This is a genomic window from Methylobacterium sp. Leaf104 (assembly GCF_001422885.1).
GTDB lineage: Bacteria > Pseudomonadota > Alphaproteobacteria > Rhizobiales > Beijerinckiaceae > Methylobacterium.
Genome location: NZ_LMMZ01000001.1, coordinates 277,675 through 387,581, shown reverse-complemented (window position 1 = coordinate 387,581; position 109,907 = coordinate 277,675). Strand labels below are relative to the sequence as shown.

General features: G+C 68.8%; 112 protein-coding genes, 1 other RNA gene and 4 pseudogenes (2 of these 117 only partly in view). 58 read left to right on the top strand and 59 right to left on the bottom strand.

What is annotated here, in order from left to right:
- The 3 genes from ASF49_RS01845 to ASF49_RS01835 all read left to right on the top strand — a co-directional run.
- A protein-coding gene (locus ASF49_RS01845) for an N-formylglutamate amidohydrolase (protein WP_056466763.1) crosses the window boundary here: on the top strand, positions 1-80 show its end. The gene continues 829 nt to the left of window position 1, outside the view; 80 of the gene's 909 nt are visible here — the last part of the coding sequence; its start codon lies off the left edge, out of view; its stop codon occupies positions 78-80.
- Positions 81-247: 167 nt separating this feature from the next.
- Positions 248-2,413: a methylmalonyl-CoA mutase gene (gene scpA, locus ASF49_RS01840; protein WP_056466760.1), complete on the top strand. Its 2,166-nt coding sequence runs from the start codon at positions 248-250 to the stop codon at positions 2,411-2,413.
- A 148-nt stretch (positions 2,414-2,561) separates the two neighbouring features.
- Entirely contained in the window at positions 2,562-3,137 is a 576-nt protein-coding gene (locus tag ASF49_RS01835; protein WP_056466757.1) for a YgjV family protein, read from the top strand.
- 2 nt (positions 3,138-3,139) lie between these two features.
- Here ASF49_RS01835 and ASF49_RS01830 read toward each other — a convergent pair.
- Positions 3,140-4,042: pseudogene (locus tag ASF49_RS01830) on the bottom strand (YifB family Mg chelatase-like AAA ATPase); the annotation flags it as partial.
- Between the two features lie 127 nt (positions 4,043-4,169).
- Positions 4,170-4,916, bottom strand: coding sequence for a pirin family protein (locus tag ASF49_RS01825; protein ID WP_056466754.1), 747 nt, complete (start codon positions 4,914-4,916; stop codon positions 4,170-4,172).
- A gap of 109 nt (positions 4,917-5,025) precedes the next feature.
- Between ASF49_RS01825 and ASF49_RS01820 the strand changes: the two genes are divergently transcribed.
- The 7 genes from ASF49_RS01820 to ASF49_RS01790 all read left to right on the top strand — a co-directional run bounded on the left by ASF49_RS01820 (position 5,026) and on the right by ASF49_RS01790 (position 11,536).
- Positions 5,026-5,892, top strand: coding sequence for a LysR family transcriptional regulator (locus ASF49_RS01820; RefSeq protein WP_056466752.1), 867 nt, complete (start codon positions 5,026-5,028; stop codon positions 5,890-5,892).
- 174 nt (positions 5,893-6,066) lie between these two features.
- On the top strand, positions 6,067-6,690 hold the full coding sequence (locus ASF49_RS01815; RefSeq protein ID WP_056466749.1) for an isochorismatase family protein: 624 nt from the start codon (positions 6,067-6,069) through the stop codon (positions 6,688-6,690).
- Positions 6,691-6,874: 184 nt separating this feature from the next.
- On the top strand, positions 6,875-7,492 hold the full coding sequence (locus ASF49_RS01810; RefSeq protein WP_056466746.1) for a glutathione S-transferase family protein: 618 nt from the start codon (positions 6,875-6,877) through the stop codon (positions 7,490-7,492).
- Between the two features lie 58 nt (positions 7,493-7,550).
- Complete coding sequence (locus tag ASF49_RS01805) at positions 7,551-9,614, top strand: 2Fe-2S iron-sulfur cluster-binding protein (RefSeq protein WP_056466743.1); 2,064 nt, start codon at positions 7,551-7,553, stop codon at positions 9,612-9,614.
- Between the two features lie 89 nt (positions 9,615-9,703).
- Complete coding sequence (locus ASF49_RS01800; RefSeq protein ID WP_056466740.1) at positions 9,704-10,168, top strand: nuclear transport factor 2 family protein; 465 nt, start codon at positions 9,704-9,706, stop codon at positions 10,166-10,168.
- A 31-nt stretch (positions 10,169-10,199) separates the two neighbouring features.
- Positions 10,200-10,526 (top strand): hypothetical protein, encoded by a 327-nt coding sequence (locus tag ASF49_RS01795; RefSeq protein ID WP_056466737.1) that lies wholly within the window; start codon positions 10,200-10,202, stop codon positions 10,524-10,526.
- A 119-nt stretch (positions 10,527-10,645) separates the two neighbouring features.
- Positions 10,646-11,536, top strand: coding sequence for a LysR family transcriptional regulator (locus tag ASF49_RS01790; RefSeq protein ID WP_056466734.1), 891 nt, complete (start codon positions 10,646-10,648; stop codon positions 11,534-11,536).
- A 134-nt stretch (positions 11,537-11,670) separates the two neighbouring features.
- Here the strand turns inward: ASF49_RS01790 and ASF49_RS01785 are convergent, their stop codons facing one another.
- Positions 11,671-12,501: an oxidoreductase gene (locus ASF49_RS01785; protein WP_056467930.1), complete on the bottom strand. Its 831-nt coding sequence runs from the start codon at positions 12,499-12,501 to the stop codon at positions 11,671-11,673.
- Between the two features lie 245 nt (positions 12,502-12,746).
- Between ASF49_RS01785 and tehA the strand changes: the two genes are divergently transcribed.
- The 3 genes and pseudogenes from tehA to ASF49_RS24340 all read left to right on the top strand — a co-directional run.
- The gene (tehA, locus tag ASF49_RS01780) at positions 12,747-13,775 is read left to right on the top strand and encodes a dicarboxylate transporter/tellurite-resistance protein TehA (protein ID WP_082510738.1); all 1,029 of its coding nucleotides are present in this window, start codon (positions 12,747-12,749) and stop codon (positions 13,773-13,775) included.
- Positions 13,776-14,309: 534 nt separating this feature from the next.
- A complete protein-coding gene (locus tag ASF49_RS01775; RefSeq protein ID WP_056466731.1) occupies positions 14,310-14,876 on the top strand; it encodes a fasciclin domain-containing protein in 567 nt (188 codons plus the stop codon).
- Between the two features lie 89 nt (positions 14,877-14,965).
- Positions 14,966-15,213, top strand: a pseudogene (locus tag ASF49_RS24340) (hybrid sensor histidine kinase/response regulator); the annotation flags it as partial.
- A 201-nt stretch (positions 15,214-15,414) separates the two neighbouring features.
- On the opposite strand, the pseudogene ASF49_RS01770 reads toward ASF49_RS24340, so the two are convergent.
- From ASF49_RS01770 to ASF49_RS01760, 3 genes and pseudogenes are all read right to left on the bottom strand, one after another.
- Positions 15,415-15,819, bottom strand: a pseudogene (locus ASF49_RS01770) (GGDEF domain-containing protein); the annotation flags it as partial.
- Positions 15,820-16,020: 201 nt separating this feature from the next.
- Complete coding sequence (locus ASF49_RS01765; RefSeq protein WP_056466726.1) at positions 16,021-16,764, bottom strand: SDR family NAD(P)-dependent oxidoreductase; 744 nt, start codon at positions 16,762-16,764, stop codon at positions 16,021-16,023.
- 43 nt (positions 16,765-16,807) lie between these two features.
- Positions 16,808-17,197, bottom strand: a complete 390-nt coding sequence (locus tag ASF49_RS01760) for a DoxX family protein (protein WP_056466724.1) — start codon at positions 17,195-17,197, stop codon at positions 16,808-16,810.
- Positions 17,198-17,350: 153 nt separating this feature from the next.
- Here ASF49_RS01760 and ASF49_RS01755 point away from each other — a divergent pair, with 153 nt between their 5' ends.
- The gene (locus tag ASF49_RS01755; RefSeq protein WP_056466719.1) at positions 17,351-17,740 is read left to right on the top strand and encodes a winged helix-turn-helix transcriptional regulator; all 390 of its coding nucleotides are present in this window, start codon (positions 17,351-17,353) and stop codon (positions 17,738-17,740) included.
- A 2-nt stretch (positions 17,741-17,742) separates the two neighbouring features.
- Here ASF49_RS01755 and ASF49_RS01750 read toward each other — a convergent pair whose 3' ends face one another.
- From ASF49_RS01750 to ASF49_RS01725, 7 genes are all read right to left on the bottom strand, one after another.
- A complete protein-coding gene (locus ASF49_RS01750; RefSeq protein ID WP_056466716.1) occupies positions 17,743-18,456 on the bottom strand; it encodes an aspartate/glutamate racemase family protein in 714 nt (237 codons plus the stop codon).
- Positions 18,457-18,516: 60 nt separating this feature from the next.
- Positions 18,517-19,419, bottom strand: a complete 903-nt coding sequence (locus ASF49_RS01745) for a LysR family transcriptional regulator (protein ID WP_056466713.1) — start codon at positions 19,417-19,419, stop codon at positions 18,517-18,519.
- Positions 19,420-19,806: 387 nt separating this feature from the next.
- Positions 19,807-20,412 (bottom strand): SOUL family heme-binding protein, encoded by a 606-nt coding sequence (locus tag ASF49_RS01740; RefSeq protein ID WP_056466711.1) that lies wholly within the window; start codon positions 20,410-20,412, stop codon positions 19,807-19,809.
- Between the two features lie 167 nt (positions 20,413-20,579).
- Positions 20,580-21,086: a hypothetical protein gene (locus tag ASF49_RS22865; protein WP_082510736.1), complete on the bottom strand. Its 507-nt coding sequence runs from the start codon at positions 21,084-21,086 to the stop codon at positions 20,580-20,582.
- Positions 21,087-21,171: 85 nt separating this feature from the next.
- Positions 21,172-21,654 carry an Hsp20 family protein gene (locus ASF49_RS01735; protein WP_056466708.1) on the bottom strand — a complete coding sequence of 161 codons (483 nt, stop codon included), beginning with the start codon at positions 21,652-21,654 and terminating at the stop codon, positions 21,172-21,174.
- Positions 21,655-21,845: 191 nt separating this feature from the next.
- Positions 21,846-23,252, bottom strand: a complete 1,407-nt coding sequence (locus ASF49_RS01730; protein WP_056466706.1) for an ATP-binding protein — start codon at positions 23,250-23,252, stop codon at positions 21,846-21,848.
- Positions 23,249-23,968 carry a response regulator gene (locus ASF49_RS01725; RefSeq protein WP_056466704.1) on the bottom strand — a complete coding sequence of 240 codons (720 nt, stop codon included), beginning with the start codon at positions 23,966-23,968 and terminating at the stop codon, positions 23,249-23,251. The genes ASF49_RS01730 and ASF49_RS01725 overlap by 4 nt, the downstream gene beginning before the upstream one ends.
- A 188-nt stretch (positions 23,969-24,156) precedes the next feature.
- Here ASF49_RS01725 and ASF49_RS01720 point away from each other — a divergent pair, with 188 nt between their 5' ends.
- Positions 24,157-24,489 (top strand): GCG_CRPN prefix-to-repeats domain-containing protein, encoded by a 333-nt coding sequence (locus ASF49_RS01720; RefSeq protein ID WP_156652765.1) that lies wholly within the window; start codon positions 24,157-24,159, stop codon positions 24,487-24,489.
- 81 nt (positions 24,490-24,570) lie between these two features.
- Positions 24,571-24,975 carry an EF-hand domain-containing protein gene (locus ASF49_RS01715; RefSeq protein WP_056466701.1) on the top strand — a complete coding sequence of 135 codons (405 nt, stop codon included), beginning with the start codon at positions 24,571-24,573 and terminating at the stop codon, positions 24,973-24,975.
- A gap of 59 nt (positions 24,976-25,034) precedes the next feature.
- Here ASF49_RS01715 and ASF49_RS23445 read toward each other — a convergent pair whose 3' ends face one another.
- Complete coding sequence (locus ASF49_RS23445) at positions 25,035-25,202, bottom strand: hypothetical protein (RefSeq protein WP_156652764.1); 168 nt, start codon at positions 25,200-25,202, stop codon at positions 25,035-25,037.
- Between ASF49_RS23445 and ASF49_RS24830 the strand changes: the two genes are divergently transcribed.
- Positions 25,125-25,331: a GCG_CRPN prefix-to-repeats domain-containing protein gene (locus ASF49_RS24830; protein ID WP_431739882.1), complete on the top strand. Its 207-nt coding sequence runs from the start codon at positions 25,125-25,127 to the stop codon at positions 25,329-25,331. The genes ASF49_RS23445 and ASF49_RS24830 overlap by 78 nt on opposite strands.
- 517 nt (positions 25,332-25,848) lie before the next feature.
- On the opposite strand, the gene ASF49_RS23440 is transcribed toward ASF49_RS24830, so the two are convergent.
- Positions 25,849-26,535 carry a lysozyme inhibitor LprI family protein gene (locus ASF49_RS23440; RefSeq protein ID WP_056466699.1) on the bottom strand — a complete coding sequence of 229 codons (687 nt, stop codon included), beginning with the start codon at positions 26,533-26,535 and terminating at the stop codon, positions 25,849-25,851.
- Entirely contained in the window at positions 26,523-26,870 is a 348-nt protein-coding gene (locus ASF49_RS01705; RefSeq protein WP_056466695.1) for a lysozyme inhibitor LprI family protein, read from the bottom strand. The genes ASF49_RS23440 and ASF49_RS01705 overlap by 13 nt, the downstream gene beginning before the upstream one ends.
- A gap of 217 nt (positions 26,871-27,087) precedes the next feature.
- Here ASF49_RS01705 and ASF49_RS01700 point away from each other — a divergent pair, with 217 nt between their 5' ends.
- Positions 27,088-27,492: a hypothetical protein gene (locus ASF49_RS01700; protein WP_056466692.1), complete on the top strand. Its 405-nt coding sequence runs from the start codon at positions 27,088-27,090 to the stop codon at positions 27,490-27,492.
- Between the two features lie 388 nt (positions 27,493-27,880).
- Here ASF49_RS01700 and ASF49_RS01695 read toward each other — a convergent pair whose 3' ends face one another.
- Both ASF49_RS01695 and ASF49_RS01690 read right to left on the bottom strand, forming a co-directional pair.
- Positions 27,881-28,453, bottom strand: a complete 573-nt coding sequence (locus ASF49_RS01695) for a glyoxalase superfamily protein (protein ID WP_056466690.1) — start codon at positions 28,451-28,453, stop codon at positions 27,881-27,883.
- A 197-nt stretch (positions 28,454-28,650) separates the two neighbouring features.
- Positions 28,651-29,346 carry a hypothetical protein gene (locus ASF49_RS01690; protein ID WP_156652763.1) on the bottom strand — a complete coding sequence of 232 codons (696 nt, stop codon included), beginning with the start codon at positions 29,344-29,346 and terminating at the stop codon, positions 28,651-28,653.
- 341 nt (positions 29,347-29,687) lie between these two features.
- Between ASF49_RS01690 and ASF49_RS01685 the strand changes: the two genes are divergently transcribed.
- From ASF49_RS01685 to ASF49_RS01675, 3 genes are all read left to right on the top strand, one after another.
- Positions 29,688-30,116, top strand: a complete 429-nt coding sequence (locus ASF49_RS01685) for a LexA family protein (protein WP_056466683.1) — start codon at positions 29,688-29,690, stop codon at positions 30,114-30,116.
- On the top strand, positions 30,113-31,402 hold the full coding sequence (locus tag ASF49_RS01680) for a Y-family DNA polymerase (protein WP_056466681.1): 1,290 nt from the start codon (positions 30,113-30,115) through the stop codon (positions 31,400-31,402). The genes ASF49_RS01685 and ASF49_RS01680 overlap by 4 nt, the downstream gene beginning before the upstream one ends.
- A 258-nt stretch (positions 31,403-31,660) precedes the next feature.
- Positions 31,661-32,152 carry a hypothetical protein gene (locus ASF49_RS01675; protein WP_200929995.1) on the top strand — a complete coding sequence of 164 codons (492 nt, stop codon included), beginning with the start codon at positions 31,661-31,663 and terminating at the stop codon, positions 32,150-32,152.
- A 61-nt stretch (positions 32,153-32,213) separates the two neighbouring features.
- Here ASF49_RS01675 and ASF49_RS22850 read toward each other — a convergent pair whose 3' ends face one another.
- The gene (locus tag ASF49_RS22850; RefSeq protein WP_162240953.1) at positions 32,214-32,906 is read right to left on the bottom strand and encodes a DNA-binding protein; all 693 of its coding nucleotides are present in this window, start codon (positions 32,904-32,906) and stop codon (positions 32,214-32,216) included.
- Between the two features lie 251 nt (positions 32,907-33,157).
- Between ASF49_RS22850 and ASF49_RS01665 the strand changes: the two genes are divergently transcribed.
- Both ASF49_RS01665 and ASF49_RS01660 read left to right on the top strand, forming a co-directional pair.
- Positions 33,158-34,480, top strand: a complete 1,323-nt coding sequence (locus ASF49_RS01665) for an esterase/lipase family protein (protein WP_156652762.1) — start codon at positions 33,158-33,160, stop codon at positions 34,478-34,480.
- A gap of 4 nt (positions 34,481-34,484) precedes the next feature.
- On the top strand, positions 34,485-35,609 hold the full coding sequence (locus ASF49_RS01660) for a hypothetical protein (protein ID WP_156652760.1): 1,125 nt from the start codon (positions 34,485-34,487) through the stop codon (positions 35,607-35,609).
- A gap of 278 nt (positions 35,610-35,887) precedes the next feature.
- Here the strand turns inward: ASF49_RS01660 and ASF49_RS01650 are convergent, their stop codons facing one another.
- The 3 genes from ASF49_RS01650 to ASF49_RS01640 form a co-directional block, all read right to left on the bottom strand.
- The gene (locus tag ASF49_RS01650) at positions 35,888-37,144 is read right to left on the bottom strand and encodes a hypothetical protein (protein ID WP_156652758.1); all 1,257 of its coding nucleotides are present in this window, start codon (positions 37,142-37,144) and stop codon (positions 35,888-35,890) included.
- Positions 37,132-39,156, bottom strand: coding sequence for a hypothetical protein (locus ASF49_RS01645; RefSeq protein WP_156652756.1), 2,025 nt, complete (start codon positions 39,154-39,156; stop codon positions 37,132-37,134). The genes ASF49_RS01650 and ASF49_RS01645 overlap by 13 nt, the downstream gene beginning before the upstream one ends.
- 495 nt (positions 39,157-39,651) lie before the next feature.
- The gene (locus tag ASF49_RS01640) at positions 39,652-41,085 is read right to left on the bottom strand and encodes a hypothetical protein (RefSeq protein WP_056466660.1); all 1,434 of its coding nucleotides are present in this window, start codon (positions 41,083-41,085) and stop codon (positions 39,652-39,654) included.
- Between the two features lie 653 nt (positions 41,086-41,738).
- Between ASF49_RS01640 and ASF49_RS01635 the strand changes: the two genes are divergently transcribed.
- Both ASF49_RS01635 and ASF49_RS01630 read left to right on the top strand, forming a co-directional pair.
- Positions 41,739-42,287, top strand: a complete 549-nt coding sequence (locus ASF49_RS01635) for a metallophosphoesterase (protein ID WP_272481485.1) — start codon at positions 41,739-41,741, stop codon at positions 42,285-42,287.
- On the top strand, positions 42,284-43,084 hold the full coding sequence (locus ASF49_RS01630; protein WP_056466657.1) for a metallophosphoesterase: 801 nt from the start codon (positions 42,284-42,286) through the stop codon (positions 43,082-43,084). The genes ASF49_RS01635 and ASF49_RS01630 overlap by 4 nt, the downstream gene beginning before the upstream one ends.
- A 13-nt stretch (positions 43,085-43,097) precedes the next feature.
- On the opposite strand, the gene ASF49_RS01625 is transcribed toward ASF49_RS01630, so the two are convergent.
- Positions 43,098-43,463 carry a hypothetical protein gene (locus tag ASF49_RS01625; protein ID WP_162240952.1) on the bottom strand — a complete coding sequence of 122 codons (366 nt, stop codon included), beginning with the start codon at positions 43,461-43,463 and terminating at the stop codon, positions 43,098-43,100.
- 468 nt (positions 43,464-43,931) lie between these two features.
- On the opposite strand from ASF49_RS01625, the gene ASF49_RS01620 reads away from it, so the two are divergent.
- The 6 genes from ASF49_RS01620 (at position 43,932) to ASF49_RS01600 (ending at position 49,402) form a co-directional block, all read left to right on the top strand.
- Positions 43,932-44,201: a hypothetical protein gene (locus ASF49_RS01620; RefSeq protein WP_056466651.1), complete on the top strand. Its 270-nt coding sequence runs from the start codon at positions 43,932-43,934 to the stop codon at positions 44,199-44,201.
- 153 nt (positions 44,202-44,354) lie between these two features.
- Positions 44,355-46,379, top strand: coding sequence for an AAA family ATPase (locus ASF49_RS01615; RefSeq protein WP_056466648.1), 2,025 nt, complete (start codon positions 44,355-44,357; stop codon positions 46,377-46,379).
- A 689-nt stretch (positions 46,380-47,068) separates the two neighbouring features.
- Positions 47,069-47,230, top strand: a complete 162-nt coding sequence (locus ASF49_RS23435) for a hypothetical protein (RefSeq protein WP_156652752.1) — start codon at positions 47,069-47,071, stop codon at positions 47,228-47,230.
- A 308-nt stretch (positions 47,231-47,538) separates the two neighbouring features.
- On the top strand, positions 47,539-47,817 hold the full coding sequence (locus tag ASF49_RS23430) for a hypothetical protein (RefSeq protein WP_156652750.1): 279 nt from the start codon (positions 47,539-47,541) through the stop codon (positions 47,815-47,817).
- A 50-nt stretch (positions 47,818-47,867) separates the two neighbouring features.
- On the top strand, positions 47,868-48,185 hold the full coding sequence (locus ASF49_RS01605; protein ID WP_056466642.1) for a helix-turn-helix domain-containing protein: 318 nt from the start codon (positions 47,868-47,870) through the stop codon (positions 48,183-48,185).
- Positions 48,186-48,211: 26 nt separating this feature from the next.
- Positions 48,212-49,402 carry a tyrosine-type recombinase/integrase gene (locus ASF49_RS01600; RefSeq protein WP_056466639.1) on the top strand — a complete coding sequence of 397 codons (1,191 nt, stop codon included), beginning with the start codon at positions 48,212-48,214 and terminating at the stop codon, positions 49,400-49,402.
- A gap of 373 nt (positions 49,403-49,775) precedes the next feature.
- On the opposite strand, the gene ASF49_RS01595 is transcribed toward ASF49_RS01600, so the two are convergent.
- Both ASF49_RS01595 and ASF49_RS01590 read right to left on the bottom strand, forming a co-directional pair.
- Positions 49,776-51,521 carry a recombinase family protein gene (locus tag ASF49_RS01595; protein WP_056466636.1) on the bottom strand — a complete coding sequence of 582 codons (1,746 nt, stop codon included), beginning with the start codon at positions 51,519-51,521 and terminating at the stop codon, positions 49,776-49,778.
- Positions 51,522-51,565: 44 nt separating this feature from the next.
- Positions 51,566-52,216, bottom strand: a pseudogene (locus ASF49_RS01590) (magnesium chelatase domain-containing protein); the annotation flags it as partial.
- 161 nt (positions 52,217-52,377) lie between these two features.
- On the opposite strand from ASF49_RS01590, the gene ASF49_RS01585 reads away from it, so the two are divergent.
- The gene (locus ASF49_RS01585; protein WP_156652748.1) at positions 52,378-52,641 is read left to right on the top strand and encodes a PepSY domain-containing protein; all 264 of its coding nucleotides are present in this window, start codon (positions 52,378-52,380) and stop codon (positions 52,639-52,641) included.
- A 57-nt stretch (positions 52,642-52,698) separates the two neighbouring features.
- Here ASF49_RS01585 and ASF49_RS01580 read toward each other — a convergent pair whose 3' ends face one another.
- The gene (locus ASF49_RS01580) at positions 52,699-53,172 is read right to left on the bottom strand and encodes a DUF5991 domain-containing protein (RefSeq protein WP_156652746.1); all 474 of its coding nucleotides are present in this window, start codon (positions 53,170-53,172) and stop codon (positions 52,699-52,701) included.
- A gap of 155 nt (positions 53,173-53,327) precedes the next feature.
- Between ASF49_RS01580 and ffs the strand changes: the two genes are divergently transcribed.
- The 5 genes from ffs to ASF49_RS01560 all read left to right on the top strand — a co-directional run bounded on the left by ffs (position 53,328) and on the right by ASF49_RS01560 (position 58,297).
- Positions 53,328-53,424, top strand: an RNA gene (ffs, locus tag ASF49_RS22845) — signal recognition particle sRNA small type.
- A gap of 69 nt (positions 53,425-53,493) precedes the next feature.
- On the top strand, positions 53,494-55,371 hold the full coding sequence (locus ASF49_RS01575; protein ID WP_056466630.1) for a DNA polymerase III subunit gamma/tau: 1,878 nt from the start codon (positions 53,494-53,496) through the stop codon (positions 55,369-55,371).
- Between the two features lie 67 nt (positions 55,372-55,438).
- Complete coding sequence (locus ASF49_RS01570; RefSeq protein ID WP_055947962.1) at positions 55,439-55,759, top strand: YbaB/EbfC family nucleoid-associated protein; 321 nt, start codon at positions 55,439-55,441, stop codon at positions 55,757-55,759.
- 197 nt (positions 55,760-55,956) lie between these two features.
- Entirely contained in the window at positions 55,957-57,780 is a 1,824-nt protein-coding gene (locus ASF49_RS01565; RefSeq protein ID WP_056466627.1) for a CHASE3 domain-containing protein, read from the top strand.
- 247 nt (positions 57,781-58,027) lie between these two features.
- On the top strand, positions 58,028-58,297 hold the full coding sequence (locus ASF49_RS01560; RefSeq protein WP_156652745.1) for a hypothetical protein: 270 nt from the start codon (positions 58,028-58,030) through the stop codon (positions 58,295-58,297).
- Positions 58,298-58,360: 63 nt separating this feature from the next.
- On the opposite strand, the gene ASF49_RS01555 is transcribed toward ASF49_RS01560, so the two are convergent.
- Complete coding sequence (locus ASF49_RS01555; RefSeq protein ID WP_056467914.1) at positions 58,361-59,977, bottom strand: phosphoenolpyruvate carboxykinase; 1,617 nt, start codon at positions 59,975-59,977, stop codon at positions 58,361-58,363.
- A 438-nt stretch (positions 59,978-60,415) separates the two neighbouring features.
- On the opposite strand from ASF49_RS01555, the gene recR reads away from it, so the two are divergent.
- From recR to ASF49_RS01530, 5 genes are all read left to right on the top strand, one after another.
- Positions 60,416-61,021: a recombination mediator RecR gene (gene recR / locus ASF49_RS01550; protein ID WP_056466620.1), complete on the top strand. Its 606-nt coding sequence runs from the start codon at positions 60,416-60,418 to the stop codon at positions 61,019-61,021.
- A gap of 106 nt (positions 61,022-61,127) precedes the next feature.
- The gene (locus ASF49_RS01545) at positions 61,128-61,643 is read left to right on the top strand and encodes a peptide deformylase (RefSeq protein WP_056466617.1); all 516 of its coding nucleotides are present in this window, start codon (positions 61,128-61,130) and stop codon (positions 61,641-61,643) included.
- A 24-nt stretch (positions 61,644-61,667) separates the two neighbouring features.
- A complete protein-coding gene (gene fmt / locus ASF49_RS01540) occupies positions 61,668-62,597 on the top strand; it encodes a methionyl-tRNA formyltransferase (protein WP_056466613.1) in 930 nt (309 codons plus the stop codon).
- Between the two features lie 19 nt (positions 62,598-62,616).
- Positions 62,617-63,387: a tRNA pseudouridine(38-40) synthase TruA gene (truA, locus tag ASF49_RS01535; protein ID WP_056466610.1), complete on the top strand. Its 771-nt coding sequence runs from the start codon at positions 62,617-62,619 to the stop codon at positions 63,385-63,387.
- 90 nt (positions 63,388-63,477) lie between these two features.
- Entirely contained in the window at positions 63,478-64,836 is a 1,359-nt protein-coding gene (locus tag ASF49_RS01530; RefSeq protein WP_156652744.1) for a hypothetical protein, read from the top strand.
- Between the two features lie 13 nt (positions 64,837-64,849).
- On the opposite strand, the gene dapE is transcribed toward ASF49_RS01530, so the two are convergent.
- Positions 64,850-66,019 carry a succinyl-diaminopimelate desuccinylase gene (gene dapE, locus ASF49_RS01525; protein WP_056467913.1) on the bottom strand — a complete coding sequence of 390 codons (1,170 nt, stop codon included), beginning with the start codon at positions 66,017-66,019 and terminating at the stop codon, positions 64,850-64,852.
- A gap of 122 nt (positions 66,020-66,141) precedes the next feature.
- Between dapE and ASF49_RS01520 the strand changes: the two genes are divergently transcribed.
- Complete coding sequence (locus tag ASF49_RS01520) at positions 66,142-66,924, top strand: HesA/MoeB/ThiF family protein (RefSeq protein ID WP_056467911.1); 783 nt, start codon at positions 66,142-66,144, stop codon at positions 66,922-66,924.
- Positions 66,925-66,951: 27 nt separating this feature from the next.
- On the opposite strand, the gene ASF49_RS01515 is transcribed toward ASF49_RS01520, so the two are convergent.
- The gene (locus ASF49_RS01515) at positions 66,952-68,799 is read right to left on the bottom strand and encodes an ABC transporter transmembrane domain-containing protein (RefSeq protein ID WP_056466604.1); all 1,848 of its coding nucleotides are present in this window, start codon (positions 68,797-68,799) and stop codon (positions 66,952-66,954) included.
- 178 nt (positions 68,800-68,977) lie between these two features.
- Here ASF49_RS01515 and rpmE point away from each other — a divergent pair, with 178 nt between their 5' ends.
- Positions 68,978-69,232 (top strand): 50S ribosomal protein L31, encoded by a 255-nt coding sequence (gene rpmE, locus ASF49_RS01510; protein WP_055948879.1) that lies wholly within the window; start codon positions 68,978-68,980, stop codon positions 69,230-69,232.
- A gap of 123 nt (positions 69,233-69,355) precedes the next feature.
- Here the strand turns inward: rpmE and rcdA are convergent, their stop codons facing one another.
- Complete coding sequence (gene rcdA, locus ASF49_RS01505) at positions 69,356-69,886, bottom strand: protease adaptor protein RcdA (RefSeq protein WP_056466601.1); 531 nt, start codon at positions 69,884-69,886, stop codon at positions 69,356-69,358.
- A gap of 561 nt (positions 69,887-70,447) precedes the next feature.
- Between rcdA and rpmH the strand changes: the two genes are divergently transcribed.
- The 6 genes from rpmH to ASF49_RS01475 all read left to right on the top strand — a co-directional run bounded on the left by rpmH (position 70,448) and on the right by ASF49_RS01475 (position 76,592).
- Entirely contained in the window at positions 70,448-70,582 is a 135-nt protein-coding gene (gene rpmH / locus ASF49_RS01500; protein WP_055947927.1) for a 50S ribosomal protein L34, read from the top strand.
- Between the two features lie 85 nt (positions 70,583-70,667).
- Positions 70,668-71,255: a ribonuclease P protein component gene (rnpA, locus tag ASF49_RS01495; protein WP_056466598.1), complete on the top strand. Its 588-nt coding sequence runs from the start codon at positions 70,668-70,670 to the stop codon at positions 71,253-71,255.
- A complete protein-coding gene (gene yidC / locus ASF49_RS01490) occupies positions 71,248-73,101 on the top strand; it encodes a membrane protein insertase YidC (RefSeq protein ID WP_056466595.1) in 1,854 nt (617 codons plus the stop codon). The genes rnpA and yidC overlap by 8 nt, the downstream gene beginning before the upstream one ends.
- A 140-nt stretch (positions 73,102-73,241) precedes the next feature.
- Entirely contained in the window at positions 73,242-73,892 is a 651-nt protein-coding gene (gene yihA, locus ASF49_RS01485; protein ID WP_056466592.1) for a ribosome biogenesis GTP-binding protein YihA/YsxC, read from the top strand.
- A complete protein-coding gene (locus ASF49_RS01480; protein WP_056466589.1) occupies positions 73,889-74,263 on the top strand; it encodes a DUF423 domain-containing protein in 375 nt (124 codons plus the stop codon). The genes yihA and ASF49_RS01480 overlap by 4 nt, the downstream gene beginning before the upstream one ends.
- Positions 74,264-74,657: 394 nt before the next feature.
- Positions 74,658-76,592 (top strand): methyl-accepting chemotaxis protein, encoded by a 1,935-nt coding sequence (locus ASF49_RS01475; protein WP_243214331.1) that lies wholly within the window; start codon positions 74,658-74,660, stop codon positions 76,590-76,592.
- A gap of 48 nt (positions 76,593-76,640) precedes the next feature.
- Here ASF49_RS01475 and ASF49_RS01470 read toward each other — a convergent pair whose 3' ends face one another.
- Complete coding sequence (locus tag ASF49_RS01470; protein ID WP_056466584.1) at positions 76,641-77,264, bottom strand: carboxymuconolactone decarboxylase family protein; 624 nt, start codon at positions 77,262-77,264, stop codon at positions 76,641-76,643.
- A 35-nt stretch (positions 77,265-77,299) separates the two neighbouring features.
- Entirely contained in the window at positions 77,300-78,745 is a 1,446-nt protein-coding gene (locus tag ASF49_RS01465) for a short-chain fatty acid transporter (protein WP_056466581.1), read from the bottom strand.
- A gap of 197 nt (positions 78,746-78,942) precedes the next feature.
- On the opposite strand from ASF49_RS01465, the gene ASF49_RS01460 reads away from it, so the two are divergent.
- Positions 78,943-79,293 (top strand): hypothetical protein, encoded by a 351-nt coding sequence (locus tag ASF49_RS01460; RefSeq protein ID WP_156652743.1) that lies wholly within the window; start codon positions 78,943-78,945, stop codon positions 79,291-79,293.
- A 72-nt stretch (positions 79,294-79,365) separates the two neighbouring features.
- Here the strand turns inward: ASF49_RS01460 and clpB are convergent, their stop codons facing one another.
- Entirely contained in the window at positions 79,366-81,996 is a 2,631-nt protein-coding gene (clpB, locus tag ASF49_RS01455; protein ID WP_056466575.1) for an ATP-dependent chaperone ClpB, read from the bottom strand.
- A 228-nt stretch (positions 81,997-82,224) separates the two neighbouring features.
- Here clpB and ASF49_RS01450 point away from each other — a divergent pair, with 228 nt between their 5' ends.
- Complete coding sequence (locus ASF49_RS01450; RefSeq protein ID WP_056466571.1) at positions 82,225-83,007, top strand: MOSC domain-containing protein; 783 nt, start codon at positions 82,225-82,227, stop codon at positions 83,005-83,007.
- A gap of 388 nt (positions 83,008-83,395) precedes the next feature.
- Here ASF49_RS01450 and ASF49_RS01445 read toward each other — a convergent pair whose 3' ends face one another.
- From ASF49_RS01445 to ASF49_RS01435, 3 genes are all read right to left on the bottom strand, one after another.
- Positions 83,396-83,908 carry a DUF3060 domain-containing protein gene (locus ASF49_RS01445; protein ID WP_056466567.1) on the bottom strand — a complete coding sequence of 171 codons (513 nt, stop codon included), beginning with the start codon at positions 83,906-83,908 and terminating at the stop codon, positions 83,396-83,398.
- A gap of 121 nt (positions 83,909-84,029) precedes the next feature.
- Positions 84,030-84,305: a hypothetical protein gene (locus ASF49_RS01440; RefSeq protein WP_056466559.1), complete on the bottom strand. Its 276-nt coding sequence runs from the start codon at positions 84,303-84,305 to the stop codon at positions 84,030-84,032.
- A 193-nt stretch (positions 84,306-84,498) separates the two neighbouring features.
- Positions 84,499-84,708 carry a hypothetical protein gene (locus tag ASF49_RS01435; RefSeq protein WP_056466556.1) on the bottom strand — a complete coding sequence of 70 codons (210 nt, stop codon included), beginning with the start codon at positions 84,706-84,708 and terminating at the stop codon, positions 84,499-84,501.
- Positions 84,709-84,945: 237 nt separating this feature from the next.
- Here ASF49_RS01435 and argB point away from each other — a divergent pair, with 237 nt between their 5' ends.
- A complete protein-coding gene (argB, locus tag ASF49_RS01430) occupies positions 84,946-85,842 on the top strand; it encodes an acetylglutamate kinase (protein ID WP_056466552.1) in 897 nt (298 codons plus the stop codon).
- 13 nt (positions 85,843-85,855) lie between these two features.
- On the opposite strand, the gene ASF49_RS01425 is transcribed toward argB, so the two are convergent.
- Genes ASF49_RS01425 through ASF49_RS01410 form a run of 4 tightly spaced genes read right to left on the bottom strand, consistent with a single transcriptional unit; the run spans position 85,856 to position 89,359 of the window.
- On the bottom strand, positions 85,856-87,568 hold the full coding sequence (locus ASF49_RS01425) for a SpoIIE family protein phosphatase (RefSeq protein WP_056466549.1): 1,713 nt from the start codon (positions 87,566-87,568) through the stop codon (positions 85,856-85,858).
- Complete coding sequence (locus ASF49_RS01420) at positions 87,565-88,428, bottom strand: GGDEF domain-containing protein (protein WP_056466546.1); 864 nt, start codon at positions 88,426-88,428, stop codon at positions 87,565-87,567. Before ASF49_RS01420 ends, ASF49_RS01425 begins: the two co-directional genes overlap by 4 nt.
- The gene (locus tag ASF49_RS01415) at positions 88,425-88,808 is read right to left on the bottom strand and encodes a DUF1987 domain-containing protein (protein ID WP_056466543.1); all 384 of its coding nucleotides are present in this window, start codon (positions 88,806-88,808) and stop codon (positions 88,425-88,427) included. The genes ASF49_RS01420 and ASF49_RS01415 overlap by 4 nt, the downstream gene beginning before the upstream one ends.
- Positions 88,809-88,822: 14 nt before the next feature.
- Positions 88,823-89,359, bottom strand: coding sequence for a SiaB family protein kinase (locus tag ASF49_RS01410; RefSeq protein WP_243214334.1), 537 nt, complete (start codon positions 89,357-89,359; stop codon positions 88,823-88,825).
- Positions 89,360-89,783: 424 nt separating this feature from the next.
- Here ASF49_RS01410 and ASF49_RS01405 point away from each other — a divergent pair, with 424 nt between their 5' ends.
- Both ASF49_RS01405 and ASF49_RS01400 read left to right on the top strand, forming a co-directional pair.
- Positions 89,784-90,512, top strand: a complete 729-nt coding sequence (locus ASF49_RS01405) for a pyrimidine 5'-nucleotidase (RefSeq protein ID WP_056466537.1) — start codon at positions 89,784-89,786, stop codon at positions 90,510-90,512.
- Positions 90,509-90,931: a metallopeptidase family protein gene (locus ASF49_RS01400; RefSeq protein ID WP_056466535.1), complete on the top strand. Its 423-nt coding sequence runs from the start codon at positions 90,509-90,511 to the stop codon at positions 90,929-90,931. Before ASF49_RS01405 ends, ASF49_RS01400 begins: the two co-directional genes overlap by 4 nt.
- 5 nt (positions 90,932-90,936) lie before the next feature.
- Here ASF49_RS01400 and ASF49_RS01395 read toward each other — a convergent pair whose 3' ends face one another.
- The 5 genes from ASF49_RS01395 to ASF49_RS01375 all read right to left on the bottom strand — a co-directional run bounded on the left by ASF49_RS01395 (position 90,937) and on the right by ASF49_RS01375 (position 94,901).
- A complete protein-coding gene (locus ASF49_RS01395; RefSeq protein WP_056466532.1) occupies positions 90,937-92,175 on the bottom strand; it encodes a hypothetical protein in 1,239 nt (412 codons plus the stop codon).
- Between the two features lie 131 nt (positions 92,176-92,306).
- A complete protein-coding gene (locus ASF49_RS01390; protein ID WP_056466529.1) occupies positions 92,307-92,834 on the bottom strand; it encodes a DUF2937 family protein in 528 nt (175 codons plus the stop codon).
- A 67-nt stretch (positions 92,835-92,901) separates the two neighbouring features.
- Positions 92,902-93,189, bottom strand: a complete 288-nt coding sequence (locus ASF49_RS01385; RefSeq protein ID WP_056466526.1) for a hypothetical protein — start codon at positions 93,187-93,189, stop codon at positions 92,902-92,904.
- 5 nt (positions 93,190-93,194) lie between these two features.
- Entirely contained in the window at positions 93,195-94,196 is a 1,002-nt protein-coding gene (locus ASF49_RS01380; RefSeq protein ID WP_056466522.1) for a WD40 repeat domain-containing protein, read from the bottom strand.
- Between the two features lie 33 nt (positions 94,197-94,229).
- A complete protein-coding gene (locus ASF49_RS01375) occupies positions 94,230-94,901 on the bottom strand; it encodes a YoaK family protein (RefSeq protein WP_056466519.1) in 672 nt (223 codons plus the stop codon).
- 168 nt (positions 94,902-95,069) lie between these two features.
- On the opposite strand from ASF49_RS01375, the gene ASF49_RS01370 reads away from it, so the two are divergent.
- From ASF49_RS01370 to ASF49_RS01360, 3 genes are read left to right on the top strand one after another with little or no spacing between them, the layout of a single operon-like run.
- A complete protein-coding gene (locus ASF49_RS01370) occupies positions 95,070-95,498 on the top strand; it encodes a response regulator (RefSeq protein ID WP_056466516.1) in 429 nt (142 codons plus the stop codon).
- 51 nt (positions 95,499-95,549) lie between these two features.
- Entirely contained in the window at positions 95,550-95,912 is a 363-nt protein-coding gene (locus ASF49_RS01365; protein ID WP_056466513.1) for a hypothetical protein, read from the top strand.
- A gap of 55 nt (positions 95,913-95,967) precedes the next feature.
- The gene (locus ASF49_RS01360; protein WP_056466510.1) at positions 95,968-97,044 is read left to right on the top strand and encodes an ROK family protein; all 1,077 of its coding nucleotides are present in this window, start codon (positions 95,968-95,970) and stop codon (positions 97,042-97,044) included.
- Positions 97,045-97,059: 15 nt separating this feature from the next.
- On the opposite strand, the gene ASF49_RS01355 is transcribed toward ASF49_RS01360, so the two are convergent.
- From ASF49_RS01355 to ASF49_RS01290, 14 genes are all read right to left on the bottom strand, one after another.
- Entirely contained in the window at positions 97,060-97,671 is a 612-nt protein-coding gene (locus tag ASF49_RS01355) for a DUF2939 domain-containing protein (protein ID WP_056466507.1), read from the bottom strand.
- A 14-nt stretch (positions 97,672-97,685) separates the two neighbouring features.
- On the bottom strand, positions 97,686-98,243 hold the full coding sequence (locus tag ASF49_RS01350; RefSeq protein ID WP_056466504.1) for an RNA pyrophosphohydrolase: 558 nt from the start codon (positions 98,241-98,243) through the stop codon (positions 97,686-97,688).
- A 78-nt stretch (positions 98,244-98,321) separates the two neighbouring features.
- Positions 98,322-99,539, bottom strand: coding sequence for a divergent polysaccharide deacetylase family protein (locus tag ASF49_RS01345; protein WP_279292501.1), 1,218 nt, complete (start codon positions 99,537-99,539; stop codon positions 98,322-98,324).
- Positions 99,540-99,671: 132 nt separating this feature from the next.
- Entirely contained in the window at positions 99,672-100,994 is a 1,323-nt protein-coding gene (locus tag ASF49_RS01340; RefSeq protein WP_056466498.1) for a S41 family peptidase, read from the bottom strand.
- On the bottom strand, positions 100,994-102,313 hold the full coding sequence (locus tag ASF49_RS01335; RefSeq protein ID WP_200929994.1) for a murein hydrolase activator EnvC family protein: 1,320 nt from the start codon (positions 102,311-102,313) through the stop codon (positions 100,994-100,996). The genes ASF49_RS01340 and ASF49_RS01335 overlap by 1 nt, the downstream gene beginning before the upstream one ends.
- Positions 102,314-102,342: 29 nt before the next feature.
- Positions 102,343-102,843, bottom strand: coding sequence for a 23S rRNA (pseudouridine(1915)-N(3))-methyltransferase RlmH (gene rlmH, locus ASF49_RS01330; RefSeq protein WP_056466491.1), 501 nt, complete (start codon positions 102,841-102,843; stop codon positions 102,343-102,345).
- Positions 102,844-102,859: 16 nt separating this feature from the next.
- Positions 102,860-103,303, bottom strand: coding sequence for a ribosome silencing factor (gene rsfS / locus ASF49_RS01325; RefSeq protein ID WP_082510722.1), 444 nt, complete (start codon positions 103,301-103,303; stop codon positions 102,860-102,862).
- 63 nt (positions 103,304-103,366) lie between these two features.
- The gene (locus ASF49_RS01320; RefSeq protein ID WP_056466489.1) at positions 103,367-103,990 is read right to left on the bottom strand and encodes a nicotinate-nucleotide adenylyltransferase; all 624 of its coding nucleotides are present in this window, start codon (positions 103,988-103,990) and stop codon (positions 103,367-103,369) included.
- A gap of 30 nt (positions 103,991-104,020) precedes the next feature.
- Entirely contained in the window at positions 104,021-105,319 is a 1,299-nt protein-coding gene (locus tag ASF49_RS01315) for a glutamate-5-semialdehyde dehydrogenase (protein ID WP_056467904.1), read from the bottom strand.
- A gap of 109 nt (positions 105,320-105,428) precedes the next feature.
- Positions 105,429-106,565 (bottom strand): glutamate 5-kinase, encoded by a 1,137-nt coding sequence (proB, locus tag ASF49_RS01310; protein WP_056466486.1) that lies wholly within the window; start codon positions 106,563-106,565, stop codon positions 105,429-105,431.
- A gap of 76 nt (positions 106,566-106,641) precedes the next feature.
- Positions 106,642-107,676 carry a GTPase ObgE gene (gene obgE, locus ASF49_RS01305; RefSeq protein WP_056466483.1) on the bottom strand — a complete coding sequence of 345 codons (1,035 nt, stop codon included), beginning with the start codon at positions 107,674-107,676 and terminating at the stop codon, positions 106,642-106,644.
- A 151-nt stretch (positions 107,677-107,827) separates the two neighbouring features.
- Positions 107,828-108,094 carry a 50S ribosomal protein L27 gene (gene rpmA, locus ASF49_RS01300; RefSeq protein ID WP_056466480.1) on the bottom strand — a complete coding sequence of 89 codons (267 nt, stop codon included), beginning with the start codon at positions 108,092-108,094 and terminating at the stop codon, positions 107,828-107,830.
- Positions 108,095-108,133: 39 nt separating this feature from the next.
- The gene (gene rplU / locus ASF49_RS01295; protein ID WP_055947814.1) at positions 108,134-108,448 is read right to left on the bottom strand and encodes a 50S ribosomal protein L21; all 315 of its coding nucleotides are present in this window, start codon (positions 108,446-108,448) and stop codon (positions 108,134-108,136) included.
- Positions 108,449-108,671: 223 nt separating this feature from the next.
- Positions 108,672-109,907, bottom strand: the 3' portion of a protein-coding gene (locus tag ASF49_RS01290; RefSeq protein ID WP_056467901.1) for a helicase HerA-like domain-containing protein. The gene runs 300 nt beyond the window's last position; the window shows 1,236 of its 1,536 coding nt (coding positions 301-1,536); its start codon lies beyond the right edge, outside the window — the gene reads right to left on this strand; it ends in the stop codon at positions 108,672-108,674.

The window sequence follows — 109,907 nt, the reverse complement described above, 5'->3', positions numbered from 1 at the left end:
TCTGGCACCTGCGCAGCGTCGTGAGCGCCGTCGCCGCCGAGGTCCAGGGCCTCGCCCCCTCCCGGATGGCCGCCGAGTAGGCGCGTCCGACAAGAAAGTTTTGGGTGCGGCCCGAAAAGATTTTCCGGCCGCTTGCGCGAAAGTGACGGTTTTGCCGGCCCCTTCGCGGCCAAGTCCGGTTAGGAGTAGCCCAGACCGGGCGCGTACCTATAATGCAGGCACGCTGCCGCCGCACGAGCCAGAGCCCATGACGTCTCGCATCCCCGACTTCGCGACCGTTCCCTACGCGGCCGATGCCGTTCCGGCCCCGGTACCGCCGACGGGCGAGCCCTGGATGACGCCGGAAGGCATTCCGGTGAAGGGCGTCTACGGACCGGAGGATCGCGACGGCATCGAGTTCCTCGACACCTATCCGGGCGTGGCGCCCTACCTGCGCGGCCCCTACCCGACGATGTACGTGACCCAGCCCTGGACGATCCGGCAATATGCCGGCTTCTCCACGGCCGAGGATTCGAACGCGTTCTACCGGCGCAACCTCGCCGCCGGGCAGAAGGGCCTGTCGGTGGCCTTCGACCTCGCCACCCACCGCGGCTACGATTCCGACCACCCCCGCGTCTCGGGCGATGTCGGCATGGCCGGCGTCGCGATCGATTCGATCTACGACATGCGGACGCTGTTCTCGGGCATCCCGCTGGACGAGATGACCGTGTCGATGACGATGAACGGCGCGGTGCTGCCGATCCTCGCCCTCTACATCGTCGCGGCCGAGGAGCAGGGCGTGCCGCCGGAGAGGCTCGCCGGCACGATCCAGAACGACATCCTCAAGGAGTTCATGGTCCGCAACACCTACATCTACCCGCCTGCGGGCTCGATGCGGATCATCGGTGACATCTTCGCCTACACGTCGAAGAACATGCCGAAGTTCAATTCCATCTCGATCTCCGGCTACCACATGCAGGAGGCCGGGGCGACGAACGACCTCGAGCTCGCCTACACGCTCGCCGACGGGGTCGAGTACATCAAGGCGGGTCTCGCCGCCGGCCTGACCATCGACCAGTTCGCCCCGCGCCTGTCGTTCTTCTGGGCCATCTCGACGAACTTCTTCATGGAGATCGCCAAGATGCGGGCTGCGCGCCTGATCTGGGCCAAGCTCGTCAAGGAGTTCGAGCCGAAGAGCGACAAGTCGCTGCCGCTTCGCACCCACAGCCAGACCTCGGGCTGGTCGCTGACCGCGCAGGACGTGTTCAACAACGTCACCCGCACCTGCATCGAGGCGATGGCGGCCACCCAAGGGGGCACGCAGTCCCTGCACACCAACGCGCTGGACGAGGCCCTGGCACTGCCCACCGACTTCTCGGCCCGCATCGCCCGCAACACCCAGCTCTTCCTGCAGCAGGAGAGCGGCACCACCCGCATCGTCGATCCGTGGGGCGGCTCCTACTACGTGGAGAAGCTGACGCAGGACATCGTCGCCCGCGCCTGGGAGCACCTGCGCGAGGTCGACGAGCTCGGGGGCATGGCCAAGGCCATCGAGGCCGGCATCCCGAAGCTGCGCATCGAGGAGGCGGCCGCCCGCGCCCAGGCCCGGATCGATTCCGGCCGCCAGACCATCGTGGGCGTCAACAAGTACAAGCCCGACGACGACCGCGCCATCGAACTGATGCGCGTCGACAACGGCAACGTCCGCACCCTGCAGATCGACAAGCTGAAGCGCCTGCGCGCCGAGCGCAACCAGGCCGATGTCGACGCGGCCCTGGCGGCGCTGACGGCGGCGGCGCAGGGGACGGGCAACCTCCTCGAACTCGCCGTGAACGCGGCGCGGGCCAAGGCCACGGTGGGCGAGATCTCGGATGCCCTGGAGAAGGCCTGGGGCCGTCACCGGGCCGAGATCCGCTCGATCTCGGGCGTCTACAAGCGGGAGGTGGGTGGCATGTCGCCGGTGGTCGAGACCGTTCGCAAGCTCGTGGAGACCTTCGAAGAGAACGACGGGCGCCGCCCGCGCATCCTCGTCGCCAAGATGGGCCAGGACGGTCACGACCGCGGCCAGAAGGTCATCGCCTCCGCCTTCGCCGATCTCGGCTTCGACGTGGATATCGGGCCGCTCTTCGCGACCCCCGCCGAGGCCGCACGGCAGGCGGTGGAGAACGACGTCCACATCGTCGGCGTGTCGTCCCTGGCCGCCGGCCACCTGACGCTGGTGCCCGAGCTGAAGGCGGCGCTGACGGAGCAGGGCCGCGGCGACGTGATGATCGTCATCGGCGGCGTGATCCCGCCCGGCGACTACGACGCGCTCCATGCCGCCGGAGCCTCGGCGATCTTCCCGCCCGGCACCGTCATCGCGGAGGCCGCCGTGAAGCTGATCGAGGAACTCAACGGCCGCCTCGGCTACGCGGCACGCCAGGCCGCGGAGTAAAGCCCGCCGGCGGGCGGCCCCGGCCGTCCGCCGTTGCACCCGGACGACAGGTCCGGCGCCTGGAAACGCGCGTTAACCAGCCGGTTACCCTGACGACCTAGCGCCTGCGTCGAGTGCGGCGCGCGTCTGCGCCGACCGGGCGCGGACCATGATCGTCATCGAGTGGGCTCAGATCGGCTGGGCCGCGGCAAACCCTCATCTCGACCTTTTCGGAACCCTCGGCCTGCTCCTGGGCTTCGCCGCCGGGATCATGCCGAACCGGCGCGGAATGCTCCTGGCCTCGGCCGGTTGCGCCACCGCCTTCGGCCTGCACTACCTGCATCTCGGCGCCCTCACCGGCACGGCGATGTGCGCCATCGCCCTGCTGCAGAACCTCGTCTCGGCACGGGCGATCGGGCCCGGGGGCCGCGCCGCCTGGGTGGCCCCGCTCTTCGCCGCGACGACCCTGGTCGCGGCCGGACTGACCCTCGCGACCTGGAGCGGGTGGCCCTCGGCCTGTGCCGGGCTCGGCGCCCTCCTGGCGACGGCCGCGCGCCTGCAGGGCGATCCGCAGGGCATGCGGCGGCTCTTCCTCGGCGCCAGCCTGTGCTGGGCCGTCCATAACGGCCTCGTCGGCTCGGTCTTCGGGCTCACCTGCGACCTGCTCACCCTCTCGGGCCTGACCCTCTCGCTGATCCGGCATCGGCGGCGGCACGAGGTCTCCCAGGCGCTTCCCGCCGCCTGAGGTCAGGCCGCGGCGGGCTGCTCCGCCCGTCCGCGATAGGACAGGGCCTCGGCCAGATGGATGCGGCGGACGCGGGCCTCGCCGTCGAGGTCGGCCAGGGTGCGGGCGACGCGCAGGGTCCGATGGAAGCCGCGCGCCGAGAGCCGCATGGTCTCCGCGGCCGAGCGGATCAGGGCGGCGCCCTCCGGGTCCGGCGCGGCCACCGCCTCGATCACCGGGGGTGGGCAGGTGGCGTTGGTGAACGAGCGCTCCGGATCGTAGGCGGCGTAGCGCGCGGTCTGCAGCGCGCGGGCGGCCGCGACACGGGCCGCCGTCTCGGCCGACCCCTCCGGGGGCGGCGGCAGGATCAGGTCGGCGGCCGTCACCGCGCCGACCTCGATGCGCAGGTCGATGCGGTCGAGGAGCGGGCCGGAGATGCGCGCGCCGTACTGGGCGACGCAGCGCTCGTTCGGGCCTTTCCGGCAGGCATAGCCCGGCTCCAGAGCCTGTCCGCAGCGGCACGGATTCATCGCCGCCACGAGCTGGAATCGGGCCGGATAGGTCACCCGATGGTTGGCCCGCGCGATCATGATCGTCCCGGTCTCCATCGGCTGGCGCAGCGAATCGAGCACCTGGGGCGTGAACTCCGGCAATTCGTCGAGGAACAGCACGCCGCCATGGGCGAGCGAGGCCTCCCCCGGGCGGGCGTTGATGCCGCCGCCGACCAGGGCCGCCATGGAGGCGGAATGGTGCGGCTGCCGGAAGGGGCGCCGGTTCGAGAGCGCGCCGCCCTTCAGTTCGCCCGCCACCGACTGGATCATCGAGACTTCGAGGAGTTCGCGCGGGGCCAGCGGCGGCAGGATCGAGGGCAGGCGCGCGGCGAGCATCGACTTGCCCGCCCCGGGCGGTCCGTTCATCAACAGGTTCGGGCACATTAAGCGGGATTCCATACAGCGGCCATGCCACCATCCGCTCACTTCACCGGACTGGTTCTCCCTGATCGACGAAGAAGATGCCGATAGGCGGCAAGCGACTTACCGCAGGTCGGGCGGATCACCGAGCAAGTATGTTTCCGCTGAACATGCCACCCCGGAACACCGGCGCACCCGGGTCGGTCGCGAAGAGGACGAGGTCGGCATCGGATCCGGCCCTCACGCTCCCAACGTCCCCGGACAGGTACACCGTCTCGCCCTTCAGCACCGTCAAGCCTCCGATTTCGACGACGCCGCCGAAGACGTGCAGCAGTCGAACCGCATCGGGCGTCGGAAGCGGAGGCAATGGCAGCCCGGAACCAGCCGGGACGTGTGCGTCTGAGACCCAAGCTTGCGCGCGAACCTCCAGCGGCGCGCCCTCAGGTGCCGCGAGGAGACGCCAGGCGCCGCGGCTGACAGCCTCCCCGAACTCGTGGAACTGGACCTTCGGTTCGAGGTCGGACACGCTCGGCCGCAGGAAGATCTGCAACGCCTCGACCGATCCGGAGTCGAGCATCCGCTCCTCGTGCTGGAAGGTGTGGCCGGCACCCATCATCATAAGCCGCGTCGCCGTGATCTCCTCCGTGTTGCCGACTGTGTCCCGGTGCAGCATCCGGCCGGCCCGGACGTAGGTCAGGATCTCGTCGTCGCGGTGTGGGTGCATCCCGATGACGTGCCCCGGTGCCACGGTGGCGCGGTCGATTCGCCCGATGGCGCCCAGGCCGCTGTCCCCGCCTCCAAGGCTCAGCCCAGGGTAGATGACCTCGACGGCGAAGCCCCGGGCCGGATCGCCTTTCCGGTCGCCGCGCTTGAGCTTGGTCGCGTCCATGATCCTATTCCTTTCTCGGTAAGCATCCTTGCCCCGGAACGTATCGTCGTCGTGGGAGGAACGGTATCGTTCGCTTCGGGCAAGCTCCGTCCCGGGAAGCGGAACGCACATGGACGTCGATGACCTGAGGACTTTCGTGGAGGTAGCCGACGCCGGCGGGGTGTCCGCGGCGTCCCGCCGTCTCAACCTGGCGAAATCGATTGTCAGCCGGCGGCTTCTGAGGCTGGAGGCCGAGCTCGGCACCCAGCTCCTCGCCCGCACCACCCGGGGCGCGGCCCTGACCGAGGCGGGCACGACGTTCCGGGAGCACGCCGCGCGGGTCTGCGCGGAGGTGGACGCCGCCATGGAGGCGATCTCCGTCGGCGGCGAGCTCCGTGGCCTCCTGCGGGTCGCCGTGCCCTTCACCTTCGGCCCGACGCACTTCGCTCCGGCCATCGCCGAACTCACCCGACGCCACCCTCAGCTGCAGATCAACTGCCGCTACAGCGACCGCTATGTCGACCTCGTCACCGAAGGCTTCGATTGCGGCATCCGGGTCGGCTACCTGGCGGATTCGAACCTCGTTGCACGCCGCATCGGGTCCTTCTCGGTCCGGCTGTTCGCGAGCCCCGACTACATCGCCAAGCGCGGCGTGCCCGAGACGCCGGAGGACGTGCCCGGACACCCGGCCGTGATGATCGGCACGGAGACCTGGATGTTCAGCGCCGGGGGCAAGTCGTTCACGGTCCGCCCGACGGGCCGCTTTCGAGCGGACAGCGCCGTGGCCATCGCGGAGGCGACGGCCGCCGGCGCGGGCATCACCGCGCTGCCCGACGTCATCGCGGAGCCCTACGTGGCCGCCGGCTCACTGGTGCCGATCATGCCGGGATACGCCCTTCCCTCCATCGGCATGTTCGTCGTGCGGCCGCCCGGGCAGCACCCGTCGCGCAAGGTACAAGCCCTGACAGAGCTGTTGATCGAGCGCCTCGGCCGGTGAGCCGCTTCGGCGTGTCGTGCGTATGTCCGCCCGAGGAGGCGATCCCGTTTTCGGCGTCCCGTATTTAGGGACGCAGAGTGCCTGGAGAGACGGCTAGTGGCGCCGGACACGGGACGGCATCTTCGTGGTGTCAGGCGGCTCCGGAGCGGACCCGCCCCATCAAAGGAAAATGCCATGTCCTACGAGAGATTGACCGCCGAGAACGCCGCCGTGCTCTTCGTCGACCATCAGACGGGGCTCGCCAACGGCGTGCAGACCCAGTCGCCCGCGGACTTCCAGAACAACGTCAAGGCGCTCGTGACCATCGCGCAGGTCTACGGCCTGCCGGCCGTGATCACGACCAGCGCCTCGGACGGCCCGAACGGCCCGATCATGCCGGTCGTGGCACAGGGCCTGCCGAACGCCGCCGTCGTGCACCGGCCCGGCGAGATCAACGCCTTCGACAACGCCGATTTCGCCGCCGCCGTGAAGGCGACCGGCCGCAGGAAGCTCCTGATCGCCGGCATCTCGACGGACGTCTGCGTGGCCTTCGCGGCCCTGTCGGCGAAGGATGCCGGCTACGAGGTCTACGCGGTCGTCGACGCCTCCGGCACCTGGAGCAAGCTCGTCGAGGACGCGGCCATAACCCGGATGGTCCAGGCCGGCATCGTTCCGATCAACTGGGTCGCGGTCGGCGCCGAGCTTCTGGCGCATTGGCAGTCCGCCACCGGCGAGGCGCACGCCAAGCTAATGGGCGGCCACCTTCCCTTCGCCGGCAACAACTACGCCGGCTTCCTGGCTGCGAAGGGGCAGGCGTAACGGTCTGGAGGGGCCGGACACCGACCGCACGGTGATGACCGGCTCCCCCCCCCCCCAACCTGGATTATTCCACTCCAGACAACAATGAACTGCCAAGGGCGAGCATTCTCGCCGTGCTTCCACCGGGGCACCTTGTCCCTGCGGTTCGGGGCTTCACCCGGGCCGGCAAACAGGGAACGCGGTCATGAAGCTCTACCACCATCCCCTCTCGGGCCACGCGCACCGGGCGCGCCTGTTCCTCTCGCTGCTCGGCGTGCCCCACGAGGCCATCGAGGTCGACCTGAAGGCCGGTGCGCACAAGCGGCCCGAGTTCCTGGCCCTCAACCCGTTCGGGCAGGTCCCGGTCCTCGACGACGACGGCACCGTCATCTCCGATTCGAATGCCATCCTCGTCTACGTGGCGCGCAAGCTCGGGCGGACCGACTGGCTGCCGGAGGATGCGGCGGGCGAGGCCGCCGTGCAGCGCTGGCTTTCGGTGGCGGCGGGCGAACTCGCCTACGGCCCGGCCGCCGCGCGGCTCGTGACCGTGTTCGGCGCCAAGTTCAACCCGGAGGAGGTGATCGGTCGGGCGCACACGCTGCTCGGTCGCGTGGAGGCACATCTCACCGGGCGTGATTGGCTGGTCGGCGAGCGCCCCACCATCGCGGACATCGCGCTCTACAGCTACCTGGCGCGCGCGCCCGAAGGCAACGTCGACCTGTCTGGCTACCCCACCGTCAACGCGTACCTTCGCCGGATCGAGGCCCTGCCGGGCTTCGTCCCGTTCGTCCAGACGCCGGCAGGCCTCAACGCCGCCGCGTGACCGCGCGGGTCCGGGCGCACCGCTGGGTGCGCCCGACCGGAATGGATGGGAGAGCACCATGAGCGACGGTACGACGATGACGAAGCTCTCGACCTGGCACCCGGGCGAGACGGCCATCCAGCAGCAGGTTGGCGTCGCCGAGCGCATGGAGGACGTGGGCCGGCGCGTCGTGCGCGCGTTCATGCCCGACCAGCACCGCGCCTTCTACGAGCAGGTCCCCTTCATCGTGGCCGGCACCGTCGACCCGCAGGGCGACGCCTGGGCGACCCTGATCGCGGGGGCTCCCGGCTTCATCGGCTCCCCCGGCCCGACGGCCCTGGAAATCGCGGCCCGCCCCGACCCGAGCGACCCGGCGAGCGCGGGCCTGCGCGACGGCGACGCGCTCGGCCTCCTCGGGATCGAGCTGCACACCCGCCGCCGCAACCGCGTCAACGGCCTAATCCGTTCGATGTCGGACGGCGTCATACGCTTCGCCGTCGACCAGAGCTTCGGCAACTGTCCCCAGTACATCCAACTGCGCGACCTCACCTTCGTCCGCGACCCGCAGCTGCCCTTCCCGGGCTCCGTCGAGGAGAGCGCCATGCTCGACGCCGGTGCGCGCGCCATGATCGAGGCCGCCGACACCTTCTTCGTCGCCTCCTACGCCGAGCGCGACGACCGCCGCCAGGTCGACGTCTCGCACCGGGGCGGCAAGGAGGGCTTCGTCCGGGTCGCCGCCGACGGCACGCTCACCATCCCCGACTTCGCCGGCAACCTCTTCTTCGCCACCCTCGGCAACATCCTCCTGAACGGCAAGGCCGGCCTCGTCTTCGCCGACTTCGAGACTGGCGATCTCCTGCAGATGACCGGCGACGCCGAGGTCATCTTGTCCTCGCCCGAGATCGCCGCCTTCCAGGGCGCCGAGCGGCTCTGGACGTTCCGGCCCCGCCGGGTCGTGTGGCGGCGGGGCGCGCTGCCCCTGCGCTGGTCCTTTCGGGCAGATGGCTGGTCGCCGAACTCCCTGATGACCGGCGACTGGCGCGAGGCCGCCGACCGGCTCCGGGCCGCGGAACTGGCGACGCAATGGCGTCCGTTCACGGTCACGAGGATCGTCGACGAGAGCCGCGCGATCCGCTCCTTCCATCTCCAGCCTACGGACGGGTCCGGGCTCATCCCGCACCAGGCGGGGCAGCACCTGCCCATCCGCGTGGCGCTCCCCGGCGCGGACAAGCCGGTCATCCGCACCTACACGCTGTCCGTCGCGCCCTCGGACGCGGTCTACCGCATCAGCGTCAAGCGCGACGGCGCCGTGTCCGGGCACCTCCACGACACGCTGCGGGTCGGGGACGTGGTCGAGGCGCGGGCGCCGGCCGGCGGCTTCACCATCGACGCCCGCGCCAAGCGGCCGGCCGTGCTGCTTGCCGGCGGCATCGGCATCACGCCGCTCCTCGCGATGCTGCGCCACGTCGTCTACGAGGGCCTGCGCACCCGGGGCATCCGGCCGACCACCCTGATCCAGGCGGCCCGCTCCAAGGAGGAGCGTCCGTTCGACCGGGAAGTGGCTGAGCTCGTGGGTGCGGCCCAGGGCGCGGTGAAGGTCGTGCGGGTGCTGAGCGCGCCCGGGGATGCCGTGGAAGGCGTCGACTACGACGTCGCCGGCCGGATCGACGTGGCGCTGCTCGCCCACGTGCTGCCGTTCGGCGACTACGACTTCTACCTCTGCGGTCCGACCGCCTTCACGCAGGCGCTCTACGACGGGCTGCGCGGCTTGAACGTCGACGACGACCGCATCCACGCCGAGACCTTCGGCCCCTCGTCGCTCATCCGGAGCGTGCCTGCCGATGCCGAGGCGGCCAAGCTGCCGCCTGCCTCGACGGAGCCGGTCCCGGTCGCCTTCCTGAATTCTTCGAAGGAGGCGCGCTGGACGCCCGAAGCCGGAACGCTGCTCGAACTCGCCGAGGCGCGTGGCCTCAGCCCGGAGTTCAGTTGCCGGACCGGAACCTGCGGCACTTGCAGGACCAAGCTTCTGAAAGGCGCCGTCACCTACGCGAAGGCGCCCACGGCCCCCCACGCGGACGACGAGGCGCTGATCTGCTCGGCCGCCCCGGCCGAGGGCAGCGGCCCCGTCCACCTCGCCCTCTGACCTGCGTCGATGGTCGAGGGTCCCACCCCGCCGACCCACCGACCGTCCGCGCGATGCGTGTTCACCCCCCAAACCCTGAGGAAAAGCCGATGTCCCGTCCCCCGCTGCCGCCATTCACCGAGGAGAGCGCCATCGAGAAGGTCCGCCTCGCCGAGGACGGCTGGAACAGCCGCGACCCCGCCAAGGTCGCCCTGGCCTACACGACCGACACCCGCTGGCGGAACAGGGCCGAGTTCGTGCGGAGCCGCGAGGAGGCCGAGGCCTTCCTGACGCGCAAGTGGAACCGTGAGCTCGACTACCGCCTGATCAAGGAGCTCTGGGCCTTCACCGGCAACCGCATCGCGGTGCGCTACGCCTACGAGTACCGCGACGACAGCGGGCAGTGGTTCCGGGCCTACGGCAACGAGAACTGGGAGTTTGCCGAGGACGGGCTGATGCGGGCCCGCCACGCCAGCATCAACGAGCACCCGATCCGGGAGGAGGACCGCAAGTTCCGCTGGCCGCTCGGGCGCCGGCCGGACGACCATCCGGGCCTCAGCCACTTCGGCTTCTGAACCGATCCCCCGAAACCCCGGGAGCGCCGCCATGGCTTCCTTCACCGTGGACGGGCGTGTGCGCCTGTCCATCGCGCTCGTCCTGGCCGACGGCGGTCGTGGCCCGCCCGTTCCGGCGCGGTGGGAATCGGAGGCCCGGACGCTCGGGATGTGCCGCGCCGAGATCGACGCCGCGCGCCGGGGCCGGAGCTTCGACCTGCGCACGTCGCGGGCGCTGTCCCTGGCCCTGGCGGCGGTCGCGCGTGACGGCGGACGCCTGTCACAGGAGCGTGGGCAGGCCGTGCGGTCGGGCATCCCCACCGAGGTTTGCCGCGAGATCGAGAGCCTGGCCGAAGACCTCGCGGGCGCCGCAAGCTAGCCGGCGCGGGCCCGACGCGTCGTTCACCATCCCAAGACGGCCTGGCCACGCGCTGGCACGAACAGCTGTATTCGTCGTGGCTACGATGGGCGGGCCACCGGGGACGGGGGAGCAGGACCATGGACCGTTGGCAGGCCATGCGCATCTTCGCGAAAGTCGCGGAGACGGCGAGCTTCGCCGAGACCGCGCGCCTCATGCACATGAGCCCGCCGGCCGTGACGCGGGCCGTCGCCGCGCTGGAGGAGACCATCGGCGGCCGCCTGTTCGTCCGCACCACGCGCTCCGTGAAGCTCACGGAGGCCGGGGGGCGCTACTACGAGGATTGCCGGCGCATCCTGGCCGACATCGTCGAGGCCGAGGCCGCCGCCGCGGGCTCCTACGCGACGCCCTCCGGCACTCTCGCGGTCACGGCGTCGGTCCTGTTCGGCCACATGCACGTGCTGCCCGTCGTGACCGACTACCTCGACGCCTACCCCACCATGGCGGCGCGGACGCTGTTCGTGGACCGGCAGGTGAACATCGTCGAGGAGGGCATCGACGTCGCCGTCCGCATCGGCCACCTGTCTGATTCCGGCTTCACGGCCGCCAGGGTCGGCTCCGTGCGCCGCGTCGTCTGCGGCTCGCCGGCCTACTTCGAAAAGCACGGCGTCCCGCAGTCCCCGCAGGACCTGCGGGACCACCGCGTCGCCATGTCGACGGGTGCCTGGGCGTCGACGGAATGGCGGTTCGCGCAGGACCAGCGCGTGACGGTCCATCCGGCCCTGATGAGCAACACGAACGAGGCCGGCATCGCCGCGGCCTTGGCGGGCTGGGGCCTGACGCGGGTGCTGCACTACCAGATCGGCTCCGCCTTGCTCGAAGGCCGCCTGCAGGTCGTGTTGGCCGACTATGAGGAAGAGCCGCTGCCTATCCACGTGGTCTACCCCGAGGGGCGGCAGGCGCCCGCGAAGGTCAGGACCTTCGTCGACCTGGCCGTGGCACGGCTACGGGCCAACCGCCTGCTCAACTGAGCGGGAACAAGGTCGTCGCAGAGCGCCATCGGTCCCGGTGGATGTGACCCAGCCCTCCCGAGGTCGAGGCCGCCCCGAGCGGACCGCAGCATGCTGGCCGTCCCGCATGAGGTTCCTTTACGCGGAAAGCGATCTCAAGCCGCGAAGTCGGTCGAGACGCTGACGTGGCGCCATGCGCGCAGTTCCGCGAGCCGGGCCTCGTCGCTCGCCTCGGCGCGCGCGTAGGCGTCGCTCCCGAGCACGAGACGCAAGGGCGGGACTTTGGCAGAGGCCACGGCCATCATCGCCTGGGCGGCCCGCTCCGGGTCGCCGGGCTGCTTCCCGTCGTAGGCCCGCTGCATGGCAGCGACCTTGCCGACAGTCTCGGCGTAGGCCGGGTTCCCCTCCGCGATCCGCGTGGACAAGCCCGCGAAGTCGGTGCGGAAGCCGCCAGGCTCCACGATTGTCACATGCACGCCGAAGGCCCTCATCTCGACGGCGAGGACCTCCGAGAAGCCCTCGACGCCGAATTTCGCGGCCGAATACGGGCCACGACCGGTCGCGCCGACGCGCCCCCCGATGGACGAGACCTGCAGGAAATGGCCGCGGCTCTGTGTCCGGAACAGCGGGATGGCCGCCCTGGTCACGTTGATGACCCCGAACAGGTTCGTCTCGACCTGTGCCCGGAACGAGGCGAGGTCGGTGTCCTCGATGGGCGCGACGTCGCCGTAGCCGGCGTTGTTGACGACGACGTCGAGCCCGCCGAACCGCTTCGCGGCGGCCTCGACCGCGCGGCGCGCGGCCGCCTCGTCGGTGACGTCGAGGGGCAGCGCGAGGACGCGCTCGCCACCCGCATCGACGAGGTCGGCGAGCGTGGCGGGGTCGCGCGCCGTCACGCAAAGCCGCTCGCCCGCGGCGACGACCGCATCGGCCAACGCGCGGCCAAGCCCGCGCGACGAGCCTGTGACGAACCAAGTCCTATCCATCTTCACCACCACTGAACTTCGCCTTCGATGGATGCGAGATCGGTTGAGGGCCGGCATCGCTCAAGCGCCGCGGTGCGAACCTCTCCATTGCCGAGAGCGGAATAATAGTCCGGCTCGAAGTCCGTTATTCACCGGGCAGAGAAGTGGTGATCGGCGCGACCGTTCGCCGGTCTGCTTCAGCAACTTGGCCGGTTATCGGACATCGTCTGACCTAACGCGGCACCTGATCTCGCAGGAGAAGCGCCATGAACACGGTCTCGCTCGTCGCCAGTCCACGCCACCCGTTCGGACAACGCCTGAGAGAGGTCGCGGCGAACACGCCGGCCGCGTACTTCGGCATTGTGCTGGGACTATCCGGCCTCGGCGGCGCTTGGCGCGCCGCGGCGCTCGCGTGGCACCTTCCCCCGCTCATCGGAGAGGCGGTCTACGCCTTCGCCGCAACGGTCTGGGCCGTACTCGTCCTGCTCTACGCCCTCAAGGCCATCCTCGCATCGGACAAGCTTGCGGCCGAGGCCGCCCACGCGATCCAGTGTTGCTTCATCGGCCTGGCCGGCGTGGCGACCATGCTCGTCGCGGGCGGGCTTCTGCCCCATTCGGCCGGTGCCGGCACCGCACTCTTCGCCCTCGGCTTTCTCTTCACGCTCGGCTTCGCCGTCTGGCGGACGGGTGGGCTCTGGCAGGGCGGGCGGGATCCCGGCACGACGACGGCGGTGCTGTACCTCCCCACCGTCGCCGGCAGCTTCGTCTCGGCGACGATGGCGGCGGCGCTGGGTCACCAGGATTGGGGGCAGCTCGCGTTCGGCGCCGGCCTGTTCTCATGGCTCGCGATGGAGTCCGTTCTGCTTCACCGCTTGCTCACCGGGATCGAAACGCCTGTCGCAATGCGACCGACCCTGGGCATTCAGTTGGCCCCGGCACCGGTTGGGGCAGTGGCCTACCTTTCGGTTGGCGGAGGGACGCCTGACGTCTTCGCACACGCCTTGATCGGCTACGGCCTCCTCCAGGTCCTGGTGCTGGCCCGGCTCTCGCCCTGGATCGCGAAGGCCGGCGCCGTGCCTGGGCTATGGGCTTTCAGCTTCGGCGCGACGGCCCTCGCGGGGGCTCTGCTCCGCCTAGTCGCCCGCGGGGATACCGGTGCGGTCACCGCCATTGCCCCCCTGGTGTTCGTCGTCGCGAACGGCCTCGTCATCGGCCTTGCGGTCATGACCGTGTGGCTCCTGGCGCGCGGGAGCATGTTCGCGGCACCCTTGGCGTCCGTCACAGCGCGGAAATGACCACGGCCGACCTCAGGTACCCCGTCCGAGACGGACGACCAAAGCGCTAGCCGTTTGCCAAGCTCCCTGCGGGCGTCACATACGGTAAGTCGCGCTCAAGCAACCGTCCACGCCCCCCGGCGGCTGTTCGTAGAGCATGTCGTGTCCCATTAAACGCGGGGATCGCACGCTTTCAGTTAGGCGCTGCCGTCACCAAACAGTTCCAGTTCGGCACGACCCCGATATCGTCGACCTCGCGGGAAATGGATTGAAGAGAGCACTGGGCTTCTCATTCAGAGTCGCCGATAGCCCTCAGTCCCTATCGAGCGTCCGATCTGACAAGGCCTCCGTGTCACGGCTATGGCAGCGCCAACGATATCGCCCCCAAGCGGACCACGCCGATTTTCCCCTTGGTGCTGGGGCAAACAGTGAAAAAGAAGCGTCGAGGAATTCTGTCGGCGCCTGTGATTGTTTTGAAACTTCTCTTCGTAGAAGGGCGTAGCGAGCGATGACCCCGCATGACGGGGTCGGAACTCGGAGATACGCATGACTCGCATGTTCAAGGTCGCAAGCCTCACCGTCGCCATGGCGCTCACGGGCGTCGGCGCGTTTGGCTCAGCGGCCCAGGCGGCGGAAGAGAAGACGGTGATGGTCGGTGGGGCGCCGATGTACCCGTCGAAGACCATCGTCGAGAACGCGGTCAATTCGAAGGACCACACCACCCTGGTCGCAGCCGTCAAGGCTGCCGGCCTCGTTGACACGCTCTCTGGCAAGGGTCCGTTCACCGTGTTCGCGCCGACCAACGCCGCCTTCGCCAAGCTCCCGGCCGGCACGGTCGACACGCTGGTCAAGCCGGAGAACAAGGCCACGCTGACCAAGATCCTGACCTACCACGTGGTGGCCGGCACGATGACGGCGGCCGATCTCCAGAAGGCGATCAAGGCCGGCGGTGGAAAGGCCATGCTGAAGACGGTCGAGGGCGGCAGCCTCACCGCCGAGGAGAAGGGTGGCAAGATCGAGCTCGTCGACGGAAAGGGTGGCATGTCGACCGTCACCATCGCGGACGTGATGCAGTCGAACGGCGTTATCCACGTCGTCGACACCGTCCTGATGCCGAAGTAGCCTTTCGCAAGGCCGCGCCAGGCTGCCCGGACCTCGTCCGGGCAGCCTCATCAACCGCGCTGTCGCGTTGAGGGAGCTAGCGTCCTTGAGTGCAGTCCGACGTCCGAATTGATCTGCAGGTGCCCGACATCGGACTTCCTGGAGGTTGGAGCGGGCGGCAGATAGCGGATGCCGGGCGGTAGCGGCGTCCCGGCCTGAAGCTGCTCTTCATCACCGGCTACGCCGAGAACGCAGTGCTCTGGACGGCTACCTGTCGCGCGGCATGCAGGTCCTGACCAAACCGTTCGTGTTGGAGACGCTCGCAACCCGGATTTGGGATCTCATCTTGGGGACGTAGCCCCATTTTCAGCTATGCTTTCCGCCATCGCAATCCAGTCCGAGCGATCCGCTGCCGGTCACGCCCGGACACTGGCATTCGGTCGGCGTTGCCCGGTCAGGATGCCACCACCTCGCGGTTGGCGACGATCCGAAGCGAGCTCACTGGCTCTATGCCCCGGCCGGATTGCTCCGTTCTGTTCCGCCCCTTGGCTTTCGCCACTTAAAGCGCCTCGTCGGCATGTCGATAGAGATCCGCTTCCTTCTCATCGCAGTCACTCATCTCCGCTATGCCGATGCTCACGGTCACCGCTCCCGCCCCAATGCCGGCGGAAGCGACGCCGAGTCCCGCGATCCGAGCGTGCACCTCCTTCGCGACGTGTAGTGCCCCCGGCCCGTCAGTGTCGGGTAGCAGCAGGCCGAATTCCTCCCCTCCTACCCGAGCCACGAGGTCGTTCGGCCGGTGCACGCTACCTGCGAGGCACTGCGCGAGCCCCTTCAGCATCGCGTCGCCGACGGCATGGCCATAGCGGTCGTTGTACCGCTTGAAGTAGTCGGCATCGACGATCGGGAGCGACAACGGCTTGCCGGTGCGTCGCGAGCTTTTCCAGGCATGGGCAAGGACCTCGTCGAATTGCTGGAGGTCCGGCGAACGACCGTTTTGGAGAAACGCAAACGGCGATCTAGGCGACTGGGTTGGGTCGAGACCCGTCCGTCCGTTTTACGACCGGGTTGGGTGGGTTTGAGACCGTCCGCTTCTGGTCGGCCAAGGCATCGAAGCGGACGCTGGTAAAGTCGGCAGGATCGGTGACCCTTGAGGACATTGATCTCAGCGTGCACTGTCGATGATCATGCCGCCGTCCGGCGTGAGTGTGTAGCCGGTCAGGAACTGCGCATCCTTGCTCGCGAGGAACAGGACCACGGGGGCGATGTCCTCCTCCGGCGAACCGTAGCGACCGAGGGGATTGGTCGGGGGCGGCACGTTGGCCTCGGCTCCCCAGGTCTCCGCGACGGGCAGGACGTTGTTCACGGTGATCTTATCGGCACCCCATTCGCGCGCGGCCGTCCGCGTCAGGGCGCGCACCGCCTCCTTGGCCATGTTGTAGGGGCCCATGCCGGCGAGGCCGGAGATGCCGGCCATCGACCCGAAGTTGATGACGCGCCCTTCGCCGCTCGCCTTGAGATGGGGGTGGCAGGCCTGCATGGTCCGCAGGTAGGCGATAGGCCCCATCTCGAAGTTGCGCTGCAGTTGCTCCACCGAGAGGTCGATGATCGAGGAGTACGGCGCGGAGGGGTCGAATGCGTTGTTCACGAGGATGTCGATCCGGCCATAGGCGGCGACGACCTTGGCGACGCCTGCCTCGATCTGCCCGGCGTCTCCGAGGTCGCAGACGACGCCGAGGGCGGTGCCACCGGCGGCCTCGATGTCGGCGACCACGGCATCGACGTTGGCTGCGGTGCGCGAGAGGACCGCGACCGTCGCGCCTTCCGCCGCGAACAGCTTGGCGGTGGCACGGCCGATGCCGCGGCCGGCGCCGGTCACGAGGGCGATCTTTCCATCGAGTCGGTTCATGGGATGCTCCTTGGGTTTCGTCGCGTGCGAGGTCGCCGGGGCGTCAGAAGGCGGCCGCGAGGGGGTACGGCGACGGGATGGCGCGGGCGGTGTTCTGGGTGGTGAAGGAAGCGGCCAGCAGGACGAGCCCGATCACGGCGGGAAGCGCCCCGAGGGGCTTGCGGACGCCGAGATGGGCGAGGCCGGACAGCACGAGGTGATAGAACAGGCCGGCATAGGCGAGGTCGCTGAGCGACACGCTGAACCGGGACAGGATCACGGCCGGGCCGGCGATCTTCACGACGGCCATGAAGGGCACGAGGTAGGCGGGGTAGCCGAGGTCGGCGAGCGCCTGCCGGGTCCAGGTTCCCTTGGTGACGTAGAGGAAAGCGGAGGTCAGGTAGAGCAGGCACAGCAATGCGGTGCTGGCCCAGTAAATGGTGACTTCAGACATGGCTCATCCATTCCTGCCGCGGGGGGCGGCAAGGCTTTCGGCATCGACGGGATCGTTTGGAAAACCCGGTTTTCGGTTGCGCGATTGAAGCGCCAACCGAAAATGTCAGCTAAGATGGATGCCGACAAGTAGGATGAATTTCTGGTGGCTAGTATGGAAAGCCAGACCATGCCTGGCGAGGCGGTCAACATGCACGAGGAGATGCGGCGCGCCTTCGCGCTGCTCTCGGGCAAGTGGAAGCTGGAGATCATGTGGCTGCTCAACCAGCGGGTCCACCGCTTCGGGGAGCTTCGCAAGGCCATCCCCGGCATCACCCAGCACATGCTGACGGCGCAGTTGCGGGAGCTGGAAGCCGACGGCCTGGTGGACCGCACCGTGTTCGCGGAGGTGCCGCCGCGAGTCGAGTACGCGATCACGGAGAAGGCGCGTGGGCTCGGTCCGACCATGGAGGCGCTGGACGCTTGGTGGCGGACCTACGGAAGCAGCCTGCCGCAACGACCGACATCGCGCGGCCGGAAGAAGGCGGCCGGCGACGCGGGTTGAAGTCAGGCCGCGATGGCGAGCGCAGGGACCTGGGCATCGGCCATGCAGACACGGACGCAGGCCTGGGCCAGCGCGTCGGTCGCATCCAGCAGCGCGTCGCCTAGTGGCCCCTCGACGGAGGCCAGCGCCACCGGGATCTCGGTGCAGGCCATGACGACCCGGTTGCAGCCCGCCGCGATCAACGCCTCGGCCTGGGTTCGCAGGATCGTGCGTGCCTCCATCGGGTATCCGGCCTTCACCAGGCGGATCGCCCGCATGACCTCGGCCTGCCCGGTTGCATTCGGGACCTGGCAGGCGAACCCGCGCTCGGCCAATCGCGTACCGTAGATCCCGGCGCGGATCGTACCATCGGTCGCCAGCACCCCGACCCGGCATCCCGCCTCGCCCGCCAGTGTTTCCGCCACCGCGTCCACGATGTGCAGGACGGGAACGGACGTCTCCGCCTGCAGTGCGGTGTGCCAGTGATGCGCGGTGTTGCAGGGGACCGCGATGCGGGTCGCGCCGGCCGCCTCAAGCCGCCGCAGGGCATCGCGCATCGCGGGTAGGGGATCGGTGCCTTCGCCGAGGATCGCGGCCGTGCGGTCGGGAATGTTGGCGGCGGAGCACACGACCATCTCGATGTGGTCCTGGTCGCAGGCGGCCGGCGTGTTCCGGACGACCTTGCCCATGAAGTCGACGGTCGCCATCGGACCCATCCCACCAAGCACACCGAGCATCGCCGCCTCCTGTTGTGCGGGCACGATGCGTCTCGGTCGGAGCCTGCGTCCAATGCCGTCTTAGACAGGCATATTCCGATCCTGCATAGTTGAGGTGTCCAGCGTCTCGGCGGCCTGCCAGACGGCGGCCACGGAGGACCGTCGGTGCGCGGCGTTGCGATAGAGCCGGATCTCCAGGGGCACGGCCTCGCCCATGGCGACCAGCCTGCCCTCGGCCAAGTCGGTCACGACGAGGCTGCCGGGGAGCCAGGCCAACCCGTGTCCTTCCAGCACCATGAACCTCAACGCCTCGGCCATGGCGTTCTCGTTGGTGTGCGAGACCGTGGCGGGAGGCCCACTCGACGCCGCCTGCGCCAGTGTCGCCACCCGTCCGAGGAAGGAGTTCTGCGAATACCCCAACAGCGGCAGGGATGCCTCGTCGGCCACCGGGGACGCGCTTCGGACGGGCACCATGCTGTCCTTACCTACGACGAGGTGTGGGAACAGCGTCGGATCGAGCGGGTTCGGCACGCTTGGATGGTGGAAGGTCAGCAGGAAGTCGTAACCGCCCTCGACGAGCGCCTGCACGCAGGCGTGGAAGTCGTCGGGCAGGAGCCGGCTGCCCAAGGGGCCTGTCTGCGCCTCGATCCGGCGCAACCAGGCTGGGAAGAAGCTCAGGGCGAGGGTGTGGAGGGCCGCAACCGCGACGCTCTGGTTGCTCGGCCTCGCGCTGGCCCGCAGAGCCGAGCGGCTGCCGTGGAGCATGCGCACGGTCTCCTCAGCGTTCTCGCGGAACTCCCGCCCCGCGGTGGTCAGCGTGGTCGGATAGGTGCTGCGGTCGATCAGCGGCACGCCGAGCCAGGCCTCCAGGGCCTGGATGCGGCGGCTGAAGGCGGATTGCGTGACGTGCCGTTCCTCGGCGGAGCGCGAGAAGCTGCCGGTGCGTGCGAGGCTGACGAAGTCCTCAAGCCATTTCAGTTCCATGATGGACCGAGACTAGGCGAGGACTGGGTTGACGCCAACGGTCAAGGCTCAAGACCTCCCACGTGAGATTGATGCGGGCATTGACGGCTGACCAACGACCGCTTCTGGACGACTAGCCGATAGGTCTCGATGGCGAGTCTGGGTCGAGTTCAGAAGGTCTGCTTACGGCCGGCCGTGCATAGATGCCGAAGTCGCTCTCACGCCTCGGGTGATCCAGTTCTGCCTTGGAGCCTGACCATTTACAGGTGCCCGTATGGTCCGTGGTAGACGCCATACGGGCGACCATCAGGTCAGGTCGTGTCCCATTAGCGCAGTCGGCCTACCATGGATTTCTGGCTACCCGAGATGTGCCGAACGTCCGCGACCGGTGTTGAAGCCATAGGCTGGTTAGGGTCCAGGCAGTCGTGCGGCCACCTCGTTCCGGCGAAGGAACGGGATCGCGAAGGGTGGGTCATAGCCCATGAAGACGGGTGGAGCGCTTGCCTTCCGGCCGGCGGTGGACAGCACCGCGGTCAGGATACGCTCCTGTTCGGCCCGAGCCTCAGGCGTGATGGAGCCTGAGAAGCGGAGGGCGGCGATCTTCTCAGCCGGGACGAGGACGAGACGGACGCCTGCCTCGGTGGGCTCCGGGGCCCCGGCCTCGGCTACCTCGCGTGGAAGGAAGAACCGCATCGTTCCCCCCGAGCCCTGCTCGACCGGAACCGTCATCGCGATGCGTTGACCTCCGGTTTCCACGGGGGCGGTCATCGCGATGCGGTCGCCCCGCTGGTTCGCGCCGGTGATGTAACGGAAGAGCCGTCCGAACGCCTCGCCATCACCCTGTCCGCGCCCGTCGGTCTCGACGGCGAGGCGGGGCTCGTAGGCTCGGATTTCGACACCACGGTCGAGACGTTCAACGACTGTGTACCGAGGCTGATCGTAGAAGGTCCGAACGCCGAAGACCCCGAGGACCGACTCGAAGAGAGTGACGAGATAGTAGAAAAACTTATCCATCGGGTGACGCTCGGTAGCGCGCAAAAATTGTGGAGCGAACGATTGAAAGCAATCGCCGCCTTGGTCCGGGTTCTCAAAACGCACGACGGCCCGACGCCGCCAAGCGGAACGTCGGGCCGTCCGGATCAATCTAGGACGCCAACCGCGTCAGGGAACGATGCCAACCGCTAGGCTGGAATGGCAGCGGCAAGCGAGGCATCCGGGGGCGTCTTCGGACGTGGCATCGACATCACCGGACACGGCGGCGGATCGTCGTCATCGTCACGCCGTCCCAGCCGAACGTACCAGTGTAGATCCGCGAGACGTCGTAGGCGTCGTTGCCTGGGCTGCCTCGGCGGACCTGCGGACGTCACCGATTTGAACTTCGGCGCCGACTTGCGGTCGAGTTCGCCAAGCGCAGAAAGGACGGCATCGACGGAGACCGGCTCGGCCCTGCTGCCCGTGAGGCAGCGCATGCTCGGCGCGCTCTCAAGGGCGCTCGCATCGGACGCCCAGGAGGCGAGGATCGCGCGCCTCTCCCCCATTGAGAGCCCAGGGTGGGCCAACACCTCCCTGGGGTGACGGAACACGTCGCCCGGAGCGACGAGCGCCTGCCATGCCTCGAACGAGGCCGGGTGCGCGCCGGCTGGGTTCACGGCGCTGGTTCGGGAACTGAAGCTCTCCATCATCGACATCGATCATCCCTCCTGAAGATGGGTTGGATGGGCGGTGCCCTCCCTCGCCGGCAAGCAAGGGAGGGCGTTCGACGGGTGGCGGAACTCAAGCCGCCTTGCGCTCGGTCTCGATCCGAGGCTGAGCGTTGTCCTGCCCGACGGCGGCCTGCGTCCCGCCGATGGGGATGCGCCTCGGCTTCAGGGCCTCGGGCACCTCACGCTTGAGGTTGACGGTCAGCAGGCCGTTCTCAAGGTTCGCCCCGACGACCTTCACGTGATCGGCTAGGTTGAAGGTCTGACGGAAGGTTCGGGCTGCGATGCCGCGATGCAGTAGTTGGCGCTCACCCTCGGACGAGTTCCTCTGGCCGGTGACCTGGAGGGTCGTATCGTGCTGGGTCAGATCGATCTCGTCGGGCGCAAAGCCGGCGACGGCCATGGTGATCCTGTACGCGTCGTCCTCCACCCTCTCGATGTCGTAGGGTGGCCATGTCGCGGATGTCTCGGCCTGGGTGGCCTGATCCAGCAGGGAGAACAAACGGTCGAAGCCGACGGTGGAACGGTAGAGAGGGGCAAAATCGAGGGTCCTCATGACCACATCCTCCTTGGAGCAACGTGATGACAAGGGTCGCCGGATGCCTGACCCGGCGCCCGCTTAGCGAGCCAATCGATGGCCTCGCGCGCATGAAACGTCGATATCGCGAACGGGTTCCAAAAAATTCCACTTACGAGAGCGGTGGTGTTGCGTGGGTCGGGCGGGGCCGTCAAGGCGGATGACCCGCATCAAGCTCTCGTACGCATCTCGCGATCTTCTTGAGCCTGCGATGCCCTGACACCGCTTCCTTCCTTCGGAACCGGCAAGGTCGCCTCGGCCCTGAAACCTCCTTCCGCCCGATTGAACAGCCTGATGTCGCCTCCGTGCGCACGGATGGCCGAACGCGCGATGGCGAGGCCGAGGCCGACGCCCCCGGTTTCGGTGCTGCGAGAATCCTCCAGGCGCGCGAAGGGAGCGAACATCTCCTCGATCCGGTCCGGCGGTATGCCGGGACCGTCGTCGTCGACGGTGAGAACGATGTCACCGTCACGGCGATCCAGGCCGATCCGGGCACACCCGCCATAGCGGACCGCATTCGCCACAAGGTTGTCGAACGCGCGGCGAAGGGCCATCGAGCGGCCGTGGAACGGAAGGGATGACGGAGCGGTCGCGGCAGCGTCATGTCCGAGGACCCGGTGGTCGTCGGCGATTGTCCGAACCAGGGCGGCAAGGTCGAGTGGTGCGTCGTCCTGGGCGAGGGCATCGTCGCGCGCGAAGGCGAGCGTCGCCTCGACCATCTCGCGCATCTCCGAGATCGTGCGCACCATGGCGTCGCGCAGCTCCGCATCCTCCACCATCTCCGCCCGCAGCCAAAGCGAGGCGATGGGGGTGCGCAGGTCGTGGCTAATGGCGGCGAGCATGCGGGTGCGGTCCGAGACGAAGGCCCGCGAGCGCGCCTGCATCTCGTTGAAGGCCGCCGTCATGGTGCGCAGCTCGCGTGGTCCCCTCTCGGGCAGGGGCTCGACGGCGACGCCCCGACCGGCTCGTTCGGCGGTCGAGGCCAGGTCCTTCACCGGCCCGACGATGCCCTGCATGGCCATGCCGGTCACGACCAGCACGGCGATGACGCTGGCGGCGATCTGGATCAGGCCGATGCGGACCCAGGGCGGCGTCGGAAGCGCCAGCGGCGCCTCACCGTTCAGCCAGCGACCGTCGTCGAGGCGCACGGACACGCGCAGGACCTGCGGCCTGTCGGCGAGACGGTCCGACGATGGTTCCTCCCCCTGATCCCGCTCGACCAGGAGCAGACGGGCTTGGCTCGCACCGTCCCGCATGCGCCGGTCGAGACGACCGGCGAGCCGGGCCTCGTCGTCGTCCATGGCGTTGTCCGGCACCAGGCTGACCGTATCGATGGTGAACCGGTGGCGCGGGGAGCCGTAGGCCTCGACCACGCGCGGAACGGCCTCCGGGGGCACCGTATCGAGCAGGCGCACCAGCGTGGCGACGCGGTCGACGACCTGGGTCCGGGCGACCGCACGACCGACGAGCGAGGATTCTCGCGTGACCATCGCGAAGGCGACGGCCTGTGCGCCTACCACCGCGAGCACGAGGAGGAGCGCCAGGCGGCCGCCGAGCGAACCCGGCCCCAGCCTCACGACACCGTCCTCACATCGGAGGCGAGGACGTAGCCGCCGCCCCAGACGGTCTTGATCAGTTGTGGCTGTGCCGGATCGCGCTCCAGCTTGCGCCGAAGCCGGCTGACCTGGTTGTCGATGCTGCGGTCGAACCCGTCGGCGGACCGGCCCTTGGTGAGGTCGAGGAGCTGATCGCGCGAGAGGATGATGCGGGGGTGGTTCGTGAGGGCGCAGAGCAGGCGGAACTCGGCGGTGCTGAGGGCCACCGCCCCGCCCGCCGCGTCGACGAGCTCGCGCCGGTCGGTGTCGAATACCCAACGGTCGAAGGCGAGGCGGCTGCCGTCGGCGATATCGCGGGCGCGGGGAAGCGCCCGGGCGCGGCGCAGGAGGTTCTTGACCCGGGCCAGGAGCTCGCGCGGATCGAACGGCTTCGTGACGTAGTCGTCCGCGCCGATCTCCAGGCCGACGATGCGGTCGGTCTGTTCCGCCAGGGCGGTCAGCAGGATGACCGGGGTGTCGAGGACCTCGCGGATGTGACGGCAGAGCGAGAGCCCGTCCTCGCCGGGCATCATCACGTCGAGGATGACGAGGTCGATGGCCGAGCCCGAAAGCACGGCACGGGCAGCGGCCGCGTCGGCGGCGACGCTGACCCGCAGATCATGCCGCTTGAGGTAGGCCGCGAGCGGATCGCGGATGTCGCGGTGGTCGTCGACCACCAGCACGTGGGCGTGGTCCATGGCTGCGTGTCCCATCCGCCGGTCGTACCCCGGCGCGATCTCCGTCTCTCGATGAAGTTGTCGCAACGTGTGTCAGGCCGCCCGGCTCCGCGACCGTCCGCGACACAATCGTGATCTGGCGACAAATCCCTGCGACAGGGCGCGGGCAATCTCCCCCCATCGCAATCACCCACCAGGGAGAACCTGCAATGACGGGTCTGACGGACATCGCCTCCACCGGACTGAAGCGCCTGCTTCCGGCGGCGCTCCTGGCCGCGGGCCTCGCGGCGCCGCTGGCCACGGCCGGAACGGCGGAAGCCCGCGACGGCTGCGGCCTCGGCTTCCACCGCGGGCTCTACGGCTTCTGCCGCCCCAACCTCGGTCCGAGGGTCGTCTACGCCCCCTACGTCGTGCGGCCGGTCGTCTATGGCCCCCGCTTCTACGGTCCTCGCTTCTACGGGCCCCGTCGGATCGGCTGGGGCGGTCCGCGCTGGCACCGTTGGGGAGGCTACCGGCATGTGGGCTGGCACCACCGCTGGTGACCGAGCCGATCCGGCTTGAGGCCGCGGGATCGCGCCGTCCGGTGCGATCCCGCCCGATCCCACCATCACGGATGTCGTTCCATGGCACGGCGAACCCTCTGCCTCACCCTCGCGGCCTTCCTCTCGGCGTCCGCCGCCCTCGCCCAGACGCCGGAACCATCGGCAACGGCGCCGGCGCGAGCCGACGCCAAGGCCGATGGCGTCGACCTGGCGACGTTCCAGGCCCGGCATCGGACGCGCCTGATGAAGGCCGACGCGGATCATGACGGGCGTATCAGCGAGGCGGAGTGGACGGCCTGGTGGGCCGCCCATCCCGGGAAGGGGCCGGCCGATCCGGTGAAACGCTTCCGGCGCCTCGACACGAACGGCGACGGGTACGTCATGGCCGAGGAGATCGACGCGGTCTTCGCCAAGCGCTTCGCACGTCTCGATGCGGACCACGATGGCCACGTCACGCGGGCGGAACGGCCCTGCCGGTGCAAGTGAACGGTGGCGATGCCGCCCCATCCCATCACCATGACACGGCGACCGGAAGGCGTGTCCGGTCACCTCATCACAAAGGAATCCCCATGAAGCTCACCGGTCTCGTCGTCGCCGCCTCCGCGGCGCTGTTCGCCGTCGGCCAAGCCCAGGCACTGCCGATTGCGCCCGGCCCGGCCGGTCTCGATGCGCCCATCGTACTGGCGCGCGCCGGATGCGGGTTCGGCGCCCATCGCGGCCCGTTCGGCGGATGCCGTCTCAACCGCGGCCCCCGGGGCGATATCAGGCGTGCCTTGACCGGCGCACCCCGCGGATGTCCTCCGGGTCTCTACCGCGGACCCGGCGGTCGCTGCCGTCGCTGACCCAGGCGTCCCGGCCAGCCAATCGCATTCGGTCGGTTTGCTTGGGTTCGACGTGATCGGTCCGATGACGGCGCTGCCCGACATCGATCCTCCATCGCCCGATGGTCCCGTCCCTAGCCATGCGACCGATGGCGGGACCATCGCGCACGTCGCACGTTAGCCAGGGTTGCCGCTCTGACGGTCCCGGATGAAGAGGAATGAGACGAATGCAGTCGGACACTCCGCGCCCAGGCGACGATCCTCTGCCGCCTATCGGCGACCCGGCTCCTGAGCCCCAGACGCCTGAGATCGATCCACCCGTCGAGCCACCGGCTCCCCAGCCACCTGGGCCCATCGAAGTGCGCTGACGCCGCGTATCCTTTAGCAAGAGCCGCTCTTGGGATGGAATTCAGGACAGCCCCTGCCCTGTCGCGGCCTCGCTCAAGATGGGCGGGGTGAGCAAGCGCGGCGGTGGTTGCCAAAGACCTCCGCTGCGTTCGATTCATAAGCGCACGATTCATCGGCCTGTCGTCGCCCATCAAGGCGAGCCGCCTGCCGTTTCGGGCTTCGTCGGAAGCCGATGGTAGATGCCCGCGAAAGTCGTGCCGCCGGGCAGATCGCAGGTGCCGTCTTGGCCGACATTCCACCGGTCCGCGTCGAGGCGCTCGTAGGTCAGCCGGCAGCCGTTCCTCGCACTGACGGCACGGCCGTTCCGCAGGTCCAAAAAGGCTTCCGTACCTGCAGCGTAGACGTCGCCCGATGCTTCGCCACCTGCCCCGACAAAGGTCGATGTCAGCGACACGCTGGCGAAGCCGTGAAGCGGACCCACGACATTAAGGGTTCCGTGGTTTCCCTCTGGCTCATCGGAGAAGTAGTCCGTCCCCGCCGCGGCGCCTCCTTCCGACCTTTGAAGTTCGGCGTTTCGACCGTCGTAAGCTTCGCCCAGACAGGCGACCGTCCTGCATGCCTGCGCCGTCCTCAGCCAGGCCCGTTGCCTCGTGTCGACGGCCTCGCGCCTATTCGCCTTCAACGTGGCCGCGTACAGCGTCGTCATCATCTCGTCGCGCGCGTCGAGCGCGGCATCTCCGCAGACGAGCTGTTCCATCGTGGTCGAAGCCCCGGCGCAATCGAAGCTCGCGGCCAGGGCCGACGACTGGAGGATGGCCGACGCGAGCAAGGTCGCGATGTAGGCGGCTGCCTGTCCGGGTCCGCCTATCGCTCGCATGACAGGTCTCCGCCCGGACAGGCCATCTGGTCCGTCAGGTCGCGAGCCCGGCGCTCGGTCAGGGCCGTCGCACACTCGCCGAGGAGCATCGGCATGATCGTCCCGTTCCGGTCGAGATTGTCGGCATCGTAGCCGGTCTCCAGATGGCATTCGAGGTCGCGAAACCGGCGCCATGCCTGCTGAGCGAGGTCGAGGTTGCGCCGTCCGACGGGGTCGAGTTTGGCCTGGAGGGCATCCCGTGCCCGCGCCATGCCGGCCTCGGCCGCCTCCAGCTTCCGCTTGGCACAGAGCGTCCCTTCGGCCTGGTTTGGGGCGTCCGCGCAGATCGATGGCACCTCCGACCTCGCAGCCGTGGACCAAAATAGCAGGACGGCTAGCCAGGCATGTCTCATCGCGGGTCCCTCCTCGGACAGGATTGCCGGCACGGCACGATGCTACCGTGCCCGACGCTTTGCCGGTCGTAACGGGCGGGCTACGCTTCGACCTCTGAACCAACCGGAGCTGGCCGTGACGCCGAGACCCGCCAGGCCCGATACGTCCGAAGATCCCGTCGTGCGAGTTCTGGGCAGCTATCTCGCGGCCGTCGCGGCGTCGGTATCGGTACTCACGCTGATCGACGCGGTGGAGCGGAAGTTCGAGCCCCCCCTGCCACCCCTTCCCGAGCCCGTCCTTCCCTTCGACTGGATCTCGCTGGCCATCATGCTCGTCATGATCATGCTGTACGTGACCGTCACCGCGCTGCCGGCCTTCCTCCTGTGCCTGGCCTTCTCCGTGCGTTTGGGGTTGCGCCACCCGGCCATCCACGTGGCCTGCGGCTGTGGCGTCGGCCTGATGCTCGGGCGCCTGTTCGCCCCCGGCTACTTCGACCGGCCCGTCCAGGTCGCGGTAGCCGGAGCGGTGGGAGGCGCCGTCTACTGGCGGCTTGCCGTCCGAAATGGTCGCCCCGCCCGTCCCTAGCGAGGTCTCGCCCAGCGGTCGGTCGGGTCGGATCGGCTCACCCCCGTCCGCTTGGGATAGGTTCGTCGGACGGGGCGTCGTCTTCCGGAGGCGGCGGCAGGTGGGGCGGCGGTAGTCGCCCCGGGCTCGGCGGCGTCGGCAAGCCAAGGTCCTCGGTCGGCGCCGGCGCTTCGTCGGTTCTGTCCTTGTCGTCGCCCATGAAACGTCCTCCTTCTTACCGCTGACAACGCGCAGGACATGCTCGGGAGCCGCCACCAGCGTCGCGAAGGTCTTGCACGGAGTTCGGAAGGCCGTGCGGTGGAAGTGCGGCGCCGAACCGACGGACGCCAGGGTGGTGATGAGCGCCTTTAGTCATGGGATCCCGACGGCCATCGCCATCCTCATCCTCTCAGCCGATGGCGGATCGGCCCGGCCTGTGCCCGGCCCCCTCGTCGCGATGCTGGCAGAACCGCAACCGGTTGCCGAAGGGGTCGGCGACTTCCAGCACGTCGCCCCAGGGAGCCTGCTCGATGCCGGGCCGGGCATAGCCGTAGCGCCTGTCCATCAGTTCGCGGTGGAAGGCATGGATGCCCCGCATCCGCACGAACACGGTCGAGCCGGGGCTGGCGTCGCCGTGATGCTCGGACAGGTGCAGCCGCAGCCCTGCGCGGGCGACCTCCATGTAGAGCGGTATGTCCGGCTCGAAGCGGTGGTCGAAGCCGGGGGCGAACCCGAGGAAGCCGCAATAGAACTCGCGCGCCTTGGCCTCGTCGAAGATACGCAGGATCGGGATTGCCTCCGGGAAGCGGATGACGTCATCCGCGGTTCGTTCGAGGGCGGCGCAGGCGGTGTTCCAGTCCTCGTGGCCGAGGCTGGCGGCGACGAGTTCGAGGGCGGTCGCGTGCGGGACGGCGAGGTCGCGCGTGGCCATCGAAGCGCGCAGCCGCTTGGCCATGGCCGTGGCCTGATCGACGGTCGTCATGGTGCTCTCCCCAAGCCGGCGTGGGATCGTCGGTGCCCGCATTGCCGACCCGGCGCCGGTCAGGGACACGGGTGGGGGTGGTCGTACGCGATGCTTTCACCATCCCGTTCCCGGGGCGAGCGGCAGGCAGCATCGGCCTGGCGGCAGGCTATCCCACCCTTGACCCGGATGCCAAGGAAGCATCGCCTCCCGGACGATCAGGATCCCCTGGCCGACTCAAGCTCCCGAAAAGTCCCGCCCTCCACGAGACGCAGCAGGCCGGCCGACCCGCCATGTGCGTCGAGCCATTGGCTGACCCGGCAGGCAGCCTTTGCGTAGAGGCCGGCGCTGTCCGCGGTCTCGATCCAGGCCGCACGGGAAGCCGGCAGGGCGCCATCGGGCTCCGCACGGCAGCGGTTTGAACCGACGGCGAGGTAGCGTGGATCATCCGAGATGACCACGGCCAAGCCCTCGTCGAACCATTGCGGCACCGACCGTGACAGCGTCGCCGCGACGCCGATGCGTCGATGGAGTTCGGCGTGGGCGAGTTCGTGGCTGGCGATGATGACGTCGCTCCCGCGCGGCGACAGGATCAGCGCCTGGTCGAGGAGCGCGATGCCGCGGGAGCCGCCGCCGAGGGGCCGATAGCAGGTATCTGTCCCGCACAGCAGGATGCGCGGGCTTGAGCGTAGGTCCCCGTAGAAGGACCTGACCCGCGCACGGGCGGCCTCGACCGTGGTCTTTGTCGCCTCACGACGGTCCGCGGGCATGTCGGCCTCGACGTAGATGCCGTCACCGAGGTCCGTGAACCCGTAACAGGACGGACACCCTGCAGCGGCCGCTGCCGGATAGGCGAAATGGATCAGGGCCGCGGCCGCGGCGCCGAGGATGAGCGGAAGCATGACGGTCCTCATGCAGCCTCCTTGCGTCCCCCGGGCTGGTTCGACCCCGGTGCAGGGAGATGTTGATCCGTCGCAGTGAGTCGCGCCACCCGAACGACCTCGCTGACCTGTGAGGCTCACGTGGACGTGAAACGGTCCTTGGTTTTCGCCCGGACTGTCGGTCCGAATGGAGCGCCCGATTTTGCCAACGATGTGCGGCGAGCAGGGCCACGCGCGAAATCGAGGCAGCTCAGCCTCGCCCCTTGGATCGCACCAGGCACGGCCGCTTTCGTCCGAGCTATCGAAGCGTGGCAGCTATACGGAACCCGAGGAATGTGTTCTGCCTTTGTTCCAATTCATAGCGGAGGAGCATCATGCAGATCATCGACGTCGCCATGGGTTTCCCCATGCCGGTTCCACTTCTCGCCAGACCTGTCCGGGCCGGCTTCCCGAGCCCGGCCGACGACTTCATCGAGGAGGAGATCGATCTCCAGCGCCTGCTGATCGTGAACCGGCCTGCGACCTTCCTGGTCCGGGTGGCCGGCGACAGCATGATCCTGGCGCGCCTGTTCGATGGTGACCTCGCGGTGGTCGACCGGTCGCTGACCCCGCGCAACGGCGACATCGTCGTGGTCGATATCGACGGCGAGCGGTCGTTCAAGGTCTGGAAGCGGCAGGGTCCCCGCATCACCCTGCATTTCGCCAATCCGCGTTTTCCCGAGTACCGGCTGGCCCCGGACGCCCTCGTCGAGGTCTGGGGCGTCGTCTCCGGTTCCGTCTGCGCCCGGCGTCGCTGCGAATGACCGCCCGGGCCTACGCCCTCTCCGACGGCAACAGCTTCTACTGCTCGTGCGAGCGGGTCTTCGACGCGCGGCTGGCCCGCCTGCCGGTGATCGTGCTGTCGAACAACGACGGCTGCGCGATTGCCCGGACCAACGAGGCCAAGGCGCTCGGCATCCGCATGGGCGAGCCCTGGTTCAAGATCCGGGACATGTGCCGCCAGCAGGGCGTCCGGGTCTACTCCTCGAACTACGCCCTCTACGGCGACATGTCGGCCCGGGTGAACGCGGTGTACCGGGCTTTCTCGCCCCGCATCGAGGTGTACTCCATCGACGAGAGCTTCCTCGACATCTCCGACGTGCGCGAGTCGGATCGCGGGACCCTGGCCCGTGACCTGCGGGCGACCGTGCGGGCATGGACGGGCATTCCCACCTGCGTCGGGATCGGCCCCACCAAGACGCTCGCCAAGCTCGCCAACCACGTCGCCAAGAAGAACCCGGAGCTCGGCGGCGTGTGCGACCTGACCGACCCGGAGCAGTACGACCACTGGATTATCCGGGTGCCGGTGGGAGACATCTGGGGCGTGGGGCCAGCCAGCACCCGGCGGCTGGAGGCGCTCGGATGTGACAGCGCCGCCGACGTTCGCGACCTCGACACACGCGTGGCGCGCAAGGCCATGACCGTGGTCGGTGAGCGCCTCGTGCGGGAGCTCCGCGGCGAGGCATGTCTCGACCTGGAGACGCTGGCCCCGACCCGGAAGGGATGCGCTGTCACCCGTAGTTTTTCGAGCCGCGTAGAGGATCTCACAACCATGGAGGAGGCGGTTGCGGCGCACGCCGCCAGGCTTGGGGAAAAGCTGCGCGGCGAGAGGCTGGGGACCGATCACGTCACGGTCTTCTTCCACACCTCGGAGCACGACCGCGACCGCCCGCAGCGGTCGGTCTCGTCAGTGGTGACCCTGCCCGAGGCGTCGAACGACACGCGTGTGCTGGTGAAGGCCTGCCTGCACGGCGTCCGGAAGACCTGGAGGGACGGGTACCGCTATTCCAAGGCCGGAGTCGTCACCACAGACCTCGTGCCCCTGGCGGCCTCGCAGCGGGCCTTGCCGGGGCTTGGGCAGATCGACCGCGAGCAGGGCGCGGCGTTGATGGCGGCCCTCGACGCCTGCAATCGGCGGTTCGGGCGCGGGGCCGTCGTACCGGGAGCGGCAGGGTTCGCCCCGAGGCGCGAGTGGTCGACGAAGTTCGAGATGAGGTCGCCACGCTACACGACACGGGTCGACGAGGTGCCGGTAGTGGCCGCGGCCTAGGCGCAGGATGCGACGCGCGGCGGTTAAAGCGGCTTTCGGATCGAGGCCATTCGGATGGGTGCCTCAACCCGGGCAGAGACAGCTTGCCTGATCACCTCCGGCGACGATGCTGGCCATCGACCGATCCCGTGACGCCCAGGCCCAGCCAAGCACCTCGGATAGACGTCATATGTGACGCCTTGCAACTCCATAGCACGTAGCTTATTTGACGCCTTGCCCAGCAGGATGCGGCTACGCATCGACGCAACGGCAACGCCGATGACGGTGTCCCTCGATCAAGGACCGACCACCATGCTTAGGAACTATCAACTCGATCTTATCGCCCTGCAGCCGGACCCGAACCTTTCCGCGGCGCAAGGGTTCACGGCGGGCTCTCACGCAGCCGCACACGCATCCAAAGTGGGGCGTGAGGTTTTCCGACTTCTCACCTCCCGCTTCGGGGTGGCTGTACTCATAGGCGCGGTGGTCGCGGCACCTTCGCGCCCGCCTGTCATCGCGACGGAACCCTTCGTGCACGCGCTGGTCGGCGACGCCGGGTTCACCGACGAGATGAAGAAGTACACGGGTCGTCTCGTGCGGTTCGTGGTGGAGCAGCTTGGTGGCCGTTGGGTCCGGCGTGGAGTGAAGGTGACGGTCGACAGCCGTTACGGCTCCGGGTCGATCTACACCTTCCGTCCGTCGAAGGTGTCCGGTGACCGCGAACCCGACGTTCGGTCGGCGGCCTTGGAGTTCGGCACCTCCACGACCTGAGGCTTGTGAGGCCGCCCTGAACGGGGCGCGGCTGACCCTGCGACCGGTTTGGATCGCAAGGTCAGCTTGCCTTCCTGGCGTAACGGCCATCCTGCGGCGGCTCGAAGTATTTTCCGTGCGTGACGCGGACGTCCATCTTCTTCTTGAGCACGCCCAGGGTGAGCGGCTCCTTGTGAAGGGCAGCGCCCCGTATGGTCCAGTTCCGGAGCTCGGGCAGGATCTCGGCGGGCGTCAGGGCGCCCTTGTCAGCAAGGATCTCGCCGATCTCCCGCATGACGCGGTCCCAGAATTCCTCGGCGCGGAAGCGATCGAGTTGGTTCTCGACCTTGGCCAGCCGCGCCTGGAGGCGCTCGCCATCCTGGTCGGCGGCGGCGCCCTTGGCCTTCAGCGCCGCGTTCTCGACCTGGAGCGTCTCGATCATGCCCAGGAGGTGCTCGCGGTCTTCCTTCTCACCGGACTGGTCGGCCTTCGCCTGCTCGCGCTCGCGCGAGAACGTCTGGGTGGCCTCTCGCTTGGCCATCTTCCAGAGGTCCATGCCGAGGGCCTGGGCGGCGGCCTTCATGTCCTTCGACATGTCGGTCGGCTCCAGCTTCGGGTCGTAGCCGCGCTTCTTGCGCCAGGCGCGGAGGTGCTTGCAGACCTCGCGCGGCGAGCCGCCGGTGGCGAGCCTTTCGCGCACCTTCCGCAGGCTGGGCTTCTCGCCCCTGGCGAGCATGGCGTCGGCGACCATGAAGACGGAGAGTTCGCTGGGCATCAAGGGTGCTCCGGGGATCGGGCGGAGCATGCCTGGGCTGGGTTAAGCACCCGTCACGCGGGGCGGTCGAAGCCGCGGGATTCGCGACTCCGACGGCGGGTATCGGGTAGCGCTATCCGATACCCTCTGTGCGATGCGAACGCCTGCCGTGTCCGGCGGACGGCCCGAACTGATCACGATGCGCCGGAGCCAGCGTGGCACTATCTGAGCGTAGGCGCTTTTGGTCGCGGCAGCTTGGAGTGGTCGTCGTCATGGAAGCTGTGATCTTCGTCCCGGGCATCCTCGGAAGTGAACTGCACGACGACCAGGGAACGGTGTGGCCGCCCAGCGTGCTGGAAGTGGTGCAAGGCTATCGGCGCATGGACCGGCTGTTGGGGGACGGTGTCCAGCCCGGCGGTCCGATCCGAAACGTCGCTTGCAAGCTGATCTACGAGCACATCCTCGGCGACTTGTCGCTGATCACCGCAGGCCATTCGGGAGCACCGGTTCGCGGCCTGCATCCATTCGGCTACGACTGGCGCAAGGATATTCGAAAGTCGGCATCCAGCCTCGCCGACCTCATCGAAGGGATACCTCCCGGCGAGCGCGAAGGCATCCACATCGTGGCGCATTCGATGGGCTGCCTCGTCAGTCGGATGCTTCTGGAGAGCGGGTCATTCGAGTCCCGCGAGTGGTTCCCTCAGATCCGAAGCCTGATCGCCCTGGCGGGGCCTCACCAGGGCGCGCCGGTCGCTTTCGTCCGGGCCATAGGACTGGAAGGCAGCATGGGTTTGGCGCCGTCCGACATCCAGAGAATGGCTGCCGATCCGCGATATCCAGCGCTCTACCAACTCTTCCCCCCGCCGGGCGAGAACGTGGTGTGGGACGTGCGCGCCGGTCGCGTCGACCCCGTCGACATCTACGCCCCGGAAATCTCAGAGAGGTTCGGCCTATGCGCGGCCAATATGACCTGCGCCAAGGATGCCCACGCCATCCTCGTGCGGCAGGCGAAGCCGGAGCATGTCCGGTACCTCTACCTAGCGGGCAGTGGGCTCGATACGTGCCTGCGCGTCGACGCTGTGGGCGAGCATCGTTCCAGGATCAGCGGCGGCGACGCGGGTGACGGAACGGTGCCGCTCTGGAGCGCCGTGAGAGGCGACGTCAGGCATCACGTCGCCCCGGGCGAACACAGCGAGATCTTCCGGAACACCGAGATCAGGGACCTGATGTACCGCGCCCTTGGCGCGAGGATGCCCTACACGCCCTTCTCCACGAAGGACGGCAAGCCGCTGCTCCGGGTCGTTCCGGCCAGGGCATCGTTCTCGCCCGGCGAGGACATCGAGCTCATGCTGGTCCTCGATCAACGGTCAGCGCGGGTCGATGGCGACTTGGCCATAGAGTTCACGCCCGACATCACGGCGCAGCCTTTTTCCAGGTCCGGAACGCAGCACCTGACCTGGAACGGAGCTCGAACATCCGGGTTGATGTTCTTGCTCGACCCAGGCTCAGCCCCCGGTCATTACCGGATCTCCTTCTCCGGCACCCACGAAACCACAGGGGACGGAATGGCCGTCTTCGCCGTCACGGTCGTCTGATCTCATGCCCGAAACCGAGCCGCAGAACCGCGAATCCGTAAGGCGCGCAGCCTTGGGGATACGAGCCTGGGCGGAGAGCATCAACGTCTTCAGCCAGGGTCGCGCGGTCGCGCCGCCCGGCGACGTGATTGATGCGCCAGCATCCTTCGCGGCGACGGCGGGCATCTTCGTTACCAAGCCGATTACGGCCGTCGGGTTCTCCGCGGGAAGCAATCGCGAGCCGAGGATCTACATCTACACCCGCCGCGCCCTTAACCGAAAGGAACTGGCAGCCCTCAAGGAGACCGTCTCGCTCGGCGTGGCGGTCGAATTCCGCGTGGCGCATCCCTTCCAGATCGACACCGCGATACCGCCTGCCCAAGACGCGGTCGCGCTGCTGAATGGTCGTGTCACCTGTGGTTCGTCGATCAGCCCAGGCAATATCCGCGAGGCGGGCACCATGGGCGCCATCCTACGTGACAAGGCGGGCAAGCTGTTCGGGTTGTCGTGCAACCACGTCACAGGCGGATGCTCGAATGCGCGCGTGGAATGTCCCATCGTCACGCCCGGCATCCTTGACGTCGGCGCAGGTTTTCCAGACCCGCGGACAGTGGGACACCACAGGCAGTCTCTGGTCTTCCATGCCGGCGATCCGGCCACCGTCCAGAGCTACAAGGTCAACCGAGACGCGGCGGTGTTCGAACTGTCGGATGCCGACATCGTCTCGTCCTCACAGGGCACCCAGTACGACACGCCCGTCGACGTGGCGGAGCCGGACGAGGACATGGAGATCGAGAAGGTCGGTCGGACCACAGGGCACACGGTCGGCATGATCGACAGCGAGATCGTCGGCCCGATCCGGATCGACTACGAGAAGACGATCTTCCACGGCGCCGACGAGATGGTGCCCTTCAAAGCGTCGGTCTTCTTCGAGCCCGTCTATCTCCTGCGAGGCTACGGCAACATGCCGTTTGCAGTGAACGGGGATTCGGGCGCGTTGGTCTGCACGCGGCCGGAGAACGGGAAGCGCAAGGCCGTCGGGCTCGTTATCGGAGGTCGCGGAGGCGTCAATGAGACGCTCATGCTCCCCCTGGCGCCGATCCTTAAGGATCTCGACATGGAACTGGTATCAGGTCACCACGCGATCTAGGATGTCCCGCGGCAACGTGCGAGCCTGGAACACGACGCGTTCGGTCACCGGTCACGTTCGTATCAACCTTTGGAGTGACAGGATGTCCGCCAGGCGGGCAGAGCCAGCCGTTCGGAAACAGCTGCTCCAGTCCCTCGGCGCTCCGACGGGCTCCGTCACGGTCATGCGTCGCGCCACCCCCGATGGTGACGTCATCGTCGTGAGAATGAACTCCAAGTCCTCGGTCCGGCCCGAGCGGCAAGTCAGCGCGTTCAAGGAGTTCCCGGTCGTCTACGAGGTCATGAAGCCGGTCGTCGCCGGCCATTGGTGACGGGCTTCCCGCGGATCGGGCGGGGTGCCTCCCCCTCGGGCACATCCATCTTGCCCGGACGTGACATCACGATTGCGTCCGGCACCATCGACATCCGTCGCATACCCTCGATCAGCGTCGCGTGGTGCTCGCTCCGGCGTGAGTCGTCCCAGACGAACGGAATCAGCACCTCCCACTTCGGGTCAGCCCCGTAGAGCGTGTTGTCGGCGCTCACCTCTTCCTGGATGTCCGCGAAGCTCTTTCCCGGACGCATGAACTTCGCCTCGATCACGAGCTTCAGGCTCGGGATCGTCAGGTCCATGCGCGGGTTCTTGTGACCCACCGGCGAGGTGTATTCCTCCCGGCACAGGTCGGGGAACAACGGTGCCAGGACCGCCCAGAGCAGGTTCTGGACGTGGTACTCGTTCCGGACCTGCCATTTCACCGGCCCAGCCGACTTCGGGGTGGGCGAACGGTCCTCCCAAGTCCATTCCTGCATCGAGCGTTCCACGCCCTTCAGGACCCGCACAACGTCCTCGACCTCAAGGCGTCCGAGGCGGGCGGGGATGTTTCGCTCGCAGAGGGCGTCGAACGCCCGCAGCGTCAGGGCGGCCCGGCCTGTGCCGCCTTCCCCCGGCGCGAGCCGCACCGCGTTGCGCCATGCCGGGGGACCGCTGCCTTCGTCCCTCGGCATAAGTCCAAGGTCGGCGAACGCCACCCGTGCCTCCGGCAACATCGCGGATAGGTCGGGACGGCCGGGGGCCGACAGGATATGCGCTGCGGCAACCATCAGGGACAGGTTGAAATCCGACAGGTTCGGCCTGCCGGCGCTGGCGGCGGCGAGGGCCGTAAGGGTGGCGAGGGCCGATCCATCCGAACCGCGCGCGCCCAGCGCCACGCCGAGCATGGACAGCCCATCGACCTCCAGCGTCGCCTCCCGGAGGGGACGGTTCCAGGGCCTCTCGGAAAGCCATACGATGCCGTCGGCGAGGGCGGGAACCAAGCTGCCGGCAAGGACGTGGGCGGCGGCCGCGTAGCCGAGGACTGCGACATGGGCGGCGGACCGTGCTCCCGGGCTTGCCAGCGCCTCCGACGCGTCGGTGGCAAGGGCGGCGAGAGGACCATGCTCGCCGAGCATGAACGAACGGAATGCCAGCAACAGCGGTGTCTCGCCGTCGACCCGGGCGGCCGAGACGAGGCTGGCCCTGATCGCCGCGATGGTCGGTCCCTCGCTCACAGGAACCACGGACGCCTCATGACCGGGTTGCCGAGCACGGCGTCCCTGTCCCAGCCCGGCGTGCGTTCGAGCCCGAAAAGCTGCTGCGCGATCTGGTCGGCGTAGCCTAGCGTGACGGGCAGGCGGGACGGCGTGAAGGTCCGCCAGGAATGGCAGGCGAAATCGGAGACCTGCCGGCTGAGCGCGACCATGTTCGCGTAGGTCGACAGGTGGTGGAGACGCAGCAGGACCGGATCGGGCAGGCCCTGTCGGATGCCCTTGACCTCCTTCCGACCGGTCAAGGCCACCAGCCACTCGCGGTCGCCGAGTTCGACGGCCTGGCCGCGCTCCGGCGCGAGCGGCGACTTGCGATCCCCCTCGGCTTCGAGGTCGAAGATCGTGAACGGGTGGTCCTCGACGACGTGCAGGAAGGCGAATTGCATGCGCGTCAGGCCAAGCCCCCTGACCGCCTCGACCACGGCGTTCGCGCTGTCGCGGCCCATCTGGGTGAAGGCATGGAAGACGAGGCGGACCGGATCGTCGGGCCGCCAGGCCTCCTCGGCGCGGACACGTCGGATCGCATCGACCACGACGGTCTTCAGCGCTTCCGGCAAGCCCTCGTAGCTCACCGCCGAGGTCCTGCTGTCGAGCACGAAGGCACCCTGCGCCGTGAACATCGTCGCGATGCCCACGACCCGCTGGCCGGCGCCGCGACGCCCGTCCTTCTCCACGTGGGTGCCCAGGCCGAACACGAACTCGTGGGCGTCGCCCCGCGGAGCCGGCAGCAGCCAAGGCAGCCCGCCGAGCTTCGCGTAGACGCCGAGCGCGACGTTCGCCAAGGCCATCGCATAGGGGAGATCGTCCATCGCGACCGTCTCGACCGAGAGCGCCTGGACGACGGTACCCTGCTTGAGGAAGGCGGCCTTTCCCATCCAGTAGGGACTGTCGTCGTAGGAGCGCTCCTGCCACTCCCGGGAGACCTGCAGGAGGGCGAGGTCCCAGCGGTCGTCCCGGTCGGCCGCGTCGGCGTTGGCCGCCCGGGCCGCCTCCGCATAGTCACGCCCCCTGTCGCCGGCGGCCGGGAAGAAGGCGACCACGGGGTCCTCCAGCCGAAACCGTCCGACCAGGCCAGTGGGATGCGGGGCCAGCGGATTGGTCCCCGTGCTCCGTACGTTCGGCAGCCCGTGGAGGAAGTCGTCGACGACTCCCTTCATCTTCCTAAGCATGCCCGGTTCGCACACGACGGCGATCCGCAGCTTCTTGCGCGGGAAGCTCTCCTGGTCGTAGGGGCCGGTCCGGTCGAGCTCCATCTGCGCCCAGCGGTTCTCCGAAGTGCCGCCCGGACCGAACGACAGCTTCGGTTTGAAGAACGCATCGACGCGCGGGAAGCCCGCACCCTCGACCGACTGGTCCAGCAGATCGCCGAACACCATCGGCACGCCGTCCGCGAGGGTCAGGGCCTCGCAGCGCCTCAGCCAGGCGATGGCCTTCCCGACGGTGTCGCGGGTGGCGATGCCGCCATGCCGGCTGGCCTCCTCCTCGGCCACCGCCTTGAGGATGTTTTCCGCCCGGCCCTGGGTCAGCGCCGTCACCACGGCGGCGAAGTTCGACCGGGACGGTTCGAGGTAGAGCTCGCTGTCCGGGACCGTATCCGAACCTTCGCCGTGGTCCTCCAGCGTCAGGGTGCCATCGTCGTCCACGGCTAGGATGCGGCCGGCGTAGCCGAGGCGGTCGGCGAGCTTGGGGTCGGCGTTTTCCCGGACCGTGGAGACCGTCTTTCCGACCAACGGAACCCCGAGCCTACGGAGATCCGACACGGGGGCGTCGATGAAGGTTCGAAGCCGGTGCGTGCAGGTCAGCACGACCTGCACGACGCCGCGGCAAACGAGCGTTCGGACGTCGAACTCCATCACCAGGCGCTTCTTGAGCCATTCCGGCAGGTGGAGCTCCGGCGGAATGACGTTCTCCGTCTTCGCTCCTGCCGCCTCGACGACCAGCGGGCGACGCCGGGTGATGCGGTAGCCCTTGTCGGACCGGGTCATCACCTCGCGGAGTACGGCTTCCCTCGCCAGACCCGCGACGAGGTTGGGATGGTCCGCCGCCCTCAGTGCCCGCCTCGGCCCAGGGAGGTCGGCGTCCGGCACGAGGGGGACGACAGCCAGTTCGTTCCCCATCCTGAGCACGTGGACGTCCTGAGGGTCCCTATCCAGGTAGCGGTGCAGGGTTTCGCGGTCGTAAGGCACCATCGCCGCCGGAATGGTGCCGGCGGGGATGGTGATGCGGATCGCATTCAAAGCGAGGCGGGGGGGCCGCCTACCTCCCTGCTGAAAAGTCATGCTCGACCATACGCCACGGCCTTGGCATGCCGATGCGCCGCCCGCCGTCGCGAACCGCCATCCACAGCCTATGCCCGCCGGGCGCCGCAGCCCGGCCTGCCCCGTTACGTCCTGGCCGGAAGGGCTGAGACACACGATTCGGTCGAGGCTGCGGGATCCGTGGGCAAATGGGAAGGGCGACGGTCCTGCCGCCCCATCGTGTCACCGCCGCATGCGCGCCCTGAACTGCAGCTTGCGGCGCTTCAGCCCGGTGGCCGCCTTCGACACGAACTCTTCCAGCGCATCGGTCCGCCGTTTCGCCTCTGTTCCAAGCAGCCCCGCGACCGTGGGCGAGGCGTCGGCGTAGAGCAGCGCCGAGAACCTCGCCCGCACGGATCTGGACACCACGCCGGCATCGTCCTCGGCATCCCGCGGCAGGACCGTGCGCTCCGGGATCTCGGCGAAGGTCCGCCACAGGTCGAACGCGGTCCGGTCGTCGTCGACCAGCAGCAGCCGGCACGTCTCCGGCGTCACCGGCAGGTGGCGCCGCATCCAGAGTCGTTCGTGGTCACCGGGGTCATCATCCGCCACGACCTGGGCGTAGAAGGTCCTGAAGTCCTCGCACTCGTACCGCTCGGGCATGCCCGCCTCGAAGTGGTAGCCACCGTCGGCGAGGCGGTCGACGTCGGCGGGAGTCGGGTAGGCGCCGAACCTCAGGAACCTGGAATAGCCCGCCTTGTCCCAGTCCTTGCCCGCCGCGGGCGGACCCGGTTCGCCGACGTAGGTCACGGGGTCCAGGGTGAAGACCATCCGAAGGCTACCCCTCCTGTCGGGATCGGCAACGACCCCGAGGCCGACCTCTTGGCAGATGACGCAGTGGGTGCGCCCGAGCGGCGTGAGCTTGGGTCTCGCGAACGACAGGATGCTCCCCGTATCCTCCTCCCACTCCCCCCGGGAGATGGCGGCCTCGGCATAGGCCACCATCCGGGTCAGCAACGGGATCGCCGGGGTGTTGCCGTCGTCGTGCAAGTGGGCGGCGGGGCCGTGGAAGACCATCTCGCCGGCCTTCTCGTCGAAACCGAGAGCCTGCCGGCGCGCCTCGGCGAAGAACCTGGCGAGTTCGAAGGTGCGGCGGGGGTTCGAGAGGTGTTCCCCGATCCGGTTGATGTCCTCGGCAAGCTCCGCGTCGGGTTCGAGTTCGGGCTCGCGGCGGAAAGGCTCTAGGAAGGCCCCGACGGCAGCGGCCAGTTCGTCGAATAGCACCGCCTCGTCGACCGGCCTCCCGGCCGCCCGGGCATGGCGTGCGATGGCCCTCACGTGGTCCACATGCGCGCCGATGCCCGTGGCGAGGCGCTTCGTGACCTTTCCGCCCGACATCTCGATGGGTGTCAGGTAGAACCTGCCCGTCGCGCTCGGGTGGCTGGCACGGCCCGCCCCGACCAGCACCTTCGTCGGCAGGAGCTCGAACTGGTTGAGCATCGAGGTCACGGCCCGCGTGGCCGCCAGCGCCTGTTCCCTGGATAGCTTGCGCTGGCCCTTCCAGGAACTCTTCGGCTTCGTCATCTCGGCCGCCAGGGCGAGCAGCGCAGAGGGGCTGGCGGCTTCCAGGGCACGGTCCATCAATGCCCTCACGGTCTTGGTCTGGTCGGTCGCCATCGTCGGACATCCTCGTCTGTTGAGGAACGAAGCGTGCGCCACGACAGCCCGAACCGCATTCTGATTATGCATAAGTTCAAGATCGGGCGTTCTGCATAACCCAAAATGTTGCTCCTGCATAACGTGGCCTAGATCGGGACACGCCTCGTGCTCGACCATCCGCGCATCGGCCTTGCCATCCCGGCAGCCGCCTTACGGATCCCGTCATGTCGACCCCGACGCCGAACACCAGGCCGAGCAGGCCAACCTTCGCCGGCCGCCTCACGGCCATCGCCCTATGGGTGCACCGGAACCAATCTTGGCTGCGTCCGGTGCTCCGCGCCTTGGAAGCCGTGATCAGGACGAACGGCGTCGACTGGTCATGTTGAGGGGTTGGTTCAATCGCGCGCATGGTATCGCATAGCGCTTCCCGTTACCCGACCTAGGAGTCGCGAATCCCCCCGCCATCGTGGACGCTCGGACGCGAGCGAACCCCGACCCGATGTTCGGCTCGGGAGGCTGTGGATCCGTGCCTCCAGCCTTGCCTATCGGCACCGGCCAGGTCACCTTCGCAGCCCTTCGAGGAGCCCCACGATGATACGCGCGAGCCAACACCCGACCGACTGATCCGGAGTGCCGACGCGTGCGCGAGCCTCCTTTTCCTGGAGGCTTCCGTGACCACGCTCTTCGTTTCCGACACTCATTTCGGCCACGCGCACATCGTCACCGACCGGATGCAGATCCCCCGTCCGTTCGCCTCCATCGAGGCGCACGACGAGGCCCTGATCGCGAACTGGAACGGGGTCGTCGGTCCGGGCGACACCGTCTGGCACCTCGGCGACTTCTGCTACCGCTGCTCAGAGGACTACGCGCGCTCGGTCTTCGAGCGTCTGGCGGGTCGGCAACGCTTCCTAATCCGTGGCAACCACGACCGGATCGGCGCGCGCCTACCCTGGGACGGCATCGTCGACGTCGCCCGCGTCGTTGTTAGGATTGCCGACGGCTCGACCACGGGCGTGTTTTGCTCGCATTACGCCCATCTTGTCTGGCCGCGCCGGCACTACGGCGACCTCCACCTCTACGGACATTCGCACGGCAGCCTGCCCGGCACGGCGACGAGCACCGACGTCGGCGTCGATTGCTTCGACTTCAGGCCGGTGACCCTCGACGAGATCCGCGTGCGCCTCGCCCAGAACGTCGTGGCCGCGGGAGGCGAGCCATGACCGCGCCCCAACGCCTCTGGGTTTTCTCGGACCTGCACCAGGACTGCCCCGAGAACGCCTGGGACCCCGCCGCCCATACGCCGGCCGGCGGCTTCGACGTGGCCGTGGTCGCGGGCGACGTCCACATGCCCCTCCTGCGGGCCCTCGACTGGCTCAGCGAGCGACTGCCCGGCGTCCCGGTCGTCTACGTGCCCGGCAACCACGACTTCTGGTGGGACCGCGGCGAGGAGCGCTACACGATCCACGACCAGATCGCGCGAGGGCGCGACCGGGCCGCCGCGCACGGCATCACGCTGCTGATGGACAACGAGGCGATGCTCGGATCGGTCCGGTTCCTGGGCGGCACGCTCTGGACCGACTTCCGGCTCGGTTCGTTCGGTCTGACGCACGGCATGCGCAGCGCCCAGGGTCGGGACGGGATGGTCGACTACCGCCGCATCCGCACCGGGCCGAGCTCACGGCACCGGATCGACCCGGAGGTCGTGCTGGCCATGCACCGGGCGACGCGGGCCTTCCTCGACGCCGGGCTCGCCGAGGCCCATGACGGCCCCACCGTGGTGGTCACGCACCATGCCCCACACCCTGACAGCCTGCCATCACGGCATGCCCACCTTGCTTGGTGCGATGCATCGGACCTGTCGGGCATGATCGAAGAGCGCGGGCCGGACTTGTGGGTGCACGGCCACCTCCACCATCACGCCGACTCCCGGGTCGGCCGGACCCGCATCGTCTGCAACGCCCGCGGCCACATCGACGAGGACACGGGGTTCCTGGCCGACATGGTCGTCGAGGTCTGATGGGCGGTCGCCCTCAGGCTTCCAGATCGGGGTAGAAATCCATCTCGATCCCGTCGAACAGCAACACAAGGTCCGACATCACCGCGTCGATGAGCGTTTGCGGCACGGCCGGCTCCGGGACATCGAGCGTCCTGCCGTCGGCCATCGTCGGGATCGCGTCGCCATGGCTCTCGGCAATCTGGAGCGCGGACGTCTCGTTCTCGACGAGCAGGACGCCGTGGCGGAGATGCTTGCCGGTGAGGTTCCGGCCGCGGATGACCCTGATCCGCGGGGTCCGCCCATCGTCCGACCAAGCCGCCCAGAGCACATCAGAGAGCTCGATGGCCTTCAGGGTCCCCTTCCTGCCGGCATCATCGTCGTTCTTGATGCGCACGCCCATCTCGGTCACCCGCCGCTGCCATTCCATCGTGCCATCCTCCTCCACTTGCGGAGGCAGCCTGGACGGGAGCCGTTAAAATTATCGGCAAGACGGGGAGGCGTACCGGATCGCCGACGGGCCCGTTAACCACGGCACCCTCAGGGGGTTGCAGGCCGTCGACCAGGGCATCCGAAAATTACTCGAAAGTCGGGGGTTTCTTCCCCAGGCATCCACAGCGTCATCAGCTGAGAATACTGAGTTGCAAGCTCCATCCGAAACCCTGGCCTTGACGTCCGTGTACTTCGATTCAATGTGAATCCCGAAGCCGGTGCCTACAGCACCCTGCCGAACAGAGACTTCGTCGTGACCCTGGCCCGCCTCATACGGAAACCCCGCCTGCCGCTCGGCAGCGCCGCGTTTCCCACCCCTCCCATCGCCCGGGCCTAGACGGCGCGCATCCAGCGCCGGCGGCCCGTGTCCGAGGCCGCCATGACACATCCCAACGACGACGCACGCTCGGCCGACGACCTCGTCGGAGAGCTTTTCCGCCGGCTGTTCCTCATGAGGGAATTCCATGAGCCGGTCTTCCGGGCCGCGATCCACGACGCCATCATGGCGTTGGCGCGCGCCGCCCACGCCGAGGCCGAGGCCCGCGGCCGCCGCGTCGCCGAGCGCACCGGCTCCCGGCCCACCGACATCGCCGTCACGCCCTGGGGCCGGCGCCGCCCCACCGAGGGCGCCGACCTTCCCGAAGGCTGACCTTTCCGCGAGGACATCGCCATGACCGACTTCCGGATACCGCGCTCGGCCGGCCAGCCCAAACGCTCGCCGTGCCTACGTCCCACACCCCTTTCCGACACCCATCCCGGGGCCTGACCGGCGCAACGCGCGCGGCGGCCCGACGAGGCCGCCATGACCGATCTCAAGAAGAGCCCCAAGAGCCTGCTCGACCACGCCCGGCGCATCGCCAAGGAGGCCGAAGCCGCCGAGGACATCGACGCCGCCTTCCCGCCGGCCGACGGCGTCGACTACGAGAGCCGCCACCAGAGGGTCGGCACGATCCTCGCACTAGCCGTGCTGAGGCACCTCTTCGCGCCGGCCGACCTCGCCCTCCTCCGGGGGCACGCCGGGGTCGCGCTCGTCGTAAGGGTGCCGGACCGCGACTGGGTCAAGCCCGTCAGCCGCGCCCTGCAGCAATTCTCCACGTGGGCCGACGTGAAGGCCCATGACGGAACGTCGAAGTCGGGGCACCGCGCCGATGCCGGCCAGGCCGAGGTCGCCGACATCCTCAGCGCCGGGCATTGCCTTGCGGGCGTGAGCCAGGACCCGGAACGCTACCTGCCCGCGAACCTCGTGGCGAACGCCGATATCGACCTCGCCTTCGCGTCTGTGCCGGACAAGGTCCTCCGCACCGTGGTCGCCCAGGTCACCGGCCGCAGGGTCCGGCGCCTCCCCGACGGCGCCACCGACCTGCCCCTCAGCGTCCTCCTCGCCTGCATCCGTCGCGGCTCCACGACCGACGAGGTCATGCGACGGCTGGAACGGGCGGCGCTGACGGCGACGGCGCCAGACGCCGGCCTCGACGACGTTCCGCACGTCGCAGACCTGGCGGGCTACGGCGAGGCCAAGGCATGGGCCCTTCGCCTCGTCGACGAGGTGCAAGCCTTCCGCGAAGGTCGCATCCAGTGGAACGAGGTGTCCTCGCGTGGGGTCATCCTGGCCTCGCCGCCGGGCCTCGGCAAGACCAGCTTCGCGCGCTCGGTCGCCAAGAGCCTCCAGGCGCCCTTGATCCCCACCAGCGTGGCCGGCTGGTTCGGTCAGGGGGGCTCGGGCTACCTCGGGGACATCATCGTGCGCGCCGAGAACGTCTGGCGCGAGGCGGCCGCCGCCGCGCGTGGAGGCATCGCAGTCGTCCTCCTGGACGAATTGGACGGGCTCCCGTCCCGCGAGCACCTCGACCCCCGGCATCGTGATTATTGGGCCCCCTTGATCCATTCGGTGCTGCTGGCCCTGTCGTCCGCCGTCTCCGGCCAGACCGCCCGGCTCGTCGTCATCGGCTGCACCAACCATGCCGAGCACTGCGATCCAGCGCTGTCGCGACCGGGTCGCCTCGACCGGATCATCCACCTGCAGCCGCCGACGACCGACGACCTCGCCGCCATCGTCAGGCAGCATCTCGGAACCGACCTGGAAGGCGCGGACCTGCGGCCGCTCGCCATGGCAACCACGGGCGCCACCGGGGCCGAGGCCGCCGCCTGGGTCCGTGCCGCGCGCGCCGACGCCCTGCTCGCCCGCAGGCCGGTCGAGATGGCCGACCTCGTCTCGAAGGCCCTGCCGGCCGAGACACGCAGCCCGGAGCATCTCAGGGCCGTCGCGCTTCACGAGGTGGCGCATGCGGTCGCCGGGGAAAGGCTCGGCGTTTCACGCGTCGAGCACGTCTCGATCATCGCCCACGGCTCCTTCGCCGGCCGCACACGGGCGCAAATCAACCGCACCGAGCCCATGTCCAGGGCCGAGATCGAGGCTTTCGTCGTCACCGTCCTCTGCGGACGGGCGGCCGACGAGGTCTACGGCGTGCCGACCGCCGGCGCCTCGGGCGGCCCGTCATCCGACATGGGCATCGCCACCACGATGATCGCGTCCCTGCACTACTCCTGGTCGCTGGGTGATCGGCTAGCCTTCCGTGGCAGCCAAAATCAGGCACTCGATCACCTCCGCCATAGCGAGCGTTTTGGTGTCCTCGTCGATGACCACCTGAGCGAGCTCTACGCGCGGGCCCTCGCGTTCGTCAGAGCCAACGGTGACCTCGTCGAAACACTGGCCGACCGGCTCGTCCAGGCCCGCATTCTCGGCGGCGACGAGGTCCGCAGAGTGATCGCGGAGGGCCGGCCAGGAAATATCCACAGCTCTGACGGCACCCGCACCTGCCCGACATGAGGGCCTGGCCGGCCGGTTGGACCCCCGCGGAACGGCGGGCCGGCGTCAAGGATCGCAAGGATTGCATTCCGTTAGCTTGGCGACCGGCCACACGAGGCAGGGTGGCAACCAACTCCTTGCTCGCAGCTGGCTTCTGACGCCAAGGCCTGCTTCCGACGCAAGGATAGCAGCGGGGAACCAAGGCCCCCTTCAAAGGATCAGAGCAAGTATCCATGGAGCGTCAAGACTTGACACGAAAAGCCTAATATCGCGCGAGCCTCGATCTAAGCTGCCGACCTGACTCGATTTTCTCGAACATCGCCTCTGGACTTGGTCAAACCTCACCCCTAGCTATTCTGCCAGATCTTGCGGAGCGGCTCCCGAAGCCGGCGAGCAGGTCTCGAAGCGGTGCAGGGGCCCTGGCCAGGGCATCGCGGGACGAACCGGTCGAGGCCGGCGTCGATCTTCGAAAGGAGGGGGCGCCGCGCACGGGCGGACAAGAAGAAAGCCCCCCGCCCGGCGGGAGCCTGGACGAGGGCCTTTCCATCGGCGCGACCCCTGCCAGGGCCTGCGCCAGCATCATCAACGTCCCGCCAAAATTTCAAGCGCGGTGGGACATCACACAACGAAAGTGAACTTAGGCCATGTCGCGTGACGATCAAGTCTCCCGCAGTGCGGGCGGCGAGCGCTCCAGCTGTGGATCCACACATTTGTCGGTCCTGGCGCGCCTCGACCATCACCTTCATATGCGCGCCCGGACCAAGGGCGAGATCCTCGGTACGGTTGCTGACCTCGTCGGCGCCTCCACCGTCGCCCTCGTGTCCGAAGGCCTGAGCCCGACCCCGGGCATATCGGGCGCCCGCGACGCCTAGCGGCGCCTCCGTACCCATCCCGAACAACCAACCGAACCTCCCGGGCGCGACCGCCGCGCCCGGTCCTCCAGGCATGCCCGCAAGCCGGGCGAACAGGGACTTCCGACATGGCCTCGAAGACCAAGCACGACACGCTCAAGGAGACCACGCGACCCACCTTGCCCATCAATGGCGTCGACGCATCGTGTCCTCTGATCCACCGGGATCCGAAGCTTACCTCCGCGTTCTACAGGGCGGCTCCATCCGAGGAAGTCCGTGCGTCCATCGACAGGCGGGTCCCGGCCGATCCTGCGACGTCGCGGGATTCGATGCGGCTGTTCCTCCGTGCCGGATCGGACCGGTACCGGATGACCTTCTGCATCTCGGGGGTCCGCTACACAGGCTCCACCTTGTGCGAGGAGCGTGACCTCGCCGTCATGGTCGCCCGCGTCGTCTACGCAGAGATCAAGGAGACGGCCGGCCGGCTCGCCCCGGACGACGTCCGCCGACGTCAGCGGACAGTGTTCCACCTCCGCGGCTGCTGGCTGACCTCGCGGCCGAAGCGCCTACCCTCCGTCGCCGGCAGGACGAAGCCCAACCTCCACTGATCCCTCCCCCCGGGGCGGTGACGTCCCGGGCCTGACCCGGAGAAACCAAGATGTTCCCCCTGATCCCCCGCGGCCCCGACCCGGGCAGCGATTGCGTCCCCGTGCCCGAAATCGAGCCAAACGGATCGTTCGACCTCGCCTTCGGGACCGCCTTCACCCTGCAGGAGGTCGCCGAGAAGCTCGGCATCTCCCCGCGCCAGGTCCAGGCGCTCGTCGCCGACGGTCTTCTTGCCACCGTCAACGTCGGTCGCGGCCGAGCGCGCCAGGATCGACGCGTCCTCGACGACGACCTCGACGACTTCGTGCGTCGCAGGAAGTCGAACGGCTCGCCCCTGCCGCCTCGCCACCTCCGTCTCCCCCGCCGCTGATCGATCACACCTGAAAGGACATCACCATGGCCCACAAGAAGCGTGACCTCACGACCGTCTGCAAGAAGACCGGCAACCGGATCTGGGATTTCCAGATCGACCGCAAGCGCTTCACCGGATCGTCCGGCACCCCGGACAAGAAGATCGGGGAACGGATGGCCCGCGCCGTCTGGCAGGAAGCTCGCGACGAGGCTGCCGAACGCCGCAAGGCCGTTGGACGTCTCGACATGAAGTGGAGAGAGGCGTGCGAGAGTTACTTCAACTGGAAGAAGGACTACGTCACCCTCGAACGGGATAGGCAACACATGGAGTGGGTGGCCTCGGTCTTGGGCGAGAACCTCTACGTTAGCCAGATCGACTACAAGGCGCTCGAAAGTCTGGTAATCAATATGAGGAACCGGCAATGCCTCAATGGCCAGAACCGGGGAAAGATCAGCAACGCAACGGTCAACCTCATGACCAAGTTCGTGCGGAAGATCCTAAAGCGATGCCGCATCGACTTGAAGTGCTATTTGCCGAACGAGCCTCAGTACGGCAAGCTCATGTTAAAGGTAGAACCTCGCCGACGCGAGATGATGATTGAGGAAGAAATTAAGCTTCGACGGACAGCGAAGCCTGATCTCCTCGATCTTTCCCTGTTCATTTTATATACTGGTCTTCGCAAGAAGGCCGCCGTAGAGCTTACCTGGGATCAAGTCTCCCTAATCGAGGGAGTTATTAAGTTTACGTCGAAGGAGAAGTATCAGGAAATTGATATCATTCCTGAGGTCGATGAACTTCTGCGTCGGGCGCTCAAGAACAAGGTCGAGGGTTCGCCCCTGGTTTGGACGTGGCTCGCCGACAGGAGTTGGACGGAGCCCAGGACGGGGAAGGTCTTCGTCGAGGGCCAGCGTTACCCGTTCTCTCCAATGGGGACGATCCACGCCTGGAGGCGAACGTGCGACCGGGCCGACCTGCACAACCTCACCATTCACGACCTGCGCAAGACGTTGGGCGCCAGGATGATCCGGGAGACCGGCAGCCTGCGCGACGTGCAGCTTCAACTTGGCCACTCGAACGTTGGCGTTACCTCGCAGCACTACGCCCACATCACCCCCAAGGACACTGCCAAGCGCGTCAGTCAGACCGTGAGCAAGTCGCTCAGGCTCATCGAACAAGCAATGCGTGAGGAGGCCGCGCGCGAGAAGCAAGGTCAGGACGACCTCGTCGATGCCTAGGCCCCTTGTCTAAAGCGGCAGCCATAAAATATACATCGAAAAGGCCCGGGTAGCACCGGGCCTTTTTATTTTTCGAGATCCCCTGAAAGGTCCCGGAACTTCCGTTTTCCCGAGCAACGTATTGCTGTAAAAACATTTTCCCGGGCATATTAGCCTGATAAGGACTGTTAGCGTTTTTCGACGTTCTTTGCACCTAAGCAAAAAATCACGATAAGCTCCGGAATACGTTCTAGATTTATCGATAGCCCTGCGCCAAGCCTCTTGGTCGAAGGGTCCAAATTTGCACTCGAAACGCACATAAACGCAGCGAAACGAACCCAGAATCCCGGAAAAATCCCAGACGGTTTCCTAGCTGCGACGTACCTCATCCGCCTCAAAGGCTCGGTAGCAGGGTGTCATCCTCGATGGTGAGCGGCGCCTCGATCTGCTCGCTTCGGCGCAACCGTGAAAGTCGAATGAACTCAGACACGGTCCTGTCCTGGTTCACCAACGTTTCGGGATCGAGCTCCATGGTGGCCAGGTCGAACATCGCGTCGGGATGGTCGGTCCAGATCATGACTATCTTCGTCCGCTGCACCGCCACCTTGCCGTAGGGCACGACGCCCTTGAACGCGACCTGGATCTCATTCGGGCCGAACACGACCTTCTGGAAGGCCGCGCGGATCTGCTGTGCGAGCTTCGTACGAAGTTCGGCGCGCTCCTCTTCGGATGCGGCGGCCAAGCGTGCCCGCAGTGCCGCCATCGCCACCCGGCGCTGTTCGGGCGACGGCTCCGCCGCAGCCCGGGCGCCCAACCGCTTCATGGCGGCACGTTCGGCCTTGGCCTGCTTCAACTGGCGGTTCAGGTCGACCGCCCGCTCCATCATCCCGTCGAGACCGTGCTCGATCATTTCCGTCACCCGGGCGAGGCGGGAAGTCATATCCGTGATCGTAGCCTCCAACTCGGCCGGGGTCGGACCGCGTGGTTCCCCATCCTCGGCCTTGGCCAGCACCTTGGCGAAATCGATCCTGCTCGTTCGGGCGAGCACCTGTTCCTCGGCCCAGTCCAGGCGCCATCGGCGGACGTTTCCGCAGTCGCCTCGGCTTGCATCGGCGCACACTAGGTACGCGCCGCCCTTGGACCCCTGACCCTTGTAGACCCGGGCCATCCTACCCCCACACTGGCAGTGCGCGATGCCCTTCAAAAGGTTGGCGACACCAGCGTGGCCGATCCGGCCGGCAGCGGGCGCCCGGTTCTCCCGAGACGAGTTCGCCCTGACGAAGTCAGTCTCGGTGACCGCCGCGGGGTAATACCCTGGAAGAGGCGCGCCCACGGGCTCCCGCTTGCCCTTCTCGTCGAACCGATAGCTCTGGTGCTCGCCGTAGGTCGCCCTGCTCTGCAAGATCTTCAGGATGTACGAGGGATGCCACTTCTTGCCACCCGCGAAGGTCGACCAACCTTCCTTGTTGAGCCTGGTCGCAATCGTACGACGGCCATATCCAGCGATGGCCTCGACGAAGATGCGACGGACAACCTCTCGTCCATCGGGTCTGTCGCCCTCGGCCGGCCGGAACGCGATGCACCGCTTGCCGTCGCGCTCGACGGTGTGGAGCCAGCCGGGTAGCCGTGACGTCATGACGGCCGCCGATTCCTTGGCCGCGGCGCGCTTGCCCTTCCAAAGATCCGCAAGTCGGCTGGACTTCGTCTTGCTCTCCTCATGCGACCGCATGATCACCATGAGCGAACCGAACAGGCCCATCGGCTCCTTGTCGATGCTCTCCGCGCTGTATTCCTGACCGTCGATCAGGGTGACGATGACGATGCCGGCGTTGATGAGCGCAAGGAAGTCCGGCAGCACCTCGCGCGCCGTCTGCCGGCTGAACCGGTCGAGGCTCTCGATGATCAGGTACGAGCCCCGCGGAACGTCCCCGTTCTCGACGAGATCATGGAAGCGCCCCAGGGCACCCTTAATCCTATTGGCTCCTCGGAACGCCGAGACGCCGATGTCACGCAGGCTCTCGTCGATCAGGACGCCACGCTTTTCGGCCCATTCGTTCGCCTTCGCGACCTGCCGACGCAGGCTGTCGCCTCGCAATTGTTCGGGCCGCGAGAACCGGATGTAGGAGTAGGCCTTGGGCATTTGCCGACGCTATCGCCCAGGCTCTTGCGCAGTCAACTTATGTACCCCGACAGGAGGAGGTTGTGACCGCCGGCCGCGGCGATCTCCAGGGCGCGCTTGGCCCCCTCCTGGCCCTTGATGTCGCGCAGGTCCGGCAGGGCGGCGCCCGGCCCGGCCACCGCCGGCTCCGGCCGGGCCATCACCTGCGTGCCCTTGAAGTGATTGGCGAGCTGGATCAGCGAACGCGGAGCCAGCACGTCGAGGTCGCCGCCGGCCCAGGCGGCCTCCGGCCCGGTGGCGGCCGGACAGATCAGGCCGAGGCCGCGTTCGTTGGCGGCCATGGCGGCGGGCAGGACGCCGGAGACGGCCGTGATCGTCCCGTCGAGGGCGAGTTCACCGAGCACGCAGTAGCCCGCGAGCGCATCGGCCGGCAGGGCGCCGATCGCCCCCATCACCGCCAGGGCGATGGGCAGGTCGTAATGCGACCCCTCCTTCGGCAGGTCGGCCGGGGCGAGGTTCACGGTGATCCGCTTGGCCGGCAGGGCGAGGCCGGAGGCGATCAGCGCCGAGCGCACCCGCTCGCGGGACTCCGCCACCGCCTTGTCGGCGAGGCCCACCACCGTGAAGGCGACGATGCCGGGCGCGATCTGGACCTGGACGTCGACGGCCCGCGCTTCGATGCCCTCGAAGGCCACGGTGGCGACGCGAGTGACCATTCTGGACCGCTCCTGGAGCGCGAAGACCCCGCGACCCTAGGGGGCACCGCGCGGCCGCACAACCGAAAGGCGCAGACATCCCGGGATTTCGGCAGGAACCTCACCTTCGCTGAGTGGTTCGGGAGAGGTCAGAAACAATCCTCGGACACCAGGGAGACACCATGTCGATCAAGATCACCGGCCTCGCCGCCCTCGCTCTCGGCCTCGCCTTCACCGGCTCGGCCTTCGCCGACCGGAAGCCGACCCCGGAGGAGCAGACCAAGATCGAGGCCGTGCTGAAGCAGGAAGGCTTCACCAAGTGGAAGAAGATCGAGGTCGAGGACGACGAGATCGAGGTCGACGACGCCATCGACGCCAGCGGCAAGCAGTTCGACCTGGAACTCGACCCCAAGACCTTCGCCATCGTCAAGCGCAAGGCCGAGTAGTCTTCAAGGCCGGGTCGTCTCGCGGCTCTCCGGCGCGGCAGGCGCCGCGCCGGGATCTCAGCCCTTCCGGGCGAAGTAGGTGCCGGCCGGCGCGGCCGAGCCGGCACCGCTCGGATTGAGCGCCCGCCATTGGGTCAGGACGGCATCGCCGCCCCGGCGCATCTCGAACAGATCCGTCCCGACCTCGTAGAGACGCGTGCCGTAGGCGTTCACGGTGCGGCCGTCACCGAAGGTGTGGAAGGCGACAGCGACGCTCTCGGCCGTGCCGCTCGCCTTGCAGACGATGGTCTCGTCTGTCTGGAAGCCCTCGATCCGCAACAGGCAGTCTCGGTTGCCCCGCCCCGGGGCGATGTCGAGCTGGTAGGTGACGACGATCGGCGATCCGCCGACGGTGCGGCCCCCATCGTGCTCGTAGAGGTAGCGGCCCGCCCAGGCCCTCGGAGCTTCGGGCGCCGCAGCGGCGGTTGCCGCCGTGAGAGCCGCCATCAGACAGACCGGGACCATCAGCCCTTCGCTCAACCGCCGCGTCATCGGCGCCTCCCTCTTCGTCGATACAGACAGACCGTCGAGGCTGGCGCAGGGATCGGGCGATTTGCGGGCACGCCGAAGCCGGTCCCGCGGCAAGCCCGCTCCTTCCTGCCGCGAGTCCGCTTGCATCCGCCGCGCGCGGCGGCCATATAGCGCTCGGGAGGTTGGCGAGGGACGTTTCACTCGCCAACCGGGTCAGGTCCGGAAGGAAGCAGCCCTAACGAGACCGAGCGGGTCTTCGTCCAGCCTCCCACCTCGATCGATGCCTCGGGCTCGCGTGGCGGCACCCTCCGACCGGAGCCGCACCAACCGAGCCAAGGCGGCATGGACGTGACCTCCGGTCTACCGAGCGATGCCGGGCTCCTGCCCGGGCTTCCCGAGCCGACCCCGGCCGCCACACCCTATCGGGTGCTGGCCCGCAAGTACCGGCCCCAGAACTTCGACGACCTGATCGGCCAGGGCGCCATGGTGCGCACCCTCGCCAACGCCTTCGCGGCCAACCGCATTCCGCAGGCCTGGATGCTCACCGGGGTGCGCGGCGTCGGCAAGACCACCACCGCCCGCATCCTCGCCCGCGGCCTGAACTACCTCCGCGACGGGCACCCCGACACGGGTCCCACCATCGCGATGCCGGAGCTCGGCCGGCACTGCCAGGCCATCATGGAATCCCGGCACATGGACGTGCTGGAGATGGATGCCGCCTCGCATACCGGCATCGACGACGTCCGCGGCATCATCGACGGCATCCGCTATTCGCCGGTCTCGGCCCGCTACAAGGTCTACATCGTCGACGAGGTCCACATGCTCTCGGAGAAGGCGTTCAACGCCTTCCTGAAGACGCTGGAGGAGCCGCCGCCGCACGCCAAGTTCGTCTTCGCCACCACCGAGATCCGCAAGGTTCCGGTGACCATCCTGTCCCGGTGCCAGCGGTTCGACCTGCGCCGCGTCGAGGCCGAGACCCTGGTCGGGCACCTCGGCCGCATCTGCGCCGCCGAGGGCGTCGAGGCCGATGCGGAGGCGCTGGCGGCCATCACCCGGGCGGCCGAGGGCTCCGTGCGCGACGCGCTCTCGCTCCTCGACCAGGCGATCGCCCACGGGGCCGGCCTCGTCAGCGCCCAGAGCGTGCGCGACATGCTGGGCCTGGCCGATCGCGGCCGCATCGTCGACCTGTTCGAGGCGGTGATGCGCGGCGACATCCCGGCATCCTTCGCCGAGGTGCGCGGACAGTACGAGGCCGGCGCCGACCCCGCCGTGATCCTCTCCGACCTCGCGAGCTTCACGCACCTCGTCACCCGCCTGAAGCTGGTGCCGGAAGAGGCCGCCGCCGACCCGACCCTGAGCGAGGCGGAGCGGTCGCGCGGGGGCGATTTCGCGGAGAAGCTCTCCATCCGGGTGCTGTCGCGGGCCTGGCAGATCCTCCTGAAGGCGATCCCCGAGGTGCAGACGGCGACCCGCCCCCTGGCGGCGGCCGAGATGGCCCTGGTGCGCCTCGCCTACGCGGCCGATCTCCCGACGCCGGACGAGGCCCTGCGCCAGATGAAGGCGCAGGCGCTGGCCGCCCCGGGCACGGCGACGTCCGGCGCCGCGCCCGCGGCCCCGTCGCCCGGCCCGATGGTGGCCGAGGGCCGCCCGGCCCTGCCACCGATCCCGACCTTCTCCGCCGAGGCGCCTCCGCCGCGCCCCGCCCTCACGATGGCGGCCCAGGGCGGCGGCGCCCGGCCCGCCCTGGCGAGCGTGAGCCCGGCCCCGGCTCCCCAACCCGAGGGGCCGCGCCTCGCCCGCTTCACCGACGTGGTCGCCCTGGCGGATGCCAAGCGCGACATCGGCCTGAAGATGGCCCTCGAGCGCGAGGTCCACCTCGTGCGCTTCGAGGAGGGCCGCATCGAGTTCCGCCTCGCCGAGGGCGGGCGCCAGACCATCGCCAACGATCTCGCCCGTGCCCTCGATGCCTGGACCGGGCGGCGCTGGATCGTCGCCCTCTCCAAGGAGGACGGTGAGCCGACCCTCGACGCCACCGCACGCGCCGCCACCGAGACCCGACACCAGAACGCCGCCGCCCATCCCCTGGTCCGCGAGGTTCTGGCCCGGTTCCCGGGCGCGCAGATCGTCGACGTGCGCGACAAGGCGCCCGAGGCGTCGCCCGCCATCGAGGCCGCGCCCACCGGCGAGGCCGAGACCGACGAGCCCGACGACGAGGCATAGTCCCCGGGGCTCCCCCGCCCCAGATGTGAATCCACCCGTTTCCGGAACGACAGAGAGGGCAGACCCGATGCGCGACCTCATGGGCATCATGAAGCAGGCCCAGGCCATGCAGGAGAAGATGGCTTCCCTGCAGGACGAGCTCGACACCGTCGAAGTGTCCGGCGCTTCCGGTGGCGGCGCCGTGCGGGTGACGATGACGGCCAAGGGCCTGGTGAAGGGCGTCCAGCTCGATCCCGCCATGCTCGTGGCCGACGAGCGCGAGATCCTCGAAGATCTCATCGTGGCGGCCGTCAACGATGCCCGCGGCAAGGCCGAACAGGTTGCGGCCGAGCGGATGGCCGAGCTCACCAAGGGTCTGCCGATTCCGCCGGGCATGAAACTGTTCTGAACGCGTCAATCAGGCAATTCGGCAACATCGATCACAATTTGGTCGTCGAAGCGTTGCCATAGGCCGGGCGGAGTGGAACGTTGGGTCTCCGACGTCCTCCCTCCGGCCGGATCATGAATTTTGATTCGCACTATCCTCAGGTCACGGGTGCGCAGCCGCTGGCTCTACCGGGACGTCTGAGGGACATCGCGCCCCTGATGGTGGGATTTCTGCTGCTGATCGCGATGGTCGCGGCGACCGCAAGCCTCGTGGCGACGCAGGATGCGAACCGCGCCGAGCTGCGCCGCAGCGTCCGCATCCGCGACGCGATCTTCACCCTCTATTCCGGCATCCAGGATGCGGAGACCGGACAGCGCGGCTACCTCCTCTCGGGCGACGAGGCCTACCTCAAGCTCTACGAGGACGCTGTCGCGAGCACGCCCGGCCGCCTGTCCACCATCGCGGAGGCCGTGGCGCGAAACCCCGGCATGGCGGCGATCATCGCCCGCCTCAGCCGGGCCGCCGAGGCCAAGCTCGCCGAGTTGCGGGACACCGTCGCCCTGCGGCGCGCCGGACAGGCCGAAGCCGCCCTGGCCCGGATGCGCTCCGGAGAGGGCAAGCACCTGATGGACGAGGTCCGCGCGCTCTTCGGAGAAGCGCAGGCGGACAATTACAGCCGCCTGATCAGCCGTCAGGAACAGGCGGGTGAATCGGCACGGCAGGTCCAGTTCGCCGTCGCGGGGGCCGTCGTCCTCGTGGTCGTCCTCGGCGGCTACGTGGTGAGCGACGCGAGCCGGCGTCACCAGCGCACCCTTCGCGCCCACGCGGCCCTGCAGGAGGCGAACACCTCCCTGATCGAGGCCGCCGCCACGCGCGACATGCTCGAGGAGCGCCTGCGGCAATCCCAGAAGATGGAGGCCCTCGGCCAGCTCACCGGCGGCCTCGCGCACGACTTCAACAACATGCTGGCGATCATCATCGGCAATCTCAGCCTCCTCAAGCGTCGGCTCGAGCGGGGCGAGCGGGCGGTGGAGCGCTACGCGGACCAGGCGCTCAAGGGGGCGGACCGGGCCGCGACCCTGACGCACCGGCTGCTGGCCTTCGCCCGCAAGCAGCCGCTGGCGCCGGAGGCCATCGCGTGCAACCGGCTCATCGGCGCGATGTCGGACCTGCTGCGCCGCAGCCTCGGCGAAGCCGTCCGCATCGAGACCGTGACGACCCCCGACCTCTGGACCACGAAGGCCGACGCCAACCAACTCGAGAACGCGATCCTCAACCTCGCGGTCAATGCCCGCGACGCCATGCCGAAGGGTGGGCGGCTCATCATCGAGACCGACAACGTTCACCTCGACGAGGCCTATGCCGCCCGGAATCCGGGCGTCCCGGCCGGCCAGTACGTCCTCGTGGCGTTGACCGACAGCGGCAGCGGCATGGTGCCCGACGTTGCCGCCAAGGCGTTCGACCCGTTCTTCACGACGAAGCCCGCGGGCCAGGGCACGGGGCTCGGGCTCAGTCAGGTCTACGGCTTCGTCCGCCAGTCCGGCGGGCACGTGGCGATCTATTCCGAACCCGGCCGCGGCACGACGGTGCGGCTCTACCTGCCGCGCCATCTCGGCGACGCCGCCGAGACGGCGCACGTCACGCCGACGATGCTTCCGGAGGGCTCGCCCCGCGAGGTGATCCTCGTGGTCGAGGACGAGGACGGCGTGCGCCACCTCGCCGTCGAGGCGCTGCGCGACCTGCGCTACACCGTGATCCACGCGGAAGGCGCCAAGGACGCCCTGCGGATGCTCGACACGCATCCCGAGATCGCGCTGCTCTTCACCGATGTGGTCATGCCGGAGGTCAATGGCCGCGAACTCGCCGAGGCTGTCCACGAGCGTCGGCCCGACCTGCCGGTGCTCTTCACGACCGGCTATACCCGCAACGCCATCGTGCATAACGGACTCGTCGATGCCGACGTGCAGTTGCTGGCCAAGCCCTACACCCTGGAGCAGCTGGCCCTCAAGGTGCGCCAGGCGATGGTGCGCGAAGCGGCCTGAGGACGCCCGCACGGCGATTTCCAGCCCTTCGGACCTCCAAACCCGTGGGCGGAGAACCGATCTGCCCTGCCTTCAACCGGTCCGCAGCCGATAGCCCCGCATTTCACGGATCGGAGTCTCTGTGTCTTAACGGATGCGCAGGCCTTCTGAAGACATGGATGAGCATCGCAACGCCGTTCGAGCCCTGACGTATCTCTCCGGTCGTGTTGCCCTGGACGCGGCATCGGCCGAGACGACGCCCTGCCTCGTGCGCAACCTGTCGCCCATCGGGGCCCGCGTCGCCTTCTGCACGACGGTCGAGGTTCCGGACAGCTTCGACCTCTTCATCGATCCGGGCGACAATGCCTACCGGGCGCACCGGATCTGGTCCAAGGGGAACGAAGTCGGCGTCCTCTTCCGCGAAGCGCGGGCGAACGCCCCGGAAGTCCTGTGCGACGATGTCCTCGGCGACGATGTCCTGGACGCCGATCGTCCGCACGACGCAGATCCTGCGCGCGGCGCGATTCGGAAACCGTAGCGCCCGCATCGCATCTTGTGCCGGGACGCGGACGCCCTGCGCCGCGCCCCGGATGGCCGGCGGTCAGGCGGCCGCGGAGAGCACCGGCTCGGCGGCGCGGACATCCGCGTCGACATGGGCGGCGAAGCGCTTGAAATTCTCCTGGAACATCGTGACGAGGCGCGTCGCGGTCTCGTGGAAGGCCGCTTTGTTGGTCCAGGTCTCGATCGGCGACAGCACCTCGGTCTCGACCCCCGGCACCGCGACGGGCACCTGGAAGCCGAAATAGGGGTCGCGGCGGAACTCGACATTCGCGAGCGAACCGTCGAGGGCGGCCGTGAGCAGACGGCGGGTGACCCGGATCGGCATGCGGCGCCCGGTGCCGACGCCGCCGCCGGTCCAGCCGGTGTTGACGAGCCAGCAATCGACCTCGTGATGGGCGATCAGGTCACGCAGCAGGTTACCGTAGACGCTGGGGTGGCGCGGCATGAACGGCGCACCGAAGCAGGTGGAGAACGTCGCCTCCGGTGCGGTCAGCCCGCGCTCCGTGCCGGCGACCTTCGCGGTGTAGCCGGAGAGGAAGTGGTACATCGCCTCGGCGCCGGTCAGCTTCGCGATCGGCGGCATGACCCCGAAGGCGTCGCAGGTCAGCATCACGATGTTCTTGGGGTGGGCCGCCCGACCCGTGGCGCTCGCATTGGCGATGAAGTCGAGCGGGTAGGCGCAGCGGGTGTTCTCGGTGAGCGAGGCGTCGTCGAAATCCGGGACCCGGGTCTCGGGGTCGATCACCACGTTCTCCATCACCGTGCCGAAGCGCTCGGTGGTGGCGTAGATCTCCGGCTCGGCGTTGCGTGAGAGACGGATGGTCTTGGCGTAGCAGCCGCCCTCGAAGTTGAAGATGCCGTCCTGGCTCCAGCCGTGCTCGTCATCGCCCAGAAGCTGGCGCGAGGAATCGTTGGAGAGCGTGGTCTTGCCGGTGCCGGACAGGCCGAAGAACAGGGCCGATTCACCGGCCTCGTCGAGGGCTGCGTTCGCCGAACAGTGCATCGGCATCACGCCGGCCTTCGGCAGGATGTAGTTGAGGTAGGTGAAGACCGACTTCTTCATCTCGCCGGCATAGGCCGAGCCGCCGATCAGGACGAGCTTGCGCGCGAAGTCGATGGCGATGACGGTCTTCGAGCGGCAGCCGTGCCGGTGCGGCTCGGCCTGGAAGCTCGGCAGGTCGATGATGGTCAGCTCGGGCACGTAGCTCGCGAGCGTGGCGCGGTCCGGCCGGATCAGCAGGTTGCGGATGAACAGCGAGTGCCAGGCGAATTCGGTGAAGACACGGGCATTGACGCCATGGGTCGGATCGGCGCCGCCGCGCAGGTCCTGGGCGAAGAGCTCGCGCCCCTCGGCATGCGCGAGGAAGTCGGCATACAGGGTCTCGAACTGCTCGGGCGTGATCGCACCGTTGTTGTCCCACCAGATCTCGTTCTCGGTGGCGGCGTCGCGCACCACGAACTTGTCCTTGGGCGAGCGGCCGGTATGGGAGCCGGTGGTCGCCACGAAGGCGCCGCCGCGGGCCAGCCGGCCCTCGCCGCGGGCCAGGGCCTCCTCGTAGAGACGGGGAACGTCGAGGTTCCAGTGAACCGCCTTCAGGTTGCGCAGCCCGATGGCCTCGGAACCGTGCGCTGCGTTGAACTCGCCGATATTGGTCACGCTCATCTCTCCTCGGGCCCCTGATCGCGTCGCCGCCCCATGACAGGGAGCCGTATCGGCTCTCCAGATCGGTTCGCCTCCGGAGCGTCCGCGCGGTTGGTCAGGTCCACCGCGCGCAGGTTCACCGCTCCGGACCTGCGCCTCTCCTGCATAGAGCCGGATGATTTGCCGTCAATCCGCCTGTTGGCCGACAAAAAAACTTACATGAACAGGATTACGGGCGAAGATGCATTTGAGGCGCCTCGGCAGGCGAGCCTTTTTGGTGCGATTCGCCGCCGGAGGGGGCGAAAACACGATGCGAAAACCCTATTTCAGGGATGTTCCGACGGGCCGGGCGCGATCGAACGCACCGGACCCGTGCCGGTGCACCACGTCACCCGCCCGCCTCCTACGCATTGTGCCGTGTGGGTACCTCAACCGTCACGAGAATTGTCGTCCATGGCACAAGCCGTCGCCGGTCCCGAGATCGAGCGCCTGATCCAGCTCCTGGCCCGCATGCCGGGCCTTGGCCCCCGTTCGGCCCGCCGGGCCGCCCTGCAGCTCATCAAGAAGCGCGAGGCGTTGCTGGCGCCGCTCGCCGACGCGATGCGGGTGGCCTCCGAACGGATCGTGGTCTGCCACGCCTGCGGAAACGTCGACACCCGCGACCCCTGCACCATCTGCTGCGACGAGAGCCGCGACCCGGCCACCCTGGTGGTGGTGGAGGATGTCTCCGATCTCTGGGCCCTGGAGCGCTCCGGCGCCGTGACGGCGCGCTACCACGTCCTCGGCGGCGTGCTTTCCGCCCTCGACGGCGTGCGGCCCGAGCACCTCAACCTCGACAGTCTCGTGGCCCGTGCCGCCGACCCGGCGATGCGCGAGATCATCCTGGCGCTGAATGCGACCGTCGATGGCCAGACCACGGCCCACTACGTCACCGAATCCCTGAAGGCGCACGGCCTCAAGGTGACGCGCCTCGCCCACGGCGTCCCGGTCGGCGGCGAGCTCGACTACCTCGACGAGGGGACCCTCACCGCGGCGATCCGCAGCCGCACGCCGTTCTGAGGCCGGGGCACGGGTCCCGGGTATTTGACCCACTCCCGGAGCCCCCGTATCTGCGGGGGCTCAGGCCGCCGCCCGCCCCGCATCCCGTTTCGAACCCGATCGCCCCATGACCATCCGCCCCCTCGTGATCCTGCCCGACGCGCGCCTGCGCCTTGCCTCCGAGCCGGTCGGTCCCGTGACCGACGAGATCCGCACGCTCGCCGCCGACATGCTGGAGACGATGTACGACGCCCCCGGCGTCGGCCTCGCGGCGATCCAGATCGGCGTGCCCAGGCGCGTCGTCACGATCGACACCTCGAAGGACGAGAACGACCGCCATCCGCAGGTCTTCCTCAACCCCGAGATCGTCTGGGCCTCGGAGGAGAAGCGGATCTACGACGAGGGCTGCCTGTCGATCCCGGAATTCTACGGCGAGGTCGAGCGGCCCGACCGGGTGCGCGTGCGGTTCCGCGACCTCCAGGGCGAGGAGCGGGAGATCGAGGCGGACGGCCTGCTCGCGACCTGCATCCAGCACGAGATCGACCATCTCGACGGCGTGCTGTTCATCGATCACCTGTCGAAGCTGAAGCGCGACCGGGTGGTGAAGAAGTTCGCCAAGGCGGCCAAGCGCGGCGACGTCTGAGGCCGGCCTCGGGGACCAAGAGCCATGCGCGTCGTCTTCATGGGCACGCCGGATTTCGCCGTGCCGACCCTGGCGCGCCTCGCCGCCGACGGCCACGCGATCGCCGCCGTCTACACCCGCGCGCCGGCCAAGGCCGGACGCGGCATGGCGCTCAAGCCCTCGCCCGTACAGGTCCTGGCCGAGAGCCTCGGCGCACCGGTGCTCACGCCCGCCAGCCTGAAGGGACCGGAAGCCGCCGAGACCTTCGCCGGTCACGGGGCCGACGTCGGCGTCGTGGTGGCCTATGGCCTGCTCCTGCCGCAGGCGATCCTCGACCTGCCGCGCCACGGCTGCCTCAACCTGCACGGCTCGCTGCTGCCCCGCTGGCGCGGCGCGGCGCCCATCCAGCGCGCGGTGATGGCGGGGGACGCGGAGAGCGGTGTCGGCATCATGCGGATGGAGGCCGGCCTCGACACCGGTCCCGTGGCGCTGGAAGAGCGCCTTCCGATCACGCACGGCATGACCGCGGGCCAGCTCCACGACGCGCTGATGCCGCTGGGCGCCGACCTGATGGCGCGCGCTCTCCGGGGGCTCGAGCGGGGCGACCTGGCCTTCGCGCCCCAGGCCGAGGACGGCGTCGTCTACGCCCGCAAGATCACCAACGGAGAGGCGCGCATCGACTGGACCCGGCCCGCCCGCGAGGTCGCCAACCACATCAACGGGCTGTCGCCCGTCCCCGGCGCCTTCTTCGAGGCGGATTTCGGCAAGGGGCCAGAACGCGTGAAGGTCCTCTCGGCCGCGGCGGTTCCGGGATCCGGAATCCCCGCCACGCTCCTCGACACCGAGGGCACGATCGCCTGCGGCGACGGCGCCGTGCGCCTCGGTGCCCTGCGCCGCGCCGGCAAGGGCGGCGTCAGCAACGGCGCCGAGTTCGTGCGCGGCACCCACCGCGTGCCGGGCTCGCGGCTGGCATGACCGCTCCGGGCCGCGCCTGATGCCGCGCTACAAGCTCGTCATCGAGTACGATGGCAGCCCGTTCTGCGGCTGGCAACGGCAGACCGCGCAGCCCTCCGTCCAGGCGGCGATCGAATCGGCGGTCAAGCGCTTCTCCGGTGAGATCGCGGGTCTCACCTGCGCCGGCCGCACCGATACCGGCGTCCATGCCACGCATCAGGTGGCGCATCTCGACCTCGCGCGGGCGTGGCGCACCGACGTGGTGCGCGACGCGCTCAACGCGCACCTGCGCCCGAACCCGGTGGCGATCCTCAGCGCGGAGATCGTCGGCGCCGACTTCAACGCCCGCCATTCCGCCACCCGCCGGCACTACCGCTACCGCATCCTCAACCGGCGCAGCCCGCCGGTGCTCAACCGCGCCCATGTCTGGCAGGTGCCCTGGCCCCTCGACGTCGCGCTGATGCGCGCGGCGGCCGCGCGCCTCCTCGGCCTACACGACTTCACCGCCTTCCGGGCCGCCGAGTGCCAGGCGAAGAGCCCGCTCCGAACCCTCGATCAACTCGACGTCACCGCCATGCCGATGGCCCTGCACGACGAGATCGTGGTGGCGACCTCGGCCCGCGCCTTCCTGCACCACCAGGTCCGCTCGATGGTCGGCACCCTGATGCTGGCCGGAAGCGGCCGGCTCAGCGCCGACGACGTCGGTGACATCCTGGCCAGTCGGGACCGCAGCCGCTGCGGGCCGCTGGCGCCGGCCTGCGGGTTGACGCTGGTAGGCGTGGATTACGGCGATAACGCAACTTTGAGTTAATATTCTTTAACTTGGAGTTGATGAATCGTCGGGAAGCGGGATCATCCATCGTGTCCGGCGCGATCCGCGTCGGAGGCGATGGAAATTCCCGTGACGACGCTTCCCATTCATCTGTTCATCCTCGGCGCAACCGCCTTCGCGGCCTTGTCACCAATTCTCTTCATCGCGATCCGCGAAGCGGTGAAGCGCCAGAGACAGGAGGTCGTCCGAGACCTCGCGGCCGTCTTCGACATCGCAGGACCCTCGAGCCAACGACTGATCCCCTCGTTCGAATTCGTGAAGTACAAGTACTTCGTCGGCCGGCCGAAGGTTCTGGGAAAGAGCGGATCGATCGATGCGTCCAACGCATCGCTGGATGTCTTCGATCAGTCGCGGCACCGCGAGGATTTCACCACGATCGACTGGATCCTCGGCAGCGTCGCCTTCAGCCTGCTCGCGGGGGTGGCCGTGTTCCACAGCCTCTCGCTCCTCGTGACGCTGCTGTGCGCGAACTCGCCGAGCCTCATCGGTCTGGATGGCGGCATCTGTCCGAAGATCCAGGACAGGACCACAGTCTGGCTGTTCGGGGCCTGTGCCGCCTTCGCCGGCAGCTACCTCACGGCATTGCGGAACCTGTATCGGGCGATCAAGAACTTCGACCTCAGCCCAGCGACGATCATCGGCGAGACGATCAAGATCGTGATCGGCATCGTCCTCGCGCCGATCCTGGTGATCGGCCTGCTGCGGGTCGCGGCAAGCGCGGCGGAGGGCCTTGCGAGGATCGATGCGCCGATGAACTCGCCGCTGGTGCTGGCCCTGGCGGTCACCGGATGCTTCGTTGCCGGCATCATGCCCGATGTCGTGCTGCGCAACATCCTGCAGCGCGACAAGCTGAAGAACTTCAAGCGGGAGGAGTACGACGTCTACCGCGCCTTCAAGATCACCCCGGTGGAGATCATCGACGGGATCGACAGCGAGATCCGGGTCCGCCTCGACGACCATCATATTCATTCGACCCAGAACCTAGCGACCGCCAACCCGCTGATGCTGTTCGTGGAAACGCCCTACGGCGTCTACCAGATCATGGACTGGGTGGCGCAGGCGCAGCTCTGCTGCTCGGTCGGACGCGAGAAGGTGATCCGGCTCTGGCCCCTCGGCGTACGGACCCTGTTCGACCTCGAACGGCTCGCGGCCCCGAGCGCGGTGCGCAACGAGGCCCTGCTTCTCGAAGTCGGCCGCATCATCCTGGGTGGGAACCTGATCGACGGGGCACCGGACCGTCAGGAGGCGGTCGATCTCGTGGTCGCCAGCATCGAACTGAGGCTCGACGACCCGCATGTCCAGCGCTTGCGCCAGATCTTCATCGCGGTGGGCGATCGCCTCGGGCCGGACTGCCGGCGCTTCCGGAACCAGGCGGCGGGCGCGACGGCGAGCGACCCCGGGGCGACGACCGCCGCGAACGGCCCGTGAAGGCGAAGCGGCCCTATCGGGCGGCGAAATACGCCGCCAGCACCCGCGTGTAGATCGCCGTCAGGCGGTTCAGGTCGGCTACCGGCACGCACTCGTCGGTCTGGTGCATGGTCTGGCCGACGAGGCCGAACTCGATGACCGGGCAGGCATCCTTGATGAAGCGCGCGTCCGAGGTGCCACCCGTGGTCGAGAGCACCGGGCGGCGGCCGGTCTCGGTGGCGATGGCGCCGGCCACGAGCTCGGTGAAGGTGTCGGGCTCCGTGAGGAAGGCCGGTGAGTTGGAGGGCAGCAGGTCGAGGGTGTAGCGCACGCTGCGCCCGGCCGCCGCATCGAGGCGGGCCCGGACCTCGGCCCCCAGGGTCTCGGCGGTCCAGCGATCGTTGAAGCGGATGTTGAAGGTGCCGTGCGCCTCCGCCGGGATGACGTTGGTGGCCGTGTTGCCGACGTCGAGGGTGGTGAATTCGAGGTTCGAGGCGCCGAAATGCCGGGTGCCGGCATCAAGCGGCGCGGCCAGAAGCGCCGAGGCGAGGCGCAGCAGGCCCGGAATCGGGTTCTCGGCCAGATCCGGATAGGCGACATGGCCCTGGCGGCCCTGCACGGTGAGCCGTCCCGTGAGCGAGCCGCGGCGGCCGATCTTGATCATGTCGCCGAGGGAATCCGGGTTGGTCGGCTCGCCGAGGAGGCAATGGTCGAAGCGCTCGCCACGGGCCCGCGCCCATTCGAGGAGCTTGACCGTGCCGTTGATCGCCGGCCCCTCCTCGTCACCGGTGATGAGAAAGCCGATCGAGCCCGGAAAGTCCGGACCGGCCACGTCCAGGTAGTCGAGGGCGGCGGCGAGCATGCAGGCGATGCCGCCCTTCATGTCGACGGCCCCGCGCCCGTACAGCACACCGTCCTCCACGGTTCCGGCGAAGGGGCCATGGCGCCAACGGGCGACGTCGCCGGGGGGCACCACGTCGGTGTGGCCGGCAAACAGCAGGTAGGGTGCGCCCGTGCCGATGCGGGCGTAGAGATTGTCGATGTCGGGCGTGCCGGGCTCCGAGAAGCGCGGGCGTTCCACGGTGAACCCGGCCCCTTCGAGGATGCCGGCGAGCCAGGCGAGCGCGCCTCCCTCCTCCGGGGTCACCGAGGGGCAGCGGATCAGGCTCCGGGCGAGAGCGAGGGGGGAGCGGTCGCGGGGCACGTTCGGCACGGGCGGGACTCTTCGCGGGGTGTCCGGGTGCGAACGGCCATAAGCGCCGTCGCGCGGGGGTGCAATTCGCGGCCGGGCTTTCGCCGCACGCCGGCCGGGCTTATCTGCGGGGCATGGCCTTCTCCCCCGACGAAGTCGAACGCTATGCCCGCCACCTCGTCCTGCCGGAGGTCGGCGGCCCGGGGCAGGCCCGCCTGAAGGCCGCTCGCGTCCTCGTCATCGGCGCCGGCGGCCTCGGCGCGCCGCTGATCCAGTACCTCGCCGCCGCCGGGATCGGGACGATCGGCCTCGTCGACGACGACACCGTCTCCCTGTCGAACCTGCAGCGGCAGGTGATCCACGCGACCTCCGACATCGGCCGTCTCAAGGTCGAGAGCGCAACCGAGGCGGTGGCGCGCCTCAACCCGCACGTGGCCGTGGAGACGCACGCGACGCGCCTGACCCCGGAGAATGCGCAGGCGCTCATCGGCGCCTACGACGTGGTCGCGGACGGGTCCGACAACTTCGCCACGCGCTACGCGGTCTCGGACGCCTGCTTCCACGCCCGGCGCCCGCTGGTGACGGCGGCGCTCGGGCGCTTCGACGGCTCGCTCACCACCCTGCGGCCCTACGAGACCGATGCGGGCGGTCGCCCGCACCCGACTTATCGCTGCCTGTTCCCCAACCCGCCGCCGCCCGGCAGCGTCGCGCCCTGCGCCGAGGCCGGCGTGCTCGGCGCGCTCGCGGGCATCATGGGCTCGCTGATGGCTCTGGAAGTGATCCGCACGGTGACGGAGTTCGGCGAGCCCCTCGTCGGGCGCCTCCTCATGGTCGACACCCGCGCGATGCGGTTCGAGACCCTGGGCTACGCCTGGGACGAGGCCAACCCCCTGAACGGGACCGGCGCGGCGGGCTGACCCCACGGCCGGCCCCGCCCTGGCGCCCTATTCCGCGGGCAGGGCGTCGAGTAGCGGCCGCGACTCGCGGGCGCGCAGGCCGTCGTCGTGGGCGTCGGTGAACTGCAGCGCCGCCAGCTGTGCGTAGAGGGCGCCCTGCGCGAGCAGGCTCTCGTGGGTCCCGCTCTCGACGATCCGGCCGCCGTCGAGGACGAGGATGCGATCGGCCTTGCGGATCGTGGCGAGGCGGTGCGCGATGACCAGGGTGGTCCGGCCGCGCATCAGGGTGTCGAGGGCGGTCTGCACGGCGCGCTCGCTCTCGGCGTCGAGGGCCGAGGTCGCCTCGTCGAGGAGCAGGATCGGCGCATCCTTGAGGATGGCCCGGGCGATCGCCACCCGCTGACGCTGGCCACCGGAGAGGGTGACGCCGCGCTCGCCCACCGTGGTGGCGTAGCCCTGCGGCAGGGCCTGGATGAAGCCGTCGGCATGAGCGAGTTCGGCCGCGCGCCGGACCTGGTCCTCCGTCGCCTCGGGCCGCCCGTAGCGGATGTTCTCGAGCACCGAGCCGGAGAACACCGTCGGGTCCTGCGGCACGAGGGCGAGGCGCTCGCGCAGGCTGTCCGGGTCGACGCGGGCGATGTCGACGCCGTCGACCCGGACGAAACCGGATTGCGGGTCGTAGAAGCGCAGCAGCAATTGCAGCACCGTGGTCTTGCCGGCGCCCGACGGCCCGACGAGGGCGACCCGCTCGCCGGGCGCGATGGCGAAGCTGATGCCGTCGAGGGACGGATGGTCCGGCCGGGTCGGGTAGTGGAAGCGCACGGTCTCGAAGGCCACGGCGCCCTTGGCGGGCACCGGCAGGGCCAGTGGATCGGCCGGGGAGCGGATCGTCGATTCGGCGGCCAGGATCTCGCCGAGGCGCTCGGCCGCGCCGGCCGCCTGGGCCAGTTCGCCGTAGACCTCCGAGAGCTGTCCGAGGGCACTCGCCCCGAACACCGCGTAGAGCACGAACTGCGAGAGCTGGCCCGCCGTCATGGTGCCGGCCAGGACCCCCTGCGCGCCGTACCACATCACCCCGACGACGCTGGCCGAGATGAGGAAGATCGCGACGCCGGTGAGGAGCGCCCGCGCCTGGATCGAGTCGCGGGCGGCCCCGTAGGCGTTCTCGGCGGCGGCGGCGAAGCGGGCCGCCGTGGTCCGGCCCATGCCGAAGGCCTGCATGGTGCGGATCGCGTTCACCGCCTCGGCGGCATAGGCCGAGGCGTCGGCGAGGCGGTCCTGGGCCGCGCGGGATCGCCGCCGCACGCCGCGGCCGGAGAGAATCAGCGGAAAGACGATGAGCGGAATGGCCGCCAGGACGAGGACGGACAGCCTCGGGCTCGTGATGACCATCATCACCACGGCGCCGGTGAACAGGAAGGCGTTGCGCAGGAGGATCGAGATCGAGACGCCGAAGACGGCCTTCACCTGCGTGGCATCCGCGGTGAGTCGCGAGATGATCTCGCCCGAGAGCGAGCGGTCGAAGAAGGCGGGGTCCAGCTGGGTCAGGCGGCGGAATACGGCGGTGCGCAGATCCGCCACCACGCGCTCGCCGAGCGTCGCGACCGTATAGTAGCGCGCGCCACTCGACAGGGCGAGGACCGCCACCACGCCGATCAGGGCGGCGAAGTAGGTGTCGATCACGCTCTGACCCTCGGGCGAGAAGCCATGGTCGATGACCCGACGCAGGGCGATCGGGACCACGAGGGTCGCGCCCGAAGCGGCGAGGAGCGCCAGGAACGCCGCCAGCATCCGGCCGCGATAGACCATCGCGAACGGAATCAGCGGGCGCAGCGAACCGAGCGGTGCCTTCGGCCGGGCCTCCCCGGAAATTTTCTTGTCACGGCCGCGAGCCATGGTGCCTCGTCATCATTGGTCTTCCAGGAAAAGCGACCGACCGGCGGCCTCTTCGATCGGCGCACGCTTGTCGGGCGAAGGTGCGTGAGGTATAGGCGCGCCTTCATCCGATTGCGCGTGATCTATGGCCGCGGGCCGCCAGACGGGCCGGTCGGCTTGGCTATTCAAGGATTTCGTCATGGCAAAGAGCGCGGCCGACAAGGCCAAGGGTACCGAGCATCCCGACTACCACTTCATCAAGGTCGTGATGACCGACGGGTCCGAGTACATGACCCGGTCGACCTACGGCAAGGAGGGCGACACCCTCAACCTCGACATCGATCCGAACACCCACCCGGCCTGGACCGGCGGCGAGCAGAAGATGCTCGATCGCGGTGGCCGCGTGTCGCGCTTCAACTCGCGCTTCGGCGCCCTCTCCTTCGGCAAGAAGTAAGCGCGCCTCGGATCTCCGCCGCGACGACGCGGCGGTGCCCTCGGAAGGGCGGCACCCTCGGTGCCGCCCGTTCTGCGTTCAGGAGCCCCTCGCCCGGTTCGAAACCGGGCGCAGGGCCGGGTCTCAGGCGGATGCCGCACCGAAGGCGGAGCGGAGGAGGCTCAGCTGGGCAACGACGGGGCTCTCCTGGGGCTGAGGGGTCGGGCGCTCGTCGGCGATCAGGCCGTCGAGGTGCAGGATCCGGCTGTGGAGCCGGCGCGAGCGCACGATGAGGTCCTGCAGGGTCGGGGGCAGGACGCCGAACACGTCGCCGCGGAAGGTCTCGGGCGTGGTCAGCCGCACCCGGGTCTTCTCCTGCATCGCCTCCGCCGGCGTCAGCTCGCCCTCGGAGACGGCCCGCTGAACGAGGAGCCAGGAGGCGATCTGCATCAGACGCGTGGTGAGGCGCATGCTCTCGCTGGCATAGCTCAGCGTGCCGTCGCGGGACATCAGGCGGGATTCCTCGCGGCCCGTGCCGTCGAGGTAGGCCGCCGCCTCCTCCACCAGGGTCATGCCCTCGCGGAAGAGGACCTTGAAGGCCTCCGAGGTGACGTAGGTGTCACCGAAATTCACCCAGTCGCGCTCGTCCCGGAACATGACGTCGAACCCGCTCATGGTGCCTCCTGTGCCGCGACCGAACCGATTACGTCCCGAAATGGGACGAAGGCGGCGCGTTTGCACCTGTCTGCGCAACTCTAACGCCGAACGTCCGGGTCCGCGGCCTTTACCGGCTGTTAACGTTAACCGGGCCGGTCGGTGCCACCGGTCAGGCGGGTGGACGCAGCGCTCTGCGGTCGTGCGGAACCAGAGACGAAAAAAGGCCGCCCGTTGCGGGGCGGCCTGACAGGCGAGTTTCGGGAGCAGTCCAAGCGAGCGAACGGGAAAGTCCGCGCGCTGTCCGGGAGCACCGAACAGGATCACAGGATGGGGCGGATCGGTTAACGAACGGTTGATACCGTCGCGGCCCGTGCGCATCCTTCGGGGTCACGGATCATGCCGTTTCGGCACGCTCCGGAATTGACTCGGACGGGACCTTGCCCCATAAGCCGCGCCATCGCGACGCGGCGCCCTTGAGGGGCGCTGTTCGCGCTTGCAGACACATTTCAGGGCGAGTGAATATCCGGCGCGGCCTTCGGTGCGGCCCGGATCGATCCTCGGCCATTCGGAGATCGCGCCATGAAGAGAACCTACCAGCCCAGCAAGCTCGTGCGTAAGCGCCGTCACGGCTTCCGTGCCCGCATGGCCACGGCCGGCGGTCGCAAGGTCATCGCGGCCCGTCGCGCCCACGGCCGCAAGAAGCTTTCGGCCTGAGAGACCGGTGGCGCCGTCACGGGCGGCGCGCCACATCATGAGTCTGGCCAAGGGCCACAGGACCCGCTGCGGGATCGGATCGGCCATGTCATCGGCCACGTCGACGATCGGGCGGCTGACGCGGCGCTCCGAGTTCCTGGCTGCGGCCGGCGGGCGCCGCTTCCACAACGAACGCCTGTCGGCGCAGGGCCTCGTCCGCGCTGCGGAGCCGTCCCTCGACGGCGCCTCCAGCGACGGGCTGCGCATCGGCTTCACCATCACCAAGCGGGTCGGGCACGCCACGGAGCGCAATCGCATCCGGCGGCGCCTGCGCGCCGCCGTGGCGCGGGCCGCCGGCGACCTGCCGGTGCGCCCGGCCGACGTGGTGCTGGTGGCGCGGCGCCCTGCCCTGCACGCGCCCTTCGAGACCCTCGTCGATGACCTGCGCCGTGCCGTCGCCGTGGTGACGAAGCCGCAGGGACCGAAATCCGAATCGTCTCCTCAGCGTCCCGTCCGGCGCGGACGCGGCAAAGGTGCGCCCGCGCCCGACGCTTCGAAGTCTGGCGCATCGCCGGCGGCTCCGGTATTGGCCTCGGGCGCGACGGCCTCCGTCGCGGCGTCCGGCCCAGTGCCGGCCCGCGCGAACGCGCCCTCCCCTTCTCCCAACGCATGCGACGGACCGACCGATGGGTAATGACAAGACGAACATGATCGTCGCGATCGCCTTGTCGCTGGCGGTCCTGCTCGGCTGGAACTACTTCGTCGCCGCCCCACGCGTGGAGCAGCAGCGTCAGGCCGCCCTCCAGAACAAGGCGGCCACGCAGCCGGCCGGTCCTGACGGCGTACCGAGCGCCAGCCCGAAGGAGGGCGGCCCGGCCAATCCCGTTCCCGGAACCCTGCCGGGCGCCTCCGGTGCCGGTGGCGGCGTCGTGCCCCGCGAGACGGCGATCGCGCGCTCCCCGCGCGTCACCATCGACACGCCGGCGCTCGCCGGCTCGATCGCCCTGAAGGGCGGCCGCATCGACGACGTCTCGCTGAAGAACTATCACGAGACGGTCGACGACAAGAGCCCGCGCATCGTCCTACTCTCGCCGACCGGGACCGAGAACCCGTACTATGCGGAGTTCGGCTGGGTCGGCCAGAATGCCGGCCCGCTGCCCAATGGCGACACCGTCTGGACGGCCGATGCCGAGACCCTGGCGCCGGGCAAGCCCGTCACGCTGAGCTACGACAACGGCGCCGGCCTCGTGTTCAAGCGCATCGTCGCGGTGGACGATAAGTTTCTGTTCACGGTCCGCGACGAGGTCGAGAACAAGGGCGCCAACGCGGTCAGCCTCTATCCCTACAGCCTCGTCTCGCGCTGGGGTAAGCCGCACACCCAGGGCTACTACGTGCTGCACGAGGGTCTGATCGGCGTCCTCGGCGCCGACGGCCTGCAGGAATACACCTACGATCACCTCGCCAAGGAGCCGGCGCTGGGCAATGCCAGCACCAAGGGCAAGACCTGGGCCGGCGTGACCGGCGGCTTCGTCGGCATCACCGACAAGTACTGGGCCGCCGCCGCGATTCCGGACCAGTCGACCCCCTATACCGGCAGCTTCACCGAGCGGACCGACGGCGCCACCAAGGTCTACCAGGCCAACGTGCTCGGCAACGTGCAGGTGGTGCAGCCCGGCGCTTCGGCCGCCGCGACGCAGCAGCTCTTCGCCGGCGCCAAGGAGGTCAACACCGTCAATGCCTACCAGGCGAACCAGAACATCAAGCAGTTCGACCTGCTGATCGACTGGGGCTGGTTCCACTTCATCACCAAGCCGATGTTCCGGGCGCTGGACTTCTTCTTCCACCTGTTCGGCAATTTCGGCGTGTCGATCCTGGTGGTGACCTTCTGCCTGAAGCTGCTGTTCCTGCCCATTGCCAACAAGTCCTACCAGTCCATGGCCAAGATGAAGGCCGTGCAGCCGGAGATGGCGTCGATCCGCGAGCGCTATGCGGACGACAAGATGAAGCAGCAGCAGGCGATGATGGAGCTGTACAAGAAGGAGAAGATCAATCCGGTCGCCGGCTGTTGGCCGGTGCTGATCCAGATCCCGGTCTTCTTCGCCCTGTACAAGGTCCTGTTCATCACCATCGAGATGCGGCACGCGCCGTTCTTCGGCTGGATCCAGGATCTGGCGGCGCCCGATCCGACGAGCTTCCTCAACCTGTTCGGCCTGCTTCCCTACGCGGCCCCGGACTTCGTGCATCTCGGCATCTGGCCCATCATCATGGGCATCACGATGTTCATCCAGATGAAGATGAACCCCGCGCCGCCGGACCCGGTCCAGGCGCAGATCTTCACCTTCATGCCGATCGTGTTCACCTTCATGCTCGGCTCGTTCCCGGCCGGCCTGGTGATCTACTGGGCCTGGAACAACACCCTGTCGGTGATCCAGCAATACGTCATCATGCGCCGCAACGGCGTGAAGGTGGAATTGTGGGACAACCTGCGGGGGATATTCCGGGGCAAGGCCGCCGACAAGAACGCCGTCGCCAAGAACTGAGGCGCGCCCGGCTCCGAGGCTTCGGCCACGGCACGACAGTCCAACCGGTCCTCTCCGTCTCGCGACGGGGAGGACTTCCTGTTTCCGGCGTGTCGGCTCGCGAGGGCGGCGGATGCGCCTCTTCCGTCCGGAGCCGCCCGATGTCCAAAGCCGAAGACGATGCCGCCCTTCTGGAGGCGGGACGCCTGCTGTTCGCGGGGGCGGCCGACTTCATCGCCTCGGCACCGAACGTCCCCGCACTGCCGCCGATGAAGGGCGTCGAGATCGCCTTCGCGGGCCGCTCGAACGTCGGCAAGTCGAGCCTCGTCAACGCCCTCACCGGACGCAACACCCTGGCGCGGACCTCGCACACGCCGGGTCGCACCCAGCAGCTCAACTTCTTCGATATCGGCGGCCGCCTGACGCTGGTCGACATGCCGGGCTACGGCTACGCGGCGGTGGAAAAGACCAAGGTCGAGGCCTGGACCGACCTGATCCACGACTACCTGAAGGGCCGCTCGAACCTCGCCCGGGTGTTCATGCTGATCGACTCGCGCCACGGCCTGAAGAGCATCGACACGGACGTCCTCGACGGACTCGACAAGGCCGCCGTCAGCTACCAGATCGTGCTGACCAAGGGCGACGCCCTGAAGAAGTCCGAGATGGACGCTCGCATCGCCGGGGTTCAGGCCGCCATCGCCCGGCGCCCGGCGGCCTATCCGGAGATCCTGTTCACTTCGAGCCGCGACGACCGGGGCGTCCCCGAGTTGCGGGCCAGCGTCGCCCGGCTGTTGCAGGAGCGCGGCGCGTGAGCGGCCTCGATCGCGTCCTCCTGGCGCTGGGTGCCCTCGCGGGGCTCCTCGGCGTGGCCGCGAGTGCGGCGGCCGCCCATGTCAGCGGAGCCGACAGCCTGAAGACCGCCGCGCAGTTCCTGCTCTTCCACGCCCCCGCGATCCTCGCGCTCGTGGCGCTGGCTGCCACAGGCACGACGCACCGGCCGATGACCCGCCTCGCGGCGGGTGCTCTCGTGGTCGGCCTCGCGCTGTTCTCGGGCGACCTCGCGCTCCGGGCACTCCACGGTACACCGCTGTTCCCCATGGCGGCCCCGGCCGGCGGTTTCGCCCTGATGGCCGGCTGGCTGCTCGCCGCGCTGTCGGCCGTCATACCGGGCCGGCGCGCCTGAGGGCCGGCGCCGCCACGGCGGTGGGAGCGAGGCGGGTGTGTCCATGGCACGCTCGGACGGATCGCGGCGATCAGGCCGGCCCGCCTTCCCGATGGTTCGGGGCCGGGGGCTCGACCCGAGAAGTCTTCTCTGGCCTATGACCCATCATGTCTAGACATGAACTAAACTGCGAAATTCAAACACATTATCAACGATTTTTCTGATAAAGGATACAAGAGCACCGAACTCTATTTCATATGGTCAGAGTCGAGCAATGTCCATCAAGTCGCGACTGTTCGCAATCATTTCCGTCCTGAGCCTCTTCGCTTTCTACGAAGCCGCGAAGGATCTCTATGGGTCATTCGGACGATGGACACGGTCTAATCTCGTTTCGCAACTGTCCGGGGGCGAACTGATGCTGTCCCGCGGCCTCTCGGAACTGCGATTCGAGCGCGGCTCCATGGTGTCGGCGCTGGCGCTCCACGCCGACAAGCTCGGACCGAACCTCACTGAGATCGCGGCACGCCGCAAGGTCAGCGACGACGCATTCCCCGTGGCCCTGGAGCGGCTTTCGGCTCAGGAAGGCCTCGATACGCGCCAGTTCGTCGACCGGTTCAAAGCGCTGCAGCAGGTTCGCAGGGAGGTCGATACCAATCTGACTCTGCCGGTGGCGGCGCGCGACCCAAGCCTCACCAAGCGGGTCAACGACGCGACCGGCCACCTGATCGCCGCGATCGAAGGACTCCTGGCCGCGACCGAGGCGCAGATCCGCCAGCTGGATTCGAGTTTCTCCAACCTTCTGCGTGTGCGGGAACTCGGCTGGTCGGCCCGGACATTGGCTGGCAACACCAACCTCATCGTCAACGACGTTCTGGCTCAGAACCGCGCGATCACGCCAAAGGACGTTCAGGACTACACCGTGCTGAGCCGCCAGACCGAGTTCGCCTTCGGCATCGTGGAGTCCATCGTCGAGAGCATGCCGGCCTCGGAGGCGCTGAAAGGCGCCGTCCGGAAGGCACGTGACGGCTACTTCAAGGGCGCCTTCCCTGCCCGCAACCAGGCCCTCATCACCACGCTGGCGGACATCGCGCTGCCGCGCCCGACCCTCGCGGAATCGCGTGCCCAATCGACACCGGCGATCGACCTGATCATGGCGATTCCCCTCGCCGCCGTGAACCAGCTCGACGCCACGGCGACCGAGGCGGCGGTGAAGGCCAGGACGGGTGCGATGACTCAGGTCGCGGTCCTGACCTTCGCCCTCGTGCTGGGTGTCGGCAGCATGATCTGGGTCGTACGCGGCGTGACCCGCCCCATTGAGCGCATGACCGGTGCGATGCGCCGTCTCGCCGACGGCGACGCGATCTCCGAAGTTCCCTATGCCGGGCGTCGGGACGAGCTCGGCGCGATGGCGGGCGCGGTGCAGGTGTTCCGGGACAATCTGCTTCGGACTCGGCAGTTCGAGGACGAGGCGGCCCTGGCACGTGCCTCAGCCGAAGACCAGCGCCGGGCCGGCATGCAGCAGGTGGTGGACGGCTTCGAAGCGACGGTGGGCGGCATCGTCGGCAGCGTGTCGGCGGCGGCCGGTGCCTTGCACGGGACCGCGCGCGGCATGAGCTCGGCCGCCGGCCAGACCGCCGCGCAATCCTCCGGCGCCGCTGCGGCCGCCATTCAGGCCGCCACCAACGTCACCACGGTGGCGGCCGCAGCCGAAGAGCTCGGCGCGTCGGTTCAGGAAATCGGACGCCGCGTCTCGGAATCGGCCATCCTGGCGCAGGCGGCGGTGACGGAGGCGACGGCGACCGCCGATCTGGTGCGGAACCTGGCGGACGCCGCCAGCCGCATCGGCGACGTGGTGGCGCTCATCTCCAGCATCGCAGGCCAGACCAACCTCCTGGCGCTCAACGCCACCATCGAGGCGGCCCGGGCCGGCGAGGCCGGTCGCGGTTTCGCCGTAGTGGCGGCGGAGGTCAAGGAACTCGCCAACCAGACCGCCCGGGCCACCGACGAGATCAGCGCTCAGATCGGCCAGATCCAGGCCTCCACCGGCCAAGCCGTGGGGGCCATCGGCGGGATCGGAGCGCGCATCCGTGAGATTTCCGGGGTCGCGACCTCGATCGCGGCGGCGGTGGAGGAGCAGGAGGCGGCCACCCAGGAGATCGTCCGCAACGTCGCCCAGGCCGCCGCCGGAACGGATGCGGTGACGACGAACGTGGCGGACGTGGCGCGCACGGCGGAAGAGACCGGAATGGCGGCGACCCAGGTGCTGACCTCGGCCTCGGACCTCACGCGCCAAGCCGCGCATCTGAACGCCGAGGTGCTGCGCTTCCTCGCGACCGTCCGCGCCGCCTGAGGCGCGCCGGACGACCAGCCCGCCGCCGCCTCCCGTGAGGTGGATTCCTCAGGGGACCAGGGGCGGCAGCTGCGGCGCCGCCCCGTCCGGCAGGGCGGTCCGGGCCATATTCATGCTCATGGCGAGCAGCGTGTAGTAGCCGTTGATCCCCGCCATCTCGATGGCGCCCTGCTCGCCGAAGGTCTGGACCGCCCGCGCGTAGGTGGTGTCGCTCACACCCTTGTTGTGGTGCAGTTCCGTCGAGAACGCGTAGACCAGCGCCTCCTCCGGTCCCATCGCGTCCGGCCGCCGGCCTTCCTGGATCGCCGTGACGATGGCCGGATCGAGGCCGGCCTTCAGGGCGATCGGCGCGTGGATGTGCCACTCGAGCTGCTGCGTCCATTCCCGGGCGGTGATCAGGATGATGAACTCGCTCAGCCGCAGGGGCAGCACGCTGCGGTAGCGCAGGTGCAGTCCCATGTTGCTGGCATTGGTCATCAGCTCGGGACTGCGCAGGAGCGGCACGAACGGACCGAAGACCGGCGTCTTTCGCGCCGCGAGGAAAGCCTCGGAGGCGGTCTTCTGCTCCGGGCTGAGGGCATCGGCCGGAAGCGGCGGCAGGCGGTCTTGGGCCAAGGCGGACATGCTCCCGAAGAGAAGACTCGACAGGACCGGCAGGACGGCGACGCGCATGGGCTTTCTCCTCCGATCCGACTTCCGGCTGCGGCCTACGGCATCACCGGTGGGTGGTAGGTCAGCGTGAAGGCCAGTGCCCAGAGCAGGAAAAGCACGACGGGTAGGTGGATAAGGAGTTGCAGGAAGCTGAACCCGACGATGTCGCGCGCCTTCAGGCCGAGGATGCCCAACAGCGGCAGCATCCAGAACGGATTGATGAGGTTCGGCAGCGCCTCGGCCGCGTTGTAGACCATCACGGCCCAGCCGAGATGGACCTGGAGTTCGTTGGCCGCCTGCATCACGTAGGGCGCCTCGAGCAGCCACTTGCCGCCGCCCGACGGCACGAAGAAGCCGAGCACCGCCGAGTAGACGCCCATCGAGATCGGGAAGCTTCCCGTGGTGTTCAGGCTGACGAAGGCGTGGGTGATCACCTCGGAGACCGAGATCCCGGCCGCGTTCTTCGGCCCGGTCAGCATCGCGCTGATGGCGGCGTAGAGGGGGAACTGGATGAGGATGCCGGCCGTGGCCGGCACCGCCTTGGCGACTGCCACAAGGAAGCGCTTGGGGCGCCAGTGGAGCAGCAGACCGAGGGTGATGAACAGGAGGTTGTAGGTGTTCAGGTTCGAGATCGCGGTAATCCAGGATTGCCGCGCAAACTCCTGATAGATCCAGGCGCCGGCGATCAACACGAGGAGGATCGTCAGGATCGGCGAATGCTCCAGCCACTCGCCGGGCTGTTCGGGCCGGCCGAGATCGGGCTTTTCACGGTCGACGTTCACGCCGAGATCCTCGGCCGTCATCGCGGTGTTCGCGCGCGGCGCGGAGGCGTAGGCGATGATCACCGACATCACGAACAGGATGGCGGCGATGAGCATCGATTGCCAGAGGAAGATGGTCTCGCTGAAGGGGATCACGCCGGTGATCGGCAGGAGCGACTTCGGCAGGCTCGCGGGGTTCGCCTGGAGCTGGGCCGCCGAGGAGCTCAAGCCCATCGCCCAGGTGGCGCCGAGGCCGAGATAGGCCGCCGCCCCCGCGGCACGGTAATCCATGCGGAGCTCCGTGCGGCGGGCGAGCGCGCGGGCGAGCAGGCCGCCGAAGATCAGGCTCAGGCCCCAGCTCAGGAACGAGGACAGCATGGTGGCCGCGGCGACGAAGCCGACGGCCCCGCGACCGGTCTTCGGGATGCTCGCCAGCCGGTCGATCAGCGCCTGGACCGGAGGCGCCGTGGCCACCACGTAGCCGCCGATGGTCACGAAGGCCATCTGCATGGTGAAGGGGATCAGGCTCCAGAACCCGTCGCCGAAACTCTTGGCGATGGCCGGCGCCGGGGCGCCGTTGGCCAGGGCGCCCAGCGCCACGATGACCACCGCGATGGCCACGAAGATGAAGGCGTCGGGAAACCACTTCTCGGCCCAGGCGGTGAAGCGGATGCCCGCCCGCGACAGGGCACCGTCCGTCGCGGCCGGATCAGCGCTGCGCTGCGGCGTAGGTGTCGACATCGGAAAGTCCTGGGAGCGAGGAACGTGGCCTTGGGGGCCGCATTCTCCGCAAATGCCGAGTCTGCTCAAGACGTATTCGCGCCGGTGCACAGCCTTGGTGAGGAAGGTTCCGCGCGAATGTCAGGGCTACCGCTTCAGGCTTCCTTGATGGTTCCGCGCGTAGGCTGGACGAAATTCTAGCGTGGGAGACGGTGTCCGTGGCCGAAATCTCGAAGTTCCGGGACCTCGATACGAGGATGGCGGAACGGCGTCACGCCGGTGTGAAGGTGCGCGACCTGACCCGTCCGGACCGGGGCCGGACGGATTTCGAGAAGCCGTTCCTGTCGCCGCTCGGATGGCTCATCGCCGTCATCCTCAACATCGCCCTGGTGCTGATCATCGCCCTCGGCGCCGTGCTGGTGCCGCCCCTGATGACCTGCCGCGAGCAGAGCGCCCGCGGCTTCTTCGCCGGAGACACCTTCCAGGCCTGCGCCGGACGCGGCATCTCAGCCCGGTTCCAGGACCTCGACGGTCGCATCCGCAAACTGGTCCTGCGTTCCGGACAGTGACCGCCTGACACGACGAGGCCCGCGACGGCGGTCGCCGTCGCGGGCCCGATCCTGGCTCTCCGGCACCGCGCCTCAGTTGAGCGTGGCGCTCTCCGGACGGCGCTCGGTGCTGAGGCCGGACTTTCCGACCTTCAGGCCCAGGGGACCGACCTCAACGGGCACCGCCTCCCCATCGTGGATCAGTCCCGACAGAAGTTGCTCGGCCAGCCGATCCTGCACGGCCTTCTGGATCACCCGCTTCAGGGGGCGTGCGCCGTAGGCCGGGTCGTAGCCCTTGTCGGCGAGCCAGTCGCGGGCTTCCGGCTCGACGTCGAGGGTGATCTTGCGCTCGTCGAGGAGCTTCTGCAGGCGCTTCAGCTGGATGTCGACGATCGCCCCCATCTCCGACCGCTTCAGGCGGTGGAACAGGATGATCTCGTCGATCCGGTTGAGGAACTCGGGCCGGAAGTGGCTGCGCACCACCCCCATCACCTCCTCGCGCACGGCATCGGTGTCGTCGCCCTCGCCCTGATTGACGAGGTATTCCGAACCGAGGTTCGAGGTCATGATCAGGAGCGTGTTGCGGAAGTCCACCGTCCGACCCTGCCCGTCGGTCAGCCGCCCGTCGTCGAGTACCTGCAGCAGGACGTTGAACACGTCCGGATGCGCCTTCTCGATCTCGTCGAACAGCACGACCTGGTAGGGCCGGCGCCGGACCGCCTCCGTCAGCGCCCCGCCCTCCTCGTAGCCGACATAGCCCGGGGGCGCGCCGATGAGCCGGGCCACGGAGTGCTTCTCCATGTATTCCGACATGTCGAGGCGCACGAGGGCGGTGTCGTCGTCGAAGAGGAAGCCAGCCAGGGCCTTGGTCAGCTCGGTCTTGCCCACACCCGTGGGACCCAGGAAGATGAACGAGCCGATCGGCCGGTTCGGGTCCTGCAGACCGGCGCGTGCCCGGCGCACGGCGGTCGCCACCGCCTCCACCGCCTCGCGCTGCCCGACCACGCGCTCACCCAGGGCCGTTTCCATGGCCAGGAGCTTGTCGCGCTCGCCCTCCAGCATCTTGTCGACGGGAACCCCGGTCCAGCGCGAGACGACGCCCGCGATGTGGGCCGGCGTCACGGCCTCCTCGACCATGCCGTCGCGGACGACGGCGCTCTCGGCCTGCGCCTCGATCTCGGCGAGCTGACGCTCCAGGCCCGGGATCACCCCGTAGGCGAGTTCGCCCGCGCGCTGGTACTGGCCCTGGCGCTGTGCCGAGGCGAGCTCGTTGCGGGCCTCGTCGAGCTTCTTCTTGAGTTCGGCGGCGGCCCCGAGCTTGTCCTTCTCGGCCTTCCAGCGCGAGGTGATCGCGGCGGACTGCTCCTCGAGGTCGGCCAGTTCCTTCTCCAGCCGCACCAGGCGGTCGCGGGAGGCGGAATCGGTCTCCTTCTTCAGGGCCTCGCCCTCGATCTTCAGGCGCACGATCTCGCGGTCGACGTTGTCGAGTTCTTCCGGCTTCGAATCGACCTGCATGCGCAGGCGCGATCCGGCCTCGTCCATCAGGTCGATGGCCTTGTCCGGCAAGAAGCGGTCGGTGATGTAGCGGTTCGACAGGGTCGCGGCTGCCACCAGCGCCGCATCCTGGATGCGCACGCCGTGGTGCTGCTCGTACTTCTCCTTGATTCCGCGCAGGATCGAGACCGTGTCCTCGACGGTGGGCTCGGACACGAAGACGGGCTGGAAGCGCCGGGCGAGCGCCGCGTCCTTCTCCACGTGCTTGCGGTACTCGTCGAGGGTGGTCGCGCCGACGCAGTGCAGCTCGCCGCGGGCCAGGGCGGGCTTCAGGAGGTTGGAGGCGTCCATCGCCCCGTCCGCCTTGCCGGCCCCGACCAGGGTGTGCATCTCGTCGATGAACAGGATGATGCCGCCCTCGGCCGCCGTGACCTCGGAGAGCACGCCCTTCAGACGCTCCTCGAACTCGCCGCGATACTTCGCGCCCGCGATCAGCGCGCCCATGTCGAGAGCGAGCAGGCTCTTGTCACGAAGCGATTCCGGCACGTCGCCGTCGACGATGCGCAGGGCTAGGCCCTCGACGATGGCGGTCTTGCCGACGCCGGGCTCGCCGATGAGAACGGGGTTGTTCTTGGTACGCCGGGACAGGACCTGGATGGTGCGGCGAATCTCCTCGTCGCGGCCGATCACCGGGTCGAGCTTGCCTTCGCGCGCCGCTTCCGTGAGGTCACGGGCGTATTTCTTGAGGGCGTCGTAGGCGTTCTCGGACGTGGCATTGTCGGCGGTACGGCCCTTGCGGAGCGCATTGATCGCGCCGTTGAGCGAGGCCGCGGTGACGCCGGCCGCCGCCAGCGCGCGGCCGGCTTCGGTGTCCTTCTCCACGGCAAGGGCGAGGAGCAGGCGCTCCACGGTGACGTAGCTGTCGCCGGCCTTCTCGGCCGCCTTCTCGGCGGTGTCGAACAGGCGCACGAGTTCGCGCGTCGCCTGCGGCTGGGACGCGTTGCCGGATACCTTCGGCTGCTTGGCGAGCCAAGCCTCGGTCTGCGCGAGGGCGACTCGCGACTGGCCGCCGGCCCGGTCGATCAGACCGGCGCAGAGGCCCTCGGGATCGTCGAGCAACACCTTGAGGATGTGGCCCGGCTGGAATTGTGGATGGCCCTCGCGCATCGCGAGGCTCTGCGCCGCCTGGACGAAGCCGCGGGCGCGCTCGGTATAGATCTCGAAATTCATCTGTGTCCCACCTCCCCGTGTCGGCTCGCCCCGCTGCCCGCTCCACGCGGCACGGCCGGTCGCCGAAACTTCGCCCCCACGGCCGCTGCCGCTGGAGACCCCGGCGCCACCTGGCCGCCGGTAATCGGGATGTGGTGTTGCATATCGGCACCACAAGGGTGCGAGGCAACGGAATGCGGGCACGGCGAAGCCTTGCGCGCGGATGCATTTCAGGGCCACGCTCGGCGCATGACCGACGCGCCAAGCCTCCACCTCGACGCCCTCTACCGATACCCCGTGAAAGGGCTCTCGCCCGAGCCGATGACGCACGCGACCCTCACGGCGGGAGACTACTTTCCCGGCGACCGATTGTTCGCCGTGGAGAACGGATCCTCGGGCTTCGACCCGGCGGCACCGGTGCACCAGCCGAAGATCAAGTTCCTGATGCTGATGCGCGACGAGGCGCTTGCGCAGCTCGACACGCGCTACGACCCCAAGGACGGCACGCTGACGATCCGCCAGGGCGGCAGGGTCGCGGCGCGCGGCGACCTCGCCCGACCGGAGGGACGCGAGGCGATCGAGGCCTTCCTCACCGGCTACATACCCGGGTCGCTGCGCGGAGCCGCGCGGGTTCTCACGGCGCCCGCCGGGTACCGGTTCACGGATTCGCCGCGCGGTTTCGTCTCGCTCCTCAACCTCGCCAGCGTCGCGGCCGTCGAGACCATGACCGGCGCGGCGGTGGACCCGCTCCGATTCCGGGCGAACCTCCACATCACGGGTCTCGCTCCCTGGGCCGAGCTCGACCTCGTCGACCGCACACTCACCACTCCGGGCGGGGTGCGCCTGCGCATCCACAAGCGCACGCAGCGCTGCGCGGCGACGAATGTCGACCCGGTCACGGGCCAGCGCGACCTCGCGATCCCGCGCACGCTCTCGCAGCATCTCGGCCATACCGATTGCGGCGTCTACGCGGAGGTGTTGGCGGGCGGGACGCTCCAGCCCGGCGACACGATCCGGATCGAGGCTGCCTAGCGGGACCATGCCGCGAAGTCGGCGTCGAGCCGGATCCTGAAACGGCGTTGCCTGAGTCTCGAAGGGGCTCGGCTCCAGACCATCACGTCGGCGGACACGGGAGTCGACGCAGAAACACGGTCCCGTCACGCCTTCGGCCCCGCCCGGGAGGTCGGCCAAACCCCGCAGACAGCGGCGGGCCGGAACGTCGTATCAACCGTCGATGACCGGTTCGGGCGGTTGTGCGGGGGCCGTCACCTCCCGCTCCTTCCGCGATATGAGCCAGCCACGGAGGGATTCTCCCGTCCTCGCGGAAGAAAGCGCGTCCGGAGCCCCTCCGACCCGGCGAGGGACGGGAGGCCGGAAAGGGTCGGAACCCGCCGGCTCGGCGGTCGACCCGATGCGCGACTTACGGCTTCCTCTTGATGGTGTTCTTGATGCCCGAGGCCTGGACCTCCGGGTTGGGAGCCCCCTCGCTGCGCATCCATTCCACCGCGTGATCCGCGCCCTGCACGGTGAAGCGGGTGGGACCTGCCAGCACCAGGGAGACGCGGTTCTGTGCGCCCGAGACGTCGAGCGTGCCGGGGCTGCCTGCGCCGCCCAGGGTCGCCGTGACGCTGTTCTGGGCGATACTGACGGTCACGTCCTGGGTGCGCCCTCCCGTGACCCGGTTGTCGGCGCCGGAGACGGCCACGGCCGCCCCCTCCTCGAAGCTCACCGTGTGCTTCGAGCCATGCACCGTGATGAGGCCGCACCGGCCGGTCAGGACGATCGCGTTCTCGGCCCCGTAGATCCCGACATCCTTGCCCCCGCAATCCAGGTCGCGGCCGATCCCGACTCCTTCGATGGTGAGGGTCTCGGCGCCGGCGAGGGTTGGCTGGACCAGCGCGGCGGCGAGGACCAATGTCGGGAAACGGGGCATGAAGGCATCCGGGATCGATGATCGGACGCCGAAGAGACCAGACGGACGCAACCCCGTCAAACCGTTGCACGAGCCGGTTGCGGCCGATCCGTCGCGCGGCGACTCGACCCGATCCGAAGCGTCACAATCCGTCGCGGGCCACCAGCACGATCGCGGCGGCGTAGCCGGCGCGGCGAAGGTGGCGAAGGTCGGCGTGGCGGCGCTCGCAGGTGACCTTGAGGTAGCGGTTCTCGCCCCCGGGCAAACCGGTGGAGGCCGCCGCGACCTGCCCGTGCATCAGGCAATCCATCGGGGTGCGAGCGGGGGCGACGATGACGTCGAGGGCGGTGTCGCGCGAGCAATCCTTGGCGAGGAGCGTCGCGGCGCAGACGAGGGCGACGGAGAGCAATTCGGACATGACGGACCCCTTGTTCGAGATGGCGAATAAGGTCCGCGGTGTGGCTCCGGCGTTCGAGCGGCCGCGTGATCGTTGCCTTGGTGTTTCCCCGCATCGTTGTGGTTGACGAGAGCCAAGCACGGTGTGTGCCAGCGTCGTTTCTTGCTGCAATCCGATCGGCTTCCGGCGGAGACGGGTCCGCCGGCGGCGCGGTTCAGCGGCGTGTCTGCAGCCAGTGCGGCTCGGGCTCGGAGCGCGGAAGCACGGCTGCGACGGCGTCGAGGTCGACGGTGAAGTGGTCGGTCAGGAGCCGCCAGACCTCGGAGGGCGAGGCGCCCTGGGCGCCGAGCCGGTCGACCGCACTGGCGATGTGGTGCGGGCTCAGCAGGGTGGGACGCGGAAGGAACGGATCGGCATTGGGCATGGTGCGGAATCCCCGGCGGTGGGCCGATCATGATTCGTCAACCTTAAGGAACACTTACCGGGCTCCGGTTGCATCCGGCCGCTTCGCCTCCCCGCAGCCGTCGGCCCGGCCGGGTCGGACGAAACCCGGCATGCCCGCCGAAATTCGTCCTCGGGCTGCTTCGCAGCGTCGCCTTGCTGCGCTAGAAGCCCCGCGTCGCGCGCGGTGCCCGACGCGCCATCGAGGACAAGCCCCACGATGAAAGAACCGCTGCCCAACGTCCATGTGCGCGCCGAGGTCTTGGTTCAGGCGCTGCCGCACATGCAGCGCTACGACCAGGAGATCGTGGTCATCAAGTATGGCGGCCATGCCATGGGCGACCGCGCGGCGGCGGAGGATTTCGCCGAGGATATCGTGCTGCTGGAGCAGTCCGGCCTCAAGCCGATCGTGGTCCATGGAGGCGGCCCGCAGATCGGGCGTATGCTCGGCCGGCTCGGGATCGAATCGGAGTTCCGCGGCGGCCTGCGCGTCACCGACGAGGCCACCGTCGAGGTCGTCGAGATGGTGCTGGCCGGCTCGATCAACAAGCAGATCGTCGGCTGGATCTCGGCCGAGGGCGGACGTGCCGTCGGCCTCTGCGGCAAGGACGGCAACATGGTGCGGGCCCGCAAAGCCACCCGCACCGTCATCGATCCCGAGAGCCAGACCGAGCAGGAGGTCGATCTCGGCCTCGTCGGCGAGCCCGAGCATGTCGAGCGCGGCGTGCTCGACGCCGTGCTGAAGGCCGAGCTGATCCCGGTCCTGGCGCCCGTGGCCTTCGGTGCCGACGGGCAGACCTACAACGTCAACGCCGACACCTTCGCGGGTGCGATCGCGGGGGCTCTGCGGGCCAAGCGCCTGCTGCTGCTCACCGACGTCCCGGGCGTGCTCGACAAGGACAAGAAGCTCATCCCGGAGCTGTCAATCGACGATTGTCGCCGGCTGATCGCGGACGGCACCATCACGGGCGGCATGATCCCCAAGGTGGAGACCTGCATCTACGCCCTGGAGCAGGGCGTCGAGGCGGTGGTCATCCTCGACGGCAAGGTCAGCCACGCGGTGCTGCTGGAGCTGTTCACCGATTACGGTGCCGGCACCCTGATCCGCCGGGGCTGAACCGGGCCCGCGCTCAGGTCGCGCGGGGCCGGAAGGCCACCAGGGTCATGTCGTCCCGCCGGCTCTCGCCCCCACGGTAGTCGGCGAGCGCCGCCTCAAGGATCGTCACCTGCTCCGAGAGGGGCGCCGCCTGGTGATTACCCAAGATCTCGGTCACGCCGCGATGGCCGAGGAGGCGGCGGGCCGGCCCGGCGCCGCCCATCTGATCGGTGATGCCGTCGGTCATGAGGTAGAGCGTCATGCCGGGCGTGACGCGCAGGCGGCTCTCCTCGACGACGAAGCGCTCGCCCGGACGCTGCGGATAGCCGAGGCCGCGCTTGCTCCCTCGGATGCGGGTCACCGCCGCGCCGTCGATGGCGGTCAGCGCCGTGCCGGCGCCGGCGAAGCGGATCTCGGACGCGCCCGGCTCCCAGATGCAGAGACCGCAATCGAGGCCGTCATCGGATTCCGCGCCGCGTCCATCCTGGCGCAGCCGGGTCCGGACCATGCCGTCGAGAGCCTCCAAGATCGCGGCCGGGTCGCGCAGGCCGCGCTCGTGGATCAGCCGATCGAGGGCGGTGGCGACGATGAGGGTGAGGAAGGCGCCCGGCACCCCGTGTCCGGTGCAGTCGGCGACCAGCAGGATGCCGAGACCGTCGATCTCCTCGAGCCAGAAGTAGTCGCCACCCACCATGTGCAGCGGCTCCCAGAGCACCGCAACCTCGAGGCCGCTGCCGTCGAGGGCGGAGCGCTCGGGCAGCACCGAACTCTGGATGCGGCGGGCATAGCCGATGCTCTCCATCACGAGGTGGTTGGCGTCCTCCAGCTTCCGGTGTGCCTGTTCCAGTTGCTGCAGCAGGTGCTTGGCCTCGTCGCCGGAGCGCAGGCCGTCGACCATGCGGTTGAAGGCCTGTGAGATGACGTCGATCTCGTTGCTTGCGCGGAACGCCCCATCCAGTTCCACCGGCACCCAGCGCTTGTGCTCGACTTCGCGCATGGCGAGCAGCAGGCGCTTCAGAGGACCCAGCACGTGGCGGCGCACGTTGGCGTGCAGGGTCAGCACGAAGGCGAACATTAGGATCAGGCTGGTCACGACGGCGAGCACCGCCTGCTTCTCGGCATTGCCGCGCAGGGCCTCGGCCGAGATCGACAGGGTCAGCCGTCCCACGGGCGCGCCGCCCGGGGCGCCGGCGAGGTCGGCCCGGGCGGTGATCTCCTCGAACGAGCGCCCGCGCCGCACCTCGCCGAGGGTCATCACGACGTTGCCGGTGGCATCGCGCAGGGTGGCGGCACGGAACGCAGGATCCAGGGTCAGCGCCTCCATCGGCCGGCGATAGACCTGCGGGCTGGCGCTCCAGTCGGGGCCGGCGATGGCCTTGGCGGTCAGGGACGCCATGAGGTCGGCGCGCTCGGTGTAGAGGTGGAGCTGATCGCGGTAATTCACCCAGGCGATGCCGATCTGCGTGACCAGCACGACGACCGCGATGACGGGGTAGATCCGCAGGAAGAGGGTGTGGGCGAGGCTGTCGAGGTCGCGCCCCTGGGCCGAGCCCCGCAGGGCGCCCGGGCGCATCGACCCCGGCTCGGCGGTGGGCACGTCGACGAAGCCGGCGGCCTTGAGGAAATCGCTGCTGCGTCGAGGACCGGCCCCACGCAGGGAACCGCCCCGCGGGGGCGCGGACGCAGCGGGCCGGGACCCTGCGGCCTCGAGGCTTGCGGCTTCGATCGGTGCGGCCTCGGCATTCATCGGCGGGTCGCACCGCCAGGAGCATCGGGCGCGCCGGATCTGAGCGCGACGCGGTTGCGGCCGCCGTCCTTGGCCGCGTAGAGGGACGCGTCGGCCCGCTGCATCGCGGCCTCCAGGCTCTCCCCAGCCTCAGCCTGGGCGACACCGATACTCACGGTGATCCGCATGGCGGCATCCATCGTCGGCACCGGCGTTGCGGCGACGGCCTCGCGCAGGCGCTCGGCGAAGGCGAAGCCCGCCTCCAGGCCCGTGTCCGACAGCACGATGGCGAATTCCTCCCCGCCGGTGCGGCCGATGAAGTCGAGGGTGCGCAAGCTGGCTCGGCAGGTCGCCACGAAGGATACCAGCGCGGCGTCGCCCGCGGCGTGGCCGAAGCTGTCGTTGAGGAGCTTGAAGCGGTCGAGGTCGAGCATGAGGATGCAGACCGGGGCGCCGCTGCGGCCGTGGCGCAGCCATTCGCGCGCGGCGACCTCCATGAAGCGGCGACGTGCCAGGGCGCCGGTCAGGTCGTCGATGTCGGCGAGGCGCCGCAGCTCGGCCTCCAGGCGGGTCCGGTGCTCGATCTCGCTCGACAGGGCAGCATTGAGGGCCTGAAGGTCACGACGCTGCTCGGCGAGGCAATGGTTCGCCTTCTGCAGATCGAGCTGCATCCGGTCGCTCATCCGCACCAGCCGCCGCTGCTCGCGGTAGCCCCGGCGATAGGCGTCAGCCAGCGCCTGAACACCGCCGGCCACGTCCGAGAGGCCCGAGAGCATCGCCTCGGTACGGGTCAGCACCGCCTCCTCGGCGTCGTACAGACTGAAGGAATCGGGCGTCGATTCGGTAGCGCCGTCGGTGACGGCCCTGATCGCGCGGGTCATGCCGCCCTCACCATCTCGAAGCGCGCATGGGAGAAGTCGGCCGCGAAGTCCTCGCCCGCCTCCTCGATGGTCTCGTCGCCGTCGGCGAAGCGCCAGCGCACCGTCACCGATCGCCCCTGCTCGGCCGCGTCCTCCAGGGGCATGAACAAATTCATCAGCGCCTTGGCGCTCGACGAGTTGAAGTAGGCGAGACCGACCTCGAACACGATCGGCGGGCCGGATGCCTGCATGAGGTAGGTGCGGAGAGCCTGGAGCAGGGGGCCGAAGAAGGCGGCCGCATCCTCGGGGTAGGATTCGCCCTGCAGGGACAGGTGCCCGGTCGCGAAGTCGAAATCGACCTGCGGCGAGCGGTCCGTGGCGGCAAGCTGGATTCGGTCCATCGATGGTCGGCCCGTCAGATATAGGCTTTGAGGCAGAAGAAGCTGCGCCCGGCGCCGAGGTCCTGGAAGTCGAACTCGACGGGTGCGCTGGAGCGCCGGGCGATCTCGATCAGGCCGATGCTGCCGCCGAGGCTACCCTCGTCCGGCGGCTGGCGCAGCTTCTCGCGGTAGTAGGCCTTCAGTTCGTCGCTGCTGAGGCTCGCGATGTGGTCGAGGCGGGCGCGCAACGGCTGCACGTCGGATCCGGGCAGCTCGTTGCCGCAGACGACGTAGAAGCGCCCGCCCTCCATGCCGACGACGATGACGCCGTTGCTGATCAGGCCCGCCTCCGGGCCTGCCGGCTTCACGACCTTGTCCGCTGAGTAGCGGATGACGTTCTGGGCCTGCTCGACGAAGATCGCGAAGACGCGCTTGGCCACCGACGCGTCGGTCTCGCCCTGCCTCATGCGCAGCTTGAGCACTTCGCCGAGGGAGAACATCACGTTCTCGGAGATGTCGCCACCGAAGGAGAGGATCACACCCTGCCGTCTGGAAGCGTCGAAGAAGTTCATGAAATCGCGAGCAAGCAATGCAATTTCTCCCGCCACACGGGGCCGGCAGCAGACTTCGATGTCGCGCAATACCGTCATGATCGAATAGCCGGGCGTTCGTATATGTCAGGTTAAATTAGCACCTGTGCCACGTCTTTCCGCTCACAAGCAAAATAGCGCCGTGCGTTCGAATAGGCTGCCTATTTAGATTCCAAAACGGCCTGATTTTGCCTAAACCCCGATCATTCTAACGCTGATCGGCGCAGGGATGGCGCGCCTAGCGGCCCGATCGGACGACCGGCTGAACGGCCGGAACGACGGGGACGCTTGCGGGATGCCCAAGGCCATGCTCTGAAAAGCAAGCGCCCCGCTTCCCCTCGCGGTACCCGGCCCCCATCTGGAACGGCCGGGCTTCGCGGCCCATCCAGAACCACATCGACACACCTTGTTCCTGCCCGGCGAAACCCACTTCACCACCGCCCAATCCCGCGGCTTTCGGCACGTCGACACCTGGGTGTTCGATCTCGACAACACGCTGTATCCGAGCGATGCCCGCGTCTGGCCGCAGGTGGACGAGCGCATCACCCTCTTCGTGATGCGCCTCTACGGGCTCGACGGGCTCTCGGCCCGGGCCCTGCAGAAGTACTTCTATCATCGCTATGGGACGACCCTGAAGGCGCTGATGGTGGAGGCCGCGATCGACCCGCACGACTTCCTCGACTTCGCCCACGACATCGACCATTCGTCGATCCGCCTGGACCCGGCGCTGGGCGACGCCATCGAGCGCCTGCCCGGCCGCAAGCTCATCCTCACCAACGGATCGCGCCGGCACGCCGAGAACGTGGCGGCCAAGCTCGGCATCCTCGATCACTTCGAGGACGTGTTCGACATCGCCGACGCCGACTTCATCCCCAAGCCCGAGCGCTCCACCTACGAGCGCTTCCTCAAGCGGCACGGAGTGGAGCCGCGCCGGGCGGCGTTGTTCGAGGACATCGCCCGCAACCTCATCGTGCCGCACGACATCGGCATGTCCACCGTGCTGGTGGTCCCCCCGACCATCGATCCGTTCCGCGAGGCCTTCGAGCAGGAGGCAGTGCGCGAACCGCATATCGACCACATCACCAGCGACCTCGCCGGCTTCCTGGCGCAGCGCGTGCTGCCGGAATTCGCATGAGCGGCGGGACCGTGCCGGACTGGACCTCGGCCCGGGCGCCAGACCTCGGCACGATCGAGGACTTGGCGCACGCGGCGTTCGCCAACCTCCCCCTGGCGTTCCGCAATCTCTGCGCCGGCCTGGTGATCCACGTCGAGGACTTCCCCGACGAGGAGACCCTGCGCGAGATGGAATGCGAGAGCCCGTTCGATCTCCTGGGCCTGTTCCGCGGCATCGGTCTCGCCCAAAGCGGCGAGCTGGCGACCGGTCAGATGCCGAACCAGGTCTGGCTCTACCGCCGCCCCCTGCTCGACGACTGGGCCGAGCACGACGAGACCCTCGGGCACCTCGTCACGCATGTCCTCGTCCATGAGATCGGTCACCATTTCGGCCTGTCCGACGCCGACATGGAGGCGATCGAGGCAGCCGCGGACGCCTGAGGCGCTCAGGCCTTCCGGATGGAGGCAAGCAGGCTGGCCTTCGGCCGGCGGGTGCGGAACTGCCCGCGCTCGACCGCGACGAAGACCAGGACGGCGAGGGTCAGGGTGGTGAGCCACCACATCACCGTCATCCCGACGCCGATGCAGGCGATGAGGAAGGCCGAGGCGAAGGCCCCCATCGCACCCGGCACCAGCACGGACGCCTCGCGGCCGGCTCGCCGGATCGCGGCGTGCAGGGCGAACGCGGCGGCGAAGGCTCCCACCAGGCCGAGTTCGTACCAGAGCTCGAACAGCAGGGTGCGCGGCGCGTTCATCGGCAGCAGATTGACGTAGCGGCCGCGCAGGGCCGTCTCGAGGCCGTGCCCGGTGACGAGCCGCAAGGGCTCGCTGGTGACGATGGTCTGCCAGGCCTTGAGGCTGAGAACGCCGGGCGCACGGCCGCCGAACACCGTGGCGCCGATCGGCCGGGCGACGAAGGGCAGGATCGGGCCCAGCACCAGCAGGGCCGCCGCCGTGACCCCGAGGAGCCGCGGCGCCAGGACCGGCCGGAACGCGGCGAGCGCGAAGGCGACGGCGCCCACCGCCAGGGCGACCAGGGTGGTCGGCCCGGGGGAGACGAGGAGCGCGACCGACACCAGCAGCGCGACCCCGAGGGCCTCGCCGTTGCGCCCGCGCGACCGGAGCCAGGACACGGCCGGCCAGAGGAACAGGACGAGGAGGATCAGGCCGCGATCCAGGATCGCGTCCTCGTCGGCGCCGAGCAGGCCCTGGCCGAACGGCCCCTGCCCCGTGAGCCCGAGGCCGATGGCGAAGACGGCCGCCGCCGCCACGCCCACCGGCAGGAGGTAGAGATTGGCCGAGCGCATGCGGTCCGGCAGGGCGAGATAGGCGGCCATGATCATCAGCAGCGTGGCGATCACGTTCAGCAGCCGCTCGGTGGCGAGGCTGAGGAACGGCGTCCAGACCAGCGACAGCGCCGACCACAGGATCACGAGGCAGCCGGCCAGGAAGGCGGACGAGCGCAACAGGCGGGAGGAGGCCGGCCGGACCGGGCGGGCCCGGCCGTCGATGGCACTCGCCAGGAGCAGCAGCGCGATGGCGATCGGCGCCAGGATGACCACGGCCCTCCTGGCGACCTGGGCGGCCACCGGGATGATCACGAACAGGCCGATGAACCCGATGCGGCGCAGCAGGGCCGCGGCATCGAGGGCTGGATCGACCGGAGTGGAGGGAGCGCGCGCCATGGGTTCGATGGAGGCCGTGAAACGGCGCCAGGATGAGGCCCGTGCGCTAACGACCAGACCCTAGTGCAGCCGCGGGGGCCAAGCTGTAGACGCAGCGCAACAGTCGCACCCTCGCGGGCGGACCGGACGCCTCACGCCGGCCGGGTCACGGACCGGCGGTTGCGGCCCGCGATCAGGCGCCGGACGAGATCGGCGAGGATGCGCCAGCCAGCCCAGGTGGCGAGGAAGCCGACGAGGCCCGCGGTCAGGCCGTCGGCGGTGGTCGGGATGGCGGGGGCGTAATCCTGGTAGGTGGCCCGCGCGAGGGAAAGGTCGGGATCGCGCATCAGCGCGACGACGCGGCCGAGGGGGCCGCCGGCCTCCGCGAGCTCCTGCCGCTGGCGATCCAGGGCGGCGAGACGCACGATGTCCCGTCGGGCCGCCTCGCCGCGGCGGGCGACGAGCGGGTCGCCGTCGCCGCGCAGGCGCGCCACCGCATCGTCGCGGCTGCGCCCGGTGGCGCTGGCATCGGCCTCGAAGCCGGAGACCACCCGGCGCAGCTCGTCCAGCGTGCCGCCGAGGCGCTGAGCGTATTGCTGGGCGAATTCCGGAGCCTGCGCCGCAATAGCGCCGCCGAGGAGTCCGAGGGCGAGCCCCAGGGTGCGTAGGACACGAAACACCGGCCTCTCCGCGCGGGTGACGGTGTGGGACAAGGGTGCGACGGCTCGGCAGGTTCCGGGCGGACGCTCAAGGTTCCGACGGAGCTCCCTCCCCCGCGAGGGCCGCGATGACGTCTGCCTCGGTGACCTCGGGCATGGGCCGCGCGACCTTCACGGCCCGGGTCGGGCGCCCGGGCGCCAGGATCAGGATGACGGTCTCGGTGCCCGGACAGACCGGATCGGCGCAGACGATCTCGCTCGCCTTGACGACGACGGGGTCCGCGAGCCCGCCGTGGTGGCGGACCCAGGCGACGATCGCCTCTCGGGCGCCCTGGTCGGCCGCAGGCCGGCGGGTACCGAAGCCGAACAGCGCCATCGCCGTCAGGCCGGCAGGGTGAGGATGCCGGCCTGCCCGTCGGCGCAGCCGAAGGCAAGGCGGCTGCCGCGTCCGTCCCAGGCCAGGGCCGAGATGCCGCTGCCCTTGACCGCGTGGCGCACCAGCAGCTCCGAAGCGTCGGAGAAGCGAACGAGCAGGATGCACCCGTCCTCGTAGCCGATGGCCAGCACCAGGGCCTTGGGGTGGAACGCCACCCGCGAGACCCGGGCGGGGCGCACGCCGCATTCCCGCGGCGCCTTGCCGGTGGGACCTTCCTTAGAATCGAACGGCCACACGATGGCGGCTTCCGCGCCGCTGGTGGCGAGCCAGTGGCCGTCGCCGGACCAGGAGACCGAGCGAACCTTGGCGGGATAGCCCGACATCCGCATGTGGCCGCGATCGGGCTGGAGGCGCCAGCCATGCAGGGAGTTTTCCTGCATCGTCGTCACCACGAACCGGCCGTCGGGCGACCAGGTCACGTCGATATGCGAGCCCTTCCACTCGACGAAGTCGGGGGCGGTGTCGAGATTGGGATACCAGAGGGTGGCGCCGTTGTAGTGCGCGACCGCGAGGCGGTAGCCCTTGGGCGCGAAGGCGAGGCCGCGGGCCGTGGAGGGCGCCGCGAAGGTCTTTTCCCGTCCCTTGGCGTCGCGGGCGACGACGTTGCGCCCGGCCGCATAGGCGAGGCCGCCATCGGGATGCAGGGCGAGGGCGTCGATCCAGGCGCCGTTCCTGGCGGTCGCGACCTCGACGACGTCGCCCGTGTCCGAGGTCGCGACGACCCGGCCATCGTCGCCGCCGGTCACGAGGCGGCGCCCGTCGCCGGCCGCCACGAGCACGCCCGCCTCCGGGTGGACCTCGACCCGGCGGGTCTCGGCACCGGAGGCCAGGACCACACCTCCGTCCCCGAGGGCGAGGGCGAGGGTGTCCTTCAGCCACACCGTGGCGGTGACATGGGCGCCGGCCGCGACCGGCGTCACGTGATCGAGAAGAGAGGGGGCACTCATCGCAGCGGATCTCTCAACCAGGGTCTCGCGGGCTCATTTCCCCGCGGCGGCCTTCGCCGGCGCCGCACGCGCCGTCAGGACCGTCGCCAGGAGTGCGAGGAGGCCGGCGATGCCGGCGGGAATGGCGAGGGCATACAACGCCAGCTTCCCGTAGGCGACCGTCCCGGCCACCGATCCGACGAGGAGCGAGAACCAGACGACGCCGTCGCCGATCCAGGCCGTGCGCGCTCCGCGCCGGGCAAGCGCCAGGGCGAGCTTCTGGCCGAAGCCGAACAGGGCGCCGGTGACGAAGGTGGTCCCGGCCCGGAAGCCCTGGACGTGGGACAGGACGGCGTTCTGCGCGCCCATGGCCAGGGCCAGCATCAGCGAGGCGATGCCCGAATCCGGCGCGGCCGTGGCGGTCTCGAAGGCGGCCCCGACGATCGCGGTCTCGAAGCCGAGGATGACCGGGGTGACCCAGCGTGCCGGCGTCAGGGCCGACAGACCGCCGCCGCAGATGCCGCCGAGGAGGAAGGCCACGATCAGCAGGGCCGGCAGGATGGCGTGATGCGGGTCCCCGTGCCCGAGGGAGACCGCGAACTGGGTCGTGTTCCCGCTCATGAACGAGGTGTAGAGGCCGCCGAGCCGGATGAACCCGAGGGCGTCCACGTAGCCGGCGAGGGCCGTGAGGATCAGGCCGAAGCCGAGGTGCCAGGGACGGGTCATCGGTGGGACGCACGTCCATTCACCGGCCGACCCGCAGGGTTAAAGCTTCGCTTACCAAGTCCGCGCAATTGGAGTGATCGGCGGCGAACGATGCGCCTCGGCGACCCGTTTGTCTTGCGATCCGGCCCGCCCCCCAGGGGCTCACGCCGGGTGAGTAGGAGTTGCGTCATGATTTCCTTCGCCTGCGCCTTTCCCGCCCATCCCGCCTTCAGCCCCCGCGGCGCCGCCGAGACCGTCCTGGTGGTCGAGGATGAGGCCATGGTCTGCGAGCTCGCCGCCGAGGCGCTGCTCGACGAGGGCTACCGCGTCCTCACCGCCGCCGATGCCGATGCGGCGGAGGACATCCTGGCGCGGGAGCGCGTCGACCTGCTCTTCACCGATATCGATCTGGCCCGCAACACGAACGGAATCACTCTCGCGCATCGCGCCCGCCGGCACTTGCCGAACCTGCCGGTGGTCTACACCTCGGGCGGGCGCGGCCACCTTTCCCAGGCCGATGCGGTCACCCAGTCCGTCTTCGTTCCGAAACCCTACCGCCTGAGCCATCTCGTGGCCCTCGCCAACGAGATTCTGCGTTCCCACCCCCATCACGGCTGAGACCGGACCGCGCGCGGCGCGGGTTCGGCCACCGGAGTCCGGAGCCCTCGCATGCGCCTTCTCTTCGCCCCCCTCCTTGTCCTCCTCGCCAGCACCGCGGCCGCTTCGGCAGCCTGCGATGTGAAGGGCGCCAAGCTTGAGGAGGCGATCGCGGGCAAGTCCGAGCTGCGCGAGACCGCCAACAAGCAGACGGTGCGCGACCTGCGCACGCTGCGCGACGCCGCCATCGTGCTGGAGACCTACAAGTACGCCGCGGAGTGCGAGCGTCTGGTCGAGATCGTGCGCGCCCTGGCCGCCAATCCCGAGAAGACGATCGAGCGCGGCGGCGACACCGACGAGGACAAGGCCGAGGACCTGATGGAGGCTCGCGAGCCGAAGGCGCCGGCCCCGGGCGAAACCGCCAAGCCCAAGTGAACGCCCCGTGCGTTGAGCTGCGCGTAAGGACCAGGCACAGGGCAGGCGGACAGGCATGGCGAAGGACACTCAGATCCGCGAGGCGGGCATCGCGCACGCGGCGCAACGGCTGCCGTCGGTGGTGGTCGACGATTACAATATCGAGCTGAAGGACGGCGACGGCTTCATCGGCGACCGGGTTTCGAAGTCTGCGTTCCGCGAGATGCTGGAAGCGTGCCGGGAGCGCCTGCGCGCGCTCGGCGACGATCCCCTCGGCGACAAGGACAGCTGCGACTTCTCCAAGCGTCGACTGGACCAGATCCTGCTGGGCGACGTTCCCCTCGCCTCCGGCGTGGTGCTCAGTGCCGTCGAGGATTTCGCCCAGGAGCTCGCGCGGGTGGCCCGCCTCTTTCTCGGCCAGGACGGCTGGGAGGGCACCGAGGCGATCGTGGTCGGCGGCGGCTTCTCCGACAGCCGGGCCGGCCGCCTCGCGGTCGCACGCGCGGGCTTCCTCCTGCGCGCCGGGGGCCTCGACATCACCCTCGAACCGATCCGGCACCATCCCGACGAAGGCGGCCTGATCGGCGCCGTGCATCTGGCGCCGTCCTGGATGTTCTCCGGTTACGACAGCCTGCTCGCCGTCGACATCGGCGGCAGCAACATCCGCGCGGGGGTCGTGGTCACGAACCTCAGGAAGGCCGCAGATCTGTCGCGCAGCGAAGTCTGGCGCTCCGAAATCTGGCGCCATTGCGACGAGAATCCGATGCCCAGCCGCGACGAGGCGGTGGAGCGCCTCGTGGGCATGCTCAACGACCTGATCCGGCGGGCGGACCGTGCAAACCTGACCCTGGCGCCCTTCCTCGGCATCGGCTGCCCCGGCATGATCGAGGCCGACGGCACGATCGATCGCGGCGGGCAGAACCTGCCCGGCAACTGGGAAGGCAGCGACTTCAATCTCGTCGAGCGCATCACGGCGGCGATCCCCCGCATCGGCGAGCATCCGACCATGGTGGTGATGCACAACGACGCCGTGGTGCAGGGCCTCAGCGAGGTTCCGGACCGCAAGACCGTGACGCGGTGGGGCGTTCTCACCATCGGCACCGGGCTCGGCAATGCGCGGTTCACCAATTGGGGCACCGAGGACGCGGATTGAAGCGGATCCGACCTCTCAGCGGGCCTTCGCGCCGGTGCGCGCGAAGGCCTGGGCGATGCGCTCGCGCAGCTCGTCGTTGAGCTCGATATCGACGAGGCGCCAGGTCCAGCCGCGCAGGCGCAGGCGAATCCGCAGGCGGCGGTCGCGGCCGGCCTCAGGCGGCACGCCGATCACGACGGTGCGGAAGCCTCGCATCTCCGAGGCGAGGTAGAACGGGATCAGCCGGCGCAGGCTGTCGATGCGCAGGCCCCCACCCCCGGACTTGCCCTCCGGCGGGTTGCGGCCGAGCTCCACCGATTGCGGCCAGCCGTCATCGAGGAGATCGACCACCGTGGCGGGCGTGACCAGGGCCTCGGCGATGGGGATCGCCAGGGCGGCGGCGGCCTCGGCGATGCGCTGGCGCTCCCGTGGCTCGGCGTCGGGTGCCGCCGGATCGCGCGCCTGCGCAGCCGCCGCGGCCTGACGGATCACCGACAAGCGCAGGGTGCGGAAGTTGACGTGCCGGCCGATGTAGTCCGTGTCGTGCGCCTGCACCGCACGGGCGAGGTCGTAGAGCGCCCAGAGCGGCGTCAGCGTGTACGCGAACCATCCGAGCACCAACAGGATCGGGATCGACCACCATCGCATCGGGCGTCAGGCCGTCACGCGGGGGCGCGCCACGCCGTGAGTCCCGCGAAGGCCCGGACCACGCCCTCGTAGACCGGCCGCTTGAACGGCACGATCAGGTCCGGCAGCCCGGCAATGGGCTCCCAGCGCCAGGCGTCGAACTCGGACTTGAAGGCCCCGTCGCCGGGTGTCGCGACGTCGATCTCGTCGTCGGAACCGAGAAAGCCGAAGGCGAACCACTTCTGGGTCTGGCCGCGGTAGCGTCCCTTCCAGGCCTGCTTGAGCACCTCCGGCGGCAGGTCGTAGGAGAGCCAATCCGCGGTCTCGCCGAGGCGGACCACCGAACCAGGCGCGACGTTTGTCTCCTCGTAGAGCTCGCGCAGGGCGGCCGCCGCCGGATCTTCGCCTTCGTCGATTCCGCCCTGAGGCATCTGCCAGGCCCGTCCGTCCGCCACGTGCTCCGGCCCGGCATCGGCACGCCGCCGCCCGATGAAGACGAGACCGGCGCGCGAGATCAGCGTGATGCCGACGCAGGGACGGTATGGGAGGTCGGCGCCGCCGGCGATCGGGAATGCGGTCATGGGCGCGACCATAGGCAGGCGCGGTATGTGCCGCAACGCACGAAACGGCGGCCGAGCGCAATTCCATGTCGGGCCGTCGGCGCGGACGCCTCAGGGTTTCGCGCTGGTCAGCCGGGTATTCGGACCAGCGCCCCGCAGGGCGACGCTGACGGGCACGAGCCGGATGCCGCGCGCCTCCGCCTCGGCGGCCCAGCGGGCGATCCGCTCGATGCTCATCGGCAGGGCGGATGCGGAGGCGAAGGCGAAGCCCTTCTGGCGGGCCTGGGCTTCGAGCCGGGCGAGTTCCCGGTCGATGGCCTCGGGACGCGGCAGGGCGTCGAGCACGATCTCGGCCCGGGCGACGGGGACCTTCACCTTGGCGGCCAGCGAGGCGGCGAGGGAGCGCGGCGAGGTTCCGTCGTCGACGAAGCCGAGGCCGCGGGCGCCGATCTCACGCAGGACCGGCTCCAGGGCGGCCGGGTCGCTGGTGAGCTTCGCGCCCATGTAGTTGACGATGCCGACGAAGCCGGAGAACCGGCTCATGACCCAGCTCAGGCGGTCGAGATTTTCCGGCGGGCGCGAGCTCGTGAGCAGCGTCTGGGGACCGGGATCGCTGTCGGGATAGTCGAAGGGCTCCATCGGCGCCTGGAGCAGGGCCTCGTGCCCGGCTTCGCGGGCCCGCGCCACGGTCCGCTCGAGGTCGCTGCCGTAGGGTGCGAAGCCCAGGCTGATCGCGGGGGGCAGCCGGGTGATGGCGCTGGCCGTGGCCGCCTGCCCGATCCCCAGGCCGGACACCAGGATGGCGATGCGAGGACCAGAGCCGCCGGCATCCGGCCGCGCGTAGACGTCGAGGGCGCGCAGGCGCCCGTCCCCGAGGCGCGGAATGTTGCCGTGGCGCCCGCGCTCGACGAGGCGCGGATCGGGGGCGGCGCTCAGCTTCACCGGCGCCGCCGATGGGACCTGGATCACCACCGCGTCGGTAGGCGCCGCCGTGCCGGTCGGGCGCACCACGGTCACGCCCGAGGCGTTCTCGACGTCGCTCGCGCTGCTCGGACCGGATTTCGGCTCTTCGGGCCGGGCGGCCGCCTGCACGGCCGGCTCCGGGACCGCCGGTTCGCGATGCGCGATGACCGCCACCGCGCTCGGTTCGCCCCCTTCGGGATCGCCGGCCACGACGAGGATGCTGGCACCGACGACGAGACCCGCCAGGAGTCCGCCGAAGATCATCGGGGGGCTCACCCGCACCCGTCGCAACGACCGCAGGCGCTGGCCGGCGGTCGGCTTGCCGCCGAGCGGACGGGTCAGGATGTCGTCGGTGGCCACGCGCAGCCGCTTCCCCAGGCTCCCGGACCGACGATCGTCGGGGTTATGGCCGAAACGGCGACGGCCCCCAGCGTCGGTCCTGAACCGACATTGGGGGCCGTCATGGTTAACGCTTCGCTAAGGCGAGGCGGATCCAGTTCAGTTCGGGACGGCCGCCTTCGGCGTATTGGCCGCACCCTTCTGGATGCCGCGCAGGAAATCGAAGGCGGCGATGAGCTGCTTGTCCTTGGCCGGGTCCGGCGGAACGTAGGCGGACGAACCGCCGCGCTCCTCGACGTCCTTCTGCTTGAGGTGCCCCTTCAGGCCGGCCTCACCCTTGGTCTCGTCCTTGCCCTTCAACTCGTCGGGCACCTCCTGCAGGACCTCCTGGTCCGGCTCGATGCCCTTGGCCTGGATCGAGCGGCCCGACGGCGTGTAGTAGCGCGCCGTGGTCAGACGCAGGGCACCGCTGCCGCCGAGCGGGATGATCGACTGCACCGAGCCCTTGCCGAACGAGCGCGTGCCCAGCACCGTGGCGCGCTTGTGGTCCTGCAGGGCGCCGGCCACGATCTCGGAAGCCGAAGCGGACCCGCCGTTCACCAGCACGACGATGGGCTTGCCCTTGGTCAGGTCGCCGGATTTGGCCGAGAAACGCTGGGTCTCGTCCGGGTTGCGGCCCCGGGTAGAGACGATCTCGCCACGGTCGAGGAAGGCGTCCGACACCATCACGGCCTGGTCGAGGAGACCGCCGGGATTGTTGCGCAGGTCGAGTACGTAGCCCTTGAGCTTGTCGGCGCCGATATCGGTGTTCAGCTTGTCGATCGCCGCGCGCAGGCCGTCGAAGGTCTGCTCGTTGAACTGCGTCAGGCGGATGTAGCCGACGTCGCCACCCTCGGCGCGGGAGCGCACGGGCTTGATCTTGATCACGTCGCGGTTGAGCGTGACCTCGATCGGGTCCTTCGACTCCTTGCGGCTGATCTTCAGCTTCACCGGGGAGTTCACCGGTCCGCGCATCTTGTCGACGGCCTGGTTCAGGGTCAGGCCCTGGACCTGATCCTCGTCGATCTGCGTGATGACGTCGTTGGTGAGGATGCCGGCCTTCGAGGCGGGGGTGTCGTCGATCGGGGTCACGACCTTGATCAGGCCGTCCTCCATCGTGACCTCGATGCCGAGGCCGCCGAACTCGCCGCGGGTCTGCACCTGCATGTCGCGGAAGCTCTTGGAATCCATGTAGCTCGAATGCGGATCGAGGGAAGTCAGCATGCCGTTGACGGCCGCCTCGATCAGCTTCGCCTCGTCCGGCTTCTCGACGTAGTCGGTGCGCACCTTCTCGAACACGTCGCCGAACAGGCTGAGCTGGCGGTAGGTTTCGGCGGAAGCCGCGACCGCGCTGGTCCCGGAGAGCAGGCGGGTCTGGGTCGCCACCATGGAGGACCCGACGCCGATGAACGCGCCGAGCAGAACGAGGGAAACCTTGCGCATTATCCGCGAACCTTCTCGCTGGGGCTTTTCGCCCACCAAGGCTCCGGGTCGATGGAGCCGCCGTCTTTTCTGAACTCTACGTACAGGACCGGATCGCCGCGATCGCCGGCCGCCGCATCGGCGCCGGTCCCGCTCTCCCCCATCGCCGCCACCGGCTCGCCCGCGAGCACGAACTGGCCGACCTCGACGTTGATCTGGTCCATCCCCGCCAACAAGAGATAGTAGCCATCGCCGGCGTTGATGATCAAGAGACGCCCATACGAGCGAAACTGCCCGGCAAAGGACACCCAGCCATCGGCCGGTGACGAAACCACGGCCTTCGGCCGGGTCGCGAGCGATATGCCGCGGGTCGTGCCACCGTTGCCGTCGGGCTGGTTGAAGCTGCGCAGGAGCGCACCGCTGACCGGACGCGGCAGGTCGCCACGGGTATCGACGAAGCGCACCTTCGGCGCCAGCCGGGCCGGATCCCGAGCGCCTGCGGCGGCGAAGCGCTCCTGTGTCGCGCGGGCCTCGCGGGTCTCGGCCGCCCGGGCCTCCTCGGCCGCGCGGCGGGCGGAGGCGACCTCCCCTTCCATCCGGTCGAGGAGGTCCTTGAGGCTGCGCGCCTGGACGGAGAGTTCGGCGGTTCGGGTCCGCTCCGCGGCCAATCCGCTCTCGATCTCGGCTTGGCGGGTGCGCCGCGCCGCGATCAGGGCGTTCAGGCGCTGCTGCTCGCGGGCCCAGTTGGCCAAATCGTTGGTCAAACCTTCGCGATCGGAAGCGATGAGCCCCTTCAGCCTGACGAGTTCGGTGAGGTCACCCGCCAGGGTCTCGGCCTCGCCACGCAGTTCTGGCACCACGGCGCCGAGCAGCATCGAGGTCCGGATCACCGCGAGCACGTCTTCCGGCCGCACCAGCACGGCCGGTGGCGGGCGCCGCCCCATCCGCTGGAGAGCCGCCAGGATCTCGGCGATGACGCCGCGCCGGGAGTCCAACGACCGCCGCAGGGCCGCCTCGCTGGCGCCCAGTGTCTTCAGGCGCTCCTCCAGGCGGCTCATGCGCACTTCGGTGGCCTGCGCCTGACGCGCGGCGTCGACGAGGGCAGCGTTGAGCTTGGCCCGGTCGCCGCCGATGCTGGCGATCTCCGCCTCGTACTTGGCGCGCACCCCGGTGCTGGCGGCCAGCGCCTCCTCGATGCGCCGGAGGTTCTCGGCCCGGCGGGTCTTCTCCTCGAGGGCCTTCTGGACCGCCTCCGGCGTCGCCGGCTCCTCCGCGCGGAGTGCGACCGGCGGGGGGAGCAGCGTGGCGAGAAGCGCGAGCGCCAGCAGGCCGCCTCTCATGCCGTCTCGCCTGCGTCGCGTCGCCGGATTCATCGCTCGTCGAGGTTTCCGCGGTGGTACGGGTGGCCGGCAAGGATCGTCAGCGTGCGATACACCTGCTCCAGGGCGAGGACGCGCACAAGCCCGTGCGGCAAGGTGGCGGCACCGAAGGACAGGGCGAGCTCGGCCCGGTTCCGTACACCGGGGTCGAGGCCGTCGGCCCCTCCGATGGCGAGGACGAGGATCGAGCGGCCGGCATCGCGCCAGCCGCCAACGCGCGTCGCGATGGTCTCGCTGGTGAGGTCGGAGCGCCCGCGCTCGTCATAGACCGCCAGCACCGCACCGGCGGTCGCATGCGCGAGGATCGCGAGCCCCTCTTCGGCGGCGCGGTCCTGGGCACGACGCGCCCGGCTCTCCGGGATTTCGGCGATGTCGCAAGCGGGGAAGCCGAGACCGCGACCCACTTGCGCGGCGCGCTCGCGGTAACGGGCGGCGAGATCGCGTTCGGGACCGGGTTTCAGGCGACCGACCGCCGCCACGAGGAGGCGCACGGAGCGGCGCCGGTGCTCAATCGGCCAGGGCGGAGAGGGGACGGTCGCTGGTGGGACGGTCGGCACCCCACATCTTCTCGAGATTGTAGAAGCCGCGCACCTCCGGGCGGAAGATGTGCAGGATGATGTCGCCGGCATCGATCAGCACCCAGTCGCAGGCCGGGAGACCCTCGACGCGCGCGGTGCCGAGTCCTTTCGACTTCATCTCCTGCAGGACCCGGTCGGCGATGGCGCCGACGTGGCGCTGGGAGCGGCCGGACGTGATGATCATGGTATCGGCCAAGGAGGTCCGGCCCATCAGATCGATCTCGATCGTCTCCTCGGCCTTCATGTCTTCGAGGCAGTCGAGGGCCAAGCTTCGGAGATCGTCGATCTTCCGGTCGGTGGAGTCGTCGGAGCCTGAGGATCCGGTGTGGGCCGCGTCGTTCAGCGTCTGGGTTCCTGCAATCGCCATCGTCATCCCGTGATCGTACCCTGTATGCGGATAAAGTGGAATGTGGCTCTTGCCTTTTCCATGACCGGCCTATGCGCCGCTTTCCGTGCTGGCCCGCAGCGCCGTCGAGGAGAGGGTCGAGCGCGGCCCGTGCAGGAAGACCCAGGCAGGGGCCGGCCGATCGACCAGGGTCGGCGCCTCCGGCTCCGGAATGCGCCAGCGCCCGAGGGCCCGGGCCGCACGGGCGGCCGGTGCGGTCAGGGTGAAGCCCGGCCGATCGATGATCGCGATCGGCATCAGGCTCGCGATCTCGGAAAATCCCCGCCAGCGATGAAATGTCGCGAGGCTGTCGGCGCCCATGATCCAAACGAAGCGCACCGACGGGTTGCGGAGGGTGAGGAAGCGCAGGGACTGGCGGGTGTAGCGCGCGCCGATCCGTGATTCGAAATCCGTCACCGCGATGCGGGGATGATGGGCGACGCGGTCTGCCCGCTGCACCCGCCGGTCGATGGCCGCGAGCTCGCCCCGGTCCTTCAGTGGATTGCCCGGCGTCACCATCCACCAGACGCGATCGAGACGCAGACGTTTCAGGGCAACGAGGCTGACATGCCGATGCCCGAGATGGGCCGGGTTGAAGGAGCCGCCATAGAGGCCGATGCGCAGGCCCGGCGCGATGGGGGGCAGGTGCGCCGGCCCCGATGCGTCAAGGCGCATCGGGGTCCGGACGGATCGGGAAGCCCCGCATCAAGGACGGGTCTGCCCGTTCCCGTGGACGCGGTACTTGAAGGTGGTCAGTTGCTCGACGCCCACCGGCCCACGCGCATGCATGCGACCCGTGGCGATCCCGATCTCCGCTCCGAAGCCGAACTCGCCGCCGTCGGCGAACTGGGTCGAGGCGTTGTGGGTCACGATCGCCGAATCGATTTCGGCGAGGAAGCGGGTCGCCTCGGCCATGTCGTCGGTGATGATCGCGTCGGTGTGGTGCGAGCCGTTGGTCTCGATGTGCTCGATCGCGGCGTCGAGGCCGTCGACCACGCGCACCGCGATGATCGCGTCGAGATACTCGGTGCGCCAGTCGGCCTCGGTGGCGGCGGTGACCCGGTCGTCGACGGCCTGGGTGGCGGCGTCGCCGCGCACGGCGCAGCCCGCCGCCAGCAGAGCGGAGACGAGGGGCGCCAGATGTGTGGCGGCGCAGGCACGGTCGACCAGCAGGGTCTCGGCGGCGCCGCAGATGCCGGTGCGCCGCATCTTGCTGTTGAGGACGATGGTCCGGGACATCTCGAGGTCGGCACCCGCCGCCACGTAGACGTGGCAGATGCCGTCGAGATGCGCGAAGACCGGCACGCGGGCTTCCGCCTGCACCCGCTCCACGAGGCCGCGCCCGCCGCGGGGTACGATGACGTCGATGCCGCCGTCGAGGCCGGTCAGCATCGCACCCACCGCTGCGCGGTCGCGCGTCGGCACGATCTGGATGGCGTCCGCGGGCAGGCCCGCCTCCTCCAGTCCGGCGCGCATGACGTGGGCGATGGCCATCGCGGAGCGGTGGCTGTCCGAGCCCGCCCGCAGGATCGCCGCGTTGCCGGCCTTGAGACAGAGCGCGCCGGCATCGGCGGTGACGTTGGGCCGGCTCTCGAAGATGACGCCGATCACCCCCAGGGGCACGGCGATGCGCTCAATCAGCAGGCCATTGGGCCGCTCGAACGCCGCCACCTGCCGTCCGACGGGATCGGGCAGCGCGCCGATCTTGGCCACCGCGTCCGCGATGCCGTTGAGGCGGACCACATCGAGGGTGAGCCGGTCGATGAGCGCCTGGGTCTGGCCGGCGGCGCGAGCCGCCTCCACGTCGCGGGCGTTCTCCGCCAAGATACCGTCCCGCTCGGCGCGCAGGCGCTCGGAGATCAGGCGCAGGGCCGTGTCCTTGGTCTGAGCTGGAGCGAGGGCGATCTGCCGGGCGGCGGCGCGGGCGCGCCGGCCGATGGCGTTCATCTCCTCGGAGAGGTCGCCGGGGGGCACGAAATCGGTTCGCAGGTTCAGAACGGGCACGGCCTTCATCCTCGCGACCGTCCCGGAAATGGGGCGCGGCCGCCATGTGTTCCCGCCCGTCATGCCATGCCGGATACGGTCGAAACAAGCATTCCCGCTGACAGATCAGCTATTCCCCTACCATGGCGAGGTCATCGCGATGCACCATCTCGGCACGGCCGGGGTGGGTTAGAAGATCTGCGATCTCACGGCTCGGCCGGCCGATGATGCGCAGGGCCTGGTCGCTGTCATAGGCCACGAGGCCCCGTCCCAGGATTCGCCCGCCCTCGTCGCGGATCACCACCGCGTCGCCCCGACCGAAACCGCCCTGGACCTTGGTGACCCCAACCGGCAGCAGGCTCGCGCCGCCCTGGAGGGCACGCGCCGCGCCGGCATCGACGGTGAGGATGCCGCGCGGCTCCAGGGATCCGGCGATCCAGCTCTTTCGGGCGGTGACCGGGTTCGAGCCGGACAGGAACCAGCTGCAGCGTCCGCCCCGGAGGATGGTGCGCAGCGGGTTCTTCTCACGCCCATCGGCGATGATCATGTGAGTGCCGCCGCTCGCGGCGATCTTGGCCGCCTCGACCTTGGTGCGCATGCCACCGCGCGAGAGCTCCGAGGCGGGACCGCCGGCCATGGCCTCGATCTCGGGGGTGATCCGCTCGATCAGAGGGAGGTGACGCGCGTCCGGGTCGGTATGCGGCGGCGCGGTGTAGAGGCCGTCGATGTCCGAGAACAGCACCAGCACGTCTGCGCCGATCATCGTCGCGACGCGGGCGGCGAGGCGGTCGTTGTCGCCGTAGCGGATCTCGCTGGTGGCGACCGTGTCGTTCTCGTTGACCACGGGCACGGCCCGCACCTCGAGAAGTTTCAGCACCGTGGCACGGGCATTGAGGTAGCGCCGGCGCTCTTCAGTGTCCTGCGGCGTCACCAGGATCTGGCCGGCCGCGATGCCGTGATATCCCAAAGCCTCCGACCAGTGCCGCGCCAGGGCGATCTGCCCAACGGCCGCCGCCGCCTGACTTTCCTCCAGGCGCAGGGTACCGGGCGGGTAGCCGAGCACCGTGCGTCCCAGCGCGATGGCACCGGAGGAGACCACGAGCACGTCGGCCCCGTTGGCATGAAGGTCTGCGATGTCCTCGGCGAGCGCGCTCAGCCACGCATGGCGCAGGCGCCCGCGCGTCCGATCGACGAGGAGAGCCGAGCCGACCTTGATGACGATGCGGCGGAAGTCTTGGAGGTTGGGGATCTGGACGTCGGAGGTCATCGGCAGCGTCGGCGGGAGGACGGTGGTCCGCTTGTGACGACCGGTCGCCCTTCGCACAAGGGCTTGCCGCCTCCCCTCAGGGCTGCCACGCCTCCGCAGGCCGCGCCTCGGCCTCGGCCAGCTTGGCCTCGTCCATCTCGCGGGCGAGGGCCCGCAAGGCATCCTGCACGCCGAGGCCGGTGGCCGACGACAGGACCAGGGGCTTCTTCTTCGAGGCGCGCTTCAGACGAGCGACCTGCTCCTTGAGGACGTCCGGATCGACCACGTCGGCCTTCGAGAGCGCGACGATCTCGGGCTTCTCGTCGAGGCCGTGGCCGTAGGCCTGGAGTTCGCGCCTGACGAGCTTGTAGGTCTGCCCGGCATGCTCGTTGGTGGCTTCCACGAGGTGCAGCAGCACACGGCAGCGCTCCACGTGGGCCAGGAACTTGTCTCCGAGGCCGACCCCGTCATGGGCGCCCTCGATCAGGCCCGGGATATCGGCGAGCACGAACTCGCGCTCGTCGGAGCGCACCACGCCGAGGCCCGGATGCAGCGTCGTGAAGGGGTAATCGGCGATCTTGGGCTTGGCAGCCGTCACGGTGGCGAGGAAGGTGGACTTGCCGGCATTGGGCAACCCGACGAGGCCCGCATCGGCGATGAGCTTCAGGCGCAGCCAGACCCACTGCTCGTGGCCTTCCAGGCCCGGATTGGCGTGCTTCGGAGCTCGGTTGGTCGAAGTGGTGAAGTAGGCATTGCCGAAACCGCCGTTGCCGCCCTTGGCGAGGCGCACGCGCTGGCCGACATGGGTCATGTCGGCGATCAGGGTCTCGCCGTCCTCCGCCAGGATCTCGGTGCCGGCCGGCACCTTCAGCACCACGTCGGCGCCGTTGGCCCCGTGGCGGTTTGAGCCCATCCCGTGCTCGCCCTTCTTGGCCTTGAAGTGCTGCTGGTAGCGATAGTCGATCAGCGTGTTGAGCCCGTCGACGCACTCGACCCAGACATCGCCGCCGCGCCCGCCATCACCACCGTTCGGCCCGCCGAACTCGATGAATTTTTCGCGGCGGAAGGCCACGCAGCCGGCGCCACCGTCGCCGGAGCGGACATAGACCTTGGCTTCGTCGAGGAATTTCACGGGCGGACTCGAGATCAGGTTGGATGTCGGGGCGCTGGCGCGCCACCGAAGCGTCGCGGGCGAGAAACGACAACGGGGAAGACGGTTTCCCATCTTCCCCGGGATCATCTGGTGGTCGGACCCGCCTGGCGGAAGGCCCCGGGGAAGCGCCTTACTCGGCGGCTTCCTGAACAGGAACGACGGTGACGAAGGCGCGGCCGCGCTTCGTCTCGAACAGCACGCGGCCGGCGGCCTTGGCGAACAGGGTGTGGTCCGTGCCGATGCCGACATTGGTGCCGGGATGCCACTTGGTGCCGCGCTGGCGCACGATGATGTTGCCCGGGATGACGGCTTCCGAGCCGAACTTCTTCACGCCGAGGCGCTGGCCGGCCGAATCGCGGCCGTTGCGGGACGAGCCGCCTGCTTTTTTATGGGCCATGGGGAATTACTCCGAATTCTTGGATCTCAGGTCGGATCGTCAGGCGCTGATGCCGGTGATGCGGACCACCGTGTGGTGCTGGCGGTGGCCCCGCTTGCGGCGGGAGTTCTGGCGGCGACGCTTCTTGAAGGCGATGACCTTCGCGTCGCGACCGTGGCTGACGATCTCGCCGGTGACGCTGATGCCCGAGAGCAGCGGCGCGCCGACCTGAGTGGCGCCTTCGCCGTTCGTGAACAGAAGCACGTCACCAAAGGTGACGGCCGAGCCGGCCTCGCCTTCGAGGGTGGCGATCGTGATGGTGTCGTTGGCGGCAACGCGATACTGCTTGCCGCCCGTCTTGATGACTGCGAACATCGTTCTCTCTTCGTGTTCTCTGCCGGCCTCCGGCGCGCCTCGCGGCGAATCTGGACCGTCTTCTTGTTCAGGTCATCCGCGACACCGGATCGGGGCTTGTCGCCTGGGCCGAGCGCGAACGCGAAACGCGCGGACTTCGTCGAGGAAGCCGCGCGAGAGGCGGTGGATAGGCGGTGACGGGGTAATTTGTCAATGCTGGCGCTTCACGTCGGCGCCCGACGCCCTAGCGCTTCTTGAGCCCACCCAGCACATTGCGCAGGATCGCGTTCCCTACCTCGGTCCCGACCTTGCGGGCCATGGAGCGGGCGGCATTGCCGAGGACCTGCTCGGCGAGGCCCGGGGCCGGACGACGACCGCCCTTGCCCGTGGGTTTCGAGCCGAGGACGCCCCCGAGCCAGCCGCCGAGCATGCCACCCAGCCCCCCCTCCGCAGGCTCGGCCCCCTCCGTGCCGGCGCCGTCGAGGCCCTTGCGGGCGGCCAGCATTTCGTAGGCGCTCTCGTTGTCGACCGACTGGTCGTACTTGCCCCGCACCGGGCTCTTTGCGATGAGCTCGGCGCGCTCGGCTGGGGTGATCGGACCGACGCGCCCCTGTGGCGGGGCGATCAGGGCGCGCTCGACGATCGAGGGCGTCCCCTTGGCCTCAAGGAAACTCACCAGCGCCTCGCCGACGCCGAGCTCGGTGATCGCCTGAGCGACGTCGAAGCCAGGATTCTGGCGGAACGTCTCGGCGGCGGCCTTCACGGCGCGCTGATCACGCGGAGTGAAGGCACGCAGCGCGTGCTGCACCCGGTTGCCGAGCTGGCCGAGGACCGATTCCGGCACGTCGAGGGGGTTTTGCGTGACGAAGTAGACGCCGACCCCCTTCGAGCGGATGAGGCGTACCACCTGCTCCACCGCATCAAGGAGGGCCTTCGGAGCGTCGTCGAACAGCAGGTGCGCCTCGTCGAAGAAGAACACCAGCTTCGGCTTGTCGAGGTCGCCGACCTCGGGCAGCTGCTCGAACAGCTCTGAGAGCATCCAGAGCAGAAACGAAGCGTAGAGCCGGGGCCGCTGCATCAGCTTGTCGGCGGCAAGGATATTGACGATGCCGCGCCCCTCGCGATCGACCCGCATGAAGTCATTGAGATCGAGGGCCGGCTCGCCGAAGAATCGGTTGGCGCCCTGGTTCTCCAGCATCAGGAGCTGGCGCTGGATGGCGCCGACCGAAGCCGCCGAGACGTTGCCGTACTGGCCCGAGACCGCCTTCAGGTTCTCGGTGAGATAGAGGAGCAGGGCGCGCAGGTCCTTGAGATCGAGGACCGGCCATTTGTTGTCGTCGGCGACCCGGAAGGCGATGTTGAGCACGCCCTCCTGGGTATCGTTGAGCTCCAGCAGGCGCGCGAGCAGCAGCGGTCCCATCTCGATGACGGTGCAGCGAATCGGGTGACCCTGGTCTCCGAACAGGTCCCAGAACATGGT

Excerpts from the sequence above, each read along its gene's own strand:
- scpA (WP_056466760.1), top strand. The coding sequence starts at position 248 with ATGACGTCTCGCATCCCCGACTTCGCGACCGTTCCCTACGCGGCCGAT.
- ASF49_RS01835 (WP_056466757.1), top strand. The coding sequence starts at position 2,562 with ATGATCGTCATCGAGTGGGCTCAGATCGGCTGGGCCGCGGCAAACCCT.
- ASF49_RS01825 (WP_056466754.1), bottom strand. The coding sequence starts at position 4,916 with ATGGACGCGACCAAGCTCAAGCGCGGCGACCGGAAAGGCGATCCGGCC.
- ASF49_RS01820 (WP_056466752.1), top strand. The coding sequence starts at position 5,026 with ATGGACGTCGATGACCTGAGGACTTTCGTGGAGGTAGCCGACGCCGGC.
- ASF49_RS01815 (WP_056466749.1), top strand. The coding sequence starts at position 6,067 with ATGTCCTACGAGAGATTGACCGCCGAGAACGCCGCCGTGCTCTTCGTC.
- ASF49_RS01810 (WP_056466746.1), top strand. The coding sequence starts at position 6,875 with ATGAAGCTCTACCACCATCCCCTCTCGGGCCACGCGCACCGGGCGCGC.
- ASF49_RS01805 (WP_056466743.1), top strand. The coding sequence starts at position 7,551 with ATGAGCGACGGTACGACGATGACGAAGCTCTCGACCTGGCACCCGGGC.
- ASF49_RS01800 (WP_056466740.1), top strand. The coding sequence starts at position 9,704 with ATGTCCCGTCCCCCGCTGCCGCCATTCACCGAGGAGAGCGCCATCGAG.
- ASF49_RS01795 (WP_056466737.1), top strand. The coding sequence starts at position 10,200 with ATGGCTTCCTTCACCGTGGACGGGCGTGTGCGCCTGTCCATCGCGCTC.
- ASF49_RS01790 (WP_056466734.1), top strand. The coding sequence starts at position 10,646 with ATGGACCGTTGGCAGGCCATGCGCATCTTCGCGAAAGTCGCGGAGACG.
- ASF49_RS01785 (WP_056467930.1), bottom strand. The coding sequence starts at position 12,501 with ATGGATAGGACTTGGTTCGTCACAGGCTCGTCGCGCGGGCTTGGCCGC.
- tehA (WP_082510738.1), top strand. The coding sequence starts at position 12,747 with ATGAACACGGTCTCGCTCGTCGCCAGTCCACGCCACCCGTTCGGACAA.
- ASF49_RS01775 (WP_056466731.1), top strand. The coding sequence starts at position 14,310 with ATGTTCAAGGTCGCAAGCCTCACCGTCGCCATGGCGCTCACGGGCGTC.
- ASF49_RS01765 (WP_056466726.1), bottom strand. The coding sequence starts at position 16,764 with ATGAACCGACTCGATGGAAAGATCGCCCTCGTGACCGGCGCCGGCCGC.
- ASF49_RS01760 (WP_056466724.1), bottom strand. The coding sequence starts at position 17,197 with ATGTCTGAAGTCACCATTTACTGGGCCAGCACCGCATTGCTGTGCCTG.
- ASF49_RS01755 (WP_056466719.1), top strand. The coding sequence starts at position 17,351 with ATGGAAAGCCAGACCATGCCTGGCGAGGCGGTCAACATGCACGAGGAG.
- ASF49_RS01750 (WP_056466716.1), bottom strand. The coding sequence starts at position 18,456 with ATGCTCGGTGTGCTTGGTGGGATGGGTCCGATGGCGACCGTCGACTTC.
- ASF49_RS01745 (WP_056466713.1), bottom strand. The coding sequence starts at position 19,419 with ATGGAACTGAAATGGCTTGAGGACTTCGTCAGCCTCGCACGCACCGGC.
- ASF49_RS01740 (WP_056466711.1), bottom strand. The coding sequence starts at position 20,412 with ATGGATAAGTTTTTCTACTATCTCGTCACTCTCTTCGAGTCGGTCCTC.
- ASF49_RS22865 (WP_082510736.1), bottom strand. The coding sequence starts at position 21,086 with ATGTCGATGATGGAGAGCTTCAGTTCCCGAACCAGCGCCGTGAACCCA.
- ASF49_RS01735 (WP_056466708.1), bottom strand. The coding sequence starts at position 21,654 with ATGAGGACCCTCGATTTTGCCCCTCTCTACCGTTCCACCGTCGGCTTC.
- ASF49_RS01725 (WP_056466704.1), bottom strand. The coding sequence starts at position 23,968 with ATGGACCACGCCCACGTGCTGGTGGTCGACGACCACCGCGACATCCGC.
- ASF49_RS01720 (WP_156652765.1), top strand. The coding sequence starts at position 24,157 with ATGACGGGTCTGACGGACATCGCCTCCACCGGACTGAAGCGCCTGCTT.
- ASF49_RS01715 (WP_056466701.1), top strand. The coding sequence starts at position 24,571 with ATGGCACGGCGAACCCTCTGCCTCACCCTCGCGGCCTTCCTCTCGGCG.
- ASF49_RS23445 (WP_156652764.1), bottom strand. The coding sequence starts at position 25,202 with ATGGGCGCCGAACCCGCATCCGGCGCGCGCCAGTACGATGGGCGCATC.
- ASF49_RS23440 (WP_056466699.1), bottom strand. The coding sequence starts at position 26,535 with ATGCGAGCGATAGGCGGACCCGGACAGGCAGCCGCCTACATCGCGACC.
- ASF49_RS01695 (WP_056466690.1), bottom strand. The coding sequence starts at position 28,453 with ATGACGACCGTCGATCAGGCCACGGCCATGGCCAAGCGGCTGCGCGCT.
- ASF49_RS01690 (WP_156652763.1), bottom strand. The coding sequence starts at position 29,346 with ATGAGGACCGTCATGCTTCCGCTCATCCTCGGCGCCGCGGCCGCGGCC.
- ASF49_RS01685 (WP_056466683.1), top strand. The coding sequence starts at position 29,688 with ATGCAGATCATCGACGTCGCCATGGGTTTCCCCATGCCGGTTCCACTT.
- ASF49_RS01680 (WP_056466681.1), top strand. The coding sequence starts at position 30,113 with ATGACCGCCCGGGCCTACGCCCTCTCCGACGGCAACAGCTTCTACTGC.
- ASF49_RS01675 (WP_200929995.1), top strand. The coding sequence starts at position 31,661 with ATGACGGTGTCCCTCGATCAAGGACCGACCACCATGCTTAGGAACTAT.
- ASF49_RS22850 (WP_162240953.1), bottom strand. The coding sequence starts at position 32,906 with ATGCCCAGCGAACTCTCCGTCTTCATGGTCGCCGACGCCATGCTCGCC.
- ASF49_RS01665 (WP_156652762.1), top strand. The coding sequence starts at position 33,158 with ATGGAAGCTGTGATCTTCGTCCCGGGCATCCTCGGAAGTGAACTGCAC.
- ASF49_RS01660 (WP_156652760.1), top strand. The coding sequence starts at position 34,485 with ATGCCCGAAACCGAGCCGCAGAACCGCGAATCCGTAAGGCGCGCAGCC.
- ASF49_RS01645 (WP_156652756.1), bottom strand. The coding sequence starts at position 39,156 with ATGACCCGGTCCGACAAGGGCTACCGCATCACCCGGCGTCGCCCGCTG.
- ASF49_RS01640 (WP_056466660.1), bottom strand. The coding sequence starts at position 41,085 with ATGGCGACCGACCAGACCAAGACCGTGAGGGCATTGATGGACCGTGCC.
- ASF49_RS01630 (WP_056466657.1), top strand. The coding sequence starts at position 42,284 with ATGACCGCGCCCCAACGCCTCTGGGTTTTCTCGGACCTGCACCAGGAC.
- ASF49_RS01625 (WP_162240952.1), bottom strand. The coding sequence starts at position 43,463 with ATGGGCGTGCGCATCAAGAACGACGATGATGCCGGCAGGAAGGGGACC.
- ASF49_RS01620 (WP_056466651.1), top strand. The coding sequence starts at position 43,932 with ATGACACATCCCAACGACGACGCACGCTCGGCCGACGACCTCGTCGGA.
- ASF49_RS01615 (WP_056466648.1), top strand. The coding sequence starts at position 44,355 with ATGACCGATCTCAAGAAGAGCCCCAAGAGCCTGCTCGACCACGCCCGG.
- ASF49_RS23430 (WP_156652750.1), top strand. The coding sequence starts at position 47,539 with ATGCGGCTGTTCCTCCGTGCCGGATCGGACCGGTACCGGATGACCTTC.
- ASF49_RS01605 (WP_056466642.1), top strand. The coding sequence starts at position 47,868 with ATGTTCCCCCTGATCCCCCGCGGCCCCGACCCGGGCAGCGATTGCGTC.
- ASF49_RS01600 (WP_056466639.1), top strand. The coding sequence starts at position 48,212 with ATGGCCCACAAGAAGCGTGACCTCACGACCGTCTGCAAGAAGACCGGC.
- ASF49_RS01595 (WP_056466636.1), bottom strand. The coding sequence starts at position 51,521 with ATGCCCAAGGCCTACTCCTACATCCGGTTCTCGCGGCCCGAACAATTG.
- ASF49_RS01585 (WP_156652748.1), top strand. The coding sequence starts at position 52,378 with ATGTCGATCAAGATCACCGGCCTCGCCGCCCTCGCTCTCGGCCTCGCC.
- ASF49_RS01580 (WP_156652746.1), bottom strand. The coding sequence starts at position 53,172 with ATGACGCGGCGGTTGAGCGAAGGGCTGATGGTCCCGGTCTGTCTGATG.
- ASF49_RS01575 (WP_056466630.1), top strand. The coding sequence starts at position 53,494 with ATGGACGTGACCTCCGGTCTACCGAGCGATGCCGGGCTCCTGCCCGGG.
- ASF49_RS01570 (WP_055947962.1), top strand. The coding sequence starts at position 55,439 with ATGCGCGACCTCATGGGCATCATGAAGCAGGCCCAGGCCATGCAGGAG.
- ASF49_RS01565 (WP_056466627.1), top strand. The coding sequence starts at position 55,957 with ATGGTGGGATTTCTGCTGCTGATCGCGATGGTCGCGGCGACCGCAAGC.
- recR (WP_056466620.1), top strand. The coding sequence starts at position 60,416 with ATGGCACAAGCCGTCGCCGGTCCCGAGATCGAGCGCCTGATCCAGCTC.
- ASF49_RS01545 (WP_056466617.1), top strand. The coding sequence starts at position 61,128 with ATGACCATCCGCCCCCTCGTGATCCTGCCCGACGCGCGCCTGCGCCTT.
- fmt (WP_056466613.1), top strand. The coding sequence starts at position 61,668 with ATGCGCGTCGTCTTCATGGGCACGCCGGATTTCGCCGTGCCGACCCTG.
- truA (WP_056466610.1), top strand. The coding sequence starts at position 62,617 with ATGCCGCGCTACAAGCTCGTCATCGAGTACGATGGCAGCCCGTTCTGC.
- ASF49_RS01520 (WP_056467911.1), top strand. The coding sequence starts at position 66,142 with ATGGCCTTCTCCCCCGACGAAGTCGAACGCTATGCCCGCCACCTCGTC.
- ASF49_RS01515 (WP_056466604.1), bottom strand. The coding sequence starts at position 68,799 with ATGGCTCGCGGCCGTGACAAGAAAATTTCCGGGGAGGCCCGGCCGAAG.
- rpmE (WP_055948879.1), top strand. The coding sequence starts at position 68,978 with ATGGCAAAGAGCGCGGCCGACAAGGCCAAGGGTACCGAGCATCCCGAC.
- rcdA (WP_056466601.1), bottom strand. The coding sequence starts at position 69,886 with ATGAGCGGGTTCGACGTCATGTTCCGGGACGAGCGCGACTGGGTGAAT.
- rpmH (WP_055947927.1), top strand. The coding sequence starts at position 70,448 with ATGAAGAGAACCTACCAGCCCAGCAAGCTCGTGCGTAAGCGCCGTCAC.
- rnpA (WP_056466598.1), top strand. The coding sequence starts at position 70,668 with ATGTCATCGGCCACGTCGACGATCGGGCGGCTGACGCGGCGCTCCGAG.
- yidC (WP_056466595.1), top strand. The coding sequence starts at position 71,248 with ATGGGTAATGACAAGACGAACATGATCGTCGCGATCGCCTTGTCGCTG.
- yihA (WP_056466592.1), top strand. The coding sequence starts at position 73,242 with ATGTCCAAAGCCGAAGACGATGCCGCCCTTCTGGAGGCGGGACGCCTG.
- ASF49_RS01475 (WP_243214331.1), top strand. The coding sequence starts at position 74,658 with ATGCTGTCCCGCGGCCTCTCGGAACTGCGATTCGAGCGCGGCTCCATG.
- ASF49_RS01470 (WP_056466584.1), bottom strand. The coding sequence starts at position 77,264 with ATGCGCGTCGCCGTCCTGCCGGTCCTGTCGAGTCTTCTCTTCGGGAGC.
- ASF49_RS01465 (WP_056466581.1), bottom strand. The coding sequence starts at position 78,745 with ATGTCGACACCTACGCCGCAGCGCAGCGCTGATCCGGCCGCGACGGAC.
- clpB (WP_056466575.1), bottom strand. The coding sequence starts at position 81,996 with ATGAATTTCGAGATCTATACCGAGCGCGCCCGCGGCTTCGTCCAGGCG.
- ASF49_RS01450 (WP_056466571.1), top strand. The coding sequence starts at position 82,225 with ATGACCGACGCGCCAAGCCTCCACCTCGACGCCCTCTACCGATACCCC.
- ASF49_RS01445 (WP_056466567.1), bottom strand. The coding sequence starts at position 83,908 with ATGCCCCGTTTCCCGACATTGGTCCTCGCCGCCGCGCTGGTCCAGCCA.
- ASF49_RS01440 (WP_056466559.1), bottom strand. The coding sequence starts at position 84,305 with ATGTCCGAATTGCTCTCCGTCGCCCTCGTCTGCGCCGCGACGCTCCTC.
- ASF49_RS01435 (WP_056466556.1), bottom strand. The coding sequence starts at position 84,708 with ATGCCCAATGCCGATCCGTTCCTTCCGCGTCCCACCCTGCTGAGCCCG.
- argB (WP_056466552.1), top strand. The coding sequence starts at position 84,946 with ATGAAAGAACCGCTGCCCAACGTCCATGTGCGCGCCGAGGTCTTGGTT.
- ASF49_RS01425 (WP_056466549.1), bottom strand. The coding sequence starts at position 87,568 with ATGAATGCCGAGGCCGCACCGATCGAAGCCGCAAGCCTCGAGGCCGCA.
- ASF49_RS01420 (WP_056466546.1), bottom strand. The coding sequence starts at position 88,428 with ATGACCCGCGCGATCAGGGCCGTCACCGACGGCGCTACCGAATCGACG.
- ASF49_RS01415 (WP_056466543.1), bottom strand. The coding sequence starts at position 88,808 with ATGGACCGAATCCAGCTTGCCGCCACGGACCGCTCGCCGCAGGTCGAT.
- ASF49_RS01410 (WP_243214334.1), bottom strand. The coding sequence starts at position 89,359 with ATGAACTTCTTCGACGCTTCCAGACGGCAGGGTGTGATCCTCTCCTTC.
- ASF49_RS01400 (WP_056466535.1), top strand. The coding sequence starts at position 90,509 with ATGAGCGGCGGGACCGTGCCGGACTGGACCTCGGCCCGGGCGCCAGAC.
- ASF49_RS01395 (WP_056466532.1), bottom strand. The coding sequence starts at position 92,175 with ATGGCGCGCGCTCCCTCCACTCCGGTCGATCCAGCCCTCGATGCCGCG.
- ASF49_RS01385 (WP_056466526.1), bottom strand. The coding sequence starts at position 93,189 with ATGGCGCTGTTCGGCTTCGGTACCCGCCGGCCTGCGGCCGACCAGGGC.
- ASF49_RS01380 (WP_056466522.1), bottom strand. The coding sequence starts at position 94,196 with ATGAGTGCCCCCTCTCTTCTCGATCACGTGACGCCGGTCGCGGCCGGC.
- ASF49_RS01375 (WP_056466519.1), bottom strand. The coding sequence starts at position 94,901 with ATGACCCGTCCCTGGCACCTCGGCTTCGGCCTGATCCTCACGGCCCTC.
- ASF49_RS01370 (WP_056466516.1), top strand. The coding sequence starts at position 95,070 with ATGATTTCCTTCGCCTGCGCCTTTCCCGCCCATCCCGCCTTCAGCCCC.
- ASF49_RS01365 (WP_056466513.1), top strand. The coding sequence starts at position 95,550 with ATGCGCCTTCTCTTCGCCCCCCTCCTTGTCCTCCTCGCCAGCACCGCG.
- ASF49_RS01360 (WP_056466510.1), top strand. The coding sequence starts at position 95,968 with ATGGCGAAGGACACTCAGATCCGCGAGGCGGGCATCGCGCACGCGGCG.
- ASF49_RS01355 (WP_056466507.1), bottom strand. The coding sequence starts at position 97,671 with ATGCGATGGTGGTCGATCCCGATCCTGTTGGTGCTCGGATGGTTCGCG.
- ASF49_RS01350 (WP_056466504.1), bottom strand. The coding sequence starts at position 98,243 with ATGGTCGCGCCCATGACCGCATTCCCGATCGCCGGCGGCGCCGACCTC.
- ASF49_RS01340 (WP_056466498.1), bottom strand. The coding sequence starts at position 100,994 with ATGCGCAAGGTTTCCCTCGTTCTGCTCGGCGCGTTCATCGGCGTCGGG.
- ASF49_RS01335 (WP_200929994.1), bottom strand. The coding sequence starts at position 102,313 with ATGAGAGGCGGCCTGCTGGCGCTCGCGCTTCTCGCCACGCTGCTCCCC.
- rsfS (WP_082510722.1), bottom strand. The coding sequence starts at position 103,303 with ATGACGATGGCGATTGCAGGAACCCAGACGCTGAACGACGCGGCCCAC.
- ASF49_RS01320 (WP_056466489.1), bottom strand. The coding sequence starts at position 103,990 with ATGCGCCTTGACGCATCGGGGCCGGCGCACCTGCCCCCCATCGCGCCG.
- proB (WP_056466486.1), bottom strand. The coding sequence starts at position 106,565 with ATGACCTCCGACGTCCAGATCCCCAACCTCCAAGACTTCCGCCGCATC.
- rpmA (WP_056466480.1), bottom strand. The coding sequence starts at position 108,094 with ATGGCCCATAAAAAAGCAGGCGGCTCGTCCCGCAACGGCCGCGATTCG.
- rplU (WP_055947814.1), bottom strand. The coding sequence starts at position 108,448 with ATGTTCGCAGTCATCAAGACGGGCGGCAAGCAGTATCGCGTTGCCGCC.